The organism is Erwinia sp. (assembly GCF_049696395.1).
GTDB lineage: Bacteria > Pseudomonadota > Gammaproteobacteria > Enterobacterales > Enterobacteriaceae > Erwinia.
The window spans coordinates 1-108,903 of sequence record NZ_JBAVTT010000183.1 but is presented as its reverse complement, the minus strand read 5'-3'; the positions used below and the strand labels follow the sequence as shown (position 1 = coordinate 108,903).

Below are 108,903 nucleotides of genomic sequence, written 5' to 3'. Positions count from 1 at the left end.
AATAAGCTAAGGGTGAATACGTGGAAAAGGGCGCGGCTGGGCAAGAGAAGAAGCAGTATCAGGAAATCGGACAGCATCTGCGCCAGCAAATTCTCGACGGTCATTATCCCGTTGGTTCACGACTTCCGCCGGAACGAAACATTGCCGAAACCTGGGGCGTCAGCCGCACTATCGTCCGCGAGGCTTTGTTGATGCTTGAGCTGGAAGGGACGGTCGATATCCGTCAAAGCTCCGGCGTTTACGTGATGCGAATTCCTTCTGAAATCAGCAATGAAGAAGAAGCGTTCTTCCGCAGCGATGTTGGCCCGTTTGAAATGCTGCAGGCGCGGCAACTTCTGGAAAGCAATATTGCGGCTTTCGCGGCAAAAATGGCCACGAAAGCGGATATTGAGAACCTGAAGCGCATCCTTGAGCAGGAGCAAAAAGCGATTGCTATCAATGATGCCAGCCAGGACAACGATAAGATCTTTCATCTGTTGTTAGCCGGTGCGACGCAAAACCAGATGTTGCTGGATACTGTAACCAGCATCTGGCGACATCATGAAAACAACCCGTTATGGCAGCAACTGCGCAGCCATATTGAAACCCGCAGCTATAGGTTGAAATGGCTGGGCGATCACCAAACTATCCTCGCCGCACTGCGCCGCCGTGATGTGATGGGATCGTGGCAGGCGATGTGGCAGCACCTGGAGAATGTGAAAAACTCATTGCTGGAACTTTCGGACGCGGATGCACCTGATTTTGATGGTTATCTGTTTGAATCAGTGCCGATTTTTCAGGGTAAGCTGGTATGAGTACGCTAAAAATAGTGCCGCTTGCGGAAGCTAAGGACCATATCGAAACGGTCACTGACTGGTTGTGGCAGGCTTTTGGCAGTGAAAATAGCCGGCCCTTCTTTGCCAGCATTATGGCCAGCAGCCTGAGCGGTGCTGACTTGCCGTTGACCTGGGTCGCCGTAGACGACGACCGTGCGGTAGGAACCGTAGGATTGTGGCGCTGTGACTTAATCAGCCGCCAGGATCTGTTTCCCTGGCTGGCTTCGCTCTACGTTGACGAAAGCTATCGCGGGCGTGGATTGAGCGAGCAGCTGCAGCAAAGGGTCATGGCAGAGAGCCGCTTGCGCGGCTTTAAACACCTGTACCTCTACTCAGCCTGTGCCGATTATTACGAACGCTTCGGCTGGCATTTTATCGGCGATGCGCTGGACTACCCGGACAAATCTGTACGGCTTTATCAGCAGTCGTTGATACAGCCGTAGTCAGCCCGGAGACCCCACGGAATGGCGGCGAACCAGCGTTGGGCTGAACAAATTGGTCACTTCTGGCAGCGGCTGATTGTTGGCTAAAGCCAGTGCCAGCGCGGCAGCCTGCTGTGCCATAGTGATGATTGGGTAGCGAACGGTGGTCAGGCGAGGGCGGACGTAGCGCGAAACCAGCACGTCATCAAAGCCCATCAGCGACATCTCTTCCGGCACCCGCACGCCGTTATCACTCAACACGGCCAACGCACCGGCTGCCATCGAATCGTTATAACAGGCAACGGCGGTAAACGGCTTGCCACGGCCCAGCAGCTCGGTCATTGCCTGCTCACCGCCCACTTCATCCGGCTCACCCTGCGCAACCAGACGGTCGTTGCACGGCAGGTTGTGCTCTTTTAACGCATCGTAATACCCCTGCAGGCGATCTTCGGCATCGGAAATCGGGTGGGTTGAGCAGATATAAGCAATATTCTGGTGACCTTGCTGGATCAGATGGCGGGTGGCCAGCCAGGAGCCGTAGCGATCGTCCAGCGCAATACAGCGCTGCTCGTAGCCAGGCAGTGCACGGTTGATCAGCACCATGCCGGGGATCTGCTTCATCAGTGGAATCAGGTCCGCATCGGGAATTTTCTTGGTGTGGACCACCAATGCGCCGCAGCGATGGCGAATTAATTGCTCGATGGCCTGCCGTTCTTTTTGCTCGTTATGGTAACCGTTACCAATCAGTAAAAAGTTGCCGGTCTCATAGGCTACCTGTTCAACCGCTTTCACCAGTGCGCCGAAGAACGGGTCGGAAACATCCCCTACTACCAGCCCCATCGTTTCGGTTGATTGTTGCGCCAGGGCGCGTGCGTTGGCGTTCGGGTGATACTGCAGCTCTTCCATTGCGCTGTTGACGGCCAGGCGAGACGCCTCACTCGCTTTCGGTGAGTGGTTAATCACGCGGGAAACCGTTGCAACGGAAACGCCCGCGAGCCTGGCAACATCCTTTATCGTAGCCATCAGTCAGAGCCTTTCAGGGTAAGCGTTTACATAGCTGTTCAGTGTTGCGGAAAATCCCTGTTACTTCAAGCACACAGAATGCCAGCGGTGTCGCAAAGCTGGATAAATCAGCCCATTCTGGCTGGGGGCATCGCGTGTTTCTATTCAGCTTTCCAAAAAAAGGCTATTCTGGTTTTCCAAAAAAAGACTCATTCGCCTGCCGGACCGCCATATGACCCTTAAAAGAGTGCCGCACCTTGCCCATTGGGGCGCCTTCACGGCTGTAGTAGAAGACGGGAAACTGCTGCGCTGTGAACCGTTTTTTGCCGATCAGGACCCGTCACCGATGCTTAACAGCATTCCGGAACTGGTCTATTCGGATCAACGGATCAGGAAGCCGATGGTGCGCCGCTCATGGTTAAAATCTCGCGAGAAAAGCGATCGTACGCTGCGTGGCCGCGAAGATTTTGTCGAAGTGGACTGGGATACCGCGCTGGATCTGGTGGCAGAAGAAAACCGCCGCGTGCGCGATCGCTACGGCCCCTCCGCTATTTTTAACGGCTCATACGGTTGGTCTTCGGCTGGCCGCGTTAACCATGCCCGCACGCTGATCCGCCGCTTTTACTTTACCGGCGGCGGGGGTATTGATCAGTTAGGCAACTACAGCTGGGGCGCTGCACAGTTCTTCCTGCCTTACGTAATTGGCACCTATATGCCGCTGACGGGCAGAGTAACCGACTGGCCAAACGTGGTGGAACACTGCGAAATCTTTCTGGCCTTTGGCGGGCTGGCGCTGAAAAACAGCCAGGTTGCCTCGGGCGGAGCCGGTCAGCACAGCCTGAAGCCAGCGCTGCTTGAGCTGGCGGCCAAAGGCACCACGGTGATCAATATCAGCCCAATGCGCGATGACTGCCCGGCGTTTGTTAACGCCGAGTGGATCCCGATCCGTCCGAATACTGACGTTGCGCTAATGCTGGCGTTGGGCTTTGAAATTGAACGTCTTAACGCGGTCGATAACGCTTTCCTCAGCTCGCATTGCGTGGGGTATCCGCAACTGCGCAGCTATCTGCTGGGTGAAACGGATGGCACGCCTAAAACGCCGCAATGGGCCAGCGACATTACCGGCATTCCAGCGCTGCGTATTGAGCAACTGGCGAAACAGCTGATCGGCAAACGCAGCTTTATTACCTGTTCCTATTCAGTCCAGCGCGCGCACCGGGGTGAACAGCCGTACTGGATGATGATTGCGCTCTCGTCGATGCTGGGACAACCAGGTTTACCAGGCGCAGGTTTCTCCTTCGGCCATGGTTCGATGAACAGCGTCGGCAATCCGCGCATTGAAGGTCCGGCACCGATGATGTCTACCGGCGTCAATCCTATTGCCGACCAGGCTATCCCGGTGGCGCGCATCAGCGATATGCTGCTCAACCCTGGCGAGCCGTACCACTTCCAGGGACAGATGCACACCTACCCGGATATTCATTTGATCCACTGGGCGGGCGGTAACCCGTTCCACCATCATCAGCAAATTAATCGTCTGGTTGAAGGCTGGCAGCGTCCTGATACGGTGATTGTGCAGGACATTGTCTGGACACCAGCGGCGAAGATGGCCGATATCGTGTTACCGGTTACCACCACTCTGGAGCGTAACGACATCGGCGGATCTTCGCGTGACCGCTTCGTGTTGGCGATGCATCAGGCGATTAAACCGCAGCATCAGGCCCGTAACGACTTCGATATTTTTGCTGACCTTGCCGATCGTCTGGGCTACCGCGAGACCTTCACCGAAAACCGTAATGAAGCGCAATGGATCGAACATCTTTATCAGCAGTGTGCCGTTGCCCATCAGCGCAAAGGCATTGACTGGCCAGCGTTCGAGACCTTCTGGAGAGAAGGGCATGTGGAAGTGCCGCAGGGCGGTAAGCCCTTTATCTTTATGGAAGAGTTCCGCGAAGATCCGCTCGCCAATCCAATCAAAACCGCCAGCGGAAAAATTGAGCTGTTCAGTGAAACCATTGCCGGTTACCAGCTGCCGGACTTTGCGCCGCACCCTGAATGGCAGCCGCCGAAAGAGTGGCTGGGGGCAGAAGTCAGCCAGCGCTTCCCGCTGCATATGATCTCAATCCAGCCGAGCGACCGCCTGCACAGCCAGATGGATGCCACGCCGTCAGTACAGGCCAATAAAACGGCCGGACATGAAACGCTGTGGATGCACCCTGACGATGCTGCCACACGCGGCATTGTGGACGGGGACGTCATCGACGTCAGTAACGATCGTGGCCGGATGCTGGCTGGCGTCAGGCTTTCTGATGGCATCAGCCCAAGCGTGGTCCTGATTGCTACCGGAGCCTGGTTCGATCCTGGTTTTGGTCAAGCCTGGCAACCTTACGATCGCGCCGGTAACCCGAACGTGCTGACGCTGGACATTGGCACCTCTTCATTAACCCAGGGGCCAAACGCGATGAGCTGCCTGGTGGAGATCAAAAAGGCGAAAGATTGCAAAAGTGCCTAAGAATCACATAGCTGGTTACAGTTTGCGGAGAACTGTTGCGAATGCAGGCTGGCGACCAGAGCAGCCAGATTGCTACAGTCTAGGTCCCAGAGGTATTGATGGGTGAACATCAAAAAGTATTTATGCTTTGTTTCACCGACCTGCGCAGATGCGCAGGTTTTTTTTGCCTGAAAAACAGGGTTGATTTGATAACCTGCTGAATTTGCGTGGAAAACGCTTATTTCCTTCACCGGTCAATCATGATCTGAAACACAGTTTCCCTGTTATCTCTCCGGCATTTTTTGTATAACTCCCAGTCAGTTATCCTGTCCTCATCAGTAGAAGATCCATGTCGCGCTTAAAGAAAATACTGGCAAAAGACCAGGCAAAATCACCGTTTCATCCTGTCCGTTTCCGTCTGATCTGCCTCGGGGTGTTCGGCTGTATGGTTTTGCTGCTGATATGGGTCGGTAATTTACAGCTGTTAAATCATCCGATGCTGGAGAAGCAGGCGGATGAGCGCTCACTGCGCACCGTCACCCTTCCCACCAACCGTGGCACGCTGCTGGACCGAAATGGCGAAGCTCTGGCGCTGAGCGTTCCGTCGCGCGATATTATTGCTGACCCGCAACGAGTGCTGGAAGCGCACCCCGATTTCACCAGCGCCAAGTGGGAATATCTGGCCCACGCGCTGGATCAACGCCCTGAGCAGATTGCTGAGCAGATCAACGCTAACCCGAAACGTCGCTTCCTGTATCTGGGGCGCAAAATCGAACTGGGCATCGCCAAAGATATTGCCACGCTGCATCTCGCCGGGATCAGCACCGTGTATGATGACAGCCGCTTCTACCCGATGAGCGATGCCACCGGGCCGCTGCTGGGCATCGTCGGCGCGGATAACACCGGACTGACCGGGCTGGAGAAGGGCTTTGATAAGGTCTTACAAGGCACGCCGGGCGTAGAAAAATACCGCCAGGATGCCCACGGTAATATCGTGGCGATGATCAATTATGAGCCGCCACGCCAGCCACCTACCGTGCAGCTCAGTATCGATAAATTCGATCAGTACACCCTGTACACCAAACTGCGTGACGGCGTGTTACTCAACAAGGCCGACTCAGGTGCCGCGGTGCTGATCAAAGTGGATACCGGTGAAATCCTGGGCATGGCCTCTTACCCATCGTTTAACCCGAATAATTTCGTCAACGTTTCGCCTAACCAGATGCGTAATACCGCCATCAACGACAGCTACGAACCGGGTTCAACGGTGAAGCCGCTGGTGGTAATGGAAGGGTTGATCCGTAAACTGGTTCGTCCTGATTCGGTGCTGGATACCACGCCATACCGCGTTAACGGCCACTTAATCCGCGACGTTGGTCACTGGCCGCGTCTGACCATGACCGGCATTCTGCAAAAATCGAGCGATATCGGCGTCTCCCATATTGCGCTGGCGATGCCTGCGGAAGTGCTGGTGAAAACCTTCAACTCCTTCGGGTTGGGTAAACCAACCGGGCTGGGTTTGACCGGCGAAAGCGTGGGCTACTTCCCTTTGCACCGTGAACGCTGGGCTGATATTGAACGTGCGACCTTCTCTTTCGGTTACGGCCTGCGAGTGACGCCGCTACAGATTGCCCGTGAATATGCCACGCTCGGTTCGTTTGGTGTTTATCGCCCGGTGTCGATCACCAAGGTCACTCCACCGGTTATCGGGCAGCGCGTGGCTGATGAAGAAACCGTGCGATCTGTGGTGCATATGATGGAGAGCGATGCGTTGCCGGGCGGCAGTGGCGTGCGGGCTGCGGTGCCGGGTTATCGTCTGGCGATCAAAACCGGGACGGCAGAAAAAATGGGTGACAGCGGGAAATACGACGGCGGGTATATCAACTACACCGCAGGCGTTGCCCCAGCGAGTAACCCTCAGGTTGCGCTGGTGATTATGATTAACCACCCAACGGCAGGCGACCACTTCGGGGGCTCTGTAGCCGCGCCAGTGTTTGGCAACATCATTGGCCCGGTGCTGAAGCATATGAATGTGGCTCCGGACGCGCTGTACTCCACCCACAGCGACTAATTCTTTGCAGGCTGCTGCGGGGCAGCAACCTGACTTAGCGCTGGAGATCATGATTTCCTTGATTTCCTTACGAAATCCTTACGCTCTGAGGATGGAATTAACGCATACCCCTCGCTCATAATAGCGTCAGGCCAGTTTTGCTGGCCTGACTTTTTTCAGGCGTGGGCTCCAGCCCTCGTTGACCCCTTTGCCTCACCTGATTCAACAGAGCCTCATGATCCCAACGACTGCGAAAACCTCATCACCCCGCCGTAAAAAAATCCTTTTACTGATTCTGGTCATTCTCATTGCCCTGCTTGCCTGGCGTTTCTGGCCGCACGGCGCTGCACAAACGGCTGGCCCTGGCGGAATGCGGGGCCCAGGCGGCCCGGGGATGATGGCCGGTGCGGTTACGCCGGTTCACGCCGGAGAAGTCACCACGGCGGATGTGCCGGTCTACCTGACCGCATTGGGGACCGTGGTGGCTAACTCAACGGTGACGGTCACCAGCCGGGTTGATGGGCAATTGACGAAGGTGTTGTTCACTGAGGGGCAAAAGGTGGAAGCAGGGCAGGTGCTGGCGCAGGTCGATCCACGCAGTTACCAGGCCACGCTGGCGCAGTATCAGGGCGATTTAAGCCAGAATCAGGCGTTGCTGAAAAGTGCCGAACTGACGCTGGCACGCTACCGTAAGCTGTTTGCTCAGGACTCGCTGGCTCGCCAGGATCTGGACACGCAGATTGCCACCGTCGGCCAGTATGCAGGGACGATTAAAGCCGATGAGGCACAGATTGCCGCCGCTAAGCTGAACCTTGAGTTCGCTAAAATTACCTCCCCGATTGCGGGTCGCGCCGGTTTGCGCCTGGTCGATGCGGGCAATATGGTGCACACCACCGACACTACCGGGATTGTGACCATCACCCAGACTCAACCTGCTGCCGTCACTTTTAGCGTGCCGCAGAACAACATTCCAACCTTGTTGAAGTCGCTGCACAACGGCCAGAGCCTGCCCGCTACCGCGTTAGATCAGGATGGCAATGCTGAACTGGCCAGCGGCAACGTCCAGTTTATCAGCAACCAGATTGATACCAGCACCGGCTCGGTGGAGCTGAAAGCGCTGTTTGCCAACCAGGACGAAGCCCTGTACCCGAATCAGTTTGTTAACCTGCGCCTGCAAACCGGCACGCTGAAGCAGGCAACCGTTATCCCGGCGCAGGCTCTGCAACTGAGCAGTGACGGCAGCTTTGTCTACGTCATCAATAAAGATCAGACCGTGACGCGCAAAGAAGTGAAGACTGGCCCAACGCTGGGTGAAACGCAGCAGGCTATTCTTTCCGGTGTCAGCACCGGTGAACAAGTGGTGACTGAAGGGATCGATCGCCTGAGCAGCGGCAGCAAAGTGAAAGTGATTACCGCCGCTGAAACGAAAACCGCCAGCGGGAGCGCGAAAGCGCAATGAATCCTTCGCGTATCTTTATCGAACGTCCGGTAGCCACCATTCTGCTGATGGTAGCGGTGCTGCTCTCCGGGATCTTCGCTTACCGCTTTCTCTCCACCTCGGCGCTGCCGCAGGTGGATTATCCGACCATTCAGGTGACCACGCTCTATCCTGGCGCCAGCCCAGACGTGATGGCTTCGTCGGTTACTGCGCCGCTGGAGCGTCAGCTTGGGCAGATGGCTGGCCTGAGCCAGATGGCCTCCAGCAGCTCCAGCGGCTCTTCGGTGATCACCCTGAAGTTCTCCCTCGACCTGTCGCTGGATGTGGCCGAGCAGGAAGTGCAGGCGGCGATCAACGCGGCAGACAGCCTGTTACCTTCCGATTTGCCTAACCCGCCGACCTACAAAAAAGTTAACCCGGCAGACACCGCAGTGATCACCCTGGCGGCGAGTTCGAATACGCTGCCATTGATCAAAGTGCAGGATCTGGTGAACACCCGCGTGGCGCTGAAGCTTTCACAGATTTCCGGCGTGGGTATGGTTACGCTGGCGGGCGGACATCAGCCTGCGATCCGCGTGCAAATGGACCCAAAAGCGCTGGCCGCACACGGGCTGACGCTGGAAGACGTTAATACGCTGATCGGCAACAGCAACGTTAATGGCTCAAAAGGCGGCTTTGACGGCCAGTATCACTCCGTCACCATCGATGCTAACGACCAGCTGCGTACGGCAGAAGAGTATGGCAACCTGATCCTCACCTATCAGAACGGCTCCGCGCTCAGGCTGCATGACATCGCCACTATCCAGGAAGCGGCGGAAAACACCTATCAGTCAGCCTGGGCCAATAACTCCCCGGCGATCGTGATCAGCGTGCAGCGCCAGCCTGGTGCCAACGTGATCTCGGTTGTGGATGCGATCAAAGCCCAGCTGCCAACGCTTCAGGCCGCGCTGCCGGACGGTGTGAAAGTTCAGATCCTCTCCGACCGGACGCAGACCATTCGTGCTTCCATCAGCGACGTGCAGTTTGAACTGATGCTGTCGATTGCGCTGGTGGTTATGGTCACCTTCCTGTTCCTGCGCAACGTGGCCGCCACGCTGATCCCCAGCATTGCCGTGCCGCTTTCGCTGGTGGGCACCTTTGGCGTGATGTACCTGGCCGACTTCAGCCTGAACAATCTGTCGCTGATGGCGCTGACCATTGCCACCGGCTTCGTGATAGATGATGCAATAGTGGTGGTGGAGAACATTTCCCGACGGCTTGAGAACGGGGAAACCCCGATGCAGGCCGCGCTGAAAGGGTCTTCACAGATTGGCTTCACCATCATCTCGTTGACCTTCTCGCTGATTGCAGTCCTGATCCCGCTGCTGTTTATGGGCGATGTGGTAGGGCGGCTGTTCCGCGAATTTGCGATTACCCTGGCCGTGTCGATTCTGGTCTCCATGGTGGTTTCACTGACCCTGACGCCGATGCTGTGCGCTTATTTACTGCGCCATATCCCGGAAGAGCGGCAAAGCCGCTTTTACCGTAAAGGCGGGCAGGTCTTTGACAAACTTATTGCGGGTTACGATCGCCTGCTGACCATTGTCCTCAACCATCAGCGTCTGACGTTGCTGGTGGCGCTGGCTACGCTGGTCTTTACCGGTTTGCTGTATGTGGTGATCCCCAAAGGCTTCTTCCCCTCCCAGGATACCGGGCTGATTCAGGGCGTGACGGTCGCTTCGCAGGATATCTCTTTCAGTGAAATGGCTAAGCGGCAGCAAGCGCTGGCGGCCATCGTACTGAAAAACCCGGCGGTGGAGAGCCTCTCTTCCACCATCGGCATTGACGGCACCAATACCAGCCTGAACAGCGGACGTCTGCAGATTAACCTTAAGTCATTTGACCAGCGTGATGAGCGTGCAGAGGCGGTCATTGCAGAACTGAAACAGGCGACAGAAAGCGTGCCGGGCATTCAGCTGTATCTGCAGGCTTCGCAGGATCTGACGGTGAACGATCAGGTCACGCCGGATCAGTATCAGTTCTCGCTGGATGATGCAGACAGTGAAAACCTGGTGAGCTGGTCACCTCAACTGGTGGCGGCGCTGAAAAAACGGCCGGAGTTCAGCTCGGTGGTCAGTAATCTGCAGGATCAGGGACAGGTGGCCTACGTTGAATTGAACCGCGATGCGGCAGCACGTTACGGCATAACCGCGGCGGACGTAGATACCGCGTTGTATAACGCCTTCGGCCAGCGGCTGGTGTCGACCATTTTTACCCAGTCGAATCAGTATCGCGTGGTGCTGGAAGTGGCACCGAAATACCAGCAGTCTCCGGCCTCGTTTGATGACATTTATCTGGCGCCTGCCAGCACCACAACCAGCAGTACTGCTTCGGACTCTGACTCGGACTCTACGAGTACGACGTCAACCAGCGACAGCTCCACCAGCACTACTGGCATGGTGAAGCTGACGTCGATTGCCAAAATCCATCAGCGCATTGGTTCGCTGACGCATATGCGGCTGAACCAATTCCCGGCGGTGACCGTTTCCTTTAACCTGAGTGACGGCTATTCGCTGGAAGATGCCCAGAAAGCGATTGCTGAAACCCAGCAAAGCCTGGCGCAGCCTTCCAGCATCACTCTGCGCTACCAGGGGGAAACCGCCGCGTTCCAGAGCGCAACCAGCAATACGCTGTGGCTGATCCTCGCTGCGCTGCTGACCATGTATGTGGTGCTGGGCATTCTCTATGAAAGCTTTATCCATCCGGTCACCATCCTTTCCACCCTGCCGTCCGCAGCGGTTGGCGCGCTGTTAACGCTGCTGCTGTCGGGAACCGAGTTCAGCCTGATCGCCCTGATCGGGGTGATCCTGCTGATCGGCATTGTGAAAAAGAACGCCATTATGATGATCGACTTTGCGCTGGAGGCGGAGAAGACTCAACACCTCAGCCCGCGAGAGGCGATTCATCAGGCCTGTCTGCTGCGTTTCAGACCGATTCTGATGACCACGATGGCGGCTCTGCTTGGCGCTCTGCCGCTGATGCTGGCCTCTGGATCGGGCGCTGAACTGCGCCAGCCGCTGGGCCTGGTGATTGTCGGTGGGCTGATCTTCAGCCAGGTCCTGACGCTCTTCTCCACGCCGGTAATCTACCTGTGGTTCGACCGCATGGCAGAGCGTACCCGCCGCAGAATGCGTAAGGTTCGCGGATGAATATCACACGGCTGTTTATTTTCCGGCCGGTTGCCACGCTGCTGCTGACCATGGCGCTGCTGTTGCTGGGCGCGCTGGGTTACCGCCTGCTGCCCGTGGCACCGCTGCCGCAGGTGGATTTCCCGACGATTATGGTGACCGCAAAACTGGCTGGCGCGAGTCCGGAAACCATGGCTGCCACGGTGGCCACGCCGCTGGAGCGATCGCTGGGGCAGATCGCCGGGATCACCGAGATGACCTCCAGCAGTTCGGCGGGGTCGAGCAATATCATTCTGCAGTTTGATCTGAGCCGTGACATTAACGGTGCCGCGCGCGATGTGCAGGCAGCGATCAATGCCTCGCGCAGCCTGCTGCCGAGCAGCATGGCTTCGTTGCCCACTTACCGCAAAGCGAACCCGTCCGATGCCCCCATCGTGATGCTGGCGCTGACCTCGACGACCCGAACCAACGGCGAGCTGTACGATATTGCCGACAGCAAAATCGACCAGAAGATTGCTCAGGTGCAGGGCGTGGGTGACGTGTCGCTGATGGGCAGTGCGCTGCCTGCGGTCAGGATCGATCTGCAACCGCAAATGCTAACCCATTTCGGTGTGTCGATGGATACCGTGCGTGAGGCGATAGCCAACAGCACCACCAATCTGCCGAAAGGGATGTTGCAGGGCGAGCATCAGTCCTGGGTCGTGGACAGTAACGGTCAGCTCGATAAGGCCAGTGACTACCGCAAGCTGGTGGTCAGTTATCAGGACGGAAAAGCGATCCACCTCAGTGATGTCGCCACCGTTTATGACTCGGTGGAAGACAAATACAACGTCGGTTATTACAACCAGACGCCTTCGGTGATGATCGGCGTTACCCGTCAGGCTGGCGCTAACATGCTGGAAACCATCGATGCAATCAAAGCGCAGTTGCCAGCACTGGAGAAAGATCTCCCGGCGGATGTGGCGCTGAAAATTGTTGTCGACCGTTCACCTAACGTTCGTGCCTCTTTGTATGACACGGAAGAGACGTTGTTGATTGCCGTTCTGCTGGTGATTGGCGTGGTATTTGTGTTCCTGCGCAATGTGCAGGCGGTATTAATCCCGGCTCTGGCCTTGCCGGTGTCGCTGATTGGCACCTGTGCCGTGATGTATATGCTCGGCTACAGCCTGGATAACCTGTCGCTGATGGCGCTGATCATCGCCACCGGGTTTGTGGTGGATGATGCCATCGTGGTGCTGGAAAACATCACGCGTTATATAGAGGAAGGGCTGAGCCCGGTGCGCGCGTCCCTGAAAGGCGCACACGAAGTGAGTTTCACCGTACTGTCGATGACGTTGTCGCTGGTGGCGGTGTTTATTCCGATCCTGTTGATGGGCAGCATTGTTGGGCGTCTGTTCCGCGAGTTTGCGGTAACGCTGACGGTGTCGCTGATTATCTCCATGCTGGTGTCGCTAAGCCTGACGCCGATGCTCTGTTCAAGGCTGCTCAAGCGCAGACCGGCCGCTAAGCGCCCGCACCCGGTGTATCAGTGGATTGAAAATGGCCTGAACAAACTGCTGGCCTCTTATTCTACGGCGCTGAACTGGGTGATGCGTCATCAGCGTTTGACGCTGTTCAGTCTTATCCTGACCGTGCTGCTGAATGTGTTCCTCTATTCGGTGGTGCAGAAAGGCTTCTTCCCGAACCAGGATACCGGGCTGTTGATGGGCATGCTGCGGGCAGACCAGAACGTCTCCTATCAGGCGATGAAACCGAAATTGCAGCAGTTCGCCAAAATGATTGAGCAGGACCCGGCGGTGGATGGTGTGATGGCTTCGATGGGGAGCGGGGCGTTTGGTTCGCGCAATACCGCCAACTTCTTCGTGCATCTGAAAGACTTCGACAAGCGTGATGCCACGGCAACAGAAGTCGCCAACCGGTTGAGCGGGAAATCCGCCGCTATTCCTGGCGTTCAGCTGTTCCTGATGGCCGCGCAGGATATTCATATTGGCGGACGTAGCGCCAACGCATCCTATCAGTACAGCCTGCAGGCTGACGATCTGGAGACCTTGCGCATCTGGACGCCGAAAGTGAAAGCCGCGCTGGAAGCCATTCCGCAGTTGACCAGCGTTGACTCAGATGCTCAGACGGGCGGCCAGGAAGTGATGATCAACATCGATCGCGACCGGGCAAAACGCCTCGGCGTGGATGTGAACATGCTGGACACGCTGCTGAACAATGCCTTTTCACAACGCCAGGTCGCCACGCTGTATAAAACGCTTAACCAGTATCATGTGGTGATGTCGGTGCAGGATGCTTACACCCGCGATCCGGACATGCTTGAGAAAATGTTCGTGGTCAACGATCGGGGCGATCAGGTGCCGATCTCGGCCTTTGCCAGCTTCAGCGGAGCCAATGCGCCGCTGTCGGTTGCGCATCAGGGCCAGTCAGCCACCAGCACCATTGCGTTTAACCTTGCGGATGGCGTTTCGCTGGAACAGGCTTCAGCCCTGATCAAAACGGCGATGGCGCAGATAGGGCTGCCTGATACTCTTCAGGCCGGTTTCCAGGGCACGGCGAAGGCGTTTGCTGACCTGTCCGCCTCGATGCCGTGGCTGATTCTGGCGGCACTGGCGGCAGTCTATATCGTGCTGGGGATGCTGTATGAAAGCTACATTCATCCCCTGACTATCCTCTCCACTTTACCTTCGGCTGGCGTTGGCGCGCTGCTGCTGATGCTGCTGACCAACACGCAGCTGACGGTGATCGCGCTAATCGGCATTCTGCTGTTGATCGGCATTGTGAAAAAGAACGCCATTATGATGATCGACTTTGCGCTGGCAGCCGAGCGGAAGCAGGGCTTGTCACCGCAGCAGGCGATCACTCAGGCCTGCCTGATGCGCTTCCGCCCGATTATGATGACCACGCTGGCCGCCTTCTTTGGTGCCTTGCCCCTGGCGTTGGGCAGCGGCGGAGATGCTGATTTACGCAGCCCGCTGGGCCTGGCGATTGCCGGAGGCCTGGCCTTAAGCCAGCTGCTCACTTTATTCACCACTCCGGTGGTGTACCTCTACCTTGATCGCGCCAGCCGTGCCACGAAACGCCAGTGGGCCCGCCTGCGTCATGCTGAATAACTCTGATGAAAATGACTAAACTGACTCCTGTTTTGCTGGCGCTGTTACTGAGCGGCTGTGCCGTTGGGCCTGATTATCACCAACCTGCGGCCAATGTGCCCAGCCAGTATAAAGAAGCGAAAGGCTGGCAACAGGCCAACCCGCAGGATGCGGAAAGTAAAGGTGAATGGTGGGCTGTTTACCACGATGAAACGCTGGCCGGTTTACTGCGTCAGGTGTCGATTTCCAACCAAAACGTCGCGCAGTATGAAGCGCAATATCGTCAGGCGAAGGCGCTGGTCTCTGAGTCTCGCTCCGATCTGTTCCCAGGCGTGACCGGAACCGGTGCTTCTACCCGAAGCGGTAGCGCAGGCAACACCACAACCGGCTCGGGCCGGACAGTCAGCAATAGCCATTCGCTGGAAGCCAGCGCCAGCTGGGAGGTGGATATCTGGGGCAAGCTGCGCCGAACGCTGGAAGAGAACCAAGCCAGCGCGCAGGCCAGTGCTGCCGAGTTAGCTAACATCACCCTTAGCGCGCAGTCCGAACTGGCACAGGACTATTTCCAACTGCGGATTGCGGATCAACAGATCGCGTTGTATCAGCAGAGTGTGGACGCCTATCAGCGCTACCTGAAGGTGATCAACAACAAATACCAGGCTGGCAGCGAATCCCGTGCCACGCTGGCCCAGGCTCAGGCCCAACTGGAAAGCGCCCGTGCTTCCGCGCTGGATCTCAGCTGGCAGCGTGCGCAGACCGAACATGCTATTGCGATGCTGATCGGCAAAACGCCAGCGGAATTCAGTTTGGCCGCCGCGCCGCTGACGGCAACCCTGCCAGCCATTCCTTCGGCGCTGCCGTCTGAACTGCTGCAGCGCCGCCCTGATATCGCTTATGCCGAACGTAACGTGGCTTCCGCGAATGCAGCGGTGGGTGTGGCGATTGCCGGTTACTATCCTGACCTGACGCTGAGCGCTACCGGCGGCTTTTCCAGCTCGACGTTCAGCAATCTGCTCTCCTTACCGAACCGCGTCTGGTCATTAGGGCCAGAGCTGAGCGGCACGCTGCTGGACTTTGGCGCGACGTCCTCGAAGGTGGATCAAGCCCGCGCGGCTTATGATGCGGATGTGGCCAGCTATCGCCAGGCCGTGTTGACCGGCTTCCAGGAAGTGGAAAACTATCTGGTTGAGCTGAACACCTTGCAGGACGAAATGCTGGCGCAGCAGCGGGCGACAGACGCAGCGAAAGAGTCCGCACGCGTCACCTATAACCAGTATCAGGCCGGGATGATTGATTATCTGGATGTGGCGACTACCGAGAACACCAGCCTCAGTTCACAGCAAAGCCTGCTGACACTGCAAAGCACGCAGTGGGTAGCCAGCGTGGAGCTGATAGCCGCACTGGGCGGCGGCTGGCAGGATAAGTCGCTGAGTCAGTCACAGTAACCGGGAAAATGAGACTATTTTGCCAGCAGAGCATTGAGTTGTGACGCTATATCCTGCATCGTTATAGCCAACTTTTTTATGCTAAGGAGCTGGCATGTTATTTTCTTTTTTCCGTCTGCTTTTTCGTCTGTGCTTTCGCACCAGCCTGAACGGCGATCTTGCTGGATTATATAAAGAAAAAGTGCTGATAGTGCCCAACCACATGTCGTTTCTGGACGGGGTGTTGTTGGCGGTTTTTCTCCCGGTTAAACCGGTGTTTGCCGTTTACTCTTCTATCAGTCAGCACTGGTACATGCGCTGGGTGAGTCAATTCGTTGATTTTGTGCCGCTGGACCCAACCAAACCGATGTCGTTGAAGCATCTGGTGAGGATGATTGGCCAGGGCCGCCCGGTGGTCATTTTCCCGGAAGGGCGTATCACCGTGACCGGCTCCCTGATGAAAATCTACGACGGTGCTGGGTTCGTTGCCGCGAAATCTCAAGCTACCGTGGTTCCCCTGCGCATTGAAGGGGCTGAATATTCGCCTTTCGGTCGCCTGGCTGGCGTATTTAAACGCCGCCTGTTCCCCCGCATTACCCTGAACGTGTTGCCTGCCACCACCATCCCGATGCCTGAAGCGCTGAAAGCGCGCGATCGCCGCAAGCTGGCGGGCGAACATTTGCATCACATCATGATGGAAGCCCGGATGGCGGTGCGCCCAAGGGAAACGCTGTATCAGGCCTTTCTCTCTGCGCGCACCCGTTATGGCTATTTCAAACCGGCCATTGAAGACGTTAACTTCAAGCCGGACAGCTATACCGGCCTGCTGAAAAAATCACTGGGCGTTGGGCGTATTCTGGAGCGTTATACCGCTCCCGGAGAATACATCGGCCTGCTGTTACCAAACGCAACGGTGACTGCTGCGGCGATCCTTGGCGCCTCCATGCGTGGGCGTATTCCGGCGATGTTGAACTACACCGCTGGCGTGAAAGGGGTGAGCAGCGCGCTGAAAGCCGCTGAAGTGAAAACAGTCTTCACCTCCCGCCAGTTCCTGGACAAAGGAAAGCTCTGGCATCTGCCGGAAGAGATAACCCAGGTTAAGTGGATCTTCCTTGAGGATCTGAAAGACACCGTCACGACTCAGGACAAGCTGTGGATCCTTCGCCATCTGCTGCTGCCCCGTCAGGCTGAAGTTAAACAACAGCCGGAAGATGCGGCGATGGTGCTGTTTACCTCCGGTTCGGAAGGCAATCCGAAAGGCGTTGTGCACTCGCATAAAAGCCTGCTGGCAAACGTTGAGCAGATCAGAACGGTAGCGGATTTTACTCCACGCGATCGCTTTATGGCCGCTCTGCCGCTGTTCCATGCATTCGGTCTGACGGTGGGACTCTTTACCCCGTTGATGACCGGCGCACAGGTCTTCCTCTACCCAAGCCCGCTGCATTATCGCATCGTGCCAGAGCTGGTTTATGACCGTAACTGCACGGTGTTGTTTGGGACATCCACCTTCCTTGGCAATTACGCGCGTTTTGCCAATCCGTATGATTTTGGCCGGTTGCGTTATGTCGTGGCAGGGGCGGAAAAATTACAGGAAGGCACGCGTCAGACCTGGATGGACAAATTCGGCATCCGCATTCTGGAAGGCTACGGGGTGACCGAGTGCGCGCCAGTGGTGGCGATAAACGTGCCGATGGCAGCGAAAAATCATACCGTTGGGCGCATTCTGCCGGGGATGGATTCACGTCTGATCTCGGTGCCGGGAATCGAGCAGGGCGGCTTGCTGCAACTGCGCGGCCCAAACATTATGAAAGGCTATCTGCGGGTCGAGAACCCTGGCGTGCTGGAAGCCCCTCAGGCCGATAATGGTGAAGGGCAGATGGAAGCCGGTTGGTATGACACTGGCGATATCGTCACCTTTGACGATCATGGCTTCTGCCAGATCCAGGGCCGCGTGAAGCGCTTCGCTAAAATTGCCGGTGAAATGGTGTCGCTGGAAACCGTGGAGCAACTGGCGCTAAAAGCGTCGCCAGAGAAGCAACATGCCGCCTCTATGAAGCCTGACGGTAACCGGGGTGAAGCGCTGGTGCTGTTTACTACTGACAGCGAACTGGCCCGCGATCAGCTGCAGAAAGCCGCCCGCGAACTGGGCAGCCCGGAACTGGCGGTACCAAGAGATATTCGCTTCCTGAAACAGCTACCTGTACTCGGCAGCGGTAAACCTGATTTTGTCACCCTGCGCAGCATGGCCGAAAACCCGGAGAACACGAATGAGTAACCCCGCCAGCCCGCAAGGGCTGATGTCGAAAGGGATGATGGCGGTAATTGCCGCCCAGTTCCTTTCTGCTTTTGGTGATAATGCGCTGCTGTTTGCCACGCTGGCGGTGCTGAAACAGCAGGTTTACCCCGACTGGAGCCAGCCGGTGCTGCAGATGGTCTTTGTGGCGACTTACATCATTCTGGCCCCGTTTGTCGGCCAGATGGCGGACAGTTTCGCGAAAGGCCGGGTGATGATGTTCTCGAACGGCCTGAAGCTGCTGGGTGCGCTTACCATCTGTTTTGGCTTCAACCCCTTTGTTGGCTACAGCCTGGTTGGCATTGGCGCAGCAGCTTATTCCCCGGCCAAATATGGCATTCTGGGGGAGATTTCCGGTGGTGATACGCTGGTGAAAGCCAACGGCCTGATGGAGTCATCCACCATTGCTGCCATTCTGCTCGGTTCGATAGCGGGTGGCGTACTGGCTGACTGGAATCTGACGGCGGCTTTGATTGCCTGTGTGGTGGCTTACGGTCTTGCGGTAGCAGCCAATACACTGATCCCGAAACTCATGGCGGCCAGACCCGGGCAGTCGTGGCATCCGGCAAAAATGTCGGCCAGCTTCTTCAGCGCCTGCCGTGTGCTGTGGCGGGATGGCGAAACCCGCTTCTCGTTAGTGGGCACCAGCCTGTTTTGGGGCGCGGGCGTCACTCTGCGCTTCCTGTTGGTGCTTTGGGTTCCGGCGGCGCTGGGTATTACGGATAACACCACACCTACCCTGCTGAATGCCATGGTAGCGATCGGGATTGTGTTTGGCGCAGGCGCGGCCGCTAAGCTGGTGACGTTGAAGAACGTTGGCCGCTGTATGCCTGCTGGCGTACTGATTGGCGTTGCGGTGGTTCTTTTCTCTTTGCAGCACACCACCACGGGCGCTTACGGTCTGCTGATTGTACTCGGCATGTTAGGCGGCTTCTTTGTGGTGCCGCTGAACGCATTGCTGCAGATGCGCGGGAAAGAGAGCGTTGGCGCGGGGAATGCGATAGCGGTTCAGAACCTTGGCGAGAACAGCGCGATGCTGCTGATGCTTGGACTGTACACGATAGCGATCAAACTGGGCGCACCGCCGGTAGCAACAGGCGTAGGATTTGGCGCGCTGTTTGCGCTGGCGATTGCGGTCTTGTGGGGATGGCAGTTGGCTCAGAAACGGCAGAAGCGAACAGCTCAGTAACTGACAAGGCAGGAATGAAAATTTAGGGGCTGTTACCCAGTTGAAGAACAGCGGCGGAATGACTCCCGCCGCTGTTTTTTTTAGGGTGAAGGGAAGGTGTAACGACGATGAATCGCTTCCAGTCCCTGCAGCACTTCTTCATCCAGCGTCAGATTATAGCTGTCGATATTGATCTGCAGCTGTTCCAGCGTGGTGGCACCTAACAAGGTACTGGCAACAAACGGCTGCTGACGAACAAAGGCCAGCGCCATCTGTGAAGGATCCAGACCGTGTTTTTTCGCCAGCGCCACGTATTCTGCAATCGCCAGCTGAGCCTGCTCACCGCTGTAACGGGTGAAACGGCTGAATAAGGTATTGCGAGCGCCCTCAGGCTTCGCCCCATTCAGGTACTTCCCGCTCAGCGTACCAAACGCCAGGCTTGAATAAGCCAGCAGCTCAACGCCTTCAAGATGGCTGATTTCTGCCAGACCCACTTCAAAGCTGCGGTTCAGCAGGCTGTAAGGGTTTTGAATGCTGACAATGCGCGGCAGCTCGTGCTTTTCAGCCAGCTGCAGGTAGCGCATCACGCCGTAAGGGGTTTCGTTAGAGACGCCGATATAACGGATTTTACCCGCACGAACCTGTTCGTTCAGCGCTTCCAGGGTTTCCAGCAGCGTGACCGTTGCCGTTGCGTCGCTGTATTCATAGTTCAGCTTGCCGAAGTAGTTGGTCTGGCGCTGTGGCCAGTGCAGCTGATACAAGTCCAGATAATCGGTATTCAACCGCTTGAGGCTGGCATCCAGCGCTTCGCGGATATTTTTACGATCAAGCGCCTGATTTGGGCGAATAGAAGCATCCGCGCCACGCACCGGGCCGGCCACTTTGGAAGCAAGGATGATTTTGTCACGATTGCCGCGGGCCTGAAGCCAGCTGCCAATGTATTTTTCGGTTAAACCCTGGGTTTCCGGACGCGGAGGAACCGGATACATCTCGGCGGTATCAATAAGGTTAATACCGGAGCGGAGGGCTAAATCTAACTGCGCATGGGCGTCGGCTTCGCTGTTCTGCTCACCAAACGTCATGGTTCCCAATCCCAGACTACTGACTTCCAGGGTGCTGTGGGGGATACGGTGATAGTGCATGTGCCGGCTTCCTTTTTACATTATTAGAAGGTCTGGAACCTGAAGAACGGCCTGCAATGAGGTGCATAGCCCCGCGGTACGTGCTCAGGTCCGGCATTTGACTATAACCGCCGTAAGCGACAGGGGGAAGAGGGGATTTATCGGGAAATGCGGACTGAGCCACCTACGGAGTGCAGAAGGTGGCTTAATTTGACTTAGCGTTCAACGATTGAGGAAACATCATCACCGTTGATCTGTAACTCGTGGCCAGAGCGGTCAGTGTATTTTACCAGGCCGGTGTCTTTATCTATCTCAGGTTTTCCCTGGGTCATGATCATATTGCCTTCCTTGGTCGCCATCACATAATCGCTGCTACACCCGCTGACCAATAAGGCCAACATAAGCGCCGCTGCGCCAAACATATACTTCATACTTCGCTCCCTTAAGGCCTGCTACTGAATACTGGTACGTTTATTAATAACGCATTTTAGTCACAGACGCAGTAGTAGATGTCCGAAAATGTGCGGCGAGCACGTCGGGCCATTGACATTTTTCGTAAGATGATACTTCAGGAAGGTTTGCTGGCCGGGCGATCCGGCCAGCAACAGGTCAGGCGGGTTTCTTTTTAGAACGCATCAGGTTCAGGCATTCAACGGCCATAGAGAAGAACATGGCAAAATAGATATAGCCTTTAGGAACATGCACGTTGAAGCTTTCCAGCATCAGCGTAAAGCCGACTAAAATCAGGAATGCCAGCGCCAGCATTTTCACTGAAGGATGGCGCTCAACGAAGTCACCAATCGATTTAGCAGCGAACATCATCACGCCAACAGCAATCACTACCGCGGCCATCATAATAATCAGATGGTCAGACAGGCCGACGGCGGTGATCACCGAGTCGAGGCTGAAGATAATATCCAGCAGCATAATCTGCACGATGGCACCAATAAAGGAATGCACATTCGTATTATGCTCCGCGTCGCCCCCCTCGATGGTTTCATGGATCTCCATGCTGGATTTCCACAACAGGAACAGGCCACCAAACAGCAGGATCAAATCGCGGGCAGAGAAGCTGTGGTCCATCAGGGTAAACAGCGGTGTGGTCAGGCGGATAACCCAGGCAATCGAAGCCAACAGACCCAGACGCATTAACATCGCGCCAGCTAGCCCTATACGGCGAGCGGCATTCTGTTGATGTTTAGGGAGCTTGGCGACTACCAGAGAGAGGAAAATAATATTATCGATACCGAGGACGATCTCCAGAATCGTCAGCGTACCCAGTGCCAGCCAGGCATTGGGATCTGCAATCCAATCAAACATGCTAACTATGCTTCCTAAACGAAAAGTAAACGAGGAGTATACGCAACCCGCCACCTGCTCGCTATCCCGGAAACCTTTTATCTGCGACTGATAACCGGGGGAATTACAACAAAAAATGGCGGGCGAGTAGCGGGCCAGTGAAGGTTTTCTTCAGATAGAAACCGCGCGGTAAGGTCATAATGGGCTGGCCGTTTGCCCCAATTCCTTCGGTCAGCGCTTTGCTGTTCGCGGCTTTGGGACGGATTTGCAGGACTTCCCCGTGACGGGCGGTAATTTTTTCTACCTGGCCCAACACAATCATATCCATCAGCTCTTCCCAGTCACGCTGTAACAGGGCTTCCTCTTCTTCACTGGCACTCCACAGAAGGGGAGCACCGACCCGACGCTCTGCCAGCGGAATAGCCCGGTCCCCCTCAACGGGAACCCATAACACCCGCGCCAGCTTATGACGCACATGGCTGGTCTGCCAGGTTACGCCGCTGTTGCCGGTAAGAGGAGCAACGCAAACAAAGGTCGTTTCAAGCGGGTTGCCAGAGGCATCTATCGGGATCGTCTTTAACTCCACGCCGATCTCGGCAAAATCCTGCTCAGGCTTACTGCCTGCACTGGCACCCAGATAGCGCTCCAGTAACAAGCCGACCCACCCTTTATCCCTTCGCAGATCCTGCGGGATCCACAAATGCGCTCTTTCTGCCAGTTCACCCAGCGTGAAGCCTGCCAGCTGACGGGCACGATCAAGCAGCACAGTTTCGTTTTCTGGTGGCGGAAGCGCAATACCTTCAGGACTCATCGATAACTCTCTGTTGTCGTTCAAAAAATCACCACACTTTTGCCCCGTCTTAATACGGCCAGGACGGATTGTGCAAAACAGGAATAATAGCATGATAAATCATGATTTTTTACCTCGCCACCCCGCACTAAAAACCCCAGGCCAAAAGGTTATGCCCGACTTGTCACCGACAATGAACAGGATCACCCCCCCTGTTATCCACAGAAAAATGGGATAACTTGCCTTTTAGGGGAATACTGTTTCGATTTACAGCCTTGACTGCGGCTGTTTTGCCACTTTTTGCACGATTTATGCTTAACTGAGCGGCATATCCTGTGGATAAAAAGGTGGGTGTTCGATCTTTCACCAGTCAGGAAACTGCACTCTGTGACAGGGAGATGAACGTGCGTTTCTTTCGGTGGAAATCAGGATAAATCTGAGTATTTAGAGTCAGTTAATACTGCGCAAAAAAAGTGGGGGCTTCGTGCATTAAAAAGTTTTCCCCAACCGTTAAGCAAGTTCTGCACAAAGCTATCCACAGAAAACGTGAATAAGATCGCGCTTTCTTGCCCCTCTCTGTTTATAACTTCGTGCAAAACTGTGAGTTATCCCGTGTCAGCCATGTGCTGAGGGCGTAAAGCAGTGGTTTACCACCTGTAAGGAGTATGAAACAATCAGAACATCCGAGTTTTAGTTTGAGGTAGTCCAGTGATCGATGATGATGGCTACCGCCCGAATGTTGGTATCGTAATTTGTAACAGGCAGGGACAAGTGTTGTGGGCCAGACGTTTTGGCCAGCACTCCTGGCAGTTTCCCCAGGGAGGGATCAATCCTGGTGAAACGGCGGAGCAGGCGATGTACCGGGAACTGTTCGAGGAAGTCGGTTTGCACCGCAAAGATGTGCGCATCCTTGCCTCTACCCGAAACTGGTTACGCTACAAGTTGCCAAAACGTTTGGTGCGTTGGGACACAAAGCCGGTTTGTATCGGCCAGAAACAGAAATGGTTTCTTTTGCAGTTAATGTGCAATGACGCAGATATCAATATGCAGACCAGCAGCACGCCGGAGTTTGACGGCTGGCGTTGGGTCAGCTTCTGGTATCCGGTTCGTCAGGTGGTCTCGTTTAAACGTGACGTCTATCGCCGGGTGATGAAAGAGTTCGCCAGCGTGGTGATGCCACTGCAGGAGACGACCGCACAGCGAAATATGCCTGCTTATCGACGGAAGAGAGGTTAAGCCACGTAGATTATGCTCACACAGCTGCGCGAAATAGTTGAAAAAGTGGCAGGAGCGCCCCGGCTTACCGAGGCGCTTGATATCCTGGTCAATGAGATCTGCCTGGCTATGGATACCGAAGTCTGTTCGGTGTATCTGGCCGATCACGATCGCCGCTGCTATTACCTGATGGCGACCCGTGGCTTAAAAAAGCCTCGCGGTCGTACCGTCGCGCTAGCCTTTGACGAAGGGATCGTCGGGCTGGTGGGCCGGCTGGCTGAGCCAATCAACCTGGCTGACGCGCAAAGTCACCCCAGTTTTAAATATGTTCCCTCGGTAAAAGAAGAGCGTTTCCGCTCGTTCCTCGGTGTGCCGATCATCAGCCGACGCCAGTTATTGGGCGTGCTGGTGGTGCAGCAGCGCGAGCACCGTCAGTTTGACGAAAGCGAAGAGTCTTTCCTGGTTACGCTGGCAACCCAGATGGCGACCATCCTGTCGCAATCGCAGCTCAATGCCCTGTTCGGGCAGTATCGACAAACTCGCATTCGTGCACTGGCCGCCGCACCTGGCGTGGCGGTTGCTGAAGGTTGGGTGGATACCACTCAGCCCTCCCTGGATCAGGTTTTCGCGGCTTCCACCCTGGATACGCACCGCGAACGTGAACGTCTTTCTCTGGCGATGGATGAAGCCTCCAGCGAGTTCCGCCGCTACAGCAAACGCTTTACCGCCAGCGTGCACAAAGAAAGCGCCGCCATCTTCGATCTCTATTCCCACTTGCTCAGCGACAACCGGCTGAAGAAAGATCTCTATGCTGAGATTGACGCCGGTTCGGTGGCTGAGTGGGCAGTGAAAAAAGTGATCGAGAAGTTTGCCGCCCAATTTGCCAGCCTGCAGGACAGCTATCTGCGGGAACGCTCGGGTGATTTGCGGGTACTGGGGCAACGCTTACTGTTTCACCTCGATGACACGGTACAAAGCACCAGCACCTGGCCGGCAAAATTTGTGCTGGTGGCTGATGAGCTAACGGCGACTACGCTGGCTGAACTGCCACGCGATCGGTTAGCGGGCGTAGTTGTCCGCGACGGTGCTGCAAACTCTCACGCCGCTATTATGGTGCGCGCGATGGGCATTCCAACGGTGATGGGCGCTGATATTCAGCCCGAGCTGATGAATGGCAGGCTGCTGATTGTTGATGGCTATCGCGGTGAGTTGCTGGTCGATCCTGAACCGGTGCTGGTGCAGGAATACCAGAAGCTAATCAGCGAAGAGAATGAACTCAGCAAGCTGGCCGAAGATGTTGTTGAGCAGCCAGCCACGCTGAAAAGCGGCCAGTCAGTGAAGGTGATGCTCAATGCTGGCCTGAGTGCGGAACATGAAAAAGCGCTGGGAAGCTGGGTAGATGGCGTAGGCCTGTACCGCACCGAAATTCCTTTCATGCTGCAAAACGGCTTCCCTTCAGAAGAGGAGCAGGTCGCCCAGTATCAGGGCATGCTCCAGCTGTTCCTGGGCAAGCCTGTTACGCTGCGCACGCTCGATATCGGCGCAGATAAACAGCTGCCTTATATGCCTATCAGTGAGGAAAACCCTTGTCTGGGCTGGCGCGGCATCCGCCTGACGCTGGACCAGCCGGAAATCTTCCTGGTGCAGGTGCGCGCAATGCTGCGTGCCAACGTCGCCAGCGATAACCTCAGTATTCTGCTGCCAATGATCACCAGCATTGATGAAATTGATGAAGCTAAAAGGCTGATCGATCGTGCTGCACGAGAAGTCGAAGAGATGCTGGGTTATGCCATCCCGAAACCGCGCATCGGCGTGATGATTGAAGTCCCTTCGATGATCTTTATGATCGGGCATCTGGCCGGTCGCGTTGATTTTGTGTCTGTGGGCACCAACGATCTTACCCAGTATTTACTGGCCGTAGATCGCAATAATACGCGGGTAGCCAATCTTTACGACAGCCTGCACCCGGCGGTGTTGCGCGGCCTGAAGACCATTGCGCAGGAAGCAGAAAAGGCCGGTGTTGAGCTTTGTCTGTGTGGTGAGATGGCCGGTGACCCGATCTGCGTTGCGGTGCTGATTGGTCTTGGTTATCACCACCTGAGCATGAACGGACGCAACGTGGCGAGGGTAAAATACCTGCTGCACCATATCGATCACGAAGAAGCCTGCGCGCTTGCCAACCGTAGCCTTGAAGCGATGCTGGCCAGTGACGTTCGCCACCTTGTTGCTGCCTTTATGGAACGGCGTGGCCTGGGCGGCCTGATCCGCGGCGGACGCTGAATCTCTTAATAAAGTTTACAGTTCAGCGAGATCGCAACAATTCGGGCTGTGCTATGATGCGCGCCTTAATGCAGCGCCGCGCGCGCACTGGTTTACCTCTTCCGTCGCCTGCAGGTCAGGACAGACTTTAACAATGGTGAAAGATGAATAACGGCTATCTGGCTTTCCCCCAATTTGACCCGGTAATATTCTCCGTCGGGCCAATCTCCCTGCACTGGTACGGTTTGATGTACCTCGTTGGTTTTGTTTTTGCCATGTGGCTGGCCGTTCGTCGCGCCAACAAGCCAGGCAGCGGCTGGAAAAAAGAAGAAGTTGAAAATCTGCTGTATGCAGGCTTCCTCGGCGTGTTCCTTGGTGGGCGTATCGGCTACGTGTTGTTCTACAACATGCCGTTGTTCCTCGATAATCCACTGTACCTGTTCAAAGTCTGGGATGGCGGCATGTCATTCCACGGCGGTCTGATTGGCGTAATCTGTGTCATGCTGTGGTTTGCCCGCAGAACCAAACGCAACTTCTTCCAGGTGGCTGATTTTATTGCTCCACTGATCCCCTTCGGTCTGGGAGCAGGGCGCTTAGGTAACTTTATTAACGGTGAGCTGTGGGGCCGCGTGGCACCTGATTTACCGTGGGCGATGCTGTTCCCAGGCTCCCGCAGTGAAGACGTCGCGCTGGCGGCAACGCACCCGGAATGGCAGTCATTGCTGGCGACTTACGGCGTGCTGCCGCGTCACCCTTCGCAGGTGTATGAACTGCTGCTGGAAGGCGTGGTCCTGTTTATCATTCTTAACGTCTTTATCCGTAAAAACCGCCCGATGGGCGCGGTGTCAGGCCTGTTCCTGATCGGTTACGGGGCGTTCCGTATTATTGTTGAATTCTTCCGCCAGCCGGACGCGCAGCTGGGCCTGTTTGATAATGCCATCAGCATGGGGCAAATCCTGTCAATTCCGATGATCCTGATCGGTATGATTACGATGATCTGGGCTTACCGTCGTCAGAGTACTCAGCAAGTGCGTGGGGCAAAATGAAACAGTATCTGGATTTAATGCGCAAAGTGCTGGAAGAAGGCACGCCGAAAAATGACCGTACCGGCACCGGCACGCTGTCGATTTTTGGCCACCAGATGCGTTTCAACCTGCAGGATGGTTTCCCACTGGTTACCACTAAGAAATGCCATTTACGCTCCATCGTGCATGAGCTGCTGTGGTTCCTCAATGGGGACACCAACACCGCTTACCTGAAAGAGAATAAAGTCACCATCTGGGACGAGTGGGCCGATGAAAACGGCGATCTTGGCCCGGTTTATGGCAAACAGTGGCGCAGCTGGGGGGCAGCGGACGGGCGTGAAATCGATCAGCTGACCCGCGTTTTGCAGCAGCTAAAAAGCGATCCGGATTCCCGCCGCATCATCGTGTCTGCCTGGAACGTGGGTGAGCTGGATGAGATGGCGCTGGCGCCTTGCCACGCGTTCTTCCAGTTCTATGTGGCTAATGGCAAGCTCTCCTGCCAGCTGTATCAGCGCTCGTGCGATATCTTCCTTGGCCTGCCGTTCAATATCGCCAGCTACGCGTTACTGGTGCATATGGTGGCGCAGCAGTGCGATCTGGAAGTCGGTGATTTTGTCTGGACCGGCGGTGATACGCATCTGTACAGCAACCACCTTGAGCAGACTAATTTACAGCTGACGCGTGACCCTCGTCCGTTGCCAAAACTGGTTATTAAGCGCAAGCCTGCTTCGCTGTTCGATTACCGTTTCGAAGATTTCGAGATTGAAGGGTACGACCCGCATCCGCCTATCAAGGCCCCGGTCGCTATCTGAGGAGTATCAGGAGCGGATCTTTCCGCTCCTGTTCCTGTCTGTCAGTCATCCCAGCGGAAAACAGGCAAAACGATCCTCAAGCAAAGGATAGCGGTTTGAGCCTGGCAGTTCGAAATGCCACCATTCAGTGGCGATCCCTTTAAACCCACCGCCAGACATAATGGCATTCAGCATCAGTCTGTTGCGTTGTGCTTGCTGCGACAAACTTGGGTGATAAGGGTGCGAACGCTCATGCATTTCATCAAATCCTGCGCCCATATCCACAATCAGACCGTCACTGTCCAGCAGCGTCAGATCGATGGCCGTTCCCCGGCTATGGTTAGATCCCAGCGAAACTTCCACTACGTAGGCCGGATCAGGGCAGGCGTGCCATAAATTGTGCTGGGCCTGCTGCGGGCGATAGGCGTCGTACACCAGTAAAGTAAAGCCAGCCAGCTCCGCAATAGTAATGCACTTTTCCAGGGCGCTGGCGGCGTCAGGGTGAAGTAAGCAACGGTCTTCGCAATAAATAGGGCGGCCACAAATATTGTCTGCGGTGGCGTATTTCATCTCAATTTTTAACTGGGGAAAGGCCTGGGCTAAATCCACCAGTTCACATTCATCTGCCATAACTCATCCTGTTGTGCACTCTCTCCCTCCAGCAAATCATTTTACGAGAGCCCCCGCAAATACTTTGTCCTTATGCTGTAAGGCTAAAATGTTACTGGATAAAGCGTCACGCTTTGCCGGATTGTCGCTGGATCTGTGCGGGTGAAAAAGCACAATGCAGCGATGAAAACGATGAGCGGATTTACCCTAACCGAACTGTTAATCGTGATGGTGATTGCCAGCATTCTGACACTCGGCGCCATTAGCGGCTGGCAAAATTGGCAGCAACGCCAGCGGCTGAATGACAGTGCGCGTCAGCTACAGCATTTCCTTTTGCGCCTGCGCAGCGAGGCTAATGAGCACAACAGCCCGCTGTTGCTTTGGCAGGGCAAAGGGCCGGGTTGGTGTGTGGGAAGTGGCCAGCTGCAACCTTGTGGGAAAGCCTCACGCCATCTGCTTCCAGCGCCCTGGCCGGAGATTAGGTTGCTGTCGCTGACCGAGGGAATGGGGTTCTATGGGCGGGGGAATGTGGCCAGGCCAGGCCGGATTGTGATCTCGGGAGACGCCGGTGAACGACATATCGTGGTGTCTTCTCGTGGGAGAGTGCGAATTTGTGAGGACAACTGTTTATGAAGCAGGCTGGATTCAGTCTGGCAGAAATGCTCGTAGCGCTGGCAATCAGCGGCATATTGCTGCTCAGCGCGGCAAAGCTGCTCCCGGTTCTGCAACTGAATAATCTGCAGACCCTGATGCGTTTTCAGCTGCAGGAAGAGCTGCAGTTGATGATGTTCACGCTGGAAAAATCCGTTCTCAGAGCCGGATATTGCCACGGAGAATGTGCCGGTCAGGGGCTGACTTTGGGGGCTGATGGGCGCTGTTTACTGGTACGTTGGGATGAAAACAGTAACGGAAAGTGGGAAGGTGTGGAGAGCAGTGACAGTGATTTTTATGGCTATCGCTGGCGTGACCACAGCCTGGAACTGCAACGGGGTGTGGATCGCTGTGAAGGCGGTGGATGGGAAAAGCTGAATGATCCCAGAACGATCACTGTCGAGGATTTCAGGGTGACGAAGAGTGGCAATCAGATCCAGCTGGCCATTACAGCTTTCGTTAAAGCCTTCCCGTCCGTTCGGCTGACTGTGGAACGTTGGCTAACAGCGGGCAATTTATGAATGCGTTACGGCAGCAGGGCGGAGGCGCGTTGATTATGGTGATTATCCTGCTGGCTTTGTCGGCGGCCCTGCTAAATGCCACCCGTAAGCAGTTAGATGACGGCTTGAGCCGGGTCCATGATGAGCGGGAGTACTTGCAACAAACTGCGCAGGCCAGGTCTGCTTTACGTTGGGGAGCAAGGATCAAGTGGCCGAAGATCCAAGGATGGCACTGTCAGCTGGAGGACAGCAAAGGCTGGCGCAGTTGCCTTGCTGCCGTGGACGACCAACGAGAATTACTGCGGGGTGACAGCGGGCCGGGCACCATTGCTCACTATCAGTGGGGAGTCAGAGTGGGGGCGGTGAGTGTGAAAGCCGTGCCGCATGGCTGGCTTGATTACTGCCCGCTGGCAGAAGAAGAAGGATGCCATCCTGATGAAAAACCAGCGGGGCTTTAGCCTGCCGGAAACCCTGGTTGCTCTGCTGCTGTTTGCCAGCAGCTTGACGGCCTTGCTGCAATATCAGCTGGCGCTGGCGAAAGGTTTTCAGTTACAGAACCAACAGCGGCAGGCCTGGCGCTATGCCTTACAGCGCTTTGAAGGCTACCAGCCACCAGGCTGGCAGACGTCTATAGTGCAGCAGTTGGGGCCAGCAGGCTGCCCACTGTTGACCACTTACGTAGTGAGCCCGCTCGGACGTAAGGCGCAGTTAGCGTTATTGAGTTGCCCGAATATCAGCCAGTGAACAGGGCTGACGATTTGCAACCGAGCCCTGACAGGTTACAGTGTTGGCGCAAAGCGACATCCCCAAAAGGAGCAGACATGTTTACCGTTTACCACTCTAATCAGCTGGACTTGCTGAAGACGCTGGCGGCCTTTCAGATTGAAAACCAGCCCCTGCGCGATCCCTTCCAGGCTGAAGTGGTGTTGGTACAAAGCCCGGGCATGGCGCAGTGGTTACAAATGTCGCTGGCTGAGCAGTTCGGCATTGCAGCTAACCTCGCCTTTCCTTTACCTGCGACTTTTATCTGGGACATGTTTGTTCGCGTTTTACCGGGTATTCCTAAAGAGAGTGCGTTTAACAAAGCCAGTATGAGTTGGAAGCTGATGGCTATCCTGCCTGCGATGCTTGCACGCCCTGAATTCACGCTTCTGCAGCACTATCTGACCGAGGACCAGGACAAGCGCAAGCTCTTTCAGCTGGCTTCCCGCGTGGCGGATCTCTTTGACCAGTATCTGGTTTACCGCCCTGAGTGGCTGAACAGCTGGGAAAAAGGGCAGCTCATTGAAGGACTGGGCGAAGCGCAACAGTGGCAATCTCCTCTCTGGGCTGCGCTGGTGGAGTACACGCGTGAGCTGGGCCAGCCAGAATGGCACCGAGCCAATCTCTATGCGCGCTTTATCAGCAAGCTTGAAAACAGCAGTGAACGGCCGCCAAATCTGCCAGACAGAGTCTTTATCTGTGGGATTTCAGCGCTTCCTCCGGTGTACCTTCAGGCGCTGCAGGCGCTTGGCAGGCACATCGACATTCATCTGCTGTTTACCAATCCCTGCCGCCATTATTGGGGGGATATTCAGGATTATGCTTTCCTTGCGAAACTCCAGAGCCGTCGGCGTCAGCATTTTCAACGGCAAAGCGAGAGTCCGCTGTTCCGGCAGGCCGATGCCTCCGCGCTGTTTAATGAAGCGGGCGAGCAGCAGCTAAGTAATCCACTGCTGGCCTCCTGGGGCAAACTGGGCAGGGATAATCTTTATCTGCTGGCCCAGATGGAGTGCCAGGAGATCGATGCGTTTGTCGATATCGAGCCCACCACGCTGCTGCAAACGTTGCAGCGTGACCTGTTAGAGCTGGAAGACAATGCGGTGATTGGTCAGCAGCAGCAGCAGTGGGAAACCAGTACCGGTAAACGCCTGTTAGATCCTGCTGACAGGTCGGTCAGCCTCCATCTTTGCCACAGCCCACAGCGGGAAGTTGAAGTATTACAGGATCGTCTGCTGCAAATGATGGCTGATGATCCTTCACTCTCTCCGCGGGAAGTGATTGTGATGGTGGCCGACATTGATGCTTATACCCCGTTTATTCAGGCCGTGTTTGGCAACGCACCTGCCGGGCGCTATTTACCTTTTGCCATCTCTGACCGCCGGGCGAGTCAGGCGCATCCAGCCTTGCAGGCTTTTATCTCGTTGTTGAGCTTGCCTGACAGCCGCTTCACCTCTGAAGAGGTGCTGGCGCTGCTTGAGGTTCCGGCCCTGGCGAACCGCTTTGCCATTGATGAAGAAGGGCTGAAGCGCCTGCGTCGCTGGGTGGAAGAGTCCGGGATCCGCTGGGGGCTGGATGACGACACCGTCCGCGATCTGGACTTGCCGCCGACCGGGCAGCACACCTGGCAATTTGGTCTGACCAGGATGTTGCTGGGCTATGCCATGAACAGCGAAAGCGGGCACTGGCACGGCGTACTGCCTTACGATGAGTCCAGCGGGCTGATTGCCGAACTGGCTGGCAACCTGGCTGAACTGCTGATGCGCCTGCGCCACTGGCGAACGATGCTGACTGAAGCACGCTCTCTGGAGACGTGGCTGCCACTTTGCCGGGCGCTACTGCAGGATTTCTTTGCCGCAGATGCCGATACCGAAGCCGCATTGGCGCTGATAGAAGAGCAGTGGCAGCAGGCTATTAACTATGGCATTCAGGCCCAGTATCACCAGGCTGTTCCGCTCTCGCTGTTGCGTGATGAGCTGGCTTCCCGACTCGATCAGGAGAGGATCAGCCAGCGTTTCCTTGCCGGGCCGATCAACTTCTGTACCCTGATGCCAATGCGTTCTATCCCGTTTAAGGTGGTGTGCCTGTTGGGGATGAATGATGGGGTTTATCCGCGCACGCTGCCGCCGTTGGGCTTTGACCTGATGAGTCAGCAGCCGAAAAAAGGCGACCGTAGCCGTCGCGATGACGATCGTTACCTGTTCCTTGAAGCGATTAATTCGGCTCAGCAACAGCTCTATATCAGCTATATCGGGCGCACTATTCAGGACAACTCAGAACGCTTTCCTTCGGTGCTGGTCAGCGAGCTGGTGGAGTACATCAGCCAGAGCTTCTGCCTGCCTGACGATCGGCAACTCGATGTTGACCAAAGCGCCAAGGCGGTGATGCACCATTTACATCACCTGCACAGCCGGATGCCTTTTGCCGCAGAGAATTTCTCGCCGCAGTCCGAATTCAAAAGCTTTGCCGCTGAATGGCTGCCTGCTGCCAATGCCAGCGGCGTGCCGCACCCTGCCTTTATGCAGGCGTTACCCGCGCTGGAGCTCGCTGAGCTTAACTTCGAGCAGCTGGTGCGCTTCTGGCGTCATCCCGTCCGGGCCTTTTTCAGCCTGCGGCTCGGCGTGAGCTTCAGGCTGGAAGACGCGGGTTTACCGGATGCTGAACCTTTTACCCTCGACAATCTCAGCCGTTATCAGGTCAACACTCAACTGCTGAATGCGCTAATCGATCGGCAACCCAGCGAGCCTCTTTACGCCCGGCAGCGCGCAGCAGGGAATCTTCCTTTTGGGGCTTATGGCGAGTTGTTCTGGCTGGAGCAGCAGGAAGAGATGGCCGAGCTGGCTGGTCGCGTGCGGGAACAACGCGCCAATGCGGTCAGTTGGGAGATTGCCTTGCCGATCGGCGGGATACAGCTCAACGGCTGGCTCCCGCAGGTTCAGGATGATGGCTTGCTGCGCTGGCGGCCTGGCCACCTGAATTTTACCGACGCCTTATCACTGTGGCTTGAGCATCTGGTTTACTGCACGCTGGGCGGGCAGGGCGAGAGCCGGATGTATGGCCGCAAAGAGAGCCAGTGGCGCTTCCCCCCATTGCCGGCTATTCAGGCCAGAGAGTGGCTTGAGCGGTATATAGAAGGTTATCAGCAGGGCATGTGCTCACCTTTGTTGCTCCTCGCGCGAAGCGGCGGAGCCTGGCTGGAAGCCTGTTATGACGATAAGACAGGGGTGTTGCTGAAAGAGGAAAGCACTCAGGCCAAAGCCCGTAGCAAACTGTTGCAGGCCTGGCAGGGGAATATGCAGATTGAAGGTGAAGGGAGCGATCCTTATCTGGCCAGGCTGTTCCGCACGCTGGATGATGAAATAGTGCAGCAGATCACGCTCAACGCGGAAATTTGGCTGCTGCCGTTGCTGCAGATGAATGACATGCAGTAAGACATCCTGTAGTGTTACTTTATAACTATTTGCCGTTTTTTACTTTCTTGTCCCTTTCTCGTCCACAGCCGGAAGGGGAAATATCCAGGTTAAATATCTGCTGCCGTCGGGCCCGCACCAGAACGGCAAGCCAGAAGATTAGATCGTCGAGGAGTTTGAATGCGTCGTTATGCAGTCTGGTTTACCACGCTTTTCCTGCTGTTTACGTTGAGCCCTCTGGTGCAGGCACAACCTGGCTGGCAGCCGATCCCTGAAACGATCCGCAAGAGTGAAAAAGACCCACGCCAGTATCAGGCCATCAAGCTGGATAATGGGATGACTGTACTGCTGGTGTCCGATCCGCAGGCGACAAAATCCCTTTCAGCGCTGACCATTCCAGTCGGTTCTTTAGAAAACCCGCGCAACCAGCAAGGCCTGGCTCACTACCTTGAGCACATGCTGTTGATGGGCTCTAAACGCTATCCTCAACCTGACAATCTGGCCGAATTCCTTAAAAAACATGGCGGCAGCCACAATGCCAGCACCGCTTCTTATCGCACCGCTTTTTATCTGGAAGTGGAAAATGACGCGCTGGAACCGGCGGTAGATCGGCTGGCTGATGCCATTGCTGAGCCGCTGTTGGACCCCGTCAATGCGGACCGTGAACGTCACGCGGTGAATGCTGAACTGACCATGGCTCGCTCCCGCGACGGCTTGCGCATGGCACAAGTTGGGGCTGAAACGCTGAACCCCGATCACCCAAGTTCGCTGTTCTCCGGCGGCAATCTGGACACCCTGAAGGACAAACCGGACAGCAAATTACACGATGCGCTGACGGCCTTCTACCACCGTTACTACTCGGCTAATCTGATGAAGGCGGTAATTTACAGCAATAAGCCGCTGGCTGAGCTGCAGACGATTGCGGCCAAAACCTTTGGTCGGGTGGCAAACAGTAATGCCACGGTGCCGGATATCACCGTGCCTGTAGTGACCGATAAGCAAAAAGGCATCATCATTCATTACGTCCCTGCCCAGCCACGCAAGCAGCTAAAAATTGAATTCCGTATTGAGAACAACAGCGACAAGTTCCGCAGTAAGACTGACACGCTGATCGCCTATCTGATCGGCAACCGCAGTAAAAACACCCTCTCTGACTGGCTGCAAAACCAGGGGCTGGCAGATTCAATTGATGCCGGTGCTGACCCGGTTGTTGATCGTAACGGCGGCGTTTTCTCGATCTCCGTTTCGCTGACTGATAAAGGTCAGGCAAACCGCGACCAGGTGATTGCGGCCGTGTTCAGCTACCTGAATACCCTGCGCAGTGGCGGCATTGATAAGCGCTATTTTGATGAAGTTGCCAACGTGTTGAACCTGGACTTCCGCTATCCGTCAATCACCCGTGACATGGATTACATCGAATGGCTGGCGGACACCATGCTGCGCGTTCCGGTTGCCGATACGCTGGATGCGCCTTACATCGCCGACCAATATGATGCTCAGGCTATCAAAGCCCGCCTGGAGGGTATGACGCCGCAAAATGCGCGCATCTGGTACATCAGCCCTGACGAACCGCACAACAAAGTGGCTTACTTTGTGGATGCGCCATATCAGGTGGACAGCATCACGCCAGCGCATTTTGCTCAGTGGCAGGCAGACAGCGAGAAAATCACCCTGTCGTTGCCGGTGCTGAACCCGTACATCCCGAGCGATTTCACCCTGATCAAGCCGGGCCAGAAGTACGCCCATCCAGCCGAAGTGGTGAATCAGCCAGGCCTGCGGGTGTTCTACATGCCAAGCCAGTTCTATGCTAACGATCCCAAGGCCAGCATTACTCTTGCCCTGAGAAATAAAGAGGCGATGAGCACGGCTAAAAATCAGGTCATGTACGGGCTGAACGATTATATGGCCGGACTGGCGCTGGATGAGCTGAACTCGCAGGCTTCGGTGGCGGGGATCAGTTTCTCTACCGGTGAAGATGATGGTGTGTCCTTCAGCGCGAGTGGCTTCACGCAGCATCTGCCAGAGCTGATGAAAGAGCTGCTGAAAAGCTACGCCACCTATCAGCCAGACCAGCAGATGTTGGATCAGGCGAAGTCCTGGTATCTGGAGCGTTTAGCCTCAGCCGCGAAGGGCAAAGCCTTTGAGCTGGCTATTCAGCCCGCCCAGATGGTGTCGCAGCTGCCCTACACCCAACGCAGCGAACGCCGTGCGCTGGTGGCCGGTATTACCCTTGATGACGTAAAAGCCTATCGTAAGATGCTGCTTGAGAAGGCAACGCCTGAGCTGATGGTGGTCGGGAATATGACCGAAGAGGCAACCAAAACGTTAGCCACGGAGGTGAAGAGCCAGCTGAACTGTTCGGGAGAGAGCTGGTGGCACAGTCAGTACCTGTACATTGATAAGAAAACCTCCGCCAATCTGGAGGACGAAGGCAGTAGCACCGACTCTGCGTTGGCCGCTCTCTACGTCCCGTTGGGCTATCCGGAATACGAAAGTGTTGCCAGCAGTGCGCTGCTAAGCCAGATTATTCAGCCGTGGTTCTACAATCAGCTGCGCACCGAAGAGCAGCTGGGTTATGCGGTGTTCTCCTTCCAGATGCCGGTTGGCCGTCAGTGGGGCATTGGCTTCCTGCTGCAAAGTAATGTGAAGCAGCCGGCTTATCTGCTGACCCGTTTCCAGGCGTTCTACCCAACCGCTGAGAAGCGTCTGCGTGAGATGAGCAAAGAAGACTTTGCGCAGTATCAGGCCTCAATGATCAACGAGTTGAAACAGCGCCCGCAAACGCTGGATGAAGAAGCAGGGCGCTTTAGCAAAGACTTCAACCGTGAAAACTACCAGTTTGATACCCGCGAGAAAGTGATTGCGCAGATCCAGGTGCTGACCCCGGAAAAAATGGCGACTTTCTTCCATAAAGCGGTGATTGAACCGCAGGGTCTGACGCTGTTATCGCAGATTTCAGGCAGTCAACATGACAAGGCGGATTATGCTAAGCCAGAAGGCTTTACCAACTGGAAAGAAGTGTCCAAACTGCAGCAATCTTTCCCGGTGAAAAGCGATAAACCATGACTCAACTTGCCCAGCGCCTTGATCCCTTAACGCTGCCTTTGCAGGGAGAAAGGCTAATCGAGGCCTCGGCAGGCACCGGTAAGACCTTCACCATCGGGTTGCTCTACCTTCGCCTGTTATTGGGGTTGGGCGGCGAAGCCGCTTATTTCCGTCCGCTGCCGGTAGAAGAAATTCTGGTGGTGACCTTTACCGAAGCGGCCACCGCCGAGCTGCGTGGTCGTATCAGGGAAAATATCCACAAGCTACGTATTGCCTGTGTGCGGGGCCAGACTGGCGACGTAATGTTGGCTCAGCTGCTTGAGCAGATCCCTGATTTACAGCAGGCCGCCGCGCAATTACTGGCCGCCGAGCGGCAGATGGATGACGCCGGAATTTTTACCATTCACGGCTTCTGCCAGCGAATGCTTAACCTCAATGCTTTTGAATCCGGCATGCTGTTTGAACAGCAGCTGATTGAGGATGAGTCTCCGCTGCGTCGTCAGGCTACGGCAGATTTCTGGCGTCGCTATTGCTATCCGTTACCGCTGTCCATTGCCAGGGTGATGACCCAGATGTGGCAGGGCCCGGACCAGTTGCTGAACACCTTATCGCCCTGGTTGAACGGCGAAGCTCCCTCACTGAAACACCCGCCAGATTTGCAGGAAACCTTCACCGAGCGGCATAACAAAATCATTGCCGGGATTGATCGGCTTAAATCGGCCTGGCTGGCCGCCGGCAATCTGCATGATTTGATTGCTCAATCTGGTGTGGATAAGCGTAGCTACAGTAGTAAGCACTTACCTAACTGGCTGGAAAAACTCAGCCAGTGGGCGACGGAAGAGACCCAGGATTACAGCTTCCCGAAAGATCTTGAGCGTTTTAGTCAGCGTGTTTTGTTGGAAAAAACCAAAAAAGGGGAAGCGCCACACCATCCTTTGTTTGATGAGATTGACCGCTTCCTGGCGGAGCCACTCTCTCTGCGGGAGCTGGTTATCGCCCGTGCGTTAAGTGAAATTCGTTTTGCGACGCAAAAAGAGAAACAGCTCAATGCGTTGCTGGGCTTTGACGATCTGTTAGGCAGGCTGGACAGCGCGCTACAGCAACCGGCCGGTGGTGCGCTGGCTGAGGCCATTCGTGGACGCTATCCTGTGGCGCTGATTGATGAATTTCAGGATACCGATCCCCAGCAATACCGTATCTTCCGCACGCTCTACGGTAAGCAACCCGACAATGCGCTGTTGCTGATTGGCGACCCCAAACAGGCGATCTACGCTTTCCGCGGTGCGGACATTTTCACCTATATGAAAGCAAGAAACGAAGTTAGTGCCCACTATACCCTGGAGACTAACTGGCGCTCCTCGCCGGGAATGGTAAACAGCGTTAACCGCCTGTTTTCTCAACAACAGCATCCGTTTCTGTTCAGCGACATTCCGTTTATTGCGGTGCAACCTGCCGAACCCAATGCGGCACTCAGTTTTACCCTGGCAGGCGTTGAGCAACCGGCGTTACGCTTCTGGCTCCAGCCAGGCGATGGCGTAGGAGTCAGTGACTACCAACAGTTTATGGCGCGTCAGTGTGCGGCGGAAATTTGCCACTGGCTGACGGCGGGTCAGGGAGGGACAGCGCTGATTGGCAAAGGCGACAATCGTCGTCCTGTGCAGGCTTCTGATATCACTATTCTGGTGCGAAGCCGGGGTGAAGCCTCGGTGATGCGTGAAGCGCTAAATGGCCTGAATATTCCCTCGGTATACCTCTCAAACCGCGACAGCGTGTTTACCACGCCTGAAGCCCGTGAAATGCTCTGGCTGTTACAGGCTGTTCTGGCACCGGAACAGGAACGGGTGCTGCGCAGCGCGCTGGCGACCAGCATATTTGGTCTGGACGCCGTCACGCTGGATGCGCTTAACCAGAATGAGCGCGCCTGGGATGCATTGGTGGATGAGTTCGACGGTTACCGCCAACGCTGGCTGAAACGTGGCGTACTGCCAATGCTGCGTGAACTGATGATCAACCGCAAGATTGCCGAAGATTTGCTGGCCTCCGAGAGCGGAGAGCGGCGGCTGACCGACTTACTGCATCTTGGTGAACTGCTGCAGGAAGCCTCCGCTCAGCTGGACAGTGAGCATGCGCTGGTGCGCTGGCTGGCTCAGGAAGTGGCTCAGCCTAATGGGCAGTCCTCCGGCCAGCAGCTGCGCTTAGAGAGCGATCGTCATCTGGTGCAGATAGTGACCATTCATAAATCCAAAGGGTTGCAGTATCCGCTGGTCTGGCTGCCGTTTGTCGCCAACTATCGCGAAGCCGGTCAGGGGATTTATCACGACCGTGAAAGCTACCAGGCCTTGCTGGATTTACGTGATGACGAAGAGAGCGTGGAGCTGGCCGAACAAGAAAGACTGGCGGAGGATCTGCGGCTGCTCTATGTGGCGCTGACCCGTTCAGTCTGGCATTGCAGCGTAGGTATTGCGCCTCTGGTTAAAGGTAACCGCAAGAAAGAAGGCAACAGCGACCTGCATCGCAGCGCGCCAGGCTATCTGGTTCAGCAGGGCGAAGCCGCTGATGCCAGCCAACTGCTCAGCCACCTCCAGAACCTGGAAAATGCCTCGATTGAGGTTATCATCGCCACTGCAGGAGACAGTACGCCGTGGCAGCCGGTGCAGGATGAACAGCAGGTGCTAAGCAGCCAGCAAATCACCCGAACGCTGCGTGATGAGTGGCGTGTCACCAGTTATTCCAGCCTTCAGCAGCACGGGCAGTCCGTCACCTTCGATCTGTTACCCAAACTGGATGTGGATGCGGCTGGTGAAAGCCAAAACCCGTTGATGACACAACTCACTCCACACAGTTTTCCTCGCGGTGCTGCGCCAGGGACTTTTCTGCACGGACTGTTTGAAAGCCTCGACTTCACTCAACCTGTTGAAGAGGAGTGGTTGAGCGAGCAACTGCTGGCGCAAGGGTATGATTTGGCCTGGCTGCCGGTGATGAAGGCGTGGCTGGAACGGATCCTGCAAACGCCGCTGGATGAGTCAGGCGTTAGCCTCAGCCAACTGCCTGCCGACAAGCGCCAGGTAGAGTTACAGTTCTATCTGCCCATTCAACAAATGCTGACAGCTTCACGTCTGGACACCTTAATCCGCCAGAACGATCCGCTGTCGGCAGAATGTCCTCCGCTGAACTTCCAGCAGGTTCAGGGGATGTTAAAAGGCTTTATTGACCTGGTCTTTTGCTGGCAGGGAAAATATTACCTGCTGGATTACAAATCCAACTGGCTGGGCGCTACAGCTGAAGACTACACGCCTGAGGCTATGGCGCTGGCGATGCAGTCTCACCGCTACGATTTACAGTACCAGCTTTACAGTCTGGCTCTGCACCGTTACCTGCGCCATCGGCTGGCTGATTATGACTATCAGCAGCATTTTGGCGGCATCTTCTATGTATTTTTACGTGGCGTTGACGGCACCGCCAGCGAGAACGGTATTTTCCGAACCCGACCTGATGTTGGGTTTATTACCGCGCTGGACGCCCTGTTTGCCGGTAAAGAGCAGGAGGATCTATGTCAGGGATAGTGGCGTTGTTGCAGCAGGCCAGTGAACTGCGGCTGTTCCGCTCGCTGGATATTCAGTTTGCGCGCATGGTGGCGTCGGAGGATCAGCCTGCTGTAATGCTGGCTGCCGCCTGCGTCAGCGCCGAAGCGGGAGAAGGGCATGTCTGCCTGCCGTTGGCTCAGTTTACCGAGCAGTCACTCTTTGACGGACGGCAGCCCGAACTTGCCCGTCAGCTCTGGCTGGCAGCGGGGGAGCCTGAGTGGCTGACCCTGCTACCAACGTCTGAAGCGGTGGGCGAGGGTGCAACGGCCACACCGTTGGTTTTACATCAGCAGCGTCTTTATCTGCACCGGATGTGGCAGTCAGAAGGTGAAGTAGCGCGGTTTATCGTGCGTGAAGCGGCCCCGACTGTATTCGACCCACTGCAACTGCGCGCGGCGCTGGACAGGCAGTTTGGTCAGCAGCCGGAAGACTGGCAAAAAATTGCCGCAGCAGTGGCTATCACTCGTCAAATCTCGGTGATTTCTGGCGGGCCAGGCACCGGTAAAACCACCACCGTGGCGAAATTGCTGGCAACGTTGCTGTCTCTTTCAGAAGGGACGTTGCGTATCCGGCTGGCTGCGCCAACCGGTAAAGCGGCGGCAAGACTGACCGAATCATTAGGAAAAGCGCTTCAGCGTCTGGAGGTCAGTGACAAGGAGAAACACCGTTTCCCTGCGGAGGCGACCACGCTGCACCGTTTATTGGGTGCCGTGCCAGGCAGCCAAAGGATGCGTTATCACGCAGGCAATCCGCTGCACCTCGACCTGCTGGTGGTGGATGAGGCTTCGATGGTGGATTTGCCGATGATGGCCAATCTGATCGCCGCCTTACCTTCGCAGGCCAGAGTGATTTTCCTTGGCGACCGCGATCAGCTGGCCTCGGTGGAAGCCGGTGCGGTGCTGGGGGATATTTGCCGCTGCGCGGAAGCGGGTTACAGCCTTGCGCGGTCGCAAGAGCTTAGCCAGTTAACTGGCTGTGTTGTCGAAGGCAGGGAAGACCAGCTGGCGCCGCCGGTGCGGGACAGCATTTGCCTGCTGCGCAAGAGCTACCGTTTTGATGCCTCTTCCGGGATTGGTCAACTGGCGCTTGCTGTGAATGCTGGCGATACGCGGCAGGTGGATAAAGTGTTCGCGGCCGGTCACCAAGATATCGAGCGCTTTACGCTGAGCAGCGGGGAAGACTATCAGCATTTGCTGAATGCCTGTGTTGCGGGCTATCGCGACTCTCTCAGACTGCTTGCCGCAGGCGCGCAACCAGCCGAGGTGCTGGACGCTTTCAGTCGTTTTCAGCTGCTTTGCGCCTTGCGCGAAGGGCCATTCGGTGTGATGGGGCTGAATGAACGTATTGAGGTCTCGTTGCAAAAAGCTGGCTTGATCCGCCGTTCACCTGGCGCTGCTAGTAAATGGTATCCCGGCCGTCCAGTGATGATAGCCCGCAATGACAGCGCGCTGGGGCTGTTCAATGGCGATATTGGCATTGCCATGCTGGACGAGGATCAGGCGCTGAAAGTGTTCTTCCCCTTGCCCGATGGCAGTATCAAGGCCGTGCAGCCAAGCCGTTTGCCACCGCACGACACGGCTTATGCCATGACCGTGCATAAGTCTCAGGGATCTGAATTCGAGCACACGGTGCTGGTGCTGCCTAACCAGTTCACGCCAGTGCTCACCCGTGAACTGGTTTATACCGCTATTACCCGCGCGAAATTACGCTTAACGCTGTATGCAGAACAGGGCGTGTTAAACAATTCGGTGAAGATGCGCACTTTGAGGCGCAGCGGGCTGGTTGAACGACTGACGGAATAGACGGCCAGATGTGAGCAAATCAGGTCAGACACTGGCGGAATTCAGACGTTAAAAAGGGGCGAGAAATCGCCCCTTTTTTTTATGCTATTGATACGTTGTGACTGACGTTAACAGCTGTTTTCCTGTTCTCAGGAGAACAGGCGCGCGTGACGTAGATCGGCCATCAGCACTTTTGAACGGCGTTGATAGTTGTACATCAGCTTTTTACTTTCCGGCAGCACTTCGATATCTACCGGTGTAAAGCCTCGTTCCTGGAACCAGTGAATGCTGCGGGTGGTCAGCACGAAGAGTTTCTTCAACCCCATCTGACGGGCCTGCAATGCCACACGTTCCAGCAGCGCTTCGCCACGAGAGGAGCTGCGGTAATCCGGATGCACAGCCACGCAGGCCATCTCACCGATCTCTTCTTCCGGGAACGGATAGAGTGCCGCACAACCGATAGTCAGGTTATCGCGCTCAATGATGGTGAACTTATCAATCTCCATCTCCAGCTGCTCGCGTGAGCGACGCACAAGAATTCCCTGCTGCTCCAGCGGACGGATTAACTCCAGGATGCCGCCGATATCGTTAATGGTGGCGCGGCGGATCTGCTCGGCGCTTTCCATCACAATCTGCGTACCAATACCATCACGCGAGAACAGTTCCTGTAACAGCGCACCGTCTTCCTGATAGCTGATTAAATGGCTACGCCGCACGCCGCTGCGGCAGGCCTTAACCGCGCCACGCAGGAAGCGTACGGTGCCGGACAGATAATCATCACGCTTTTCCAGCTCTTCAATACGCTGCTGGGCATCATTTGGGAACAGTTCAGAGATGATATTGCCGTCATCATTGGTCACGCCCTGCTCGGAGCAGAAGCCAATCATCTTCTCGGCTTTCAGTTTGATCGCCAGCTGCGTGGCCACTTCTTCCGAGGTCAGGTTAAAGCTCTCGCCGGTGACGGAAACCGCAACCGGCCCCATCAGCACTATCGCCCCGCTGTCCAGCTGACGGTGGATAGCTTCTTCATCTATACGGCGAATACGGCCGCTGTGGCAGTAATCCACGCCATCGTCCACGCCTAACGGCTGGGCAATAATAAAGTTGCCGCTAACCACGTTAATGTGCGCGCCCTGCAACGGCGTGTTATTCAGGCTCATCGACAGGCGGGCAGTTATATCCAGCTGCAAACGGCCTGCCGCCTGCTTAACCAGTTCAAGGGATTGCGCGTCGGTGACTCGGGTATGCTTGTGATAAATCGGCTCCAGCTGATGCTCAGCCAGGTTGGCGTCTATCTGCGGACGGGCGCCGTACACCACCACCAGGCGGATGCCCAGGCTGTGTAGCAGGCCAATATCATTGACGATGCTTGAGAAGTTCTCATGCTCGATGGCTTCACCACCCAACATAATGACAAACGTCTTACCACGGTGGGCATTGATATAGGGCACAGTATGACGAAAACCCTGAACCAGCTCGGTACTCCGTTCCTTCACGGCAAACCCTCTATGAATTATTATTCGCTAAAAGTGTATTTTTATTCTTTTATTGGCCGGGCGCAAGGGGCAATTTGTCGGGCTTTTCTTATTTTGTCCTCGGGCGGCAAAGCTAATATGCTGCATTTTATCGCTTTTTCTGGGTGACACCGCCAGAGGGATTCGCTAAAGTTTTTGCACTTGGTAGTCATTTGGCTTTTTTTTAGACAACGTTCAGTAAACACCCTGGAGTAGCATGTCCGATTTACCCTCGCCTGGCCGACGCCGGTGGTTAAAAAGCGCAGGAGCCGTCGTGCTGCTGAGCGTCAGCAAAGTAGGCCTGGCCGCCAGTAGTCATGTGGTGGCTATCCGCATCTGGCCCTCTTCTACTTATTCCCGGCTGACGCTGGAATCCAACCGCCCCCTTAAATATAAGCAATTTGCCCTCAGTCATCCTGAACGTGTGGTGATCGATATTGACCATATCCAGCTTAACCCTGCGCTGAAAAGCGTGGGGAATCTGGTGCGCAGCGACGACCCTTACATTAAAAGTGCGCGAGTAGGGCAGTTCAATGCCAACACGGTCCGGCTGGTACTTGAACTGAAGCAAAATGTGTCGCCAAAGATTTTCACCCTCGATCCTGTCGCCGGGATCAAGGACCGCCTGGTGTTGGATCTCTATCCCGCGAAGGGAAGCAGTTACGATCATGAGGATGATCCGCTGCTGGCGTTGCTGCAGGATTACAACAAAGGGGAGTTGGAGAAAACGCAGCCCGCCGCAGCCCCTTTACCCGGCAAAGCAGGCCGGGATCGCCCGATTGTGATCATGCTCGATCCGGGGCATGGCGGTGAAGATTCTGGCGCTGTGGGCAAACATAAGACGCGCGAAAAAGACATCGTGCTGAAAATCGCCCGGCGACTTAAATCCTTAATCGACAAGCAGCCGAATATGCGTGCCTATATGACGCGTAACGAAGACGTCTTTATTCCGCTGAAGGTCAGGGTTGCCAAAGCGCGTAAGCAGCGTGCCGATCTGTTTGTCTCTATCCATGCGGATGCCTTCACCAGCCGAGCCGCTCGCGGGTCTTCCGTATTTGCTTTGTCTACAAAGGGCGCGACCAGCACTGCAGCACGTTATCTGGCACAAACTCAGAATGAATCAGACCTGATTGGTGGGGTCAGCATGAGCGGTGATCGCTATCTCGATCACACCATGTTCGATATGGTGCAGAGCCTGACCATCAACGACAGCCTGAAATTTGGCAAAGAGGTGCTTTCCCGCATGGGCAAAGTGAATCATTTGCATAAAAGAACGGTGGACCAGGCAGGGTTTGCGGTACTGAAAGCGCCCGATATCCCGTCAATTCTGGTGGAGACGGCATTTATCAGTAATCTTGAGGAGGAGCGTAAGTTACGGACGACGCGCTATCAGAATCAGGTTGCTGAGGCAATTTTGGCTGGGATCAAAGCGTACTTTGCCAGTGGCGCAACATTGGCACCAAGAAAATAGTTTTTTGTGGTGGGGCGGGGTCATGCTCGCCCAGCTTGAAGTGGACAGGCAGATCGCTCAGGAAAGTGATTGGCTGAGGCCAGAAACAAAAAAACACCCGTTAAGGTGTTAAATTGGTTGCGGGAGCCGGATTTGAACCGACGACCTTCGGGTTATGAGCCCGACGAGCTACCAGACTGCTCCATCCCGCGTCCGTAGTGTACTACTGTTGCTTCCGTCACAACAGGTCTTTCTTTTACTGCTTTCTCCGAAGAGAAATGGTTGCGGGAGCCAGATTTGAACTGACGACCTTCGGGTTATGAGCCCGACGAGCTACCAGGCTGCTCCATCCCGCGTCTGTGGAAGCGCACTATACGCTGAGTGAGTTTTGTTGCAACCCCTTTTTGCAATAAAGTCATCAAAATAGCGCTTACTGTTCACTTCTTCCGCATTTGCCTGATTGTTGTACACCAGCCAGCGAACTTTACCGTTGAGCCGTTTAATTCTCACGGTGCCTTTGCTATCTTCGGCGAGGAATTCCGCAGAGAGGGCAGTAAAATAATGAAAGGACGTTGGGCTAAGTTTGCAATAACAGGGGCGTTGCTTGCCCTGCTGGCGGGATGTTCTTCAAAACCGACCGATCGTGGCCAGCAATATAAGGATGGAAAGCTGGATGAACCGCTGGGGCTGGTCAATCAACCCAACGCGAAAGGGCGTCCGGTGAATGGTAAAGACTTTGGCGATCAGGTCAGCGAGATCCAGTATGCCTCTCCTGCCATGTATTCCCGCCAGACCGGGACTTACGGCTCCATTAAAGCCTGGCTGATGGCCGGAGGCGATACCCGCCAGCTGCGTCAGTTCGGACTGGATGCTTACCAGATGGAAGGCACCGATAATTACGGTAACGTGCAGTTCACGGGCTACTACACGCCAGTGATCCATGCCCGTTACACTCGCCAGGGCGAGTTCCAGTATCCTTTATACAGAATGCCTGCTCGTGCCAAAGGCAGCCGCCTGCCAAGCCGTGCGGACATTTACAGCGGCGCGCTGGGCGACCGCTACATCGTGGGCTACAGCAACTCTCTGATGGATAACTTCATTATGGATGTGCAGGGCAGCGGTTACGTGGATTACGGCGACGGTCGTCCGCTGACGTTCTTCGGTTACGGCGGCAAGAACGGCCACGCTTACCGCAGCATCGGCAAAGTGTTGATCGACCGGGGTGAAGTGAAGCGCGAAGATATGTCGATGCAGGCTATCCGCAAATGGGGCGAAGAACACAGCCCGGAAGAAGTGCGTGAGCTGCTTGAGCAGAACCCTTCCTTTGTGTTCTTCAAGCCAGAAAACTTTGCGCCGGTTCGTGGTGCCAGCGCCGTTCCGCTGGTGGCAAAAGCGTCTGTCGCTTCCGACCGCTCGTTGATCCCACCGGGAACCGCGCTGCTGGCTGAAGTGCCAATACTGGACAATGACGGTAAATTTACCGGAAAATATGAGATGCGCATGATGGTGTCACTGGATGTTGGCGGTGCAATTAAAGGCCAACACTTTGATATCTATCAGGGAATTGGTGAACAGGCGGGTCATATGGCCGGGTGGTTCAACCATTATGGTCGCGTCTGGGTACTGAAAGCGGCTCCTGGTGCCGGTGCGCCACTGTTCTCTTCTGCATCAAATAGCACTAACGGTTCCGCTCTGCTGACACAATAGCGGCCGTTAGCGGGCTGGTTCGCCAGCCCTTCACTGAATTCTGAGGTAAAGCATGACTTCTCTTTCTGACGCCTGGCTGCAACGCTTTGGCGGCACGGCGCGTTTGTACGGGCAACCGGCGCTACAGCTGTTTGCCGATGCGCATATCTGTGTGGTCGGCATTGGCGGCGTAGGCTCGTGGGCTGCTGAGGCGCTGGCGCGTACCGGTATTGGTGCCATCACCCTGATTGATATGGATGATGTCTGCGTGACCAACACCAATCGCCAGATCCATGCATTGAAAGAGACGGTCGGCCAGGCGAAAACGGAAGTAATGGCAGAGCGTATTCTGGCGATTAATCCGGAGTGCAAAGTCACCTGCATTGATGACTTTATTACCGCTGACAATACGGCTGAACTGATGAGCGCCGGTTTTACCTACGTGATTGATGCTATCGACAGCGTCCGGCCAAAAGCCGCTCTGCTGGCCTGGTGTCGCCGCAATAAGATCCCGTTGGTCACCACCGGCGGAGCTGGCGGTCAGATCGATCCCACGCAGATCCAGGTTGCCGATCTGGCGAAGACTATTCAGGATCCGCTGGCGGCCAAACTGCGTGAACGGCTGAAAAGCGATTTTAAGATAGTGAAGAACAGTAAGGGTAAGCTAGGGATCGACTGCGTATTTTCGACCGAAGCCTTGATGTATCCGCAGGCTGACGGCTCGGTTTGTGCCTCCCGCAGCACGGCGGAAGGGCCGAAGAAGATGGATTGTGCTTCAGGATTTGGCGCGGCGACGATGGTCACGGCGACCTTTGGATTTGTCGCCGTTTCCCATGTGCTGAAAAAAATGATGGCTAAAGCCGCACGAGCCTGATGATGACGGCTGGTTAGCTGGTTAGCTGGTTAGCTGGTTAGCTGGTTGCAGGCTTATCCTTCAGCCTTCTTTCGCGGCTTTGATCACCGCTTCAGCCAGCGCGCTCAGCCCGGCGCTGCGCGAAGAACTCAGCTGGGCACGCAAACCCAGCTCATCAAATAATGTCAGCGGGTCGTGACTCAGCAGAGTGGCGGGTTGCTGACCCTCTACGGCTGTTAACAACACCGCCAGCAATCCCCGGACAATTCTGCCTTCACTGTCGCCATAGAAGTGCAGGCTGCCATCTTCACGTCTTTGATGCCCCAACCAGACAAGGTTTTCACAGCCGCTGAGCTCAATTTCTGCTGTTTTCAGCTCATCTGGCAGGGCCGGAAGCTGTTTTCCCATCAGGATCAGCTGACGATAGCGATCTTCCCATTGCGTAAAGGCTGAGAATTTTTGCTTTAATCCGTCTGCGGTAATCAATTCGCCAAACGGATGAGGGGCCAGTAAAGAAGTCATAATCAATCGCCTAACAGGTCCAGGGCGGTGGTCATGCCTTTGACCAGCGCCTCTACATCGTGAAGGGTATTATACGGCGCAAATGAAGCCCGCAAAGTCCCGCTAACGCCTAAAGCTTGCAACAGTGGCTGCGCGCAGTGTTGTCCCGCCCTCAGAGCAATGCCACTTTCTGCCAGCAGCGTAACCACATCGCTGTGATGAACGCCGGCAATATCAAACGAAAGCAGGCTGGAGCGACTGGCACGGTAGCTGCGAAATCCTGCCAGTGTAGAAAGACGCTCTTCTGCCACATCAGCTAAGCCACAACTCCAGCTTTCCGCGGCCGCTAAATCGAAGGTCTCCAGCCAGCTCAGCGCGGCGCTCAGGCCGATGACGCCCGCCACGTTTGGCGTTCCTGCTTCAAAGCGCCACGGAACGGGCTGGGGAACAAACCCGTCGAAACTCACGCTGCTCAGCATTTTGCCGCCTCCCTGCCATGGCTGCATCTGTTCCAGCAAGTCAGTCTTGCCATACAGCGCACCAATGCCCATTGGGCCATACAGTTTGTGGGCAGAAAAAGCGTAGAAATCGATATCATCCTTTTGCACGTCCGGCGGCGAATGCACCACGCCCTGCGCGCCATCGATCATCACTTTAGCCCCCACACCATGAGCAAGCGCGATGGCCTGAGCAATATCAGGGCAGCCACCGGTCACGTTCGACATCTGTCCCAGCGCCAGCACTTTGGTTTGTGGCGTGAGCAATTCAGGCAGTAACGCCATATCGGGCAGGAAATCACGGCCAAGCGGCCATTTAACCACTTTGGCTCCCGTCTGTGAGGCGACCATCAGCCAGGGCACCAGATTGGCGTGATGCTCTGCTTCACTCACCAGGATCTCATCACCTGGCACTAAACGTGGACGAAAATAGCCCTGGGCGACCAGATTAATCGCTTCGGTGGTGCCTTTCGTCCAGACAATATTGTTGGTTTGTGGCGCATTCAGCAACAGGGCGACCTGCTCGCGGGCGTGTTCATATCTTTCAGTCAATTCACGCGCGGCGGCAAACTGACTGCGATGCACAGTGCCCGCGCTGAGGCTGTAAAACTGCTGCGTAGCCTCAATCACTGCCGCTGGTTTCAGGGTGGTGGCGGCACTGTCGAGATAGACACCAGCATCAGCCAGCGCCGGAAAATGCTGGCGAAAGTGGGCGGGGCTAAAGGCTGTCATGGTTTCCTCGACTAATGATGTATTGGTGCGGTTTTTGCTCAGGACCACTCTGAATAACAGGCATATTCCTGGCAAAGTTAGAAAAGCGGGTTATGCTTTTTTAGGTTAGCTTTAAAACATTACCAGCAGATAAGCACCCCTTTGGCAGGCAATTTACCCGCATTTTGCCAACAGGTCGTGCTCTGAAGGTGATTTTTCGGATTACCGTCTTCAAGGAGAATAAAGATGAAAAAATTTGCTGCAATTCTGGCCGCCTGTGCCATGACCTTTACTCTGGCTGCTTGTTCAAGCAACTACGTGATGCACACTAACGATGGCCGCACTATTGTCGCTGACGGCAAGCCGGTGGTAGACAATGATACGGGTATGATCAGCTATCAGGATGCCAATGGCAACAAACAGCAGATCAACCGCTCTGATGTAAAAGAGATGGTCGAGATGGGCCAGTAAGCTTCATGCAAAAAAAAAGCACCGCAATTTGCGGTGCTACTAATCACTATGGACAGACAGGATAAATCTACAGGAATAAAAGATAGCCAGGCTATCAGATCTGAAAAGCGTCAGATCAAATGCAAACACAACATCACGACCACAAGCCAAAAGCCCTTCAAAATCCGGCGTTTCCGCCTCAATTTCAACCTGCTTTTCGTTCCGGCTCAGGAAGTGCGGCAACTATAGGTATTTGCTGGTACATCCTCAACGGACAAATTATAATGTCTCGGATAAAAAAAACTAATACGTAAAGCTCCGTCAGGAGTGTTACTTCCGATGTTGTTAAAAAGTATCCGGTAACCATGTCAAAACGTCTTCCTCCTTTAAATGCTCTGCGGGTTTTTGATGCCGCGGCGCGTCATCTCAGCTTTACCAAAGCCGCCGAAGAGCTGTTCGTCACTCAGGCCGCTGTCAGCCACCAGATTAAGTCATTAGAGGACTTTCTTGGGCTTAAGCTGTTCCGCCGTCGCAATCGTTCGCTGTTGTTGAGCGAAGAAGGACAAAGCTACTACCTCGACATTAAAGAGATTTTCACCTCTCTGAATGATGCAACGCGGAAGCTTCAGGCGCGCAGTGCGAAAGGTGCGCTGACGGTCAGTTTGCTGCCCAGTTTTGCTATTCAGTGGCTGGTGCCCAGGTTGACCAGCTTTAACTCAGCTTATCCGGGGATCGATGTCCGTATCTCTGCGGTGGACCGTGATGAAGAGAAGCTGGCCGATGATGTCGACGTCGCTATCTTCTATGGTCGCGGCAACTGGCCGGGACTGAGAGTGGAAAAACTCTATGCAGAGTATCTTCTGCCGGTTTGTTCACCTTTACTGCTGACCGGTGAAAAGCCGCTGAAGACGCCAGAAGACCTTGCTCGTCAGACTTTATTGCATGATGCCTCCCGCCGTGACTGGCAGTCTTACACCCGTCAACTGGGCGTGGGGCACATTAATGTGCAGCAAGGGCCGATCTTCAGCCACAGCGCGATGGTGCTGCAGGCGGCAATCCATGGGCAGGGCGTGGCGCTGGCAAATAATGTGATGGCGCAAACCGAGATTGAGGCCGGACGGCTGGTTTGCCCGTTCAACGATGTTTTAGTCAGTAAAAACGCTTTTTATCTGGTTTGTCATGACAGTCAGGCAGAACTGGGTAAAATAGCCGCCTTCCGGCAGTGGATCCTGGCAAAAGCCGCCAGTGAACAAGAAAAATTCCGCTTTCGTTACGAGAGCTGAGACGTGATTTTTTGCCGCGTGGCCTGTTGGCGGCGTGTGCTACCTCTGAGGATCTGGGAAATGTCGAGTCGTGCGATGCTGGTTTTTGCAGCAATAAGCGGGTTTATCTATGTGATGCTGGGTGCCTTTGGCGCCCATGTACTGAGTAAGTCGCTGGGGTCAGCGGAAATGGCCTGGATTAAAACCGGCCTGGATTATCAGGCTTTCCATACTCTGGCGATCCTGGGGCTGGCTACGGCAATGATGTTCCGGGCCAATATCTGGTTTTACTGGAGCAGTGCCCTGTTAGCGTTAGGTACGGTGTTGTTCAGTGGCAGCTTATATTGTCTGGCACTCTCGCACCTCAAGCTGTGGGTTTTCGTTACACCAATCGGCGGCACCTGCTTCCTGATTGGCTGGATTTTGATGTTGGTTGGCGCGCTGCGTCTGAAAAAAAGGGCAGAACGCCATGAATAAAGTATTACTGTATTGCCGTCAGGGTTTTGAGAAAGAATGTGCGGCAGAAATTACCGCTAAAGCCGCCCAGCGTGAAGTGTTTGGCTTTGCGCGGGTAAAAGACGATTCCGGCTACGTGCTGTTTGAGTGCTATCAGGCTGAAGAAGCGGAAAAGCTGATCGCCGAGCTGCCGTTCAGCGAGCTGATTTTTGCTCGCCAGATGATTGTGGTCGGTGAACTGCTGCGCGATTTACCACCGGAAGACCGCGTCACCCCAGTGACCGGGATGCTGACGGGGTTTGTTGAGAAGGGTGGCGAACTGCGTGTTGAAGTGCCGGACACCAACGAGAGCAAAGAGCTGCTTAAGTTCTGCCGTAAATTCACCGTACCTTTGCGCAGCAGCCTGCGTGCAGCCGGTATTTTGCTGAAGTACGAAACCGACCGCCGTCCGGTGGTGCACGTGTTCTTTATCGCGCCTGGCTGTTGCTACGTTGGCTATTCGCTGTCGAAAAACAACTCGCCGCTGTTTATGGGCATTCAGCGCCTGAAGTTCCCTTCCGATGCGCCAAGCCGCTCCACGCTGAAGCTGGAAGAAGCCTTCCACGCGTTTATCCCGGCTGATGAATGGGATGAGCGTTTGGGCAGCGGATTATACGCGGTGGATTTGGGTGCCTGTCCTGGCGGCTGGACTTATCAGCTGGTGAAACGCAGCATGATGGTGCATGCGGTAGACAACGGCCCGATGGCACCAAGCTTGATGGATACCGGACAGGTGTTCCACCACCGTGAAGATGGCTTTAAGTATCGCCCAACGCGCAGCAATATTTACTGGGTTGTGTGTGACATGGTTGAAAAGCCTGTTCGTGTAGCGAACCTGATGGCCGACTGGCTGGTAAACGGCTGGTGCCGTGAGGCGATCTTTAACCTCAAACTGCCGATGAAAAAGCGTTATGAGGAAGTGTCGCAGAACCTGGCGATGATCGAAGAGAAGCTGAAGGCCAACGGCATTAATGCCCAAATCCAGGCGCGCCAGCTGTATCACGATCGTGAAGAGGTGACGGTTCACATCCGCCGCATCTGGGCTGCAGAACCAGGACGCCGTGACGAGAAGTAAGCTGTTAAAGCAACAGATCTCCTCCGTGACTGAGATAAGGAGAAGGTTTTGAACAAGTCCTGCCAGTCGATTATGGCTGGCAGGGCAGTCAGAGGCGTTCTGGCAAACGTAACTGGTTCAGATTCCCTTCCAGTTTCAAATCGGTTTTTAGCGTGGCGACCTGCCGGCAAATTTGCGCCATCTCCTGCTGCTCCTGCAGCTTCTTCTGCCACTTTGCTGGCACGGACGCGAGCTGTTGATAGACCGCTTCCAGCGTACCAAACTCCTTTAGCAGTTCTGCTGCACTCTTGGCACCAATTCCGGCTACGCCTGGGATCTTACTGCTGCTTATCCCTGCCAGCCCCCAGTAATCGGTCAGTTGTGCTGGCATTACGCCAAATTCAGCGTCGATAAAGGGCACGTCCAGCCAGCGTTTCTGGAAGTAATCACGGATTTGAATCGCGGGTGCCAGTAACTGGCAATAGCCTTTATCAGTAGACACAATGGTGGCCTGATGGCCACCAGCCGCAACTTTACAGGCCAGTGTTGCCGCCAGATCGTCCGCTTCTTCCCCTGACACTTGCCAGCAAGGCACGCCAGCCGCTTCGAAAGCTGCCCGCAACAGCGGCATCTCTTCATGCAGCGTATCCGGCATTGGCGTACGACCGGCTTTATAGCCTGGCAACAGCTGATGACGCCAGCCCTCATGGCGTTCGTCATCGTCAAAGACGGCCACCGCATGGGTTGGATTACTGTGCCGAATCAACTGGTGCAACGCATTGACGCAGGTTTCCTGGCAGGGGGAACCCTGCACCGCATGAATACGGCGGATCAGGTTAAGCGCATCAACAATCAGCAAATGAATAGTCATAATTACCACGAAGGTGGAGCGGCCTGGTAGCCGCTCCGGTTAGATGAGTTATTTGATGATTTCGTAGCAGGGGATGTAAGCCGTTCCCGGCAGCTTCATACGGTGTTGAGCCACAAATCCCTGTAACAAATCGTCCATACGGCGCATCATTTCCGGATCGCCATGCAATTTGTACGGCCCTTTCTCTTTAATAGCCTTGATCCCCATATCCTTCACGTTCCCGGCAACAATCCCGGAGAAGGCCCGGCGCAGCGCGGCGGCAAGCTGTTCAGCAGGCTGGTCTGGATGCAGATTAAGGTTGGCCATATTTTCATGCGTGGGCATAAACGGCACCTGAAGATCCGGCGCGATACGAATTGACCAGTTAAAGCTGTAGGCATCGCCAGTTTCACGACGGTGCTCTTTCACTTTTGGCATCGCTTTCTTCATCAGGCGGGCCACTTCAGGCGCATCATCAATGATAATGGTGTAGTGCTTGCGGGCCGCTTCACCCAGCGTGTTGATAATAAATTCATCCAGCACGTTGAAGTAGTCCGCGCTCTCTTTCGGACCGGTCAGGATCAGCGGCAGGACCTGATCCTGGTTTTGCGGATTCATCAGAATGCCCAGCAGGTACAGCAGCTCTTCGGCCGTGCCCACGCCGCCAGGGAAGATGATGATGCCGTGAGCGATACGGACAAACGCTTCGAGGCGTTTCTCAATATCCGGCATGATAATCAGCTCATTAACCAGGGGGTTAGGTGGCTCAGCAGCAATGATCGAAGGCTCGGTCAGGCCAATAAAGCGGCCTTCTTTATAGCGTTGCTGCGCATGGCCCACCGCGGCACCCTTCATTGGCGCTTCCATCACGCCCGGCCCGCAGCCGGTGCAGATGTTCAGCTCACGCAAGCCTAACTGCGAGCCGACATTGCGGCAATACTGGTATTCCACCGCGTTAATCGAGTGGCCGCCCCAGCAGACAACGGTATTGGGTTCTTCACCAATGTGCAGCGCGCGAGCGTTGCGCAGGATAGAGAACACCATATTGGTCAGCTGGACCGTGTCTTCAATGTCCAGATCCTGGAAACGTTCGTTGGTGTTGAGCTGGCCATTTACAAACAAAATGTCGCGCAGGACAGCGAACAGGTTAGCTTGCAGGGCGCGAATAATCCGGCCATCGACAAAGGCTTCTTCCGGGGGATTAATCAGTTCAAGTTTTACGCCGCGCTCACGGCGCAGGACATTGATATCAAAGTTTTCAAAACGTGAAAGCAGCTCATGGCTGCTGTCGGTCTGACTTCCGGAGTTAAGTACGGCAAGAGAACAGTTGCGGAACAGCTGGTACAGGTCGCTGCTGGCAGTCTGCTTCAGCATATCGACTTCCAGTTGAGACAGCAGATCCATTGAGCCCAAAGGGCTGATATGTGTAATCAAAATAACTCCTTTACACCCATCCGGGTGATAGTCACTCCATGGTCTGGCCCTGGTGAACGGGGGCCGGACGCGGAGAGTAAAGTCCCTGAACCAGGTAATTACCTGAGCCCACTCCAGAGTAGCCTTGTCCGCAGGGAATTAACAAGATGTCGCGCGATGCTTATGCGGCGCGGCGCTCAAAACGCAGTGGATTACTGACGCACCAGGCGAGAATGTCCCGGCCTGAACTCGCCATTGCTGCGCCATGGGTTGATATCCAGGCCGCCACGTCGGGTATAACGGGCATAGACACTGAGCTCTTCAGGCTGACAGAAGCGCAGGATGTCGTTAAAAATACGCTCGACACACTGTTCGTGGAATTCATTGTGATGGCGGAAAGAGACCAGGTAGCGCAGCAAGGCTTCGCGCTGGATGCGTGGCCCACGATAGCTGATCTGCACTGAGCCCCAGTCTGGCTGATTGGTGATCAGGCAGTTGGATTTCAGCAAATGGCTGACCAGTTGCTCTTCAACAATTTCCGGCTGGGTCGCCTGTTCAAGGTAATCCGTAGTGAACTGGTAGTTATCGATTTCGATATCCTGTTCATCAATACAGTAACCCGCGAAATGGCCAATGGGCTGGCCTTCCACTTCCTGCAGGCGGAACAAAGCCACGGTAACGTCGCCTTCGGCACAGGCGCTGAGGTCACGTTCCAGCGCGGCACGAACGTCGCCCCAGTCGGCAAATTTTGTCTGATTAAAGCTGTTCAGATAGAGCTTAAAGCTTTTGGATTCAATCAGATTGAGGCTATCGGCTTGCAGGGAAATTTCGCCTACCGCAACCTGGGGTAAGCCTTTCTCGTTCAGCCAGGAAAGTTCGTACAGGGTCCAGATATCCGCGCCGTGAAAAGGCAGATTTTCGGGAAACAGCCCTAAAGGTTCGCGGTTCATGCTGCGCGGAACGGCTTGCAGTAAGGAGGGTTGATACTTATCGTGGTATTCTGTTGGCTTGCCTAGCGTCAGGTTGCTTAGCGCCTGATGGGGATCCGTTAAAGACATCTTAATAACCTTATGGCCTGCCGTTTGCAGGCGGTAGAGCAGAATGCAGAGATAGCCTTAGTGTAACTCAGGCTACAGAGAGTGAAAAAAGAATGATTGAAGAAACCAGCCGTGCCTTAACCGAGTTTACCCAAAAATATTGTGACGAATGGGACCGTGTATGCGGCCATCCGCCGGCCAGTGTTGAGCTGCTGGGCGTTCCTTCGCCTTGCGTCCAGCAAACCGGTGAAGATGAACTGTACTGGTTACCGCAGCCGTTCACGCTGGCGCAGAATCTGGAAGCGGTAGAACGTGCGATTGAGTTCCGTATCCAGCCTTCCGTTGTCGCCTGGTACAGCTCGCAATTTGCAGGCGATATGACGGCGACCTTTGGTGGGCAAGCCTGCACGCTGCTGCAAACCTGGAGCGAAGAGGATTTCCTGCGCGTGCAGGAAAACCTGATCGGCCATCTGGTGATGAAACGCCGGTTAAAACAGTCGCCAACGCTGTTTATCGCCACCACGGATTCTGAACTGGAAGTGATCTCGGTCTGTAATCTGACCGGCGAAGTGGTTCTGGAGCAGTTGGGAACGGAAAAGCGCAGCCTGCTTTCGCCTGATTTAGAACAGTTTATCGCTGAGTTACAGGTAGATTTGCCCGTCAGCAAAAAAGGGTGAGTGAGCTGTGAGACATCTCTTACAACAGCTGTGAGAGATCGCTAGAAATATCGATAGTCTGTCCGTCCTTATCTTGACTAAATCATTACAAATCAATTGGATGATTGATTATTGGTCGCTGCAGCAGGCTTGTTACGTCAGATTTTAACGCTAACCATATTGTTTGCTTATGGCGATCCGGCAGAATAGCGTCATCAGACAGGATTCTGTGGCTTAAGGATTGAGTCAGGACACCCTCAGGAAGAGGAAGCAGGGATAGTCTTCAGGATGAAGATAGGATGTCTCAGGATGAGATCAGGGACACCTCCAGGACGGAGAAGTGAGCTGTCACTGACGACGGCGTGCCGGGACGCAAGGGATTATCACTAGAATGGTGATTTGCAAGGAAAACTGGGGACAAAGTTATCACGGACGAGCAGGGAGCATTAGCGTGGCGGGATGGCTGCAAACGAACCGGGAGCACTGTTTATACAGTGCTCCCTTTTTTTGTGCTTACTTTTCCCAGTCCCGCGCCTGAGTGGTATGCTTGCGGCCAGTAAAAACCGGATAACAGGGAGCAGCCAATGAGCCGCGAACACCAAGTTCTGCTTCGCCTGCAGGCGATTGAACAATTATTACACGATAAAGGGCTGTGGCAGACTTCAGCGCCCGACAGCGAGGCGTTCAACAGCGTCGAACCTTTCTCCGTGGATACCATGATGCCGTTACAGTGGCTGCAATGGATCTTCCTGCCAAGAATGCATGCCCTGCTCGATGCCGGTGCCACGCTACCGGTGAAACTGGCCGTTACGCCTTACTATGAAATGGCGCTGGAAACGGATATGCCTGAGCGGACAAGCCTGCTGCATGTCCTGAGCGAACTGGATAACCTGTTTGAGCATGACGAGTAATGCTTGAGATTCTCTATCAGGATCAGTGGCTGGTTGCGGTCAATAAACCCGCCGGATGGCTGGTACACCGCAGCTGGTTAGATCGCCATGAAACCGTGTTTGTCATGCAGACGCTGCGTGACCAGATTGGTCAGCATGTTTTCACCGTACACCGGCTGGATCGCCCAACTTCAGGCGTGCTGTTGCTGGCACTGTCGAGCGAAGTGGCCCGTCTGCTTTCACAGCAGTTTGAACAGCATGCTATGCAGAAAACCTATCATGCGGTGGTCAGGGGCTGGCTGGAAGGGGAAGATACCCTCGACTATGCGCTGACCGAAGAGCTGGACAAAATCGCCGATAAATTCAGTACCCCGGACAAAGCGCCGCAGCCTGCTGTTACCCACTGGAAAGCGCTGGCAAAAGCCGAGCTGCCGGTAGCCGTCAGCCGTTATGACTCCTCGCGCTTCAGTCTGGTTGAACTCAAGCCAGATACCGGGCGGAAACACCAGCTACGCCGTCATTTACGCCATCTCCGCCACCCGATTATTGGCGACAGTGCGCATGGCGATCTCAAACAGAACCGCAGCGCCGCGCAGCACTTCGGCATGAAGCGTCTGATGCTGCATGCCAGCGAGCTAAGCCTGCTGCACCCGGTAACCGGTGAACCGCTGGTACTGCGTGCCGGGCTCGATCCTGTCTGGCAAGGGTGTATGAAGGCCTTTGGTTGGGAGGAGTGCCTTCCGGAGATCCCAAGGGTTGAGTTTGTGACGGCTAACCTTCAGGATAGTCCCTCAGAATAAGCGCCAGCAACGGAGAAAAGCATGGCTCAGGTAGGTATTTTTGTAGGCACCGTTTACGGTAATGCGCTGCTGGTGGCGGAAGAGGCTGAACCTCTGCTGGCCGACCAGGGACATCAGGTCAAGATTTTCGAAGACCCAACGCTGGAAGACTGGCAGCGTTATGCCGATCATGTGGCGCTGATTATCACCTCCACGACGGGGCAGGGTGATTTGCCGGACAGCATTGCTCCGCTGTTCCACGCCATCAAAGACAAGCTGGGCCATCAGCCTGCGCTGCAGTACGGCGTGATTGCGCTGGGCGACAGCAGTTACGATGATTTCTGTGGCGGCGGCAAGAAGTTCGATGCGCTGTTGCAGGAGCACAGTGCGAAGCGAGTGGGTGAAGTGTTGCTAGTCGATGCGGCTGAGAACCCGGAACCGGAAGAGATTACCTCTCCGTGGGTTGAAGCCTGGGCTAAGCAGATCGGCTGAGTCACTCTGCTGACATCCTCTGTTCTCCAGCCCCTGGCTGTGCGAGCGCATCTCCGATTGAGATTATCGGGATGCGCTCGCTGATTTGTAAACGTGAAAGAAGGATCAGGTCACTGGCGCAGGGTTAAAGACCGCCAGCGCGTTGTGAATTCCCCAGCGATCGGACCAGGTTTGTTTGCGTCCGCTGGCAATCTCCAGAATCAGTTCAAACAGTCTTGTTCCTACCTGCTCAATACTCTCTTCGCCGGTCGCAATCGTTCCTGCATTGATGTCCATCAGATCGTGCCATCTCTCAGCCAGCGCGTTGCGGGTTGCCATTTTGATCACCGGAATTGCGGCCAGACCATATGGCGTGCCTCGCCCGGTAGTAAACACCTGCAAAGTAATCCCTGAAGCCATCTGTTGCGTGCCGCAGACAAAGTCACTGGCCGGTGTGGCTGCGTAAATCAGTCCGCGTTTGGTCGGACGCTGACCCGGCGAAAGCACTTCAACAATCGGGCTGCGGCCTGATTTGGCTATCGACCCCAACGCTTTTTCAACCACGTTGGCTAAGCCGCCTTTTTTGTTCCCCGGAGAAGGGTTAGCGCTGCGATCCGTCTGCCCCAAAGTCAGGTAGTTGTCATACCAGGCCATCTCTTCCAGCAGGCGTTTGCCCACTTCTTCATTCACCACGCGTGGCGTAAGCAGATGGATGGCATCACGCACTTCGGTCACTTCAGAAAACATCACCGTTGCGCCACAGCGGACCAGTAAATCGGAAGCATACCCCACAGCCGGGTTCGCCGTTACGCCGGAAAACGCATCGCTACCGCCGCATTGCATACCGATAATCAGTTCCGAAGCGGGGACCGTTTCGCGCTGACGCTGGTTAAGGCGCTGCAAATGCCGGCGGGCTACTTGCAGAATATCGTCGACCATCGATTCAAATCCGATGTGCTTTTCATCCTGCAGACGGACAACATCTTCTTCGCCCAGCGAAATGGCTTGCACATCTGGCGTCCCTTCCAGCAAACGCTCTGGCTGGAGCTTTTCACAGCCCAGACCGACCACCATCACTTCGCCGCCGAAGTTAGCGTTCAGCGCCAGATTGTGGATGGTGCGGATCGGCACGACGGCCGCTGGGGCGTTGATCGCCACGCCACAGCCGTATAAATGATTCAGAGCGACCACGCCATCAACGTTAGGGAAGGCTGGCAGCAGGTCGCGCTCAATGATCTTCACCACATAATCCACCACGCCAGCCACGCAGTGAACGCTGGTGGTAATGGCCAGCAGGTTTCGGGTGCCTACGCTGCCGTCCGCATTGCGGTAACCTTCGAAGGTGTAACCCTCGAGCGGCGGCAAATCTGGCGGAACATTGTTGGCGAGAGGCAGGCTGGAAAGTTCTGGCGCTTCGGGTAGCACCACCAGTGATTCGTCAATCCACCCTCCGCGTGTGATATCCCTCACCGCATAGCCAATCACTTCGCCATAACGAAGGATATTTGCGCCCTTGGCAATATCACTGAGGGCCACCTTGTGCCCCTGAGGAATATGTTCTTTTAAAACCAGTCCGCAAGGAAATTCAGTTCCCGCCACCAGGCCATTATTATTGACCACGATGGCAACGTTATCGTTCTCATGGACCTTTATATAAAGGGCCGGATCGTTTCTTTGAATGTTCATTGCTCGACAAGTCCTGAAATAAGTAAGGTAAGCGTCTTTTATTCTCTCCGTGATGAACGATGCGTCCTTTTTTGCCTGAGTCGTATTCTGCTGCCGAACAGTATAAAAGCCCCCTCACGGAAAAACATTATGCAAATGTCCGACATGGTGGCGCCTGGGCTCAGGTTTTTTCTGGCATACGTACAGATATCAGTGAGAACGCTCACAAAGGCAAGGGGAAAGCCACCGGACTGTGACCGCCCACGCAGAACGGGTTCGTTCCGTGAGCCACTGCGCAGCGTGTTGTGCATATGCCCCAAGAATAAGTGGAATAATGGCTTTTTATAGGGCTAATTACCGATGTATTCCCTTTCCGCTGTTCCTATACTTTTTAGCGAACGGGACGATGAGATATTGCCACGCTGCGTGAAAACTATTCTGCAAAAATAATCGCTGTGTTTAACCCGACATCATTCTGATACCCAACGCGATGTGTATGCCGTACAGAGTGAGTTTGCCTGACCGCTATATTTCAGGAGTACCTCATGAATTCAATCAGTAGTGCTGCGAGCACCGTGAAAAAAAGAACAAATGCTCGCTACTGGATAGTGGTGATGCTGTTTATCGTCACCTCTTTCAACTACGGGGACCGCGCGACGATTGCCATCGCCGGTTCTGCCATGTCCAAAGATATCGGGCTCAGCTCGGTTGGCCTTGGCTACATCTTCTCCGCTTTCTCATGGGCCTATGTCATCGGCCAAATCCCTGGTGGCTGGTTGCTGGACCGCTTCGGCTCCAAGCGCGTCTACTTCTGGAGTATTTTCCTCTGGTCGCTGTTCACCTTACTGCAGGGCTTCGTTGACCTGTTCAGCGGCTTCACCATTATCGCCACGCTGTTTATGTTGCGATTCCTGGTGGGTCTGGCAGAGGCACCTTCCTTCCCCGGTAACAGCCGAATTGTTGCGGCCTGGTTCCCGGCTCAGGAACGCGGCACCGCCGTGGCTATCTTCAACTCTGCCCAGTACTTCGCCACGGTGATCTTCGCGCCAATTATGGGCTGGTTGGTCTCTTCTGTCGGTTGGGCGCATGTGTTCTGGTTTATGGGTGGCCTCGGCATCATCCTCAGCTTTATCTGGCTGAAAGTGATCCACGATCCAAACGACCATCCGGGCGTTAACAAAGCCGAGCTGGAGTACATGGAGCAGGGCGGTGCGCTGATCAATATGGATCAGAAAAAAGCCGAGCGTAAGGTGAGCTGGGCAGAGAAAAGACATCAAATCAAACAGCTGATCAGCTCGCGCATGATGGTGGGCATCTATCTGGGCCAGTACTGCATTAACGCCTTAACCTACTTCTTTATTACCTGGTTCCCGGTTTATCTGGTGCAGGCTCGCGGCATGTCGATTCTGAAAGCCGGGATGGTCGCTTCAATCCCTGCCATCTGCGGCTTCCTTGGCGGCGTGCTGGGCGGAATCATTTCTGACTGGCTGATGCGCAAAACCGGCTCGCTGAATATCGCCCGTAAAACGCCAATCGTGCTCGGTATGTTGCTGTCGATTTCGATGGTGGTGTGTAACTACGTTGATACTGAATGGGTGGTGGTGTTCTTTATGGCGCTGGCGTTCTTCGGTAAAGGCATTGGTGCACTGGGCTGGGCGGTGATGGCAGATACCGCGCCGAAAGAGATCAGTGGCCTGAGCGGTGGCCTGTTCAATATGTTCGGCAACATCTCCGGCATCATCACGCCAATCGCTATTGGTTACATCATTGCCTCTACTGGCTCCTACAACGGCGCACTGATTTATGTCGGTATCCATGCCTTTGTGGCGGTATTGAGCTACCTGGTGCTGGTACAGGATATTAAACGCATTGAACTGAAACCTTTGTAAGGACGAGTTATGACCACGCAAAGCAGCCCTGTCATTACCGGAATGAAAGTTATCCCTGTGGCAGGTCATGACAGCATGTTGTTGAACATTGGTGGCGCCCATGGCGCCTTCTTCACCCGCAACATAGTGGTGTTAACGGACAGCGCAGGGCATACCGGCGTAGGTGAAGCCCCAGGTGGCGAAACTATTTACCAAACGCTGATGGACGCCGTCCCGCAGGTGATGGGCAAAGAAGTCGCCAGAATGAACAGCCTGGTGCAGCAGGTGCACAAAGGAAATCAGTCAGCGGACTTCGATACCTTTGGCAAAGGCGCCTGGACGTTTGAACTGCGGGTGAATGCGGTGGCGGCACTGGAAGCCGCGCTGCTGGACCTGCTCGGTCAGTGCCTCAACGTGCCAGTGGCTGAATTGCTTGGGCCAGGGAAACAGCGCGATGAAGTCACCGTGCTGGGCTACCTGTTCTATATCGGCGACCGTGAAAAAACCGATCTGCCTTACCTGACGGGCGAGAAAGCCAGCCACGACTGGTATCACCTGCGCCATCAAAAGGCGATGGACAGTGCCGCCGTGGTGCGCCTTGCCGAGGCGGCGCAGGATAAATATGGCTTCAAAGACTTCAAGCTGAAAGGCGGCGTATTGCCTGGTGAGCAGGAAATTGAGGCGATCAAAGAGATGAAGAAGCGCTTCCCGGACGCCAGAGTCACCGTTGATCCCAACGGCGCCTGGCACCTGGATGAAGCCATCGCGCTGTGCAAAGACATGCAGGGCATTTTGACCTATGCCGAAGACCCTTGTGGCGCAGAGCAGGGATACTCAGGCCGTGAAGTGATGGCTGAGTTCCGCCGTGCAACTGGTTTGCCGGTCGCCACCAATATGATTGCCACAAACTGGCGCGAGATGAATCACGCGGTGATGCTCAACTCAGTAGATATTCCGCTGGCCGATCCGCATTTCTGGACGTTGAGTGGCGCAGTGCGCGTAGCCCAACTCTGTGACGACTGGGGTCTGACCTGGGGCTGTCACTCCAATAACCATTTCGATATCTCTCTGGCGATGTTCACCCATGTTGGGGCCGCCGCACCGGGCAAACCTACCGCTATCGATACGCACTGGATCTGGCAGGAAGGCGACCAGCGTCTGACTAAAAATCCGCTGCAAATCCGCAACGGTAAGATTGCCGTTCCGGACGCGCCGGGCCTTGGCGTGGAGCTGGACTGGGCGCAAATAGAGAAAGCCCATGCGCTGTATAAAACGTTGCCGGGCGGCTCCCGCAACGACGCCACCGCAATGCAATATCTGGTCCCCGGCTGGACCTTCGATCGTAAACGCCCGGCCTTTGGACGCTGAACCCTGACAGGTAAGGAAGAATGATGAACGCGATTACAGGTACCCCTTTGATCACCGACATGCAGGTTATCCCGGTGGCCGGTCACGACAGTATGTTGCTGAACCTGAGCGGTGCGCACGCGCCGTTTTTCACCCGCAATATTGTGATCATCAAAGACAACTCAGGCCACACCGGCGTGGGCGAGATCCCCGGCGGTGAAAAAATTCGTAAAACGCTGGAAGAGGCTGCGCAGCTGCTTATCGGCCACGGCCTGGGCGAATATAAAAATCTGTTAAGCCACGTCCGTGAGACCTTCGCAGACCGCGATGCCAGCGGCAGGGGAAATCAGACCTTTGACCTGCGTACCACCATTCATGTGGTGACCGGGATTGAAGCCGCATTGCTGGACCTGCTCGGCCAGCACCTTGGCGTGAACGTGGCGTCCTTGCTCGGTGACGGACAGCAGCGCGATCAGGTCGAGATGCTGGGCTACCTGTTCTATGTGGGCGACCGCCGGAAGACGGCGCTGCCTTACCAGAGCCAGCCTGACGACAGCTGCGACTGGTATCGCCTGCGTCATGAAGAAGCGCTAAGCCCGGAAACGGTAGTGCGTCTGGCTGAAGCCGCTTACGAGAAGTACGGCTTTAACGACTTCAAACTGAAAGGCGGCGTGCTGGCTGGCAGCGAAGAGGGTGAAGCGGTCACCGCGCTGGCTAAGCGATTCCCGGAAGCAAGGATCACTCTGGATCCTAACGGCGCCTGGTCACTGAATGAAGCGATCGAGTTAGGCAAACAGCTGAAAGGCGTGCTGGCTTATGCGGAAGATCCTTGTGGCGCGGAGCAGGGCTATTCCGGCCGTGAAGTGATGGCTGAATTCCGCCGTGCGACCGGGCTGCCAACCGCCACCAACATGATTGCTACCGACTGGCGGCAGATGGGCCATACTTTGTCCTTGCAGTCGGTCGATATCCCGCTGGCAGACCCGCACTTCTGGACGATGCAAGGTTCGGTGCGCGTGGCGCAGATGTGCCACGACTTTGGCCTCACCTGGGGTTCTCACTCCAACAACCATTTCGATATTTCCCTGGCGATGTTCACCCATGTGGCCGCCGCCGCGCCTGGCAAAATTACCGCTATCGATACCCACTGGATTTGGCAGGAAGGCAATCAGGGGCTGACCAAACAACCGCTGCAAATTAAAGGCGGACGGGTGCAGGTTCCGCAAAAACCGGGACTGGGCGTAGAGCTGGATATGGACAAAGTGATGCAGGCTCATCAGCTCTATCTCAAGCACGGTCTTGGCGCACGCGACGATGCGCAGGCCATGCAGTTCCTGGTGCCGAACTGGACCTTCGACAACAAACGCCCTTGTCTGGTGCGCTAATTCTACTTCACAGGAGTTACTGATGAGCTACGTAAACAACCCAAACAGCTTTCGTCAACGCCTGCTGGCCGGGGAAACCTTAATTGGCAGCTGGTGTGCAATGGCTAACCCGCTGAGCACCGAAGTGCTTGGCCTTGCCGGTTTTGACTGGCTGGTGCTGGATGGTGAGCACGCGCCGAATGACATCACCACCTTTGTGCCACAGCTGATGGCGTTAAAAGGCAGCCACAGTGCGCCGGTAGTTCGCCCCCCAACCAACGAGCCGGTGATCATCAAGCGGCTGCTGGATATTGGCTTCTCCAACTTCCTGGTGCCGTTTGTGGAAACCGAAGAAGAAGCGATCCGGGCGGTAGCTTCAACCCGTTATCCACCCGCCGGGATCCGTGGCGTATCCGTTTCGCACCGCAGCAACATGTACGGCACGGTGCCGGACTATAACAACACCATCAACGATAACGTGACGGTGCTGGTACAGATTGAAACGCAGCTGGGTGTCGACAACATTGATGCCATCGCCGCTGTTGACGGCGTGGACGGCATCTTTGTCGGGCCAGGCGACCTGTCAGCCGCATTAGGCTATCTCGGTCAGCCTGCGCATCCGGAAGTGCTGAAAGTGATTAAACACCTTTTCGAGCGGGCTAAAGCCGCTGGCAAACCAAGCGGCATCCTCGCGCCGGTAGAAGCCGATGCCCGCCGTTATCTGGAGTGGGGCGCTGGCTTTGTTGCCGTAGGCAGCGACGTTGGCGTTTTCCGTGGTGCCACGCAGGCGCTGTGCGACCGCTTCAAAAAATAACCCCCGAATCTGGAGAAGAACATGAAAATTGGCTTTATTGGTCTGGGCATCATGGGCAAACCCATGAGCAAAAATCTGGTGAAAGCAGGGTATTCACTGGTGGTACGCGATCACAACCGCGAAAACGAAGCAGAGCTGGTCAGCCTGGGGGCTACGCTGGCCGGCAGCGCGAAAGAAGTGGCCGAGCAGAGTGATGTGATCATCACCATGTTGCCGAACTCGCCGCAGGTTAAAGAAGCCTTGCTGGGGGAAGACAGCGTGATCCTGGGCGCCAAACCAGGCACCATCGTCATTGATATGAGTTCGATTGCTCCACTGGCCAGCCGTGAAATCCACGGCGAACTGGCGAAGAAAAACATCGCGTTGCTGGATGCCCCGGTCAGCGGCGGCGAGCCTAAAGCGATTGAAGGCACGCTGTCGGTGATGGTAGGCGGCGACAAAGAGCTGTTTGATAAATGCTACGACATCATGAAAGCGATGGCGGGCTCGGTGGTTCATACCGGCGATATTGGGGCAGGTAACGTCACCAAACTCGCCAATCAGGTGATTGTGGCCCTGAACATTGCCGCCATGTCGGAAGCGCTGACGCTGGCTACCAAAGCTGGCGTAAACCCGGAACTGGTGTTCCAGGCGATCCGGGGTGGCCTTGCTGGCAGCACCGTGCTGGAAGCGAAAGCCCCGATGGTGATGGATCGCAACTTTAAGCCAGGCTTCCGTATCGACTTGCATATCAAGGATTTAGCCAATGCGCTGGATACTTCCCACGGCGTGGGCGCGCAGCTGCCTTTAACGGCGGCGGTGATGGAGATGATGCAGGCGTTGAAAGCGGATGGCATGGGTACCTCCGACCACAGCGCGCTGGCTTGCTACTACGAGAAGTTAGCGAAAGTGGAAATCAGTAAATAGTCCCATGGTCCGGCTTGCCAGCAGGCCGGTATCTGCACTTTTGGTTGAGGCCAGGTCAACGCGCCCGGAAACCGTATGAAAATAGTAATCGCACCGGATTCATATAAAGAGAGCCTGTCGGCTCAGCAGGTCGCCACGCAGATCGAGCTGGGATTTCGCGAGATATTCCCCGACGCGCACTACGTTAAGCTGCCGGTGGCAGATGGCGGAGAGGGAACTGTCGAGGCGATGGTAGCGGCAACCAAAGGCAAAATCATCGAGCTTGATGTCACCGGGCCGCTGGGCGAACCGGTAAGTGCTTTCTATGGCTTATCCGGTGACGAAAGCTGTGCATTTATTGAGATGGCGGCAGCCAGCGGTCTTGAGCTGGTGCCAGCGGCGCAGCGCGATCCGTTGATCACCACTTCCTTCGGCACTGGCGAGCTGATACGAAATGCGCTGGATAAAGGTGTTGAGCACTTCATTATTGGTATCGGCGGCAGCGCCACCAATGATGGCGGAGCCGGCATGGTGCAGGCGCTGGGTGCCCGCTTGTTGGACAACAACGGCAGGCAGATTGGCTATGGCGGAGGACAGCTGCCTGAGCTGGCCAGCATTGATATGAGTCAGTTTGATACGCGCATCAAACACTGCCGCTTTGAAGTGGCCTGCGATGTCACCAATCCTTTGCTCGGTGAAGAAGGGGCGTCGGCGATCTTTGGGCCGCAAAAAGGCGCAACGCCAGCATTAGTGAAACAACTGGACAGCGCGCTGGCGCATTATGCCGAAGTCATCCGCCGCGATCTGGACATTGATGTGCTGACCGTTGCAGGCGGCGGCGCTGCTGGTGGCATGGGCGTAGCCTTACACGCTTTCTGCCAGGCCGAACTGCGTCGCGGAATTGAAATCGTTACCGAAGCTTTAGGGCTGGATGAGTTGGTGAAGGACGCCACGCTGGTGATCACTGGCGAAGGCAGAATCGACAGCCAGTCCATTCACGGCAAGGTGCCGATTGGCGTGGCTCAGGTGGCTAAACGCTATAACAAACCGGTGATTGGGATTGGCGGGAGCCTGACCAAAGACGTGGGGATTGTGCATCAGCACGGGCTTGATGCGGTCTTCAGCGTGATTTACAGCATCTGCACGCTGGAAGAAGCGCTGGATAACGCCGCCGAAAACGTGCGTTTAAGCGCGCGCAATATTGCGGCAACGCTGGCGATAGGGCAAAAACTCTGACGGCTCTGATGCCGTTGGTTGCACACTTCCGCCAGCATCAGGCTGGCATTACCGGGGCGAAGCAGTTCGTCCCTTTGTTTTTTCAGCCCGTTATCCGGGTTTAAAGACTCAGCCGGTTCTTCGCCAGTCTGGCGACATTCTCCATCTCATCGAGCAGTTCGAACAGCTCCGGTTCAACCGCATCAATGCTGTTATGAGCACGTAAACCCTGTTCAAGTTGCAGGCAAAGCTGCTTCAGCCTTGGCACGCCGCTGTAACTGGCGCTGCCGTGCAGCTTGTGAATGATGTCCCGCAGCGCCAGCGTATCCGCAGATTCCATATAACGCTCAACCAGTCCTTTCACTTCAGGCAGGAAGTCGACCAGCATTTGCAGCAGGTCGCGCGCCAGATCCGGCTTATTGGCCGCCTGACGCAGCGCCAGTTGCCAGTCCAGAGAAGCCGGAACGTCCTGTAATTTGGCCGCCACCGCCTGTAATCCAGGCGTGTAACGGGCCAGCAACTGACTCAGTTTGGCTTCATCAATCGGCTTAGCGAGGTAGTCATTCATCCCTGCGGCAATCAGATGCTCTTTCTCGCCATCCAGCGCATGAGCTGTTACCGCGACAATCGGCGTAGTGCTGTGCTGCGGATACCCGCGAATAATTTCGCTGGCGCGGATGCCGTCGATATCCGGCATCTGAATATCCATCAGAATAATGTCCAGACCGTGTTGTTGCGCTTGTTTAATTGCCGTTTCACCGCTGTCGCACAACACAATGTGTTCCACCTGCTCTTCCAGCAGGGCACCAATCAGTTTGAGGTTCGCCGGGTTATCATCCACCGCCATGACCGTCAGCGGCAGACGCATACGGTAAGGGAGATAGACCGCTTCGCGCGAGTGGTTCTCAATCAGGACTGGCAGCAAACGGGTCAGGCTGACGGGCTTAATCAGGCAGGCGCTGACCCCACGGGACTTCAGCTCCTCGGCGTAAATCTGCATCTGGCAGGGAAGGGCCATAATCAGGTTATCGGCCCGCTTCAGAGCGGGCAGCAGCAACTCGGCAGAGATTTCCCGATCGGCCTCTTTGGTCACCGGCAAGCCCATTAATAGCGCATCAAAATGCCCGTCTGGCAGGCCGTCCAGCGTGGTGCTGTAGCTGATGGTCATTTGCGTGGCACCGAGCATCTCCAGCGTGGCTTTAGCTGCTGCGCTGTTCGCTTCAACATACGCCAGGCGCTTACCAATCAGACAGTCAGTCGCCCGGTGATCTCTATTGGCATTCGGGTTAAGCGCCAGATTGACGTTAAACCAGAAGGTGGAGCCCTGATTTAACCGGCTGTGCAGCGAGATTTCCCCGCCCATCTCATTCACCAGTTTCTGGGTAATGACCAGCCCAAGTCCGGTGCCGCCATGACGACGGGAGATACTCGCATCCGCCTGGCGGAAGGCCTGGAACAGCTGTGACTGCTGCTTCTCAGAGATGCCGATGCCGGTGTCGTGGATCTGCACTTCCAGATTAACGCGGTTAGTGCTCAGCGAGCGCAGCTCAATGCGGATATCAATGTTGCCGCGCTCGGTAAATTTGATCGCGTTACCCAACAGATTGATGATGATTTGCTGCAGGCGCAGCGGGTCTCCAATGGTGTTATCCGGCACGTCAGACTGAATATTCAGCGTCAGCTCCAGTCCTTTCTCATGGGCCGACTGGGCCAGTAACACCACCACTTCATCCAACGTGTCCCGCAGTGGGAAAGGAATGGTTTCCAGCACCAGTTTGCCGGCTTCCAGCTTGGAGAAGTCCAGCACGTCATTGATGATGCTTAACAGGTTATTGGCCGACCGCTCGATGGTATGCAGATAGTCGCGCTGGGTAATGTTCAGCGAGGTTTTCAGCGTCTGGCGGGTAAAGCCGATCACGCCATTTAACGGCGTTCGCAGTTCGTGCGACATGTTCGCCAGGAACTCGGATTTAATTCTCGCGGCTTCCTGCGCGCGCTTCTTCGCTAAGTCCAGCTCAACGTTCTGGATCTCCATCTGTTCCAGGGTTTCCCGCAGATCGGAGGTGGCCTGGTCGATGTTTTGTTGCATCTCTTCGTGGTAGGCGGTTAATGACATCGCCATCGAGTTAATGCCGTTTTTCAGCATATCCAGCTCGCCCAGCATATGGCCGCTTACCCGGCTGTCCAGCTGGCCGCGACGGATGCGGTCAACGGTGCTGACCATATCGCGGATGGGGCTGGTGACATCGCGCATCAGGCGATAAGCAAAATACATTGCCAGGCACAGGCAGAACAGCAGCAGCAGGGTTGAAACAAACACCTCTTTATATTGCTGCAGGCGGACGGACTGAAGGTCTAATTCAATCGCTACATAGCCAAGAGGATTGCCGTCAGGTTTCGCATCCTCGCCAGGCGATTCGTCGGGATAATAGCTCTCGGAGACAATCGGCGTGCGCAGGATCACCGAATTCCCCTGGCGTTGATAGCTGAACAGGTTAGTCAGTTTTTGCCCGGCAGGGAGCCGCAATGTGTCGGCATTGGTATGAAAATTCGAGGTGACGAACAGCTGATTTTTGGCGTCAAAAATAGAAATAGACCGGACGATATCCGAGTGGCGGCGATGCAGCAGGCTCACCAGCTGCCTGATGGACTCTTTACTGTGGAAGGTCATGCCATATTCGCTGGCCACGGCCAGCGGCTCGATGATGTTGGCCCCCGCGTCAACCAACTGATTTTGCAGTTCGTTGTAGCGGTGTACGATGAAAAACGTGCTCAACAGCAGGCCGATCATCAGCGTGGGGGCCAGTATTAAAATCATCATCCGTGCCCGCAGGCTATATTTGGTCATAAACTTCCTTAAGAAAATCTCTTTCGCCGGGCCGTCACGCGGGTCGAATTAATCCGTATGCTGGTGTAGGCTACGCACGCTTTTAAGTGGCTGACACAGCTGATTACTTTCGGGACAGACGAATAATGGCGCAATTCTACTCTGCAAAACGGCGCGTGACGACCCGCCAGACTATCATAGTGACAGTTAATGACCTTGATGGATTGGGCCAGGGCGTGGCCAGACATCAGGGTAAAGCGCTGTTTATCAGTGGAGCGTTGCCAGGTGAGCAGGTAGAAGTCAATATCACCGAAGACAAACGCTCCTGGGCACGCGGCAAAGCTCGCAAAATCCTCAAGGCCAGCCCGGACAGGGTTGTGCCCCAATGCCCGCATTTTAACGAATGTGGCGGGTGCCAGCAGCAGCACGTCTCCCCGGCCTTGCAACAGCGCAGTAAAGCGAAGGCGCTGTCGCGTTTGTTGAGCCAGGAAACCGGGCAGCAGGCAGAAGTCGATACGATCCTCTCCGGCGAAGCGTACGGCTATCGTCGTCGCGCCCGATTAGGCTTGAATTACCAGCCCCGCAGCAAAACCCTGCAGATGGGATTCCGTCAGGCGGGCTCCAACGATCTGGTCTCCCTGACGCAATGCCCTATTTTGAAGCCCGAACTTAATGCATTGATCCAGCCGCTCCATCAGGTGTTGAGCACGTTGCAGGCAGTCAGCAAGCTGGGGCATGTTGAGCTGGTACTGGCCGATAACGGCCCGCTGCTGGTGTTGCGCCATCTCGAGCCACTAAGTGCTGCCGACCGTGCAAAACTGGAACAGTTTTCGCATAAGCATAATGTTGCGTTATACCTGGCCCCGGACAGCGACAGTCTTGAGCAGGTAAACGGTGAAATGCCATTCTACCGCATCCAGGATTTGACCTTAACTTTCAGCCCGCGTGACTTTATCCAGGTCAATGCGGCGTTAAACGAGCAGATGGTCAGTCAGGCGCTGGCCTGGCTGGATCTGCAGCCGGAAGATCGGGTGCTTGACCTGTTTTGCGGTATGGGAAACTTCACGCTTCCTTTAGGAAAAATGGTTAAAAATGTCACAGGTGTGGAGGGCGTTGCAGCATTAGCGGCAAAGGGTGGCTATAATGCCGCGTTGAATAATCTGAATAATGTCAGCTTTTTCCAGTACAACCTGGAAGAGGACGTGACGCGGCAGCCATGGGCCGCAGAGGGATTTAACAAGGTGTTATTGGATCCGGCCCGCGCCGGGGCGGCAGGGGTAATGGCTCATATCATTAAACTTGCTCCTGAACGCGTGGTCTATGTTTCCTGTAATCCGACTACACTTGCTCGGGATAGTCAGAGTCTTCTGACCTCCGGCTACCAATTGGAAAGGATTACGCTGCTTGATATGTTTCCGCATACCGGGCACGTGGAATCCATGGTGTTATTTAGCCGAAAATAGGCCCCCGGACGGGTGCCAAGCCAGGAGAGGATATGGTTGCGGTAAGAAGTGCACATTTGAATACGGCTGGCGAGTTTGCTCTCGACCAATGGATCACCAGTTTGGGGATCTCTAACCAGCAGTCATGTGAACGACTGGCCGAGACCTGGCGCTATTGCGAAGAAGCCACCAGGAACCATCCTGACGCGGCATTGCTGTTGTGGCGTGGCGTGGAGATGGTGGAAATCCTCTCCATGCTCAGTATGGACAACGAGAGCCTGCGGGCTGCGCTGTTGTTCCCTCTCGCCAATGACAGCGTAGTGTCTGAAGCGGTGCTTGAAGAGCACTTCGGCAAAGCCATCGTCTCGCTGGTCCACGGCGTGCGCGATATGGACGCCATCCGCCAGTTAAAAGCCACGCATAACGACTCTATGGCGCCAGAGCAGGTGGATAACGTCCGCCGGATGCTGCTGGCGATGGTGGAAGATTTCCGCTGCGTGGTGATCAAGCTGGCCGAGCGTATCGCCCATCTGCGCGAAGTGAAAGATGCGCCGGAAGATGAGCGCGTGCTGGCGGCGAAAGAGTGCACCAACATCTACGCTCCGCTGGCGAACCGACTCGGCATCGGTCAACTCAAATGGGAGCTGGAAGATTTCTGCTTCCGCTATCTGCATCCCGACGAATACAAACGCATTGCCAAACTGCTGCACGAAAGGCGTATCGATCGCGAAGGCTACATCGACACGTTTGTGCAATCCCTGCGTACTGAGATTGTGAAAGAGGGCGTGAAGGCCGAAGTGTATGGCCGACCGAAACACATCTACAGTATCTGGCGCAAAATGCAGAAGAAGTCGCTGACTTTTGATGAGCTTTTTGATGTGCGCGCGGTGCGCATCGTCGCGGAACGCTTGCAGGATTGCTACGGCGCGCTGGGCATTGTGCATACGCTTTATCGTCATCTGCCGAGCGAGTTTGACGACTACGTAGCCAACCCGAAACCTAACGGTTACCAGTCAATCCATACTGTGGTGCTGGGACCGAAAGGCAAAACAGTTGAAGTGCAGATCCGTACCCGGCAGATGCATGAAGATGCCGAGCTGGGCGTGGCTGCGCACTGGAAATACAAAGAAGGTGGCACCGGCGGCAATGCTCGCGGTGCGGCTGGTCATGAAGAACGTATCGCCTGGCTGCGTAAGCTGATTACGTGGCAGGAAGAGATGGCAGACTCTGGCGAAATGCTGGATGAGGTTCGCAGCCAGGTATTCGACGATCGGGTGTATGTGTTTACCCCGAAAGGCGACGTGGTCGATCTGCCCGCAGGGTCAACCCCGCTCGACTTTGCTTACCATATTCACAGTGATATCGGCCATCGCTGCATCGGTGCCAAGATCAGCGGCCGCATCGTGCCCTTTACCTATCAGCTGCAGATGGGCGACCAGATTGACATCATCACCCAGAAGCAGCCGAACCCAAGCCGCGACTGGCTGAATCCGAACCTTGGCTACGTCACCACCAGCCGTGGGCGTTCAAAAATTCATGCCTGGTTCCGTAAGCAGGACCGGGACAAGAATGTGGTGGCGGGGCGTCAGATCCTCGACAGCGAGCTGGATCATCTCGATATCAGCATGAAAGAGGCTGAGAAGCTGCTGTTGCCGCGTTACAACGTGAACTCGCTGGATGAGCTGCTGGCTGCTATCGGCGGCGGTGATATTCGTCTTAACCAGATGAGCAACTTCCTGCAGTCGAAGCTGCACAAGCCAAGTGCTGAGGAAGAAGACCGCGAGGCACTGCGCCAGTTAACGCAGAAATCGGCCGCGCCGCGCAGCAAAGAGAGTGGCCGGGTAGTGGTCGAGGGCGTGGGCAATCTGATGCACCACATCGCGCGTTGCTGCCAGCCGATCCCAGGCGACGATATCATCGGCTTTATCACTCAGGGACGCGGGATCTCCATTCACCGTGCCGACTGCGATCAGCTGACCGATCTGACCTCACATGCGCCTGAGCGTATTGTCGATGCCGTTTGGGGTGAGAGTTACTCAAGCGGTTACTCGCTGGTGGTTCGCGTTACCGCCAACGATCGTAGCGGCCTGCTGCGTGATATCACCACCATTCTGGCGAATGAAAAGGTCAACGTGCTGGGCGTCTCCAGCCGCAGCGACACCAAAAAACAGCTGGCTACCATCGATATGGACATCGAAATCTATAATCAGCAGGTGCTGGGTAGAGTAATTGCGAGGCTGAATCAGGTCCCGGACATCATCGACGCCAGAAGATTGCACTAGCCTGTAGGGTGCCTGGGTTACTTGCCATTTTGCGTCCCGGCAGTGCTCGCCCAGGCCACATACTTTGATAATGGAAACGGTTATGAATGCACTCGATCGCCTGCTGGGCATCATGAAAACCCTGCGCGATCCTGAAGGCGGTTGCCCGTGGGACCGCGAGCAGACTTACGCTACCATCGCGCCTTATACCCTTGAAGAAACATACGAAGTGCTGGATGCCATCAGCCGTGAAGATTTTGACGATCTGCAGGGTGAATTGGGCGATTTGCTGTTCCAGGTGGTGTTTTACGCGCAGATGGCGAATGAAGAAGGGCGCTTTACCTTCGACGATATTTGCCACACCATCAGCGACAAGCTGGAACGTCGCCATCCGCATATCTTTGGCGATGTGCAGGTCAGCGGCAGTCAGGAAGTGCTGACTAACTGGGAGCAGATTAAAACCAGCGAGCGGGCTGAAAAAGCGCAGCATTCGGCGCTGGACGACATTCCCCGCGCATTGCCTGCACTGATGCGCTCGCACAAAATTCAGAAACGCTGCAGCAACGTGGGATTTGACTGGCATACGCTTGGGCCGGTGCTGGACAAAGTGTATGAAGAGATCGACGAAGTGATGCATGAAGCGAAGCAGGCGGTAATCGATCAGCAGAAGCTGGAAGAGGAAATTGGTGACCTGCTGTTTGCCACGGTGAATCTGTCGCGGCATCTGGGCAGCAAAGCCGAAATCGCCCTGCAAAAAGCCAACGACAAATTCGAACGCCGCTTCCGTCAGGTTGAGCAAATCATAGCCGATCAAGGGCTGGCGATGCAGGAGGCTACCCTTGAACAGATGGAAGCGGCCTGGCAACAAATCAAAGCAAAAGAATAGCTGACTCGATTCAACAAAAGTGTGACTTATGTCAACCTCCACCACCGCTAAATCGGGTAAGATTTTGGCGGTCAATACGGTGGCAGGCAGACAATCGGAAACGATTAATTGTGGCACTGCAGGGATTCGGGTAGACTGTTTTCCCGTCCTGGTTATTCCATCGTCTTTAAACCTACTTTCTCAGGTTCAGCATGACAACGAACTATATTTTTGTGACCGGCGGGGTCGTATCCTCTCTGGGAAAAGGCATTGCCGCAGCCTCCCTGGCCGCTATTCTTGAAGCACGCGGTCTTAACGTGACCATCATGAAACTGGACCCGTACATCAACGTGGACCCAGGCACCATGAGCCCAACTCAGCACGGCGAAGTGTACGTCACCGACGACGGCGCAGAAACCGATCTGGATTTGGGTCACTACGAGCGTTTCATCCGCACCAAGATGAGCCGTCGTAACAACTTCACCACTGGCCGTATCTACTCAGAAGTCCTGCGCAAAGAGCGCCGGGGCGATTATCTGGGCGCGACCATTCAGGTTATCCCGCACATTACCAATGCAATCAAAGAGCGCATCATCGAAGGCGGTGAAGGCCATGATGTCGTGCTGGTAGAAATCGGCGGTACTGTAGGGGATATCGAATCCCTGCCGTTCCTCGAAGCTATCCGCCAGATGGCGGTTCAGGTTGGCCGTGAGCACACCCTGTATATGCACCTGACGCTGGTGCCTTACATGGCCGCTGCGGGCGAAGTGAAAACCAAGCCAACCCAGCACTCGGTCAAAGAACTGCTCTCTATCGGTATTCAGCCTGATGTGCTGATTTGCCGTTCCGATCGTGCCGTTCCAGCCAACGAACGTGCGAAAATCGCGCTGTTCTGTAACGTGCCGGAAAAAGCGGTTATCTCGCTGAAAGATGTTGATTCCATTTATAAAATTCCGGGCATGTTAAAATCCCAGGGTCTGGATGACTTTATCTGTAAGCGTTTCAATCTGAACGCACCGGAAGCGAACCTGGCCGAATGGGAACAGGTGATCTACGAAGAAGCCAATCCGGGCGGCGAAGTGACCATCGGTATGGTCGGCAAATATGTCGAGCTGCCGGATGCGTACAAGTCAGTGATTGAAGCGCTGAAGCACGGTGGTCTGAAAAACCGTGTGACGGTAAACATCAAACTGATCGACTCGCAGGATGTTGAAACCCGCGGTGTCGAATTGCTGAAAGATTTGGATGCTATTCTAATCCCTGGCGGCTTCGGCTACCGTGGTGTGGAAGGCAAACTGATGACCGCCCGTTACGCGCGTGAGAACAACGTTCCTTACCTCGGCATTTGCCTGGGTATGCAGGTTGCGCTGATGGAATTCGCCCGTAACGTCGCCGGAATGGAAGGCGCAAACTCCACGGAATTTGTGCCAGACTGTAAGTATCCGGTGGTGGCACTGATCACCGAATGGCGTGATGAAGAAGGCAACGTTGAGCAGCGCACCGAGCAGAGCGACTTAGGCGGCACTATGCGTCTGGGCAGCCAGCAGTGTCAGCTGACAGCCGACAGCCTTGTTCACAAGCTGTACGGTTCAGAGACCATTGTTGAGCGTCATCGCCATCGTTATGAAGTCAACAATATGCTGTTGAAGCAGATTGAAGCGGCTGGATTACGTGTGGCAGGTCGCTCCGGGGATGACCAGCTGGTAGAGATCATTGAGATCCCTAACCATCCATGGTTTGTTGCGTGTCAGTTCCATCCGGAATTCACCTCAACCCCTCGTGACGGTCACCCGCTGTTTGCCGGCTTTGTGAAAGCCGCCAGCGATTACCAGAAGCGTTTGGCAAACTAAGTATTTTCATAATGGCGCCCGAACGACTCGGGCGTTGTTTGTCTGAGTTTAAGTAAACTTGATACTGAGGAAAAACTAATGTCAAAAATCGTTAAAGTCATCGGTCGTGAAATCATCGACTCACGTGGAAACCCGACCGTTGAAGCTGAAGTGCACCTGGAAGGCGGTTTTGTTGGTATGGCTGCTGCCCCATCAGGCGCTTCTACTGGTTCGCGCGAAGCGCTGGAACTGCGTGACGGTGACAAATCTCGTTTCCTGGGTAAAGGCGTAACTAAAGCAGTCGCTGCGGTTAACGGCCCTATCGCTAACGCGGTAACGGGTAAAGACGCGAAAGACCAGGCAAACATCGACAAGATCATGATCGATCTGGACGGTACCGAGAACAAATCCCAGTTCGGCGCTAACGCCATTCTGGCGGTTTCTCTGGCTGCTGCTAAAGCCGCTGCTGCTGCTAAAGGCATGCCGCTGTACGAGCACATTGCTGAGCTGAACGGCACCCCGGGCAAATTCTCTATGCCACTGCCAATGATGAACATCATCAATGGTGGCGAGCACGCCGACAACAACGTCGACATCCAGGAATTCATGATCCAGCCTGTGGGCGCAAAAACCCTGAAAGAAGCCATCCGTATGGGTTCTGAAGTGTTCCACACCCTGGCTAAAGTGCTGAAGTCTAAAGGTATGGGGACTGCAGTAGGTGACGAAGGTGGCTACGCGCCTAACCTGGGTTCCAACGCAGAAGCGCTGGCTGTTATCGCTGAAGCGGTAAAAGCAGCAGGCTACGAGCTGGGCAAAGACATCACTCTGGCGATGGACTGTGCAGCTTCTGAATTCTACAAAGACGGCAAATATGTGCTGGCTGGTGAAGGCAACAAAGAATTCACCTCTGAAGAGTTCACTCACTTCCTGGAAGACCTGACCAAACAGTACCCAATCGTCTCTATCGAAGACGGTCTGGACGAATCTGACTGGGCTGGTTTCGCTTACCAGACTAAAGTGCTGGGCGACAAAATCCAGCTGGTTGGTGACGATCTGTTCGTGACCAACACCAAGATCCTGAAAGAAGGTATCGATAAAGGCATCGCTAACTCCATCCTGATCAAATTCAACCAGATCGGTTCTCTGACCGAAACTCTGGCTGCGATCAAAATGGCGAAAGATGCTGGCTATACCGCAGTGATCTCTCACCGTTCAGGTGAAACCGAAGACGCGACTATCGCTGACCTGGCGGTAGGTACTGCAGCGGGCCAGATCAAAACCGGTTCTATGAGCCGTTCTGACCGTGTTGCTAAGTACAACCAGCTGATCCGTATTGAAGAAGCGCTGGGTGCACGTGCGCCATTCAACGGTCTGAAAGAAGTTAAAGGTCAGTAATGACCTGACTTCCTCGCCCGTCACGGGCTGAGGAGTTTCAGCTGAAACAGAGCCGGGCCCGTTTATTGCGGGCCCGGTTTTTTTATGCCTTTTTCAGCTGCCCGAACACCAGCCTTCCCTGATGGAAAGTGGCTTTGACCTCCGGGACGCGGGCGACCGCTTCAGCAGAGCAGCTGGCTTCCACCAGAATCATCTCCGCCTGGTCATTCACCGCAGGCCACTGACGCTGTCCAGCATCGCTCAGGGGCAAAATATTGCCGGTAGCAATCGCCAGTGAGCGAGTGAGGCCAAACTCATCAGAGTTGCCGTACAGCTGGGCATAAAGATTGGCTTTCTCCAGCATGCTGCCGGTGCCAAACGGCGACCAGTGATCGATCACACTGTCAGTGCCGGTCATCACGAACACGCCTTTTTCACTTAACTGCGGTAACGGCATCGAGTATTTCCCAATCGGTACGGTTGAAGCCACGGTGAACTGCTGCTCAGCCAGACCGTTGATCACCTCTTCCAGCTCCTGCCCCTGCATGACCGACAGCGCAAAACCGTGGCTCAGCGTGACTTTGCCTTTCAGCTGCGGGTTCTTCTCCACGGTGCTGATCATGTATTTCACGGCGGCAATGCCGGCAGGTGTGGTTTCATGCAGGTGAATATCGACGCCTTTCTGACTGTCCAGCGCAATCTGGAACATCGCATCCAGCGACTTCTCCATGGCTCCATCGACATTGGTCGGGTCGAGTCCACCAACGTATTGCACGCCCATCTGCATAGCTTCACGCATCAGGCCATCCACTTTAGAGTGCAGTAAGCCATGCTGCGGGAAGGCGACAATCTCACAGCTGAAGTCCTGCTGGTGCTTCTGCAGGGCAATCTGCAAATGCTCCAGGCTCTTCAGGCCGCTAATCGGATCGATATTACAATGGCTGCGGGCTACGGTAGTGCCCTTAGAATGCAACAGAGCGATGATCGCCTCGGCATGCTCCACAGAGTGCGGCAGCAGCTGCGGGATAAGGACCTGTTCACGGGCGATCATATCCATGATGGTTTTGCCTTTGCGCGGACGTGGCGCTTCCCAGTGGCTGCCGTAGAAGGTTTTATCCAGGTGAATATGCATATCGCGCGTGGCGGGGAGCAACAGCATTCCCTGCGCATCATAGGCTGGCAGGGTACTTTCAGCTCGTAGTTTTACTGCACTGATAGCGACAATCTTGCCGTTATTGATTTCCAGATCGTAGAGCGCGGTTTGCGTGGCAATAATCATCTCGCCTTCGCGCTCGAACCCCTCTTCCAGCCGCACGTTGCGTAACAGATAGTGCGTTTCGCCAGGGGTTTTCATCTGGCTGGCATCCTCACATTGTCCGGTTTTAACGGCGGTATTCAGGGTTGCGGCTCCTGCCATCCCAGAGGCAAGAAGGGCGCTGCCAGCGGTCATTCTGGCGCCGGTAGAGAGGAAGTTCCTGCGGCTTTGTTGAACGGTTTGCACATCAGTTTCCTTATTATCATTGTCATTCGACGCTGTAATATTACTCAAAACAATATTGCTAGCAATCCTTGGGTGGAAAAACGCACGCTAAATCCGTTCAAATTTTGCGCTTTGCCAGCCCCTGCGCCACTTTCCGGTTGAGGATTATCTGAAAAAAACGACTGTCTGATGAGGGTGAGTTGGATAATTATCATTTTTATTAATGAGTTACTGAAAAAAACAGCCCGTTTAAGGAATGGTCTGATTTGTGTTAAGGAAGGCGAAATAAAGGGTCAGTTTATGTAAGTTCGCGGTAATGAAATGTCAACGAGATCAGCATAAATGAAATACAGAGCGGATGTGGATGGATTACGGGCGCTGGCAGTGTTGCCAGTCATCGCCTATCACATGGGGATGCCCGGGATCCCCGGCGGCTTTACCGGCGTGGATATCTTCTTTGTGATATCGGGCTATCTAATCTGCGGCATTATTTACCATGGCGCGATGAACAACACCTTCTCCTATCTGGATTTCTATAAACGCCGCAGCCTGCGCATTCTGCCGCCGCTGTTTGTGGTGATGCTGAGCACATTAGCCTTTGGTTACTATCATCTGCTGCCGGCGCAATTTAGCGACCTGAGCAACAGCGCGCTGGGCACCCTACTGTTTTCATCTAATATCTTCTTCTGGAAAACCACCGGTTACTTTGCCGGTCCAGCCGAACTGAAGCCGCTGCTGCATACCTGGTCGCTGGCTGTTGAAGAGCAGTTCTACATCATCTTCCCGGTTATCCTGCTGTTTGTGGTGCGCTTCTTCCGCCAGCGCGCCACTCAGGTCATGTTACTGATTATCACCTTCTCGCTGATGCTGAGCATTTACGCTGTGACACGCAAGCCGACCTTCACCTTCTATATGCTGCCAACCCGAGCCTGGGAGCTGGCGCTGGGCGGCATCATTGCCGTAGCCGGGCTGGAAGCGAAGATGAGCAACGTCTCTCAGGGCATCAAACATCTGATGAGCCTGGCGGGGCTGGGGCTGATCCTGTTCGGTTTCCTGTGGTTGAACACCGATAAACCTTTCCCGGCCTGGAACGCCCTCTGGCCTTGCCTGGGAAGCTTCCTGATTATCCTTGCCGGACAGAAGGCGGCGGTCTCCCGCGTGCTGGCGCTGAAACCCATCGTCTACACAGGCATGATCTCCTACTGCCTGTATCTGTGGCACTGGCCGGTTATCGTCTACAGCCGGATGTTCTTCAACCTTGAGCCAGGCGTACGCGAGTTAACGATTGCAGGGCTGTCGCTACTGCTTGCCGTGGCTTCCCGCTACCTGATTGAGATCCCTTTCCGCTACAAGCTGGCGGTGTTCAGCCCTGGCCGAATTGTAGCCGCGTCGGTGGTTGGTCTGGTACTGATGGCTTCAGGCACTTTCTATAAAGGCCATCTGGACAACAATGCGGGCCAGTTCTCCGCGGATGCGCTGGCACTGGCGAAGTACACCCAGTACAGAGACATGCCGGAATTTACTTATCAATATCGTCTTGGGCGCTGCTTTGTGGATGGCAAAAGCCAGGAAGATAAACCCTTCGACCGTGATTACTGCCTGAAAACCTCGGACACTGCCAAAAATTACGTGCTGATTGGCGACAGCCATGCTGCCCATCTCTGGCGTGCGTTAAGCCTTGCAGCCGGGCAGGGCATCAATGTGATTCAGGCCACCTCCGCAGGCTGTAAGCCGCTCTACCAGCAGCCGTTACGCAACCCCTGTTCGGATCTGGTGGACTATGTTTACGGCTCATGGATCCCTGGCCATAAAATTGACGGCATCATCATTTCAGCCCGCTGGGCACCAGAAGACATTGCCCCGCTGAAAGCCACACTAGAGCACCTTAAAGGCGTATCGACTAACGTGATAGTGATGGGTCCAACCATTGAATATTCTGAAGCGTTGCCGGATCTGCTGGCCTACCAGACAGACGGCAGAAAAGATTTGGTGGCTTCCTCCATTAACGACAGCATTAAAGAGACGGACAGCGCGATGAAGCAGGCGATGGTTGATGCGCAGACTCGCTATATCTCTGTGTACGCAATTATCTGTCCGGGAGATGTCTGCCGTGGACTGGCCTCTGACGGTCATCCGATCTCCAACGACTATGGTCACTTCACCTTGAGTGGCGCAAAAGACGTGGCGAAACAGGCGATGATCGAAATGCACCAGGATAAATTTATGTAACCTGAAGAGGCCAGTGCGTGCTGGCCTCTTCAACCCAGCCTTAACGTTAGTCATTTTCTTTGGCAAAGCCGGTTCCCAGCACAAAGCGGTTTGGCTATCTCTGCGTCAATCTGCCATACTCTGCGCCCTTAAATTCCCTTCCAGTTGAGACTGTCATGCAGTACCCGATTAATGAAATGTTCCAGACGTTGCAGGGCGAAGGGTTTTATACCGGCGTTCCGGCAATTTTTATCCGCCTGCAAGGATGCCCGGTGGGCTGCAGCTGGTGTGATACCAAACACACCTGGGATAAGCTGGCCGATCGGGAAACCTCGCTGGGCGATATTCTGACCAAAACCGTTGAGACCGATGCCTGGGGCGCGGCGGATGCGCATGCTTTGTTGGCGGTGATTGCCAACCATGGCTGGACTGCCCGGCATATCGTGATCACTGGGGGCGAGCCCTGCATTCACGATCTGACACCGCTGACCGAGGCGCTTCAGCAGCATGGTTTTAGCTGCCAGATCGAAACCAGCGGCACCCATGAGGTGCTGTGCAGTGCGGAGACCTGGGTCACCGTCTCGCCAAAAGTGAATATGCGTGGCGGTTATGACGTATTGAATCAGGCGTTGGTGCGTGCCGATGAGGTGAAGCACCCGGTTGCCCGTCAGCGTGATGTCGAGGCGCTGGAAGCGCTGTTGGCCACCCTGAACGATACCAAGGCGCGAATTATTGCCCTGCAGCCGATCAGCCAGAAAGACGATGCCACTAAGCTGTGCATTGAAACCTGCATTAAGCACAACTGGCGTTTATCGATGCAGACGCATAAATACCTGAACATTGCTTAACCGCTGCCTGCTTACCGCAGAGACAGAAAAGGGGAGAACCGTAAGGTTCTCCCCTTTTTGCTGAGCGGATAACAGCGTCTCAAGGGACCGTTGTCCGGTCTGGGGCATGACGGTTCAGTCAGTTCCGGGAGCTGAGCGGGCAATAAAATGGGTGTTTTCCCACTGAGAGGGGTGAAATAAGCCGCAGCCCGCAACAGCAGGATGCGGCTTTGATCAGCCGATGCTCAGAACCTCTCTGCGGTTAATTACCTGACTTACTTTTCCACGCATCATAGGCAGACTTGATCTCAGTCTTCGCCGCCGCCGCATCGTTAAAGCCATTCAGCTCCACTTTTTTGCGACCATCTGGCAACTGCTTGTAGACGCGGAAAAAGGCTTCGAGACGCTCTTTCTCCATTTTCGGCAGGTCATCCATGGACTGAATGTCGTCGTAAGTCGGGTCGATTTTGCTGGCCGGCACGGCAACAATTTTGTCATCCGATTCGCCGCCGTCAATCATCTTCAGTACGCCAATCGGGCGCAGCTTGATCAGGGTTCCCGGTGCCATTGGCGCTCGAGTGTAAAAAATGACGTCTAACGGATCGCCATCACCGCCCAATGATTGGGTAAGGGAACCGTAGTTTGCCGGGTAGGCAACGGGCATTGACTGGAAACGGTCGGCGACGATAAACCCGGTTTTGGCATCGGTTTCATACTTGATAATGCCGCCAGCCGGGATTTCGGTCAGCGCATAGAATTCGTCTGGGTTATTTTTGGGTTGGGGGAAATCCAGAATGTTCATGGCATTGGCCTGGGAGCAGGCAGCAGCAAGGAGAGCAATAGCAGACATTTTTTTAAACAAATTCATTGTTGATTCTCTCGATCTTTAATGAAGGAGCCAACAACGTAGTGAAAGGGGATGACAGTAAGATGACAACGGGGAAGGGCGGATCGGCCTGAGCCGATCCGGGGATCGCTTAACCTTTATAGATGCACCCTGCGGTACAGGTCTCTTTGATGGTCACCGCGCTCAGTTCCGCAAGGCTGGGTTTCATCTGATCCCAAATCCATTTCGCCAGCACTTCACTGGTCGGGTTCTCCAGACCCGGGATCTCATTCAGGTAATAGTGATCCAACTGGTTGTAGATCGGCTTGAAAGCCGCCTTCAGTTCAGCAAAGTCCATGATCCAGCCGGTATGCGCATCCACTTCGCCGGTAATTTCGAGCCGCACCAGGAACGAGTGCCCGTGCAGACGGCCACATTTGTGCCCTGCAGGGACATTAGGCAGATGGTGAGCAGCCTCGAACATAAAATCTTTAAACAGCGTGGTAGCCATAACAGTCTCAGTAAGCTTTTCTTGAAAAAACCGCCGAAGTCTACCCGAAAAACCCTTTTTTCGCACCCGTTTCCCTGTTGATTCTGATACTGAACCGCCTCTGCAGAACCCTTCAATGCTAAGTGATTGATTAGTAGTCAGATAATTAACCTGTTTTGCCACTATGTCTTACCCGTAAAACCGTTTAGTCATTTTGGTTATTTATTATTACCAACCCTTATTTAATGGTTATTATGCTTGTCGTTACCCTACTCTCATCTTGCTGTCTTTACGGCCCGGACCACCGATACTGGAACCTTCTACGCAATGACGACTCAGGCACCTCCAAGCTCACTGCTTCCGCTTAACCCGGAACAACTCGCCCGTTTGCAGGCGGCCACCGGGGATTACTCCACCACTCAGCTTGCGTGGCTCTCTGGCTATTTCTGGGGCATGGTGAATCAGGCTCCCGGCACCGCGGCAGTCAGCGCACCTGCGCCGGTTGAAGCGCCTTCGATCACGCTGCTTTCCGCTTCACAAACCGGCAACGCCCGCCGCCTGGCTGAACAGCTGCGCGACGATTTGCTGGCAGCGAAGCTGAACGTCAAACTGGTGAACGCCGGTGATTATAAGTTCAAGCAGATCGCCCAGGAAAAACTGCTGGTAGTGGTGACCTCCACGCAAGGTGAGGGTGAACCGCCTGAAGAAGCCGTGGCGCTGCACAAGTTCCTGATGTCCAAAAAGGCACCGAAGCTGGATAAAACCGCTTTTGCCGTGTTCGGTCTGGGCGATACTTCTTATGAATTCTTCAGCCAGGCCGGTAAAGACTTCGACAGCAAACTGGCGGAGATGGGCGGCGAACGCCTGCTGGCTCGCGTAGATGCTGACGTGGAATATGCCGCCGAAGCAGAACAGTGGCGCAAGCAGATTGTCGACGTGCTGAAAGCCCGCGTGCCAAGCGAGTCACCGGCTGCTGCCGCAGTGACTGCCGCCGGTACAGTAAACGAAGTGTTCAGCAGTCCTTACAGCAAAGAAGAGCCGCTCACCGCCAGCTTCGCGGTGAACCAGAAGATTACCGGGCGTGACTCAGATAAAGATGTGCGCCACATTGAAATCGATCTGGGCGACTCTGGTCTGCGTTACCAGCCTGGCGATGCGTTAGGCGTCTGGTTTGAGAATGATGCGGCGCTGGTGCAGGAACTGATTGAGCTGGTGTGGCTGAAAGGCGATGAAAGCGTGACGGTCAATGAGCAGACGTTGCCGCTGGCCGAAGCGCTGCAAAAGCATTTTGAACTGACGGTGAATACTCCGCAGATCGTCGAGCAATACGGCACGTTGAGCCGCGACGAAACGCTGCTGGGACTGATCAGCGAGAAGCCGAAGCTGCAGCATTACGCGCAGAACACGCCAATCGTCGATATGGTTCGTCGTGCGCCGGTTGAACTGACCGCTGAGCAGCTGATTGCCCTTCTGCGTCCGCTGACGCCGCGCCTTTACTCCATTGCCTCTTCGCAGGCGGAGAACGAAACGGAAGTGCATATCACCGTTGGCGCGGTCCGCTTCGACATCGATGGCCGCGAACGTGCTGGCGGCGCGTCCAGCTTCCTGGCAGACCGCCTGGAAGAAGAGGGCGAAGTCCGCGTCTTTATTGAACATAACGATAACTTCCGTTTACCGGCCAACCCGGAAACGCCAGTGATCATGATTGGACCTGGCACCGGCATCGCCCCGTTCCGCGCCTTTATGCAGCAGCGTGATAACGACGGTGCAGAAGGTAAAAACTGGCTGTTCTTCGGCAACCCGCATTTCACTGACGACTTCCTGTACCAGGTTGAGTGGCAGCGTTATGTGAAGGATGGCCTGCTGACGAATATCGATCTGGCCTGGTCCCGTGACCAGCAGCAGAAAGTGTATGTACAGGATAAAATCCGCGCCAAAGGGGCGGAAGTGTGGGACTGGATCCAACAGGGTGCGCACATCTATGTCTGTGGTGATGCAAACCGCATGGCGAAAGATGTTGAGCAGGCGTTGCTGGAACTGGTCGCCGAGCACGGTGGCATGGACACAGAGACCGCCGACGAATATTTAAGTGAGCTGCGCATTGAGCGCCGCTATCAGCGAGACGTTTACTAATGAGCAATGAAAAACATCCTGGCCCGCTGGTGGTTGAAGGCAAACTCACCGACGCAGAACGCCTGAAGAAAGAGAGTAACTACTTACGCGGCACCATCACCGAAGATCTGGAAAATGGGCTGACCGGTGGGTTTACCGGCGATAACTTCTTGCTGATCCGCTTCCACGGCATGTATCAGCAGGATGACCGCGATATCCGCGCCGAGCGAGCAGAGCAGAAGCTGGAACCGCGCCATGCGATGATGCTGCGCTGCCGTTTACCGGGCGGGATCATCACGCCTAAACAGTGGCTGGGCATCGACAAATTTGCCGAGAACAACACGATTTATGGCAGCATCCGTCTGACTAACCGTCAGACCTTCCAGTTCCACGGCATCCTGAAAGGCAACGTGAAGCCTGCGCACGAGATGCTGAGTGAAGTGGGCCTGGATGCACTGGCCACCGCTAACGACGTCAACCGTAACGTGCTGTGTAGCTCGAACCCGGTTGAGTCTGAGCTGCATCAGGAAGCGTACGAGTGGGCGAAGAAGCTCTCCGAACACCTGCTGCCGCAGACCCGCGCTTACGCGGAGATCTGGCTGGATCAGGAGAAGGTTGCCACGACCGACAAAGAGCCGATTCTGGGCGAAACCTATCTGCCGCGTAAATTCAAAACCACCGTGGTTGTGCCACCGCATAACGATGTGGATCTGCACGCGAACGACCTGAATTTTATTGCGATTGCTGAGAACGGCAAGCTGATCGGCTTCAACCTGTTGGTGGGTGGCGGCCTGTCTATCGATCACGGTAACAAAGCGACTTACGCGCGCACCGCCAGCGAGTTTGGCTTCCTGCCGCTGGATAAAACGCTGGCCGTTGCTGAAGCGGTAGTCACCACGCAGCGCGACTGGGGTAACCGTACCGACCGCAAAAACGCCAAAACCAAATACACCCTTGAGCGTGTAGGTGTGGAGACGTTTAAAGCGGAAGTTGAGCGCCGTGCAGACATCACTTTCGAACCGATCCGGCCGTACGAGTTCACTACCCGTGGCGACCGTATCGGCTGGGTAAAAGGCATTGATGATAAATGGCACCTGACGCTGTTTGTTGAAAATGGTCGCCTGATGGATTATGCGGGCCGTCCGTTGAAGACCGGCATTGCCGAAATTGCCAAAGTTCACCAGGGCGATTTCCGTTTAACCGCTAACCAGAACCTGATTGTGGCTGGCGTGCCGGAAGCGGATAAACCTAAAATTGAAGCGCTGGCACGCAGCCACGGTCTGATGGAAAGCGTTACCGCCCAGCGTGAAAACTCGATGGCCTGCGTGTCGTTCCCGACCTGTCCGCTGGCGATGGCTGAAGCTGAACGCTTCCTGCCGGACTTCGTGACCCGCGTGGAGGGCTTGATGACTTCACACGGCGTGGGCGATGAGCACATCGTGCTGCGTGTTACCGGTTGCCCTAATGGCTGTGGCCGTGCGTTGCTGGCGGAGATTGGCCTTGTGGGCAAGGCACCGGGCCGTTACAACCTGCATCTGGGCGGTAACCGTATCGGCACTCGCATTCCACGGATGTACCGTGAAAACATCACCGAAGACGAAATTTTGTCTACCCTTGATGAATTACTGGGTCGCTGGTCAAAAGAACGTGAAGCCGACGAAGGCTTTGGAGATTTCACTATCCGCGCAGGCGTGGTGAAACCGGTTGTTGATCCGGCCCGCGATTTTTGGGCATGACGGAGGCGTGATAATGTCTGTACTCGATCTCTCTGAACTGAACGAATTACCGAAGGTAAGGCGCGTCATGGCGCTGGCAGAGCTGAACACCAAGCTGGAAAAAATGTCCGCTCAGGAGCGTGTGCTCTGGGGGCTGGAAAATTTACCTGGCGAAGCGGTGCTCTCTTCCAGCTTCGGTATTCAGGCTGCGGTCAGCCTGCATCTGGTGACTCAGGTGAAACCGGATATTCCGGTGATCCTCACCGACACGGGCTACCTGTTCCCTGAAACCTATCAGTTTATCGATCGGCTGACCGACAAGCTGCAGCTCAACCTGAAAGTGTATCGCGCGGAACACAGCGCGGCCTGGCAGGAAGCGCGTTACGGCAAGCTGTGGGAGCAGGGCGTGGAAGGCATTGAACGCTACAACGAGATCAACAAAGTTGAGCCGATGAACCGTGCGATGGAAGAGTTAAAAGCCCAGACGTGGTTCGCCGGTCTGCGCCGCGATCAGTCCAGCAGCCGCGCTAATCTGCCGGTGCTGGCTATCCAGCGTGGCGTGTTCAAGCTGCTGCCGATCATCGACTGGGATAACCGTCAGGTGCATCAGTATCTTGAAGAACACGATCTGGGTTATCACCCGCTGTGGGATCAGGGCTATCTTTCCGTTGGGGATACGCACACCACCCGCAAATGGGAGCCAGGCATGGCAGAAGAAGAGACGCGTTTCTTCGGCCTGAAGCGCGAGTGCGGCCTGCACGAATAACGCAGTGATAAATGGCTGACGCTGACTTGCTGCAAGAACGACACGCCTGATGGCTGACATCAGGCGTTTTTTTTGCGGTTAAATCCCAATCAGCGACTGAAATTCCTCAGCGCTACGGGTAATGTTTACTTTAGTCACTTCATATTCTGCCACGGCCTGGAACGGATCTTCCGCCAGGATGGTGTTCAGGCGCTCACGATCGATATCTTTGACCATTAACATGCCGCCGGTGCGCGGATCTTTCCGGCCCGCGCTGATAAACACGCCCGCGTCAAAATACTTGTTCAGCCAGGCTACGTGCGGGTCCAGCACGGCTTCCACCTCTTCCAGCGGGCGGACATAGTTCAGATAAACGATATACATAACACTGACTCCGGTTTCAGGCTTTAGGGTTCGCCAGCTCGCTGATCAGCGGCAGCAGAATCTTGACGGTGCTTCGGGTGCGTTGGGTAATGCGTCCTGGCAGCCAGCGGTCGAGGTAAGCCAGATTATCCAGCGAGGCCTGATGGCGGCTGGTGCCTGCCGGGAAGTGGCGGCTGATGGCGCGCTGTTGCTGCCCATCTTTCTGCCCCAATTCCCAGTTGGTCGCCCGAACATTTAATAACGGGATGCCGGCTTTATCGAACAGATCATCCGAGGGATGATCCTTTACCGCTTTGCCGTTGGTGGTCGCAGCCAGTCCGTGCAGGCGGGCAATAGTCAGCGCGCGGTCGCGAGTTTGTCGGGCGACAGCCTCTGGCGTGTTACGGCCGCTATCAAAGTAAAGTTTATCGCCGACAATCAGACTGTCCAGGTTGATCACCAACAGCGTGTTCTTTTTCTCTTCCGGTTTCATCCGGGCCAGATAATCCTCCTCGCCCTGCTGACCGGTTTCTTCCCCACTAAGCGCGACGAAGCGCAGGCTGTAATACAGCGGCGCTTTACTCAGCCGCTGGGCAAGCTCCAGCATGACGCCAAGGCCGGAGGCATTATCATCCACGCCCTGTAACGTCAGGCCGCCCAGGTTCTTCTGGCGATCGCTGTCGCTGACCGGCAGATAAGTGTCGGCGTGGCTGATGACCACAATCTGCTGCGGCACTTTACCTTCGCGCGCGGCAATAACGGTGGTGGCGGTGACTTTATGCGGAGTAACGTGCCCATCCTGCGAGTGGAACTGATAGCTGGCGGTGAAGTCGCGTTTGTTGCTCTCGTAACCCATCGAGCTGAACTGATGCTGCAGATAATCTGCAGTCAGCATCTCGGCTGGGCTACCGGCCATGCGGCCAGGGAAGTAGGTGGCAATGTGGCGCAGCTGCTGTTCGGCAAAATGGCCCTCAGGCTGGCTTGCGGCCTGCAGAGGGAAAATAGCACCGCAACTGAGCAACACGGCAAGCGCGCGCAGGCGGAGTCGGGAAAACATGACAGATCCTTAGTCGTCATCCTGTGACGATCTTGCGAAATATTTTTACCGGCTTAGTATGAAAGTGTGATGCGGATTGCACAATTTCAATCTCTCTGAAAAGCCCTAAATATCATCCCTTAAGCACATTTTGTCTGATGCTATGCCAAACCGTTATTCCATTCAGTAACTACTCATTCCAATTAGTAATTTCATAAGCCTTAAGCCAGGGCCGTATAGTCACGCTAACTTTGTGTAATAACAGAAAAGGCTGACGTGGACTATCTCCCGATTTTTGCTGACATCCGAAATAAACCGGTGCTGATTGTAGGCGGCGGGGACGTAGCTGCGCGCAAGATCGATTTATTGCGCCGCGCGGGTGCGCAGGTGCTAATCGCCGCTCGCTCGCTGTGTGAGGAGCTCACTGCGCTTGAAAGCAGCGGAGCCGTCAGCTGGATAGCGAACGAGTATCAGAGCACGCTGCTGGACGGTGTCTATCTGGTGATTGCCGCTACGGACGACAGCGAGCTGAATGCCCGCGTCTATCAGGATGCTACCGAACGTCAGATGCTGGCGAACGTGGTGGACGATCAGCCTAAGTGCTCCTTTATCTTCCCTTCTATTGTCGATCGCTCTCCGCTGGTGGTGGCTATCTCTTCCAGCGGCACCGCACCGGTGCTGGCGCGTTTACTGCGTGAGAAGCTGGAAGCGTTGCTGCCTGCCAACCTTGGCCAGATGGCCGAGATCGCCGGTCAGTGGCGCACGAAAGTGAAGCAGAAGTTCAGCAAAATGTCCGAGCGTCGTCGCTACTGGGAAGCGGCTTTTAACGGCTTGTTTGCCAGCCAGGTCGCTTCCGGCAATATCGAGGGCGCCAAACGCACGCTGGACCAACAGCTTGACGACCCTGATGCGGGCGAAGGCGAAATTATCCTGGTCGGCGCGGGACCTGGCGACCCTGGTTTGTTGACGCTGCGCGGCTTGCAGGTGATGCAGCAGGCGGACGTGGTGCTGTATGACCATCTTGTCAGCGATGAAATTCTGGATCTGGTTCGCCGTGATGCCGACCGGATCTGTGTGGGCAAGCGAGCCAATGCCCACAGTATTCCGCAGGAAGAGACCAACCGGATGCTGGTAGAGCTGGCGAAGAAAGGCAAACGCGTGGTACGCCTGAAAGGCGGTGACCCGTTTATCTTTGGTCGCGGCGGCGAAGAGTTACAGGCCGCTGTCGAAGCCGGTATCCCTTTCCAGGTGGTGCCAGGGGTAACAGCCGCTGCCGGTGCAACAGCGTATGCAGGCATTCCACTGACTCACCGCGACTATGCGCAGAGCGCCACCTTTATCACCGGTCACTGCCGCGCCGATGGCGAAGGCCTGGACTGGCCTTCCCTGGCGCAGTCTCGCCAGACTCTGGCTATTTATATGGGCACGCTGAAGGCGGGTGAAATCTCCGCACAGCTCATTGCTCATGGCCGCGACTCACAGACTCCGGTGGCCGTGATTGGCCGCGGGACTCGTCAGGATCAACAGGTGCTGACCGGCACGCTGGAAGAATTAGAAGCATTAGCGCACCGCGCACCGACGCCGGCATTACTGGTGGTAGGCGAAGTAGTTCACCTGCATCAGCAACTGGCATGGTTTCAACATTCAGCGCAGCAGGCCGGACGTGAGTCCGCCGTTGTGAATTTGGCTTGAGGAAAAGTTATGGATCAAAAACGACTCACTCACCTGCGTCAACTGGAAGCGGAAAGTATCCATATCATCCGTGAAGTGGCGGCAGAGTTTGGCAACCCGGTGATGATGTACTCCATCGGCAAGGACTCCTCTGTGATGCTGCACCTGGCGCGCAAGGCATTCTATCCGGGTACGCTGCCGTTCCCGTTGCTGCATGTGGACACCGGCTGGAAATTCCGTGAAATGTACGAGTTCCGCGATCGCACGGTGAAAAACATCGGCGCTGAGCTGCTGGTACACAAAAACCCGGAAGGCGTAGCGATGGGCATCAACCCATTCGTGCACGGTAGCGCCAAACACACCGACATCATGAAGACCGAAGGTCTGAAACAAGCGCTGAACAAATACGGCTTTGACGCCGCGTTTGGCGGTGCCCGTCGTGATGAAGAGAAATCCCGTGCGAAAGAGCGCATCTACTCTTTCCGCGATCGTTTCCACCGCTGGGACCCGAAAAATCAGCGTCCTGAGCTGTGGCACAACTACAACGGCCAGATCAATAAAGGCGAAAGCATCCGCGTCTTCCCGCTCTCCAACTGGACTGAGCTGGATATCTGGCAGTACATCTTCCTGGAAAACATCGACATTGTTCCGCTGTATCTGGCTGCACCACGCCCGGTGCTGGAGCGCGATGGCATGTTAATGATGATCGATGACGACCGTATCGATCTGCAACCTGGCGAAGTGATTGAGCAGCGCATGGTGCGTTTCCGTACTCTCGGCTGCTGGCCGCTGACCGGCGCAGTGGAATCCGAAGCGCAAACGCTGCCGGAGATCATTGAAGAGATGCTGGTGTCCACCACCAGTGAACGTCAGGGCCGCATGATTGACCGCGACCAGTCCGGCTCGATGGAGCTGAAAAAACGCCAGGGTTATTTCTAAGGAGCCGAGATGAATACCGTCATTGCACAACAAATTGCCGAGCAGGGTGGCGTTGAAGCCTGGCTGCACACGCAACAACATAAAAGCCTGCTGCGCTTTCTGACCTGCGGCAGCGTAGACGATGGTAAGAGCACGCTGATTGGCCGCCTGCTCCATGACACCCGTCAGATTTATGAAGATCAGCTCTCTTCACTGCATAACGACAGCAAGCGTCACGGCACCCAGGGTGAGAAACTGGATCTGGCGCTGCTGGTGGATGGCCTGCAGGCCGAACGTGAGCAGGGCATCACCATTGATGTGGCTTACCGTTATTTCTCTACCGAGAAGCGTAAGTTCATCATCGCCGACACGCCGGGACACGAGCAGTACACCCGCAACATGGCGACCGGTGCCTCTACTTGCGACCTGGCGATCCTGCTGATCGATGCGCGTAAAGGCGTGCTGGATCAGACTCGTCGTCACAGCTTTATCTCCACGCTGCTGGGCATTAAGCACCTGATCGTGGCGATCAATAAAATGGATCTGGTTGAGTATAAAGAAGCGACCTTCGAGCAGATCAAACAGGATTACCTCGACTTTGCTGGTCAGCTGCCTGCCGACCTGGACATCCGCTTTGTGCCGTTGTCTGCGCTGGAAGGCGAGAACGTGGCTTCACCAAGTGAAGCGATGAGCTGGTACACCGGCCCAACGCTGCTGGACGTGCTGGAAACGGTAGAAGTGCAGCGCGTGGTCGATCAGCAGCCGATGCGCTTCCCGGTGCAGTACGTGAACCGTCCTAACCTGGATTTCCGGGGTTATGCCGGTACGCTGGCTTCAGGTGCGGTTTCTGTCGGACAGCGCGTGAAGGTGCTGCCATCAGGCGTTGAATCCTCGATTGCCCGCATCGTGACCTTCGACGGCGACCTGCAGGAAGCCCAGGCCGGTGAAGCTATCACCCTGGTGCTGAAAGACGAGATTGATATCAGCCGTGGCGATTTGCTGGTGGCTGCCGATGCCACGCTGAAACCGGTGCAGGCTGCCTCGGTTGACGTAGTGTGGATGGCAGAACAGCCGCTGGTGCCGGGGCAGAGCTTCGACATTAAAATAGCCGGCAAGAAAACCCGTGCGCGCGTGGAGAAAATTCAGCATCAGGTTGAGATCAACAGCCTGGCGAAACACGATGCCGAGAGCCTGCCGTTAAACGGTATAGGCCTGGTCGATCTGACCTTCGACGAGCCGATGGTGCTGGATCAGTATCAGCAAAACCCGGTGACCGGCGGGATGATCATTATCGATCGCCTGAGCAACGTCACCGTGGGTGCCGGAATGATCCGCCAGCCGCTGGAAGACGTAGTGCAGAATACCGGCAACTTCAGCGCCTTCGAGCTGGAGCTGAACGAACTGGTTCGTCGCCACTTCCCACATTGGGGTGCACGCGATTTGTTGGGCGGTAAATAATGGCTGCTGCTCATGATGAAAACGTCGTCTGGCATTCGCACTTTGTCACGCGGGAAGATCGTGAAAAGCAGCATGGTCATCAGGGCGTGCTGCTGTGGTTTACCGGCCTTTCGGGGTCAGGTAAATCCACCGTTGCTGGCGCAGTAGAGCAGGCGCTGCAGCAGGTTGGTGCAAGCACTTACCTGCTTGACGGAGATAATGTCCGTCACGGCTTGTGCCGCGATCTGGGCTTCAGCGATGGCGACCGCAAAGAGAACATCCGTCGGGTGGGTGAAGTGGCCAAACTGATGGTGGATGCCGGACTGGTGGTGCTGAGTGCTTTTATCTCACCTCACCGTGAAGAGCGTCAGATGGTGCGCGAATTGCTGGGCGAAGGGCGCTTTATTGAAGTGTTTGTGGATACGCCGCTGGCGATCTGCGAAACCCGCGATCCGAAAGGCCTGTATAAAAAAGCCCGTGCCGGAGAGTTGCGTAACTTCACCGGCATTGATGGTGTGTATGAAGCGCCAGAGCAGGCTGAAATCCATCTTGATGGAGAACGGCCGGTTGAGCAGCTGCTGGCTCAGACGCTGGATATATTACGCCAGCGTGGCGTGATTACAGGTTAATGGCTGACCCTGAAAAAGAGCTTTCCGTTGGGAAAGCTCATAAGGGGATTATCAAAAATTACCACCCGGACGCTCAGAGACTTAGAGTGTAAATCCTCCCTGAAGCTGCGGGAGGGTTTACTGTACCTGTCGAGCAGCATACGGTTCCTTTCAATAATCTCGTTTGACTCCCTCACTATCTTCACCAGATGACGCCGGCTATAGGCCAGTTCAGGGTGCTCAGCATCGGCTGGCCTGCCGGAGTCGCTCTGGTGTTTACTGCGCCAGTCACTGGCGTCACGACAAAAGCAGCCCACCCGGAAAATCTGTCTGGCGAGGAGGTTAGCCCAGTACGACCGGCTCGCGGCAAACAGCGAACAATTGGTAACAATATTGCGGGTTCAAGTGTTAGATCTGCCGCGCGGTCGCGATATTATTCCCCCCTGAGATAGCCGCGGCTAAACGTCCCAGAGCGTGCCGATTTACGCGTCAACAGGATACTTATGCATAACGTTACGCCCATGCTCGCCCGCAAAGAAGATCGGGAACAGGAAGAGGCTTCCTGGTCATTCCCCGGTGGCGTGATTGGTTTTGCCTCCTACTGGCTTGCGCTGGCGATCCCGTTCGTGTTGTACGGGGCCAATACGCTGTTCTTCTTTCTCTATACCTGGCCATTTTTCCTGGCGCTGCTGCCGGTGTCGGTATTGGTAGGCATTGCCGCCAGCTTGCTCCTGCGTGGTCAGTTAATCTGGACCATTTTACTGACCGCCGTGGTTGTGGTCTGTCTGTTCTGGCTGCTGTTTACGCTACTGACCGCATGGTAACCGGTCTCTTTATTGCATCTGTCGCCAGCCTGGCTGGCAGGATTTGATGTCAGAATACCCACTGCGGTTACAAAACTTTGCTCGCAAAATCGGTTTTCAGGCTGAGGAACGCTCACCAATCCACCAATACACGGTTAAATCACTGTGAAAGTGGAGTCGGATGTAAAGTTATGGGATGATTGAGCCGTTTTCAGGGGGCGGGGATGGGAAAACTTACTCTGCTGTTACTTGTTTTACTGGGCTGGTTGCAATATTCGCTCTGGTTAGGCAAGAACGGCGTACATGACTATACGCGTGTTAAAGACGATGTTGCGGTGCAACAGGGCGGCAACGCGAAACTTAAAGTGCGAAACGATCAGTTGTTTGCAGAAATCGACGACCTTAACGGCGGTTCTGAAGCAATTGAGGAACGCGCACGCAACGAGCTGGGGATGATTAAACCCGGTGAGACTTTCTATCGCCTTGTGCCGGATCAAAATAAACGAAACGCGCAGCAGGGTGCTCTCAACAGTCAGCAACGATAACTCATGAACATTGCAGGGTCCTTTCCGGACATCATCGCTGTGGTTCCCGCTGCCGGGATCGGCAGCCGGATGCAGGCAGAGTGCCCCAAACAATACCTTTCAATTGGTGGCAAAACGCTGCTGGAACATGCGCTTAACAGCTTGCTGGCGCATCCAGCCGTCAGCCGTATCATTGTCGCTATCAGTCCTGACGATCCTTTCTTTTCTGCACTTCCTGTCGCCAGCGATCCGCGTATCCAGGTGGTGAAGGGCGGGAAAGAGCGTGCGGATTCCGTGCTGGCTGGACTTCAGGTCGCTTCTTCTTCCCGTTGGGTGCTGGTTCATGACGCCGCGCGTCCTTGCCTGCATCTTGATGACCTCACTCGCTTGCTTGCTATCACGGCTACCAGCCGCGTGGGCGGTATTCTTGCGGCTCCGGTACGCGACACCATGAAGCGGGCTGAGCAGGGCAAAGAGGCGATTGCGCACACGGTCGATCGTGAAGCGTTATGGCATGCGTTAACGCCGCAGTTGTTCCCGCTGGAACTGCTGCGCAGCTGCCTTGAACGGGCGTTAAAAGAAGGGGCGACGATCACCGATGAGGCTTCGGCGCTGGAGTATTGTGGCTATCACCCTGAACTGGTGATCGGCCGCAGCGACAACATTAAGGTCACGAGGCCGGAAGATTTAGCGCTGGCCGCGTTTTACCTGACTCAATTACACAATAAGGAGAGCGCATAATGCGTATCGGCCACGGTTTTGATGTTCACGCATTTGGCGGCGAAGGCCCGCTGATTATTGGCGGCGTGCGAATTCCTTATGAAAAAGGGTTACTGGCCCATTCAGACGGTGATGTGGCGCTACATGCACTGACCGATGCGCTGCTGGGCGCTGCCGCACTGGGCGACATTGGCAAGCTGTTCCCGGATACGGACGCCGTCTATAAAGGCGCGGACAGCCGTGAACTGCTGCGTGAAGCCTGGCGTCAGATCCAGAAAAAAGGCTACAAGTTGGGTAACGTTGACGTCACGATCATCGCTCAGGCCCCAAAAATGCTGCCTCATGTGCCGCAGATGCGCATCAATATTGCGGAAGATCTGGGTATTCATATGGACGACGTTAACGTGAAAGCTACCACCACCGAAAAGCTGGGCTTTACCGGTCGTGGTGAAGGCATTGCCTGCGAAGCGGTCGCGCTGATCTTTAAGGCGGACGCGTAATGGTTGACGATCTGAGCTGGCTGCACGGCAAGCCCACGGCTACTGGCGTGTTGAAAGCCAACGCGGAAGATTTTATCGTGATCGAAGATCTGGGCTATGGCCCGGACGGCGATGGCGAGCAGGTGCTGGTACGCATTCGTAAGACCGGCTGTAATACCCGTTTTGTGGCGGAAGCGCTGGCGAAGTTTGCCGGTATTCCTCCGCGTGACGTCAGCTTTGCCGGCATGAAAGATCGCCATGCGGTCACCGAGCAGTGGATTTGCCTGCGCATTCCCGGCAAAGAGACGCCAGATTTCTCTGCATTTGAGCTGACAGGCTGCGAGATACTGGAAAGTGCCCGCCATCGTCGTAAACTGCGTACTGGTGCTCTGCAGGGCAATGCTTTCACGCTGATTTTGCGCCAGGTCTCAGATCGTGATGCCGTTGAGCAACGCCTGCAGCAGATTGCGGCCTCAGGTGTGCCAAACTACTTTGGCGTGCAGCGTTTTGGTCATGATGGCAATAACCTGCAGATGGCCAGACGTTGGGCCGCTAACGAGATCCGCGTGAAGGAGCGTAATAAACGCAGCTTTCTGTTCTCTGCAGCCCGCAGCGCGATGTTCAATCAGGTGGCGAGCGACAGACTGGCTCAGAAAGGGTCGTTGACCTCAGTGATGGCTGGCGATGCGTTGCAGCTGACAGGGCGCGGAAGTTGGTTCGTAGCGGAAGAGGCCGAACTGGAGACGTTACAGACTCGTGTAGATAACGACGAACTGCGCGTTACCGCTCCGCTTCCTGGCAGCGGCGCATGGGGAACGCTGCAGGATGCGCTGGCCTTTGAGCAACAAACCCTGGCGGCTGAGGCAGAATTGATTACACTGCTTGAGCGTGAAAAAGTCGATGCGGCCCGTCGTGCCGTGCTGGTGAAACCGCGCGATTTGCGCTGGAGCTGGCAGGATGACGCCACCGTTGAGCTGGCTTTCTGGCTGCCTGCGGGCAGTTTTGCCACCACTCTGGTGCGCGAAGTTCTTCTACAAGAAGGTGATGATGCGAATATTGCTGAGTAACGATGACGGTATTCATGCGCCGGGCATTCAGACGCTGGCTGCGGCCCTGCGTGAGTTTGCTGAGGTGCAACTGGTGGCTCCTGACCGCAACCGCAGCGGTGCCTCCAATTCGCTGTCACTGGAAACGCCGTTACGCACTTTTACCTATCCTAACGGCGATATCGCGGTGCAGATGGGCACGCCAACGGACTGCGTTTATCTGGGCGTGAACTCACTGATGCAGCCGAAGCCGGATATCGTGGTTTCCGGTATCAATGCCGGGCCCAACCTCGGTGATGACGTGATTTACTCCGGCACTGTGGCTGCGGCCATGGAAGGGCGCCATCTTGGCCTGCCTGCGCTGGCCGTCTCGCTGGACGGGCATAAGCATTACGACACCGCTGCCGCCGTCACCTGCTCTATACTCCGTGCGTTGCTGCGTGAACCTCTGCGCACTGGCCGTATCCTGAACATCAACGTGCCTGATTTGCCGCTGTCAGAGATCAAAGGGATCCGTGTGACCCGTTGCGGTAGCCGACATCCCAGCGATCAGGTTATCCCGCAGCAGGATCCGCGTGGCAATATGATGTACTGGATTGGCCCGCCGGGACAAAAACTGGATGCCGGCCCGGACACGGATTTTGCCGCTGTCGATCAGGGCTATGTTTCTGTCACTGCGTTACATGTTGATTTAACCGCCCATGCTGCGCAGGACGTGGTGTCATCGTGGTTATCCAGCGTCGAGGTCAGCAACGAATGGTGATCCGCCGCATTGATACGCTACTGGAGAAATTGCGCCAGCAGGGCATTGACGATGAACGGTTGCTGAAAGCGATTGAAGATGTACCGCGTGAGCGTTTTGTTGACGAGGCGTTCGAACATAAAGCCTGGGAAAATATGGCCTTGCCTATCGGCTCTGGTCAGACGATTTCCCAGCCTTATATGGTGGCGAAGATGACCTCGCTGCTGGAGCTGACGCCAGGCTCACGCGTGTTAGAAATTGGGACCGGATCGGGTTATCAGACCGCGATCCTCGCGCACCTTGTAGAACACGTTTATTCTGTCGAACGCATTAAAGGGTTGCAGTGGCAGGCCAAGCGACGGCTGAAGCAGCTTGATTTACATAATGTTTCAACGCGTCACGGCGATGGCTGGCAAGGCTGGCCTTCACGTGGCCCGTTTGATGCCATCATCGTTACCGCCGCGCCACCTGAAATTCCAGTCGAGTTAATGTCGCAATTAGACGAAGGCGGAATTCTGGTTTTGCCGGTCGGTGAAGAGCATCAGGAATTAAAACGCATTCGCCGAAAAGGCGGTGAGTTTATCGTCGATACCGTTGAGCCAGTCCGGTTTGTGCCGCTGGTGAAAGGCGATTTGGCCTGACGTAGTGTTAGCAATTGCACACATCTGTAAATGGCACCTGGTCTTTGATGTTGTTACTATCTGCTTAATTTCATTCTTTATTACTGCAAGCGCGCTTAGAGCGACGCGGCAGTGTCACAGTTTTGCCTTCAGGGGGATATAAATGAGCACGGGAAGCCCAATGTTTAAGTTGCGCCGGATTGCGGCCGTTTCACTTGTTGGTTTTTGGTTGGCTGGCTGTTCCAGCGATAACGCTTCACAAGCCCCAATCAGTTCTGTCGGCGGTGGCGGCGGCTCTGGCGGTATGATGAGCGGTGGCTCCAGCGCCAGCAGCAGCAGTAACAGCAGCGGAATGCTCAGCAGCGCCAATAGCGCCAATAGCGCCAATAGCGGCAATGGCGGCTACACCGCACCACCGGCTTCCATCTCGGCTAACTCTTCCAATGTTGTTAGCGCCCCGCAGAACATTTCCAGCAGCAACGCCACGCCGCAAGAGAACGTGGTGACGCAGAATGGCCACATTGTCTACAATCGTTCTTATGGGAATATTCCTAAAGGTAGCTACGGTGGACAGACTTACACGGTCAAAAGAGGCGATACGCTGTTCTATATTGCCTGGATTACCGGCAATGATTTCCGTGATTTAGCCCAACGAAATAACGTTGCTGCACCTTACGGCCTCAATGTGGGTCAGCAATTGCAGGTTAGTAACGGCTCCGGCGAAACCTTAACCGGTGGTAATGCGGTAACCGCGGCGGATGCCTCTGCTGGCGGTGTAGCGGTTCAGCCTTCTACGCCACAAAACCAGGGCGGGGCTGTTGCACACCAACCTGTTATTACGTATTCTGAGGATTCAGGTAAACCAAGTGAAGGCAAAATGTTGCCATCATCCGGTACAACTACTGTTGCAACGACAACAGCACCGGTTGCCGCTCCGACCGTCAGTAGCACAACCAACAGCAGTACCCCAGTGGGAAGCTGGCGTTGGCCAACTGACGGTAAGATCATCGATAACTTCTCTGCTTCCGAAGGGGGCAACAAAGGTATTGATATCGCGGGATCGCGAGGACAGCCCGTCATTTCAACCGCCTCAGGGCGCGTTGTGTACGCCGGGAATGCACTGCGCGGTTACGGTAACTTGATTATCATCAAACATAATGATGACTACCTGAGTGCTTACGCCCACAACGACACGATGCTGGTCCGTGAACAACAAGAAGTGAAAGCGGGTCAGAAGATCGCCACCATGGGCAGTACCGGCACGAGCTCAGTCAGATTGCATTTTGAAATTCGTTACAAGGGGAAATCCGTAAACCCGCTGCGTTATTTACCGCAGCGATAGTCCGGTATAACGCCATCTGGTGTTGTACTTTGGGATCACGGGTAGGAGCCGAAAATGAGCCAGAATACGCTGAAAGTTAAAGATCTAAATGAAGATGCGGAATTCGACGAAAACGGAGCTGAGGTTTTTGATGAGAAGGCTCTCGTCGGAAATGAACCTGCTGATAACGAAATAGCTGAAGATGAGCTGTTGTCACAAGGTGCTACGCAACGAGTATTGGACGCGACGCAGCTCTACCTGGGAGAGATTGGTTATTCTCCCCTGTTGACTGCAGAGGAAGAAGTTTTCTTCGCTCGCCGTGCACTGCGTGGTGACGTTCCGTCTCGTCGCCGCATGATCGAAAGTAACTTGCGTTTGGTAGTGAAGATTGCCCGTCGTTACAGCAATCGTGGTCTGGCTTTGCTGGATCTGATTGAAGAAGGTAACCTGGGGTTAATCCGCGCGGTAGAGAAATTTGACCCTGAAAGAGGGTTCCGCTTCTCGACTTACGCTACCTGGTGGATTCGCCAGACGATTGAACGGGCTATCATGAACCAAACCCGTACCATTCGTTTGCCTATTCATATTGTTAAAGAGCTGAACGTGTATCTGCGTACCGCGCGCGAACTGACCCACAAGTTGGATCATGAGCCGAGTGCAGAAGAGATTGCCGAACAGCTTGATAAACCCGTTGAAGATGTCAGCCGTATGCTGCGCCTCAACGAACGCATTACATCAGTCGACACGCCACTAGGCGGTGATTCTGAGAAAGCGCTGCTGGATATCCTGGCCGACGAGAAAGACAACGGTCCGGAAGATACCACCCAGGACGATGACATGAAGCAGAGCATCGTCAAATGGCTGTTCGAACTGAACGCCAAGCAGCGTGAAGTGTTAGCGCGTCGTTTCGGCCTGTTAGGTTATGAAGCGGCCACGTTAGAAGATGTGGGTCGCGAAATTGGTCTGACCCGTGAACGTGTCCGTCAGATTCAGGTTGAAGGTCTGCGTCGTCTGCGTGAAATTCTGCAGGCTCAGGGTTTGAGTATTGAAGCTCTGTTCCGCGAATAATCGCTGACACATACCGATGTTAATGCGAAAAGCGGTGGCGTAAGCCACCGCTTTTTTATTGCCTGCGATTTACTGGCCTAATGCTTTAAGCACCTCGCTGGAAGTGGTTACTGCCCCGAACACGCCGCCCTGCATTTTGACCATCTCAAGCGCTGCCGCATGATTAGCGGGATCCGTTGCCGCGCAGCAGTCGGCAACCAGCAGACACTCAAATCCTCGATCGTTAGCTTCCCGCATCGTGGTATGGACACAAACATCGGTAGTGATGCCAGTTAACAGCAGATTCCTGATCCCGCGCGTGTGCAGGATCAATTCCAGATCGGTGGCGTAAAACGATCCTTTGCCCGGTTTATCGATCACCACTTCTCCGGCTACCGGTTGCAGTTCTGGAATGATTTCCCAACCTGGCTCACCGCGCACCAATATTTTACCGCAAGGTCCGGGGTCGCCGATCCCTGCGCCTTTTTGTCTTGAACGCCAGCGCTTATTGGCTGGCAGATCGGCCAAATCAGGCCGATGTCCTTCGCGGGTATGAATGACGGTAAAACCCTGCGCACGCATCACCGTCAGCAGGTCGCGGATGGGCGCTATCGGTGCTCTGGTAAGCCCTATGTCGTAACCCATCTTGTCGACATAACCGCCTTCGCCACAGAAATCCGTCTGCATATCAACGATCAATAACGCCGTGTTTGTCGGTGAAAGCTTGCCATCATAAGGCCAGAGATAAGGGGCCGCCTGAATAAAAATATCCTGCATTGTGGCTCTCCTTAAGCTTACGCGGTGGCCCATTTCCTGGCCGAGCGGGACTGGACCAGGCCATAAGCCAGGCCACCGGCGACCATACCAATTAACGCTTCACCCGCATCCGGGAACCAGACATGCGCGATGCTGGCGCAAACGGTGCCGAAGGCCCAGCAGGCAAAGGCGCTGGTGCGGTAAGTCGTTTCCGGGCGGGAGCTGGCGATGTGGCCCATAAACAGCAGATCGACAATCATCACTGCGCCAATCGGCGGCACGGCTACACCCAGCAGGCTCAGCCAGTTAAGGAAGTAGCTCCAGACACCAATCACCGCTAACAGCCCGCCAATCACGCCCAGGATCACCGTCCACAGACGCATTTTGCTTTTAAACAGATGGCCGTAACCGACCGCGCCGTTATACAGGCAGTGCGTACATACCGACCCCAGGTTGATAAAGACAAACAGCAGAGCCAGCACATCCAGCACCGGGTTGTGGCCGGTCAGCAGATGCAGGAAATCGCCGCCGTTCTGTGCCGGATTGATGCCCGCACCGGCAGAAACAATCACCACACCAGAAAGCAGCGAGACAACGTTAGCCAGCGGGAAGGCGGAGAAAGTCGCTATCACCGCCGATTTACCGTTCTTTGACCAGCGGGTGAAGTCCGCTGTCATGGTGCCGGAGTCTGCAAACCCGGCGATAACCATGGTCATCGCAATGCCCATACTGATGCCGCTGGCGGAGCCTTTATAGGTGGTGATCTGGCTGATATCGGTATGCTGTGCCACAAAGTACAGCGCGACCAGGCCGAGGATCACAAACATCGGTGCAGCAATCATGCCGATAACTGAAAGCGCACGAACGCCGAGGAAAGTGACGCCGGTATACAGCACGGTCGCCAGGACAATTACCCAAGAAGTATTCCAGCCAAAGGTCGCGTTGACGATGGTGCCCGTCAGGCCCGTCTGGAAGGCGTACCAGCCGATCACTACGGTAGAGAGAAAAGCAGAGGCAATGATGTATCCACGACTGCCGAAGGTCTTCCTCGCCTGCATGGCAAAGTTAAGTCCGGTGTTACCCGCCAGATAGCTCAGCGCACCGACATAGGCGAACAGCACCAGGTTACCGGCCAGGATGGCGATAATTGAATGCCAGAAGCCCAGGTTATAAGCCATGATTCCACCAAAGACCGCATTGGTCAGGATCATCGGGAAACCGAACCAGACGGCGGAGACCGAACGGGTGGTATGACGATGGGAAAGCGGCACCGCTTCGTTTTCAAACTCCTGCTCTAACCCTGACGTGCTGTCATGCAACTGCGATGTTTTTTGGCTCATAGTGGTGTGATCCCCGGTAAATGGCAGTAAACAGGTATGAATCAGCGGGACAGCATCGGCGGTAACCGATGTTGCCAGCCGCAAACTTTTTCAAAGGCCGCACTGGCACGCAGCACCAGCGCATCGTCAAGGTGACGACCAATAATCTGTAAGCCGACCGGCAGTCCTTCCGCCGTAAAGCCAGCCGGAATCGACGCGGCTGGTTGTCCTGTCAGGTTGATTGGAAAGACGAAGGCCAGCCATTCCGCCGGTGTGACTTTGCGGCCGTCGATGGTGGCCGGGCTTTCGATATCAATCGGGAAGGGCGGTGTCGCAAGCGTTGGAGTCAACAGCAGGTCGTAGCCCTGCATAAAGCGCCACATTTTGTTCACCACCTCTTTGCGCTGCATATTGGCATCGGTGAACATCTCGGCGGTCCAGTGTGTATTCAGCATCGCCACCAGATGTGGCGACATGCGATCGCCAAAGCTTTCCATCAGTTTGCGCATCCCGGTGAGGTCAGTTTCCTGAGCAACCAGAGCGGCGAAAGTTTCTTTGGGATCGCTGAAGCCCGGATTTGCTTCGACCACGATGCAACCCAACTCTTGCTCGAAGATTTTTACTGCATTGCCGACAATCTCGCGGACCTGCGGGTCGACAGCGGCATATCCCCAGTCAGCGCTGTAGGCAATACGTAATCCTTTCAGGCTGCCTTTGGTGGCGTTGAGCCAGTCAATGTCGCTGGTGGGAATCGAATGTCTGTCACGCGGGTCGGGCCCGGCAATGACTGAAAGCATTAAGGCAGCATCTTCCACGGTGCGGGTCATCGGACCGATGTGCTCCAGTGATTCCCAGCTTGAGAGGCCCGGATAACGTTCATCCCTGCAGCCCGGATATAGCGGCACGCGGCCCATCGAGGCTTTCATACCGAACAGGCCGCTGTGGGCGGCAGGGATGCGGACAGAACCGCCGCCATCACTACCCAGCGCCAGTGGGCACATTCTTGCTGCCAGAGCCGCTGCAGATCCAGCGCTGGAGCCACCAGGCGTTAAGTCGGTATTCCACGGATTGCGGGTGGTCGGGAACACTGGGTTGTGGCCGGTCCCGCTGTAACCAAATTCCGGCGCGTTGGTTTTTCCCAGCACGATGGCACCTGCCGCTTTCAGACGTTCCACGGTGATGTCGTCTTCATCCGGGATAAAGTTTTCGTAGATCCACGATCCAGAAACGGTTTTGATCCCGGCGGTGCTGATCAGATCTTTAATCGCAACCGGTACGCCAGCCAGCGGACCGACTTCTTCACCACGCAGGATCTTCTGCTCGATCGCTTTGGCCTGAGCCATCGCCAGATCGGGTGTTGGCGTGCAAAATGCGTGCAGCTCGGGTTCCAGAAGATCCATTCTGGCCAGCGAGGCGGTCACCACCTCAACAGGCGAGAGAGATTTATCGCGGATGTGCGCCGCCAGGGTGATGGCGTCAAGATTCAATATGTCCTGATGGTTCAAACGGTGTCCCCTCTGCTGCTGATCAGCTGATGATTGCTAGCTTGTGGATAGCAATGCATATTGCAGGCCAGAATTGAGGTGGAGCTAAAAATAACCGTAAGACGGGTGTCTAACATCTTGTATACAGGCCGGTATTCGTTACCGGATGGAGCACGAGTAATCTGCGCGAAATGTGTTCAGGCGCAGCGGCAGCGTGGGGATTTCACTGTGGGGGTGCAGGCAGGGAGTAAAGTAGTGCAAAAAAAAACGGCAGGCATAAATGCCTACCGTTTGTTAGATCGCAACGCCTGCTGCAGCTACGTTTGCTTGTTGATGTCCGCTGAAAGTCGTCAGTTGCTAAGTGTCGTTAAGGCTCCTGACAGGAATTACAGCATCGTTTTCAGACGGTAGATCCAGTCCAGAGCCTGACGAGGTGTGAGCGAGTCCGCATCTAACGCTTCCAGAGCCTCTACCGCTGGCGACGTCTCTTCTACCAGTAATGGCAGCTGAGGGCCGTCCGCTTTGCTGCTGGCAGCGCTGCCGGACAGCATTTCCAGTTCTTTCAGCTTCTGTCGGGCACGCTTGATGACGTCTTTCGGCACACCCGCCAGCGCCGCTACGGCCAGACCATAACTTTTGCTCGCGGCCCCTTCCTGCACGCTGTGCATAAAGGCGATGGTGTCGCCGTGTTCAATGGCATCCAGATGCACGTTGGCCACGCCTTCCATCTTCTCTGGCAGCGTGGTCAGCTCAAAGTAATGGGTCGCAAATAGCGTCATCGCTTTGATGCGGTTTGCCAGGCTTTCTGCACAGGCCCAGGCCAGAGACAGCCCGTCATAGGTTGAAGTGCCGCGACCAATTTCATCCATCAGTACCAGGCTGTGTTCGGTCGCATTGTGCAGGATGTTCGCGGTTTCGGTCATCTCCACCATAAAGGTAGAACGGCCAGAAGCGAGATCGTCAGCCGCCCCTACGCGGGTAAAGATGCGGTCGATTGGGCCAATTATCGCCTGCTCGGCAGGGACGTAGCTGCCAATATAGGCCAGCAAGGTAATCAGCGCGGCCTGACGCATATAGGTACTTTTACCGCCCATATTAGGACCGGTGATAACCAGCATGCGACGCTGCGGAGAGAGCGACAGCGGGTTAGCAATAAACGGCTCTTTCAGCACCTGCTCAACCACTGGATGACGCGCGCCGGTCAGCTTAATGCCTGGCTTATCGGTCAGCGTTGGGCAGTTGTAGTTCAGCGTCCAGGCTCGTTCAGCCAGGTTAGAGAGCACGTCCAGTTCCGCCAGCGCAGCAGCGCTGAGCTGCAAGGCTTCAAGATGCGGCAGCAGCAGGTCGAACAGCTGCTCATAGAGGCCTTTTTCCAGCGCCAGGGCTTTGCCTTTCGAGGTCAGAACTTTGTCTTCGTACTCTTTCAGCTCAGGAATGATGTAGCGTTCAACGTTTTTCAGCGTCTGTCGACGTACGTAGTTGATCGGCACCCGATGGCTTTGACCGCGGCTGACCTGAATGTAATAGCCGTGTACGGCGTTAAAGCCGACTTTCAGCGTATCCAGCCCCAGTTTTTCCCGCTCACGGATTTCCAGCTTATCCAGATAGTCGGTAGCGCCGTCTGCCAGCGCACGCCACTCATCCAGCTCTGCGTGGTAGCCGGGAGCAATCACGCCGCCGTCACGAATAAGAACCGGTGGTGACTCAATCACCGCTTGTTCCAGCAGGTCACGCAACTCATCAAACTGGCCCATTTGTTTACGCAACGTTTGCAGATGCGGCGTGGCGACATCCGCCAGTAACGCATCAAGCTGGGGCAATTGCTGGAAAGCGTGGCGCATACGAGCCAGGTCGCGAGGACGAGCGGTTCTTAATGCCAGACGAGCAAGAATACGTTCCAGGTCGCCGACCTGACGGAGCAGAGGAGAGAGTTCTGCAGTGAAGTCTTGCAGCGAGCCAATGCTCTGCTGGCGATTTTCGAGGGTTTTAATCTCACGCACTGGCATATGCAGCCAGCGCTTCAGCATCCGGCTGCCCATCGGCGTGACGGTTTTATCCAGCACCGCCGCGAGGGTATTTTCAAGTCCGCCAGCCAGATTCTGGGTGATCTCCAGGTTACGGCGAGTGGCCGCATCCATGATGATCCCATCCTGCTGGCGCTCCATCGTCAGTGAACGAATATGGGGCAGGGAAGTGCGCTGCGTATCCTTGACGTATTGCAGCAAACAGCCAGCCGCGCGCAGCGCATGGTGAGCCTGTTCAACGCCAAAACCGCTAAGATCGCGGGTGCCAAACTGCATATTCAGCTGCTGGCGGGCGGTTTCTACTTCGAACTCCCACAGCGGGCGACGACGCAGCCCACGGCGGTTTTCAATCAGTGACATGGCCGAGAAATCTTCGGAATAAAGCAGCTCAGCAGGATTGGAGCGGGTGAGCTCGGCGGCCATGGTTTCCAGGTCCGTCGGCTCCGCCAGGCGGAAGCGACCAGAGCTGATATCCAGCGTGGCAAAACCGAAGCCGCGCGGGCTCTGCCAGATGGCTGCCAGCAGGTTATCCTGGCGCTCCTGCAACAGCGCTTCATCGCTGATGGTGCCTGGCGTAACAATGCGCACCACTTTACGCTCGACCGGGCCTTTGCTCAGCGCGGGATCGCCAATCTGTTCGCAGATGGCGACGGATTCGCCAAGCTGTACCAGCTTCGCCAGGTAGTTTTCCACCGCATGATAAGGCACGCCAGCCATCGGGATCGGCTCACCGGCTGAAGCGCCGCGTTTGGTCAGCGAGATCTCCAGCAGCTGCGAGGCACGCTTGGCATCGTCATAGAACAGTTCGTAGAAATCCCCCATCCGGTAGAACAGCAAGATTTCCGGATGATCGGCCTTCAGACGCAGGTATTGCTGCATCATGGGTGTGTGGGCGACGAGGTTTTCAGTGGTCATTATCAGGTCTTCTTTTCCAGTCCATTGAATATAAAATCAGCGGGGATTTCGACTTCAAGATGGTCATTGCTTTACTGGTTCGTCATCGCATTTGGCTGGGCACAAGTCCTGGCAGCCAATGCCATGACGCAGAGTTCGTTA

Annotated in this window: 85 protein-coding genes and 2 tRNA genes; 62 read left to right on the top strand and 25 right to left on the bottom strand. The window is 55.3% G+C overall.

Annotation, left to right across the window (positions count from 1 at the left end; all coding sequences use genetic code 11):
* Positions 1-20: 20 nt before the first annotated feature.
* Entirely contained in the window at positions 21-794 is a 774-nt protein-coding gene (locus tag WCC56_RS21210; protein ID WP_424694285.1) for an FCD domain-containing protein, read from the top strand.
* A complete protein-coding gene (locus tag WCC56_RS21205; protein ID WP_424694284.1) occupies positions 791-1,258 on the top strand; it encodes a GNAT family N-acetyltransferase in 468 nt (155 codons plus the stop codon). Before WCC56_RS21210 ends, WCC56_RS21205 begins: the two co-directional genes overlap by 4 nt.
* On the opposite strand, the gene galR is transcribed toward WCC56_RS21205, so the two are convergent.
* Positions 1,259-2,260 carry an HTH-type transcriptional regulator GalR gene (gene galR / locus WCC56_RS21200; RefSeq protein WP_424694283.1) on the bottom strand — a complete coding sequence of 334 codons (1,002 nt, stop codon included), beginning with the start codon at positions 2,258-2,260 and terminating at the stop codon, positions 1,259-1,261.
* Between the two features lie 211 nt (positions 2,261-2,471).
* Between galR and WCC56_RS21195 the strand changes: the two genes are divergently transcribed.
* The 8 genes from WCC56_RS21195 to lplT all read left to right on the top strand — a co-directional run bounded on the left by WCC56_RS21195 (position 2,472) and on the right by lplT (position 19,383).
* A complete protein-coding gene (locus WCC56_RS21195; protein WP_424694282.1) occupies positions 2,472-4,751 on the top strand; it encodes a molybdopterin guanine dinucleotide-containing S/N-oxide reductase in 2,280 nt (759 codons plus the stop codon).
* 328 nt (positions 4,752-5,079) lie between these two features.
* Positions 5,080-6,801, top strand: coding sequence for a penicillin-binding transpeptidase domain-containing protein (locus tag WCC56_RS21190; protein WP_424694281.1), 1,722 nt, complete (start codon positions 5,080-5,082; stop codon positions 6,799-6,801).
* 214 nt (positions 6,802-7,015) lie between these two features.
* Entirely contained in the window at positions 7,016-8,239 is a 1,224-nt protein-coding gene (locus WCC56_RS21185) for an MdtA/MuxA family multidrug efflux RND transporter periplasmic adaptor subunit (RefSeq protein WP_424694280.1), read from the top strand.
* Entirely contained in the window at positions 8,236-11,406 is a 3,171-nt protein-coding gene (locus WCC56_RS21180; protein ID WP_424694279.1) for an efflux RND transporter permease subunit, read from the top strand. Before WCC56_RS21185 ends, WCC56_RS21180 begins: the two co-directional genes overlap by 4 nt.
* On the top strand, positions 11,403-14,498 hold the full coding sequence (locus WCC56_RS21175) for a multidrug efflux RND transporter permease subunit (protein WP_424694278.1): 3,096 nt from the start codon (positions 11,403-11,405) through the stop codon (positions 14,496-14,498). The genes WCC56_RS21180 and WCC56_RS21175 overlap by 4 nt, the downstream gene beginning before the upstream one ends.
* Positions 14,499-14,503: 5 nt before the next feature.
* Positions 14,504-15,922 carry an efflux transporter outer membrane subunit gene (locus WCC56_RS21170; RefSeq protein WP_424694277.1) on the top strand — a complete coding sequence of 473 codons (1,419 nt, stop codon included), beginning with the start codon at positions 14,504-14,506 and terminating at the stop codon, positions 15,920-15,922.
* A gap of 94 nt (positions 15,923-16,016) precedes the next feature.
* The gene (aas, locus tag WCC56_RS21165) at positions 16,017-18,176 is read left to right on the top strand and encodes a bifunctional acyl-ACP--phospholipid O-acyltransferase/long-chain-fatty-acid--ACP ligase (RefSeq protein WP_424694276.1); all 2,160 of its coding nucleotides are present in this window, start codon (positions 16,017-16,019) and stop codon (positions 18,174-18,176) included.
* Positions 18,169-19,383: a lysophospholipid transporter LplT gene (gene lplT, locus WCC56_RS21160; RefSeq protein ID WP_424694275.1), complete on the top strand. Its 1,215-nt coding sequence runs from the start codon at positions 18,169-18,171 to the stop codon at positions 19,381-19,383. Before aas ends, lplT begins: the two co-directional genes overlap by 8 nt.
* Before the next feature lie 80 nt (positions 19,384-19,463).
* On the opposite strand, the gene WCC56_RS21155 is transcribed toward lplT, so the two are convergent.
* The 4 genes from WCC56_RS21155 to mutH form a co-directional block, all read right to left on the bottom strand.
* On the bottom strand, positions 19,464-20,504 hold the full coding sequence (locus WCC56_RS21155; RefSeq protein WP_424694274.1) for an NADP(H)-dependent aldo-keto reductase: 1,041 nt from the start codon (positions 20,502-20,504) through the stop codon (positions 19,464-19,466).
* 194 nt (positions 20,505-20,698) lie between these two features.
* Complete coding sequence (locus WCC56_RS21150) at positions 20,699-20,914, bottom strand: YgdI/YgdR family lipoprotein (protein WP_424694273.1); 216 nt, start codon at positions 20,912-20,914, stop codon at positions 20,699-20,701.
* A 178-nt stretch (positions 20,915-21,092) separates the two neighbouring features.
* Positions 21,093-21,803 (bottom strand): TerC family protein, encoded by a 711-nt coding sequence (locus tag WCC56_RS21145; RefSeq protein WP_424694272.1) that lies wholly within the window; start codon positions 21,801-21,803, stop codon positions 21,093-21,095.
* A 103-nt stretch (positions 21,804-21,906) separates the two neighbouring features.
* Positions 21,907-22,593, bottom strand: a complete 687-nt coding sequence (gene mutH / locus WCC56_RS21140) for a DNA mismatch repair endonuclease MutH (protein WP_424694292.1) — start codon at positions 22,591-22,593, stop codon at positions 21,907-21,909.
* Positions 22,594-23,280: 687 nt separating this feature from the next.
* Between mutH and rppH the strand changes: the two genes are divergently transcribed.
* From rppH to thyA, 4 genes are all read left to right on the top strand, one after another.
* Positions 23,281-23,808, top strand: a complete 528-nt coding sequence (gene rppH / locus WCC56_RS21135) for an RNA pyrophosphohydrolase (RefSeq protein ID WP_424694271.1) — start codon at positions 23,281-23,283, stop codon at positions 23,806-23,808.
* A gap of 12 nt (positions 23,809-23,820) precedes the next feature.
* Positions 23,821-26,067 carry a phosphoenolpyruvate--protein phosphotransferase gene (ptsP, locus tag WCC56_RS21130; RefSeq protein ID WP_424694270.1) on the top strand — a complete coding sequence of 749 codons (2,247 nt, stop codon included), beginning with the start codon at positions 23,821-23,823 and terminating at the stop codon, positions 26,065-26,067.
* Positions 26,068-26,210: 143 nt separating this feature from the next.
* On the top strand, positions 26,211-27,092 hold the full coding sequence (gene lgt, locus WCC56_RS21125) for a prolipoprotein diacylglyceryl transferase (RefSeq protein WP_424694269.1): 882 nt from the start codon (positions 26,211-26,213) through the stop codon (positions 27,090-27,092).
* Complete coding sequence (gene thyA / locus WCC56_RS21120; RefSeq protein WP_424694268.1) at positions 27,089-27,883, top strand: thymidylate synthase; 795 nt, start codon at positions 27,089-27,091, stop codon at positions 27,881-27,883. The genes lgt and thyA overlap by 4 nt, the downstream gene beginning before the upstream one ends.
* Positions 27,884-27,928: 45 nt before the next feature.
* Here the strand turns inward: thyA and ddpX are convergent, their stop codons facing one another.
* Positions 27,929-28,492 carry a D-alanyl-D-alanine dipeptidase gene (gene ddpX / locus WCC56_RS21115; protein ID WP_424694267.1) on the bottom strand — a complete coding sequence of 188 codons (564 nt, stop codon included), beginning with the start codon at positions 28,490-28,492 and terminating at the stop codon, positions 27,929-27,931.
* Positions 28,493-28,654: 162 nt separating this feature from the next.
* Here ddpX and WCC56_RS21110 point away from each other — a divergent pair, with 162 nt between their 5' ends.
* The 8 genes from WCC56_RS21110 (at position 28,655) to recD (ending at position 42,222) form a co-directional block, all read left to right on the top strand.
* Positions 28,655-29,104 carry a GspH/FimT family pseudopilin gene (locus WCC56_RS21110; RefSeq protein ID WP_424694291.1) on the top strand — a complete coding sequence of 150 codons (450 nt, stop codon included), beginning with the start codon at positions 28,655-28,657 and terminating at the stop codon, positions 29,102-29,104.
* A complete protein-coding gene (locus WCC56_RS21105; RefSeq protein WP_424694266.1) occupies positions 29,101-29,643 on the top strand; it encodes a prepilin peptidase-dependent protein in 543 nt (180 codons plus the stop codon). Before WCC56_RS21110 ends, WCC56_RS21105 begins: the two co-directional genes overlap by 4 nt.
* Entirely contained in the window at positions 29,640-30,080 is a 441-nt protein-coding gene (locus WCC56_RS21100) for a DUF2509 family protein (protein WP_424694265.1), read from the top strand. Before WCC56_RS21105 ends, WCC56_RS21100 begins: the two co-directional genes overlap by 4 nt.
* Positions 30,058-30,366, top strand: coding sequence for a prepilin-type N-terminal cleavage/methylation domain-containing protein (locus tag WCC56_RS21095; RefSeq protein ID WP_424694264.1), 309 nt, complete (start codon positions 30,058-30,060; stop codon positions 30,364-30,366). Before WCC56_RS21100 ends, WCC56_RS21095 begins: the two co-directional genes overlap by 23 nt.
* Before the next feature lie 77 nt (positions 30,367-30,443).
* Positions 30,444-33,812, top strand: coding sequence for an exodeoxyribonuclease V subunit gamma (gene recC, locus WCC56_RS21090; RefSeq protein WP_424694263.1), 3,369 nt, complete (start codon positions 30,444-30,446; stop codon positions 33,810-33,812).
* A 159-nt stretch (positions 33,813-33,971) separates the two neighbouring features.
* The gene (ptrA, locus tag WCC56_RS21085; protein WP_424694262.1) at positions 33,972-36,857 is read left to right on the top strand and encodes a pitrilysin; all 2,886 of its coding nucleotides are present in this window, start codon (positions 33,972-33,974) and stop codon (positions 36,855-36,857) included.
* Positions 36,854-40,399 carry an exodeoxyribonuclease V subunit beta gene (recB, locus tag WCC56_RS21080; RefSeq protein WP_424694261.1) on the top strand — a complete coding sequence of 1,182 codons (3,546 nt, stop codon included), beginning with the start codon at positions 36,854-36,856 and terminating at the stop codon, positions 40,397-40,399. The genes ptrA and recB overlap by 4 nt, the downstream gene beginning before the upstream one ends.
* Entirely contained in the window at positions 40,387-42,222 is a 1,836-nt protein-coding gene (recD, locus tag WCC56_RS21075; RefSeq protein ID WP_424694260.1) for an exodeoxyribonuclease V subunit alpha, read from the top strand. The genes recB and recD overlap by 13 nt, the downstream gene beginning before the upstream one ends.
* Positions 42,223-42,350: 128 nt before the next feature.
* Here the strand turns inward: recD and argA are convergent, their stop codons facing one another.
* Positions 42,351-43,697, bottom strand: coding sequence for an amino-acid N-acetyltransferase (gene argA, locus WCC56_RS21070; RefSeq protein ID WP_424694259.1), 1,347 nt, complete (start codon positions 43,695-43,697; stop codon positions 42,351-42,353).
* 235 nt (positions 43,698-43,932) lie between these two features.
* On the opposite strand from argA, the gene amiC reads away from it, so the two are divergent.
* Positions 43,933-45,186, top strand: coding sequence for an N-acetylmuramoyl-L-alanine amidase AmiC (gene amiC / locus WCC56_RS21065; protein ID WP_424694258.1), 1,254 nt, complete (start codon positions 43,933-43,935; stop codon positions 45,184-45,186).
* Between the two features lie 114 nt (positions 45,187-45,300).
* On the opposite strand, the gene WCC56_RS21060 is transcribed toward amiC, so the two are convergent.
* Positions 45,301-45,377, bottom strand: a tRNA-Met gene (locus WCC56_RS21060).
* A gap of 67 nt (positions 45,378-45,444) precedes the next feature.
* Positions 45,445-45,521 (bottom strand) — tRNA-Met (locus tag WCC56_RS21055).
* 205 nt (positions 45,522-45,726) lie between these two features.
* Here WCC56_RS21055 and mltA point away from each other — a divergent pair.
* The gene (gene mltA / locus WCC56_RS21050) at positions 45,727-46,872 is read left to right on the top strand and encodes a murein transglycosylase A (protein ID WP_424694257.1); all 1,146 of its coding nucleotides are present in this window, start codon (positions 45,727-45,729) and stop codon (positions 46,870-46,872) included.
* 52 nt (positions 46,873-46,924) lie between these two features.
* Positions 46,925-47,725, top strand: a complete 801-nt coding sequence (tcdA, locus tag WCC56_RS21045; protein ID WP_424694256.1) for a tRNA cyclic N6-threonylcarbamoyladenosine(37) synthase TcdA — start codon at positions 46,925-46,927, stop codon at positions 47,723-47,725.
* Positions 47,726-47,785: 60 nt separating this feature from the next.
* Here the strand turns inward: tcdA and csdE are convergent, their stop codons facing one another.
* Positions 47,786-48,229 (bottom strand): cysteine desulfurase sulfur acceptor subunit CsdE, encoded by a 444-nt coding sequence (gene csdE / locus WCC56_RS21040; protein WP_424694290.1) that lies wholly within the window; start codon positions 48,227-48,229, stop codon positions 47,786-47,788.
* Positions 48,229-49,434 (bottom strand): cysteine desulfurase CsdA, encoded by a 1,206-nt coding sequence (gene csdA / locus WCC56_RS21035; RefSeq protein ID WP_424694255.1) that lies wholly within the window; start codon positions 49,432-49,434, stop codon positions 48,229-48,231. The genes csdE and csdA overlap by 1 nt, the downstream gene beginning before the upstream one ends.
* A gap of 225 nt (positions 49,435-49,659) precedes the next feature.
* Between csdA and WCC56_RS21030 the strand changes: the two genes are divergently transcribed.
* From WCC56_RS21030 to rlmM, 4 genes are all read left to right on the top strand, one after another.
* On the top strand, positions 49,660-49,884 hold the full coding sequence (locus tag WCC56_RS21030) for a YgdI/YgdR family lipoprotein (RefSeq protein ID WP_424694254.1): 225 nt from the start codon (positions 49,660-49,662) through the stop codon (positions 49,882-49,884).
* Positions 49,885-50,228: 344 nt separating this feature from the next.
* Positions 50,229-51,146 (top strand): transcriptional regulator GcvA, encoded by a 918-nt coding sequence (locus WCC56_RS21025; RefSeq protein ID WP_424694253.1) that lies wholly within the window; start codon positions 50,229-50,231, stop codon positions 51,144-51,146.
* Between the two features lie 60 nt (positions 51,147-51,206).
* The gene (locus WCC56_RS21020; RefSeq protein WP_424694252.1) at positions 51,207-51,602 is read left to right on the top strand and encodes a DUF423 domain-containing protein; all 396 of its coding nucleotides are present in this window, start codon (positions 51,207-51,209) and stop codon (positions 51,600-51,602) included.
* On the top strand, positions 51,595-52,695 hold the full coding sequence (gene rlmM, locus WCC56_RS21015) for a 23S rRNA (cytidine(2498)-2'-O)-methyltransferase RlmM (RefSeq protein WP_424694251.1): 1,101 nt from the start codon (positions 51,595-51,597) through the stop codon (positions 52,693-52,695). Before WCC56_RS21020 ends, rlmM begins: the two co-directional genes overlap by 8 nt.
* An 88-nt stretch (positions 52,696-52,783) precedes the next feature.
* Here the strand turns inward: rlmM and xni are convergent, their stop codons facing one another.
* From xni to queF, 3 genes are all read right to left on the bottom strand, one after another.
* Positions 52,784-53,545 carry a flap endonuclease Xni gene (gene xni, locus WCC56_RS21010; RefSeq protein WP_424694250.1) on the bottom strand — a complete coding sequence of 254 codons (762 nt, stop codon included), beginning with the start codon at positions 53,543-53,545 and terminating at the stop codon, positions 52,784-52,786.
* A gap of 48 nt (positions 53,546-53,593) precedes the next feature.
* On the bottom strand, positions 53,594-54,958 hold the full coding sequence (gene ppnN / locus WCC56_RS21005; RefSeq protein WP_424694249.1) for a nucleotide 5'-monophosphate nucleosidase PpnN: 1,365 nt from the start codon (positions 54,956-54,958) through the stop codon (positions 53,594-53,596).
* Between the two features lie 191 nt (positions 54,959-55,149).
* On the bottom strand, positions 55,150-55,995 hold the full coding sequence (gene queF / locus WCC56_RS21000) for an NADPH-dependent 7-cyano-7-deazaguanine reductase QueF (RefSeq protein ID WP_424694248.1): 846 nt from the start codon (positions 55,993-55,995) through the stop codon (positions 55,150-55,152).
* Between the two features lie 92 nt (positions 55,996-56,087).
* Between queF and syd the strand changes: the two genes are divergently transcribed.
* The 4 genes from syd to WCC56_RS20980 all read left to right on the top strand — a co-directional run bounded on the left by syd (position 56,088) and on the right by WCC56_RS20980 (position 58,791).
* Positions 56,088-56,651: a SecY-interacting protein gene (gene syd / locus WCC56_RS20995; RefSeq protein ID WP_424694247.1), complete on the top strand. Its 564-nt coding sequence runs from the start codon at positions 56,088-56,090 to the stop codon at positions 56,649-56,651.
* 563 nt (positions 56,652-57,214) lie between these two features.
* Positions 57,215-57,541, top strand: coding sequence for a YqcC family protein (locus WCC56_RS20990; RefSeq protein WP_424694246.1), 327 nt, complete (start codon positions 57,215-57,217; stop codon positions 57,539-57,541).
* Positions 57,541-58,320 (top strand): tRNA pseudouridine(65) synthase TruC, encoded by a 780-nt coding sequence (truC, locus tag WCC56_RS20985; RefSeq protein ID WP_424694245.1) that lies wholly within the window; start codon positions 57,541-57,543, stop codon positions 58,318-58,320. The genes WCC56_RS20990 and truC overlap by 1 nt, the downstream gene beginning before the upstream one ends.
* Positions 58,321-58,341: 21 nt before the next feature.
* A complete protein-coding gene (locus WCC56_RS20980) occupies positions 58,342-58,791 on the top strand; it encodes a flavodoxin (protein ID WP_424694244.1) in 450 nt (149 codons plus the stop codon).
* A 105-nt stretch (positions 58,792-58,896) separates the two neighbouring features.
* Here WCC56_RS20980 and garD read toward each other — a convergent pair whose 3' ends face one another.
* A complete protein-coding gene (gene garD, locus WCC56_RS20975; protein ID WP_424694243.1) occupies positions 58,897-60,456 on the bottom strand; it encodes a galactarate dehydratase in 1,560 nt (519 codons plus the stop codon).
* Between the two features lie 524 nt (positions 60,457-60,980).
* On the opposite strand from garD, the gene WCC56_RS20970 reads away from it, so the two are divergent.
* The 6 genes from WCC56_RS20970 (at position 60,981) to WCC56_RS20945 (ending at position 67,949) form a co-directional block, all read left to right on the top strand.
* Positions 60,981-62,324, top strand: a complete 1,344-nt coding sequence (locus WCC56_RS20970; RefSeq protein ID WP_424694242.1) for an MFS transporter — start codon at positions 60,981-60,983, stop codon at positions 62,322-62,324.
* A gap of 9 nt (positions 62,325-62,333) precedes the next feature.
* Positions 62,334-63,671, top strand: coding sequence for an enolase C-terminal domain-like protein (locus tag WCC56_RS20965; protein WP_424694241.1), 1,338 nt, complete (start codon positions 62,334-62,336; stop codon positions 63,669-63,671).
* 23 nt (positions 63,672-63,694) lie between these two features.
* The gene (gene gudD, locus WCC56_RS20960) at positions 63,695-65,035 is read left to right on the top strand and encodes a glucarate dehydratase (RefSeq protein WP_424694289.1); all 1,341 of its coding nucleotides are present in this window, start codon (positions 63,695-63,697) and stop codon (positions 65,033-65,035) included.
* A 22-nt stretch (positions 65,036-65,057) separates the two neighbouring features.
* Positions 65,058-65,828, top strand: coding sequence for a 2-dehydro-3-deoxyglucarate aldolase (gene garL / locus WCC56_RS20955; protein WP_424694240.1), 771 nt, complete (start codon positions 65,058-65,060; stop codon positions 65,826-65,828).
* A gap of 21 nt (positions 65,829-65,849) precedes the next feature.
* Positions 65,850-66,734 (top strand): 2-hydroxy-3-oxopropionate reductase, encoded by an 885-nt coding sequence (gene garR, locus WCC56_RS20950; protein ID WP_424694239.1) that lies wholly within the window; start codon positions 65,850-65,852, stop codon positions 66,732-66,734.
* 75 nt (positions 66,735-66,809) lie between these two features.
* Positions 66,810-67,949, top strand: a complete 1,140-nt coding sequence (locus WCC56_RS20945; RefSeq protein WP_424694238.1) for a glycerate kinase — start codon at positions 66,810-66,812, stop codon at positions 67,947-67,949.
* 100 nt (positions 67,950-68,049) lie between these two features.
* Here WCC56_RS20945 and barA read toward each other — a convergent pair whose 3' ends face one another.
* Positions 68,050-70,776: a two-component sensor histidine kinase BarA gene (gene barA, locus WCC56_RS20940; RefSeq protein WP_424694237.1), complete on the bottom strand. Its 2,727-nt coding sequence runs from the start codon at positions 70,774-70,776 to the stop codon at positions 68,050-68,052.
* A 125-nt stretch (positions 70,777-70,901) separates the two neighbouring features.
* Here barA and rlmD point away from each other — a divergent pair, with 125 nt between their 5' ends.
* The 5 genes from rlmD (at position 70,902) to eno (ending at position 78,547) form a co-directional block, all read left to right on the top strand.
* Complete coding sequence (gene rlmD / locus WCC56_RS20935; RefSeq protein WP_424694236.1) at positions 70,902-72,218, top strand: 23S rRNA (uracil(1939)-C(5))-methyltransferase RlmD; 1,317 nt, start codon at positions 70,902-70,904, stop codon at positions 72,216-72,218.
* Positions 72,219-72,250: 32 nt separating this feature from the next.
* On the top strand, positions 72,251-74,479 hold the full coding sequence (gene relA, locus WCC56_RS20930; RefSeq protein ID WP_424694235.1) for a GTP diphosphokinase: 2,229 nt from the start codon (positions 72,251-72,253) through the stop codon (positions 74,477-74,479).
* An 82-nt stretch (positions 74,480-74,561) separates the two neighbouring features.
* Positions 74,562-75,344, top strand: a complete 783-nt coding sequence (gene mazG, locus WCC56_RS20925; RefSeq protein WP_424694234.1) for a nucleoside triphosphate pyrophosphohydrolase — start codon at positions 74,562-74,564, stop codon at positions 75,342-75,344.
* 191 nt (positions 75,345-75,535) lie between these two features.
* Entirely contained in the window at positions 75,536-77,173 is a 1,638-nt protein-coding gene (gene pyrG / locus WCC56_RS20920; protein ID WP_424694233.1) for a glutamine hydrolyzing CTP synthase, read from the top strand.
* A 78-nt stretch (positions 77,174-77,251) separates the two neighbouring features.
* Positions 77,252-78,547 (top strand): phosphopyruvate hydratase, encoded by a 1,296-nt coding sequence (gene eno, locus WCC56_RS20915; RefSeq protein WP_013203559.1) that lies wholly within the window; start codon positions 77,252-77,254, stop codon positions 78,545-78,547.
* Between the two features lie 82 nt (positions 78,548-78,629).
* Here eno and WCC56_RS20910 read toward each other — a convergent pair whose 3' ends face one another.
* Complete coding sequence (locus tag WCC56_RS20910; RefSeq protein ID WP_424694232.1) at positions 78,630-80,027, bottom strand: amidohydrolase family protein; 1,398 nt, start codon at positions 80,025-80,027, stop codon at positions 78,630-78,632.
* A gap of 321 nt (positions 80,028-80,348) precedes the next feature.
* Between WCC56_RS20910 and WCC56_RS20905 the strand changes: the two genes are divergently transcribed.
* A complete protein-coding gene (locus tag WCC56_RS20905) occupies positions 80,349-82,235 on the top strand; it encodes an acyltransferase family protein (protein ID WP_424694231.1) in 1,887 nt (628 codons plus the stop codon).
* A gap of 155 nt (positions 82,236-82,390) precedes the next feature.
* On the top strand, positions 82,391-83,062 hold the full coding sequence (queE, locus tag WCC56_RS20900; protein WP_424694230.1) for a 7-carboxy-7-deazaguanine synthase QueE: 672 nt from the start codon (positions 82,391-82,393) through the stop codon (positions 83,060-83,062).
* 241 nt (positions 83,063-83,303) lie between these two features.
* On the opposite strand, the gene WCC56_RS20895 is transcribed toward queE, so the two are convergent.
* Both WCC56_RS20895 and queD read right to left on the bottom strand, forming a co-directional pair.
* Positions 83,304-83,909 carry an inorganic diphosphatase gene (locus WCC56_RS20895; protein WP_424694229.1) on the bottom strand — a complete coding sequence of 202 codons (606 nt, stop codon included), beginning with the start codon at positions 83,907-83,909 and terminating at the stop codon, positions 83,304-83,306.
* Positions 83,910-84,018: 109 nt separating this feature from the next.
* Positions 84,019-84,378, bottom strand: a complete 360-nt coding sequence (gene queD / locus WCC56_RS20890) for a 6-carboxytetrahydropterin synthase QueD (RefSeq protein WP_424694228.1) — start codon at positions 84,376-84,378, stop codon at positions 84,019-84,021.
* Positions 84,379-84,684: 306 nt separating this feature from the next.
* Between queD and cysJ the strand changes: the two genes are divergently transcribed.
* From cysJ to cysH, 3 genes are read left to right on the top strand one after another with little or no spacing between them, the layout of a single operon-like run.
* On the top strand, positions 84,685-86,490 hold the full coding sequence (gene cysJ, locus WCC56_RS20885) for an NADPH-dependent assimilatory sulfite reductase flavoprotein subunit (protein WP_424694227.1): 1,806 nt from the start codon (positions 84,685-84,687) through the stop codon (positions 86,488-86,490).
* Positions 86,490-88,205, top strand: coding sequence for an assimilatory sulfite reductase (NADPH) hemoprotein subunit (cysI, locus tag WCC56_RS20880; RefSeq protein ID WP_424694226.1), 1,716 nt, complete (start codon positions 86,490-86,492; stop codon positions 88,203-88,205). The genes cysJ and cysI overlap by 1 nt, the downstream gene beginning before the upstream one ends.
* A 13-nt stretch (positions 88,206-88,218) precedes the next feature.
* Positions 88,219-88,950, top strand: coding sequence for a phosphoadenosine phosphosulfate reductase (gene cysH / locus WCC56_RS20875; protein WP_424694225.1), 732 nt, complete (start codon positions 88,219-88,221; stop codon positions 88,948-88,950).
* Positions 88,951-89,028: 78 nt separating this feature from the next.
* Here cysH and WCC56_RS20870 read toward each other — a convergent pair whose 3' ends face one another.
* Positions 89,029-89,313, bottom strand: coding sequence for a YciI family protein (locus WCC56_RS20870; RefSeq protein WP_424694224.1), 285 nt, complete (start codon positions 89,311-89,313; stop codon positions 89,029-89,031).
* Between the two features lie 16 nt (positions 89,314-89,329).
* A complete protein-coding gene (locus WCC56_RS20865) occupies positions 89,330-90,349 on the bottom strand; it encodes an aminopeptidase (RefSeq protein WP_424694223.1) in 1,020 nt (339 codons plus the stop codon).
* A 255-nt stretch (positions 90,350-90,604) separates the two neighbouring features.
* Between WCC56_RS20865 and cysG the strand changes: the two genes are divergently transcribed.
* The 13 genes from cysG (at position 90,605) to rpoS (ending at position 102,285) form a co-directional block, all read left to right on the top strand.
* Positions 90,605-92,020 carry a siroheme synthase CysG gene (gene cysG, locus WCC56_RS20860; protein ID WP_424694222.1) on the top strand — a complete coding sequence of 472 codons (1,416 nt, stop codon included), beginning with the start codon at positions 90,605-90,607 and terminating at the stop codon, positions 92,018-92,020.
* A 9-nt stretch (positions 92,021-92,029) separates the two neighbouring features.
* Complete coding sequence (gene cysD / locus WCC56_RS20855; protein WP_013203548.1) at positions 92,030-92,938, top strand: sulfate adenylyltransferase subunit CysD; 909 nt, start codon at positions 92,030-92,032, stop codon at positions 92,936-92,938.
* Positions 92,939-92,947: 9 nt separating this feature from the next.
* Positions 92,948-94,375, top strand: coding sequence for a sulfate adenylyltransferase subunit CysN (cysN, locus tag WCC56_RS20850; RefSeq protein ID WP_424694221.1), 1,428 nt, complete (start codon positions 92,948-92,950; stop codon positions 94,373-94,375).
* Positions 94,375-94,983 carry an adenylyl-sulfate kinase gene (cysC, locus tag WCC56_RS20845; protein WP_424694220.1) on the top strand — a complete coding sequence of 203 codons (609 nt, stop codon included), beginning with the start codon at positions 94,375-94,377 and terminating at the stop codon, positions 94,981-94,983. The genes cysN and cysC overlap by 1 nt, the downstream gene beginning before the upstream one ends.
* Positions 94,984-95,465: 482 nt before the next feature.
* A complete protein-coding gene (locus tag WCC56_RS20840; RefSeq protein ID WP_424694219.1) occupies positions 95,466-95,786 on the top strand; it encodes a DUF3561 family protein in 321 nt (106 codons plus the stop codon).
* 203 nt (positions 95,787-95,989) lie between these two features.
* A complete protein-coding gene (gene ftsB / locus WCC56_RS20835) occupies positions 95,990-96,310 on the top strand; it encodes a cell division protein FtsB (RefSeq protein ID WP_424694218.1) in 321 nt (106 codons plus the stop codon).
* 9 nt (positions 96,311-96,319) lie between these two features.
* Positions 96,320-97,030: a 2-C-methyl-D-erythritol 4-phosphate cytidylyltransferase gene (gene ispD / locus WCC56_RS20830; protein WP_424694288.1), complete on the top strand. Its 711-nt coding sequence runs from the start codon at positions 96,320-96,322 to the stop codon at positions 97,028-97,030.
* Entirely contained in the window at positions 97,030-97,509 is a 480-nt protein-coding gene (ispF, locus tag WCC56_RS20825; protein WP_424694217.1) for a 2-C-methyl-D-erythritol 2,4-cyclodiphosphate synthase, read from the top strand. Before ispD ends, ispF begins: the two co-directional genes overlap by 1 nt.
* Positions 97,509-98,555 carry a tRNA pseudouridine(13) synthase TruD gene (gene truD, locus WCC56_RS20820; protein WP_424694216.1) on the top strand — a complete coding sequence of 349 codons (1,047 nt, stop codon included), beginning with the start codon at positions 97,509-97,511 and terminating at the stop codon, positions 98,553-98,555. Before ispF ends, truD begins: the two co-directional genes overlap by 1 nt.
* A complete protein-coding gene (gene surE / locus WCC56_RS20815; protein WP_424694287.1) occupies positions 98,536-99,297 on the top strand; it encodes a 5'/3'-nucleotidase SurE in 762 nt (253 codons plus the stop codon). Before truD ends, surE begins: the two co-directional genes overlap by 20 nt.
* Positions 99,291-99,917: a protein-L-isoaspartate(D-aspartate) O-methyltransferase gene (locus WCC56_RS20810; RefSeq protein ID WP_424694286.1), complete on the top strand. Its 627-nt coding sequence runs from the start codon at positions 99,291-99,293 to the stop codon at positions 99,915-99,917. The genes surE and WCC56_RS20810 overlap by 7 nt, the downstream gene beginning before the upstream one ends.
* 142 nt (positions 99,918-100,059) lie before the next feature.
* Entirely contained in the window at positions 100,060-101,238 is a 1,179-nt protein-coding gene (nlpD, locus tag WCC56_RS20805; RefSeq protein WP_424694215.1) for a murein hydrolase activator NlpD, read from the top strand.
* A 54-nt stretch (positions 101,239-101,292) separates the two neighbouring features.
* Positions 101,293-102,285, top strand: coding sequence for an RNA polymerase sigma factor RpoS (gene rpoS / locus WCC56_RS20800; protein WP_013203537.1), 993 nt, complete (start codon positions 101,293-101,295; stop codon positions 102,283-102,285).
* Positions 102,286-102,354: 69 nt separating this feature from the next.
* Here the strand turns inward: rpoS and WCC56_RS20795 are convergent, their stop codons facing one another.
* The 4 genes from WCC56_RS20795 to mutS form a co-directional block, all read right to left on the bottom strand.
* Positions 102,355-103,041, bottom strand: coding sequence for a cysteine hydrolase family protein (locus WCC56_RS20795; RefSeq protein WP_424694214.1), 687 nt, complete (start codon positions 103,039-103,041; stop codon positions 102,355-102,357).
* Between the two features lie 17 nt (positions 103,042-103,058).
* On the bottom strand, positions 103,059-104,360 hold the full coding sequence (locus tag WCC56_RS20790) for a purine-cytosine permease family protein (RefSeq protein WP_424694213.1): 1,302 nt from the start codon (positions 104,358-104,360) through the stop codon (positions 103,059-103,061).
* A 41-nt stretch (positions 104,361-104,401) separates the two neighbouring features.
* Positions 104,402-105,826 (bottom strand): amidase, encoded by a 1,425-nt coding sequence (locus tag WCC56_RS20785; protein ID WP_424694212.1) that lies wholly within the window; start codon positions 105,824-105,826, stop codon positions 104,402-104,404.
* Between the two features lie 383 nt (positions 105,827-106,209).
* The gene (mutS, locus tag WCC56_RS20780; RefSeq protein WP_424694211.1) at positions 106,210-108,762 is read right to left on the bottom strand and encodes a DNA mismatch repair protein MutS; all 2,553 of its coding nucleotides are present in this window, start codon (positions 108,760-108,762) and stop codon (positions 106,210-106,212) included.
* Positions 108,763-108,903: the final 141 nt, after the last annotated feature.

Bases quoted from the DNA above. Each gene is read 5' to 3' on its own strand.
- ispF (WP_424694217.1), top strand. From the start codon at position 97,030: ATGCGTATCGGCCACGGTTTTGATGTTCACGCATTTGGCGGCGAAGGC.
- ptsP (WP_424694270.1), top strand. From the start codon at position 23,821: ATGCTCACACAGCTGCGCGAAATAGTTGAAAAAGTGGCAGGAGCGCCC.
- WCC56_RS21025 (WP_424694253.1), top strand. From the start codon at position 50,229: ATGTCAAAACGTCTTCCTCCTTTAAATGCTCTGCGGGTTTTTGATGCC.
- WCC56_RS20990 (WP_424694246.1), top strand. From the start codon at position 57,215: ATGAGCCGCGAACACCAAGTTCTGCTTCGCCTGCAGGCGATTGAACAA.
- eno (WP_013203559.1), top strand. From the start codon at position 77,252: ATGTCAAAAATCGTTAAAGTCATCGGTCGTGAAATCATCGACTCACGT.
- WCC56_RS21180 (WP_424694279.1), top strand. From the start codon at position 8,236: ATGAATCCTTCGCGTATCTTTATCGAACGTCCGGTAGCCACCATTCTG.
- WCC56_RS21150 (WP_424694273.1), bottom strand. From the start codon at position 20,914: ATGAAGTATATGTTTGGCGCAGCGGCGCTTATGTTGGCCTTATTGGTC.
- queD (WP_424694228.1), bottom strand. From the start codon at position 84,378: ATGGCTACCACGCTGTTTAAAGATTTTATGTTCGAGGCTGCTCACCAT.
- recD (WP_424694260.1), top strand. From the start codon at position 40,387: ATGTCAGGGATAGTGGCGTTGTTGCAGCAGGCCAGTGAACTGCGGCTG.
- WCC56_RS20790 (WP_424694213.1), bottom strand. From the start codon at position 104,360: ATGAGCCAAAAAACATCGCAGTTGCATGACAGCACGTCAGGGTTAGAG.
- WCC56_RS20895 (WP_424694229.1), bottom strand. From the start codon at position 83,909: ATGAATTTGTTTAAAAAAATGTCTGCTATTGCTCTCCTTGCTGCTGCC.
- recC (WP_424694263.1), top strand. From the start codon at position 30,444: ATGTTTACCGTTTACCACTCTAATCAGCTGGACTTGCTGAAGACGCTG.
- cysC (WP_424694220.1), top strand. From the start codon at position 94,375: ATGGCTGCTGCTCATGATGAAAACGTCGTCTGGCATTCGCACTTTGTC.
- WCC56_RS20905 (WP_424694231.1), top strand. From the start codon at position 80,349: ATGAAATACAGAGCGGATGTGGATGGATTACGGGCGCTGGCAGTGTTG.
- csdA (WP_424694255.1), bottom strand. From the start codon at position 49,434: ATGACAGCCTTTAGCCCCGCCCACTTTCGCCAGCATTTTCCGGCGCTG.
- WCC56_RS21095 (WP_424694264.1), top strand. From the start codon at position 30,058: ATGAAAAACCAGCGGGGCTTTAGCCTGCCGGAAACCCTGGTTGCTCTG.
- rlmD (WP_424694236.1), top strand. From the start codon at position 70,902: ATGGCGCAATTCTACTCTGCAAAACGGCGCGTGACGACCCGCCAGACT.
- relA (WP_424694235.1), top strand. From the start codon at position 72,251: ATGGTTGCGGTAAGAAGTGCACATTTGAATACGGCTGGCGAGTTTGCT.
- WCC56_RS20980 (WP_424694244.1), top strand. From the start codon at position 58,342: ATGGCTCAGGTAGGTATTTTTGTAGGCACCGTTTACGGTAATGCGCTG.
- WCC56_RS21100 (WP_424694265.1), top strand. From the start codon at position 29,640: ATGAATGCGTTACGGCAGCAGGGCGGAGGCGCGTTGATTATGGTGATT.
- WCC56_RS21205 (WP_424694284.1), top strand. From the start codon at position 791: ATGAGTACGCTAAAAATAGTGCCGCTTGCGGAAGCTAAGGACCATATC.
- queE (WP_424694230.1), top strand. From the start codon at position 82,391: ATGCAGTACCCGATTAATGAAATGTTCCAGACGTTGCAGGGCGAAGGG.
- cysD (WP_013203548.1), top strand. From the start codon at position 92,030: ATGGATCAAAAACGACTCACTCACCTGCGTCAACTGGAAGCGGAAAGT.
- barA (WP_424694237.1), bottom strand. From the start codon at position 70,776: ATGACCAAATATAGCCTGCGGGCACGGATGATGATTTTAATACTGGCC.
- mazG (WP_424694234.1), top strand. From the start codon at position 74,562: ATGAATGCACTCGATCGCCTGCTGGGCATCATGAAAACCCTGCGCGAT.
- WCC56_RS21145 (WP_424694272.1), bottom strand. From the start codon at position 21,803: ATGTTTGATTGGATTGCAGATCCCAATGCCTGGCTGGCACTGGGTACG.
- WCC56_RS21175 (WP_424694278.1), top strand. From the start codon at position 11,403: ATGAATATCACACGGCTGTTTATTTTCCGGCCGGTTGCCACGCTGCTG.
- truC (WP_424694245.1), top strand. From the start codon at position 57,541: ATGCTTGAGATTCTCTATCAGGATCAGTGGCTGGTTGCGGTCAATAAA.
- ftsB (WP_424694218.1), top strand. From the start codon at position 95,990: ATGGGAAAACTTACTCTGCTGTTACTTGTTTTACTGGGCTGGTTGCAA.
- tcdA (WP_424694256.1), top strand. From the start codon at position 46,925: ATGACTTCTCTTTCTGACGCCTGGCTGCAACGCTTTGGCGGCACGGCG.
- queF (WP_424694248.1), bottom strand. From the start codon at position 55,995: ATGTCTTTAACGGATCCCCATCAGGCGCTAAGCAACCTGACGCTAGGC.
- WCC56_RS20810 (WP_424694286.1), top strand. From the start codon at position 99,291: ATGGTGATCCGCCGCATTGATACGCTACTGGAGAAATTGCGCCAGCAG.
- cysH (WP_424694225.1), top strand. From the start codon at position 88,219: ATGTCTGTACTCGATCTCTCTGAACTGAACGAATTACCGAAGGTAAGG.
- WCC56_RS21155 (WP_424694274.1), bottom strand. From the start codon at position 20,504: ATGCACTATCACCGTATCCCCCACAGCACCCTGGAAGTCAGTAGTCTG.
- surE (WP_424694287.1), top strand. From the start codon at position 98,536: ATGCGAATATTGCTGAGTAACGATGACGGTATTCATGCGCCGGGCATT.
- WCC56_RS20945 (WP_424694238.1), top strand. From the start codon at position 66,810: ATGAAAATAGTAATCGCACCGGATTCATATAAAGAGAGCCTGTCGGCT.
- WCC56_RS20965 (WP_424694241.1), top strand. From the start codon at position 62,334: ATGACCACGCAAAGCAGCCCTGTCATTACCGGAATGAAAGTTATCCCT.
- truD (WP_424694216.1), top strand. From the start codon at position 97,509: ATGGTTGACGATCTGAGCTGGCTGCACGGCAAGCCCACGGCTACTGGC.
- WCC56_RS21110 (WP_424694291.1), top strand. From the start codon at position 28,655: ATGAAAACGATGAGCGGATTTACCCTAACCGAACTGTTAATCGTGATG.
- thyA (WP_424694268.1), top strand. From the start codon at position 27,089: ATGAAACAGTATCTGGATTTAATGCGCAAAGTGCTGGAAGAAGGCACG.
- WCC56_RS21105 (WP_424694266.1), top strand. From the start codon at position 29,101: ATGAAGCAGGCTGGATTCAGTCTGGCAGAAATGCTCGTAGCGCTGGCA.
- WCC56_RS21170 (WP_424694277.1), top strand. From the start codon at position 14,504: ATGAAAATGACTAAACTGACTCCTGTTTTGCTGGCGCTGTTACTGAGC.
- amiC (WP_424694258.1), top strand. From the start codon at position 43,933: ATGTCCGATTTACCCTCGCCTGGCCGACGCCGGTGGTTAAAAAGCGCA.
- WCC56_RS21195 (WP_424694282.1), top strand. From the start codon at position 2,472: ATGACCCTTAAAAGAGTGCCGCACCTTGCCCATTGGGGCGCCTTCACG.
- syd (WP_424694247.1), top strand. From the start codon at position 56,088: ATGATTGAAGAAACCAGCCGTGCCTTAACCGAGTTTACCCAAAAATAT.
- rpoS (WP_013203537.1), top strand. From the start codon at position 101,293: ATGAGCCAGAATACGCTGAAAGTTAAAGATCTAAATGAAGATGCGGAA.
- ptrA (WP_424694262.1), top strand. From the start codon at position 33,972: ATGCGTCGTTATGCAGTCTGGTTTACCACGCTTTTCCTGCTGTTTACG.
- WCC56_RS20795 (WP_424694214.1), bottom strand. From the start codon at position 103,041: ATGCAGGATATTTTTATTCAGGCGGCCCCTTATCTCTGGCCTTATGAT.
- cysN (WP_424694221.1), top strand. From the start codon at position 92,948: ATGAATACCGTCATTGCACAACAAATTGCCGAGCAGGGTGGCGTTGAA.
- garL (WP_424694240.1), top strand. From the start codon at position 65,058: ATGAGCTACGTAAACAACCCAAACAGCTTTCGTCAACGCCTGCTGGCC.
- mutS (WP_424694211.1), bottom strand. From the start codon at position 108,762: ATGACCACTGAAAACCTCGTCGCCCACACACCCATGATGCAGCAATAC.
- WCC56_RS20840 (WP_424694219.1), top strand. From the start codon at position 95,466: ATGCATAACGTTACGCCCATGCTCGCCCGCAAAGAAGATCGGGAACAG.
- WCC56_RS21185 (WP_424694280.1), top strand. From the start codon at position 7,016: ATGATCCCAACGACTGCGAAAACCTCATCACCCCGCCGTAAAAAAATC.
- mutH (WP_424694292.1), bottom strand. From the start codon at position 22,593: ATGAGTCCTGAAGGTATTGCGCTTCCGCCACCAGAAAACGAAACTGTG.
- WCC56_RS21020 (WP_424694252.1), top strand. From the start codon at position 51,207: ATGTCGAGTCGTGCGATGCTGGTTTTTGCAGCAATAAGCGGGTTTATC.
- pyrG (WP_424694233.1), top strand. From the start codon at position 75,536: ATGACAACGAACTATATTTTTGTGACCGGCGGGGTCGTATCCTCTCTG.
- rlmM (WP_424694251.1), top strand. From the start codon at position 51,595: ATGAATAAAGTATTACTGTATTGCCGTCAGGGTTTTGAGAAAGAATGT.
- lgt (WP_424694269.1), top strand. From the start codon at position 26,211: ATGAATAACGGCTATCTGGCTTTCCCCCAATTTGACCCGGTAATATTC.
- cysJ (WP_424694227.1), top strand. From the start codon at position 84,685: ATGACGACTCAGGCACCTCCAAGCTCACTGCTTCCGCTTAACCCGGAA.
- WCC56_RS21190 (WP_424694281.1), top strand. From the start codon at position 5,080: ATGTCGCGCTTAAAGAAAATACTGGCAAAAGACCAGGCAAAATCACCG.
- nlpD (WP_424694215.1), top strand. From the start codon at position 100,060: ATGAGCACGGGAAGCCCAATGTTTAAGTTGCGCCGGATTGCGGCCGTT.
- xni (WP_424694250.1), bottom strand. From the start codon at position 53,545: ATGACTATTCATTTGCTGATTGTTGATGCGCTTAACCTGATCCGCCGT.
- WCC56_RS20870 (WP_424694224.1), bottom strand. From the start codon at position 89,313: ATGTATATCGTTTATCTGAACTATGTCCGCCCGCTGGAAGAGGTGGAA.
- ddpX (WP_424694267.1), bottom strand. From the start codon at position 28,492: ATGGCAGATGAATGTGAACTGGTGGATTTAGCCCAGGCCTTTCCCCAG.
- WCC56_RS20970 (WP_424694242.1), top strand. From the start codon at position 60,981: ATGAATTCAATCAGTAGTGCTGCGAGCACCGTGAAAAAAAGAACAAAT.
- garD (WP_424694243.1), bottom strand. From the start codon at position 60,456: ATGAACATTCAAAGAAACGATCCGGCCCTTTATATAAAGGTCCATGAG.
- WCC56_RS20865 (WP_424694223.1), bottom strand. From the start codon at position 90,349: ATGTTTTCCCGACTCCGCCTGCGCGCGCTTGCCGTGTTGCTCAGTTGC.
- galR (WP_424694283.1), bottom strand. From the start codon at position 2,260: ATGGCTACGATAAAGGATGTTGCCAGGCTCGCGGGCGTTTCCGTTGCA.
- garR (WP_424694239.1), top strand. From the start codon at position 65,850: ATGAAAATTGGCTTTATTGGTCTGGGCATCATGGGCAAACCCATGAGC.
- mltA (WP_424694257.1), top strand. From the start codon at position 45,727: ATGAAAGGACGTTGGGCTAAGTTTGCAATAACAGGGGCGTTGCTTGCC.
- recB (WP_424694261.1), top strand. From the start codon at position 36,854: ATGACTCAACTTGCCCAGCGCCTTGATCCCTTAACGCTGCCTTTGCAG.
- gudD (WP_424694289.1), top strand. From the start codon at position 63,695: ATGAACGCGATTACAGGTACCCCTTTGATCACCGACATGCAGGTTATC.
- aas (WP_424694276.1), top strand. From the start codon at position 16,017: ATGTTATTTTCTTTTTTCCGTCTGCTTTTTCGTCTGTGCTTTCGCACC.
- WCC56_RS21030 (WP_424694254.1), top strand. From the start codon at position 49,660: ATGAAAAAATTTGCTGCAATTCTGGCCGCCTGTGCCATGACCTTTACT.
- lplT (WP_424694275.1), top strand. From the start codon at position 18,169: ATGAGTAACCCCGCCAGCCCGCAAGGGCTGATGTCGAAAGGGATGATG.
- cysI (WP_424694226.1), top strand. From the start codon at position 86,490: ATGAGCAATGAAAAACATCCTGGCCCGCTGGTGGTTGAAGGCAAACTC.